The 115,343-nt window shown below is 30.4% G+C and carries 114 protein-coding genes, 2 tRNA genes, 1 other RNA gene and 4 pseudogenes (2 of these 121 cut by a window edge); 92 read left to right on the top strand and 29 right to left on the bottom strand.

Annotation, left to right across the window (positions count from 1 at the left end):
• The 3 genes in view from alaS to AJ882_RS06215 are tightly spaced (each overlapping or abutting the next) and all read left to right on the top strand, a layout consistent with a single transcriptional unit that may run on beyond the window.
• Positions 1 to 366, top strand: partial view of an alanine--tRNA ligase gene (gene alaS / locus AJ882_RS06225; protein ID WP_002859051.1) — the 3' portion only. It extends 2,163 nt beyond the left edge of the window; only the last 366 of its 2,529 coding nucleotides appear in the window; the start codon falls outside the window, past its left edge; it ends in the stop codon at positions 364 to 366.
• Positions 366 to 917: a septum formation inhibitor Maf gene (maf, locus tag AJ882_RS06220; protein WP_002855005.1), complete on the top strand. Its 552-nt coding sequence runs from the start codon at positions 366 to 368 to the stop codon at positions 915 to 917. The genes alaS and maf overlap by 1 nt, the downstream gene beginning before the upstream one ends.
• Positions 914 to 2,845 carry a penicillin-binding protein 1A gene (locus AJ882_RS06215; RefSeq protein WP_002867666.1) on the top strand — a complete coding sequence of 644 codons (1,932 nt, stop codon included), beginning with the start codon at positions 914 to 916 and terminating at the stop codon, positions 2,843 to 2,845. Before maf ends, AJ882_RS06215 begins: the two co-directional genes overlap by 4 nt.
• Positions 2,846 to 2,872: 27 nt before the next feature.
• Here AJ882_RS06215 and AJ882_RS06210 read toward each other — a convergent pair whose 3' ends face one another.
• Positions 2,873 to 5,446, bottom strand: coding sequence for an ATP-dependent Clp protease ATP-binding subunit (locus AJ882_RS06210; RefSeq protein WP_002859914.1), 2,574 nt, complete (start codon positions 5,444 to 5,446; stop codon positions 2,873 to 2,875).
• A gap of 111 nt (positions 5,447 to 5,557) precedes the next feature.
• Complete coding sequence (locus tag AJ882_RS06205; protein ID WP_002859054.1) at positions 5,558 to 5,848, bottom strand: metal-sensing transcriptional repressor; 291 nt, start codon at positions 5,846 to 5,848, stop codon at positions 5,558 to 5,560.
• Positions 5,849 to 5,974: 126 nt separating this feature from the next.
• On the opposite strand from AJ882_RS06205, the gene AJ882_RS06200 reads away from it, so the two are divergent.
• The 11 genes and pseudogenes from AJ882_RS06200 (at position 5,975) to AJ882_RS06150 (ending at position 15,572) form a co-directional block, all read left to right on the top strand.
• The gene (locus AJ882_RS06200) at positions 5,975 to 7,309 is read left to right on the top strand and encodes a S41 family peptidase (RefSeq protein ID WP_002872630.1); all 1,335 of its coding nucleotides are present in this window, start codon (positions 5,975 to 5,977) and stop codon (positions 7,307 to 7,309) included.
• 1 nt (position 7,310) lies between these two features.
• On the top strand, positions 7,311 to 8,021 hold the full coding sequence (purC, locus tag AJ882_RS06195) for a phosphoribosylaminoimidazolesuccinocarboxamide synthase (protein ID WP_002867669.1): 711 nt from the start codon (positions 7,311 to 7,313) through the stop codon (positions 8,019 to 8,021).
• A gap of 8 nt (positions 8,022 to 8,029) precedes the next feature.
• On the top strand, positions 8,030 to 8,275 hold the full coding sequence (gene purS / locus AJ882_RS06190; protein WP_002858611.1) for a phosphoribosylformylglycinamidine synthase subunit PurS: 246 nt from the start codon (positions 8,030 to 8,032) through the stop codon (positions 8,273 to 8,275).
• A gap of 1 nt (position 8,276) precedes the next feature.
• Positions 8,277 to 8,949 (top strand): annotated as a pseudogene (gene purQ, locus AJ882_RS06185) (phosphoribosylformylglycinamidine synthase I).
• Positions 8,921 to 10,117 (top strand): SH3 domain-containing protein, encoded by a 1,197-nt coding sequence (locus AJ882_RS06180; protein ID WP_002887697.1) that lies wholly within the window; start codon positions 8,921 to 8,923, stop codon positions 10,115 to 10,117. Before purQ ends, AJ882_RS06180 begins: the two are co-directional and overlap by 29 nt.
• Entirely contained in the window at positions 10,098 to 10,790 is a 693-nt protein-coding gene (locus AJ882_RS06175; protein ID WP_002867672.1) for a lysophospholipid acyltransferase family protein, read from the top strand. Before AJ882_RS06180 ends, AJ882_RS06175 begins: the two co-directional genes overlap by 20 nt.
• Positions 10,784 to 11,152 (top strand): fluoride efflux transporter CrcB, encoded by a 369-nt coding sequence (gene crcB, locus AJ882_RS06170; protein WP_002859058.1) that lies wholly within the window; start codon positions 10,784 to 10,786, stop codon positions 11,150 to 11,152. The genes AJ882_RS06175 and crcB overlap by 7 nt, the downstream gene beginning before the upstream one ends.
• 72 nt (positions 11,153 to 11,224) lie before the next feature.
• Positions 11,225 to 13,051, top strand: coding sequence for a molecular chaperone HtpG (gene htpG / locus AJ882_RS06165; RefSeq protein WP_011049730.1), 1,827 nt, complete (start codon positions 11,225 to 11,227; stop codon positions 13,049 to 13,051).
• Positions 13,048 to 13,365: a rhodanese-like domain-containing protein gene (locus AJ882_RS06160; RefSeq protein WP_002870957.1), complete on the top strand. Its 318-nt coding sequence runs from the start codon at positions 13,048 to 13,050 to the stop codon at positions 13,363 to 13,365. Before htpG ends, AJ882_RS06160 begins: the two co-directional genes overlap by 4 nt.
• Positions 13,365 to 13,799 (top strand): hypothetical protein, encoded by a 435-nt coding sequence (locus tag AJ882_RS06155; RefSeq protein ID WP_002859922.1) that lies wholly within the window; start codon positions 13,365 to 13,367, stop codon positions 13,797 to 13,799. Before AJ882_RS06160 ends, AJ882_RS06155 begins: the two co-directional genes overlap by 1 nt.
• 3 nt (positions 13,800 to 13,802) lie before the next feature.
• Positions 13,803 to 15,572 carry a Na/Pi cotransporter family protein gene (locus tag AJ882_RS06150; protein WP_014517195.1) on the top strand — a complete coding sequence of 590 codons (1,770 nt, stop codon included), beginning with the start codon at positions 13,803 to 13,805 and terminating at the stop codon, positions 15,570 to 15,572.
• A 14-nt stretch (positions 15,573 to 15,586) separates the two neighbouring features.
• Here the strand turns inward: AJ882_RS06150 and AJ882_RS06145 are convergent, their stop codons facing one another.
• The 5 genes from AJ882_RS06145 to mltG form a co-directional block, all read right to left on the bottom strand.
• The gene (locus tag AJ882_RS06145) at positions 15,587 to 17,377 is read right to left on the bottom strand and encodes a peptidoglycan D,D-transpeptidase FtsI family protein (protein ID WP_002867674.1); all 1,791 of its coding nucleotides are present in this window, start codon (positions 17,375 to 17,377) and stop codon (positions 15,587 to 15,589) included.
• Between the two features lie 6 nt (positions 17,378 to 17,383).
• Positions 17,384 to 17,680: a flagellar hook-basal body complex protein FliE gene (gene fliE / locus AJ882_RS06140; protein WP_002856884.1), complete on the bottom strand. Its 297-nt coding sequence runs from the start codon at positions 17,678 to 17,680 to the stop codon at positions 17,384 to 17,386.
• A gap of 6 nt (positions 17,681 to 17,686) precedes the next feature.
• On the bottom strand, positions 17,687 to 18,181 hold the full coding sequence (flgC, locus tag AJ882_RS06135; protein ID WP_002867675.1) for a flagellar basal body rod protein FlgC: 495 nt from the start codon (positions 18,179 to 18,181) through the stop codon (positions 17,687 to 17,689).
• A gap of 9 nt (positions 18,182 to 18,190) precedes the next feature.
• Positions 18,191 to 18,622 carry a flagellar basal body rod protein FlgB gene (flgB, locus tag AJ882_RS06130; protein ID WP_002859066.1) on the bottom strand — a complete coding sequence of 144 codons (432 nt, stop codon included), beginning with the start codon at positions 18,620 to 18,622 and terminating at the stop codon, positions 18,191 to 18,193.
• 79 nt (positions 18,623 to 18,701) lie between these two features.
• Positions 18,702 to 19,703, bottom strand: a complete 1,002-nt coding sequence (gene mltG, locus AJ882_RS06125) for an endolytic transglycosylase MltG (protein ID WP_002859925.1) — start codon at positions 19,701 to 19,703, stop codon at positions 18,702 to 18,704.
• On the opposite strand from mltG, the gene AJ882_RS06120 reads away from it, so the two are divergent.
• The 21 genes from AJ882_RS06120 to AJ882_RS06020 all read left to right on the top strand — a co-directional run bounded on the left by AJ882_RS06120 (position 19,618) and on the right by AJ882_RS06020 (position 41,359).
• Positions 19,618 to 22,188 (top strand): DUF3971 domain-containing protein, encoded by a 2,571-nt coding sequence (locus tag AJ882_RS06120; RefSeq protein WP_014517196.1) that lies wholly within the window; start codon positions 19,618 to 19,620, stop codon positions 22,186 to 22,188. The genes mltG and AJ882_RS06120 overlap by 86 nt on opposite strands.
• Before the next feature lie 116 nt (positions 22,189 to 22,304).
• Complete coding sequence (locus AJ882_RS06115; RefSeq protein ID WP_002867678.1) at positions 22,305 to 24,509, top strand: NADP-dependent isocitrate dehydrogenase; 2,205 nt, start codon at positions 22,305 to 22,307, stop codon at positions 24,507 to 24,509.
• The gene (locus AJ882_RS06110; protein WP_002858544.1) at positions 24,506 to 25,408 is read left to right on the top strand and encodes a malate dehydrogenase; all 903 of its coding nucleotides are present in this window, start codon (positions 24,506 to 24,508) and stop codon (positions 25,406 to 25,408) included. The genes AJ882_RS06115 and AJ882_RS06110 overlap by 4 nt, the downstream gene beginning before the upstream one ends.
• Entirely contained in the window at positions 25,409 to 26,572 is a 1,164-nt protein-coding gene (gene sucC / locus AJ882_RS06105; RefSeq protein ID WP_002858590.1) for an ADP-forming succinate--CoA ligase subunit beta, read from the top strand.
• A gap of 9 nt (positions 26,573 to 26,581) precedes the next feature.
• Complete coding sequence (gene sucD / locus AJ882_RS06100) at positions 26,582 to 27,451, top strand: succinate--CoA ligase subunit alpha (RefSeq protein WP_002855278.1); 870 nt, start codon at positions 26,582 to 26,584, stop codon at positions 27,449 to 27,451.
• A 13-nt stretch (positions 27,452 to 27,464) separates the two neighbouring features.
• Positions 27,465 to 27,776 (top strand): 4Fe-4S binding protein, encoded by a 312-nt coding sequence (locus AJ882_RS06095; protein ID WP_002854819.1) that lies wholly within the window; start codon positions 27,465 to 27,467, stop codon positions 27,774 to 27,776.
• A gap of 8 nt (positions 27,777 to 27,784) precedes the next feature.
• The gene (locus AJ882_RS06090; protein WP_002858560.1) at positions 27,785 to 28,909 is read left to right on the top strand and encodes a 2-oxoglutarate synthase subunit alpha; all 1,125 of its coding nucleotides are present in this window, start codon (positions 27,785 to 27,787) and stop codon (positions 28,907 to 28,909) included.
• Positions 28,910 to 29,755 carry a 2-oxoglutarate ferredoxin oxidoreductase subunit beta gene (locus AJ882_RS06085; RefSeq protein ID WP_002854895.1) on the top strand — a complete coding sequence of 282 codons (846 nt, stop codon included), beginning with the start codon at positions 28,910 to 28,912 and terminating at the stop codon, positions 29,753 to 29,755.
• Positions 29,752 to 30,309, top strand: coding sequence for a 2-oxoacid:acceptor oxidoreductase family protein (locus tag AJ882_RS06080; RefSeq protein ID WP_002812564.1), 558 nt, complete (start codon positions 29,752 to 29,754; stop codon positions 30,307 to 30,309). Before AJ882_RS06085 ends, AJ882_RS06080 begins: the two co-directional genes overlap by 4 nt.
• Before the next feature lie 138 nt (positions 30,310 to 30,447).
• Positions 30,448 to 30,711 carry a DUF2018 family protein gene (locus tag AJ882_RS06075; protein ID WP_002854834.1) on the top strand — a complete coding sequence of 88 codons (264 nt, stop codon included), beginning with the start codon at positions 30,448 to 30,450 and terminating at the stop codon, positions 30,709 to 30,711.
• A gap of 2 nt (positions 30,712 to 30,713) precedes the next feature.
• Positions 30,714 to 31,250 (top strand): hypothetical protein, encoded by a 537-nt coding sequence (locus tag AJ882_RS06070; protein ID WP_002858491.1) that lies wholly within the window; start codon positions 30,714 to 30,716, stop codon positions 31,248 to 31,250.
• A 13-nt stretch (positions 31,251 to 31,263) separates the two neighbouring features.
• Positions 31,264 to 32,157, top strand: coding sequence for a hexaprenyl-diphosphate synthase (locus AJ882_RS06065; protein ID WP_002867680.1), 894 nt, complete (start codon positions 31,264 to 31,266; stop codon positions 32,155 to 32,157).
• Positions 32,157 to 33,455, top strand: a complete 1,299-nt coding sequence (gene hemA / locus AJ882_RS06060; protein WP_011049734.1) for a glutamyl-tRNA reductase — start codon at positions 32,157 to 32,159, stop codon at positions 33,453 to 33,455. Before AJ882_RS06065 ends, hemA begins: the two co-directional genes overlap by 1 nt.
• Positions 33,439 to 35,148 (top strand): proline--tRNA ligase, encoded by a 1,710-nt coding sequence (locus AJ882_RS06055; RefSeq protein WP_011049735.1) that lies wholly within the window; start codon positions 33,439 to 33,441, stop codon positions 35,146 to 35,148. The genes hemA and AJ882_RS06055 overlap by 17 nt, the downstream gene beginning before the upstream one ends.
• Positions 35,145 to 35,534 (top strand): FxsA family membrane protein, encoded by a 390-nt coding sequence (gene fxsA / locus AJ882_RS06050; RefSeq protein ID WP_002854991.1) that lies wholly within the window; start codon positions 35,145 to 35,147, stop codon positions 35,532 to 35,534. The genes AJ882_RS06055 and fxsA overlap by 4 nt, the downstream gene beginning before the upstream one ends.
• Positions 35,531 to 36,454, top strand: coding sequence for a hydroxymethylbilane synthase (gene hemC, locus AJ882_RS06045; RefSeq protein WP_002820769.1), 924 nt, complete (start codon positions 35,531 to 35,533; stop codon positions 36,452 to 36,454). The genes fxsA and hemC overlap by 4 nt, the downstream gene beginning before the upstream one ends.
• Positions 36,451 to 38,253: a menaquinone biosynthesis decarboxylase gene (locus tag AJ882_RS06040; protein WP_002867682.1), complete on the top strand. Its 1,803-nt coding sequence runs from the start codon at positions 36,451 to 36,453 to the stop codon at positions 38,251 to 38,253. Before hemC ends, AJ882_RS06040 begins: the two co-directional genes overlap by 4 nt.
• 155 nt (positions 38,254 to 38,408) lie before the next feature.
• Positions 38,409 to 38,774, top strand: a complete 366-nt coding sequence (locus AJ882_RS06035; protein ID WP_002822714.1) for a FlaG family protein — start codon at positions 38,409 to 38,411, stop codon at positions 38,772 to 38,774.
• A 2-nt stretch (positions 38,775 to 38,776) separates the two neighbouring features.
• Positions 38,777 to 40,705, top strand: coding sequence for a flagellar filament capping protein FliD (fliD, locus tag AJ882_RS06030; RefSeq protein ID WP_002831898.1), 1,929 nt, complete (start codon positions 38,777 to 38,779; stop codon positions 40,703 to 40,705).
• 11 nt (positions 40,706 to 40,716) lie between these two features.
• On the top strand, positions 40,717 to 41,103 hold the full coding sequence (fliS, locus tag AJ882_RS06025) for a flagellar export chaperone FliS (protein ID WP_002776169.1): 387 nt from the start codon (positions 40,717 to 40,719) through the stop codon (positions 41,101 to 41,103).
• Positions 41,084 to 41,359 (top strand): hypothetical protein, encoded by a 276-nt coding sequence (locus AJ882_RS06020; RefSeq protein WP_002776186.1) that lies wholly within the window; start codon positions 41,084 to 41,086, stop codon positions 41,357 to 41,359. The genes fliS and AJ882_RS06020 overlap by 20 nt, the downstream gene beginning before the upstream one ends.
• On the opposite strand, the gene rnpB is transcribed toward AJ882_RS06020, so the two are convergent.
• Positions 41,357 to 41,677: RNase P RNA component class A (gene rnpB / locus AJ882_RS06015), an RNA gene on the bottom strand. The two genes, AJ882_RS06020 and rnpB, sit on opposite strands and share 3 nt — an antisense overlap.
• A 113-nt stretch (positions 41,678 to 41,790) precedes the next feature.
• Between rnpB and efp the strand changes: the two genes are divergently transcribed.
• The 6 genes from efp to AJ882_RS05985 all read left to right on the top strand — a co-directional run bounded on the left by efp (position 41,791) and on the right by AJ882_RS05985 (position 47,385).
• Positions 41,791 to 42,360, top strand: coding sequence for an elongation factor P (gene efp / locus AJ882_RS06010; RefSeq protein WP_002855210.1), 570 nt, complete (start codon positions 41,791 to 41,793; stop codon positions 42,358 to 42,360).
• A 159-nt stretch (positions 42,361 to 42,519) separates the two neighbouring features.
• Positions 42,520 to 43,212 (top strand): DUF969 domain-containing protein, encoded by a 693-nt coding sequence (locus tag AJ882_RS06005; RefSeq protein WP_002856730.1) that lies wholly within the window; start codon positions 42,520 to 42,522, stop codon positions 43,210 to 43,212.
• Positions 43,199 to 44,152, top strand: a complete 954-nt coding sequence (locus tag AJ882_RS06000) for a DUF979 domain-containing protein (RefSeq protein WP_002867684.1) — start codon at positions 43,199 to 43,201, stop codon at positions 44,150 to 44,152. Before AJ882_RS06005 ends, AJ882_RS06000 begins: the two co-directional genes overlap by 14 nt.
• A gap of 9 nt (positions 44,153 to 44,161) precedes the next feature.
• Entirely contained in the window at positions 44,162 to 45,166 is a 1,005-nt protein-coding gene (locus tag AJ882_RS05995) for a DUF2891 domain-containing protein (protein WP_002867685.1), read from the top strand.
• Positions 45,167 to 45,284: 118 nt separating this feature from the next.
• A complete protein-coding gene (locus tag AJ882_RS05990; RefSeq protein WP_074482708.1) occupies positions 45,285 to 46,577 on the top strand; it encodes an SLC13 family permease in 1,293 nt (430 codons plus the stop codon).
• Between the two features lie 10 nt (positions 46,578 to 46,587).
• The gene (locus AJ882_RS05985) at positions 46,588 to 47,385 is read left to right on the top strand and encodes an amidohydrolase family protein (RefSeq protein ID WP_002867687.1); all 798 of its coding nucleotides are present in this window, start codon (positions 46,588 to 46,590) and stop codon (positions 47,383 to 47,385) included.
• Here AJ882_RS05985 and AJ882_RS05980 read toward each other — a convergent pair.
• Entirely contained in the window at positions 47,382 to 48,467 is a 1,086-nt protein-coding gene (locus tag AJ882_RS05980) for an FUSC family protein (RefSeq protein ID WP_002859081.1), read from the bottom strand. The two genes, AJ882_RS05985 and AJ882_RS05980, sit on opposite strands and share 4 nt — an antisense overlap.
• Positions 48,464 to 49,696 (bottom strand): glutamate-5-semialdehyde dehydrogenase, encoded by a 1,233-nt coding sequence (locus AJ882_RS05975; protein WP_011049738.1) that lies wholly within the window; start codon positions 49,694 to 49,696, stop codon positions 48,464 to 48,466. The genes AJ882_RS05980 and AJ882_RS05975 overlap by 4 nt, the downstream gene beginning before the upstream one ends.
• Positions 49,697 to 49,766: 70 nt before the next feature.
• Between AJ882_RS05975 and AJ882_RS05970 the strand changes: the two genes are divergently transcribed.
• On the top strand, positions 49,767 to 50,702 hold the full coding sequence (locus AJ882_RS05970) for an NAD(P)-binding domain-containing protein (protein WP_070279688.1): 936 nt from the start codon (positions 49,767 to 49,769) through the stop codon (positions 50,700 to 50,702).
• 180 nt (positions 50,703 to 50,882) lie between these two features.
• Positions 50,883 to 52,210, top strand: a pseudogene (locus AJ882_RS05965) (MATE family efflux transporter).
• A gap of 47 nt (positions 52,211 to 52,257) precedes the next feature.
• Here AJ882_RS05965 and AJ882_RS05960 read toward each other — a convergent pair.
• On the bottom strand, positions 52,258 to 53,187 hold the full coding sequence (locus AJ882_RS05960) for a DUF2860 family protein (protein WP_002867690.1): 930 nt from the start codon (positions 53,185 to 53,187) through the stop codon (positions 52,258 to 52,260).
• A 153-nt stretch (positions 53,188 to 53,340) separates the two neighbouring features.
• Here AJ882_RS05960 and AJ882_RS05955 point away from each other — a divergent pair, with 153 nt between their 5' ends.
• The 8 genes and pseudogenes from AJ882_RS05955 (at position 53,341) to AJ882_RS05925 (ending at position 59,221) form a co-directional block, all read left to right on the top strand.
• Complete coding sequence (locus AJ882_RS05955) at positions 53,341 to 54,717, top strand: replicative DNA helicase (protein ID WP_002858532.1); 1,377 nt, start codon at positions 53,341 to 53,343, stop codon at positions 54,715 to 54,717.
• Positions 54,718 to 54,779: 62 nt separating this feature from the next.
• Complete coding sequence (locus AJ882_RS05950; RefSeq protein ID WP_079254347.1) at positions 54,780 to 55,382, top strand: hypothetical protein; 603 nt, start codon at positions 54,780 to 54,782, stop codon at positions 55,380 to 55,382.
• Positions 55,373 to 55,579 carry a membrane protein gene (locus tag AJ882_RS05945; protein ID WP_002858584.1) on the top strand — a complete coding sequence of 69 codons (207 nt, stop codon included), beginning with the start codon at positions 55,373 to 55,375 and terminating at the stop codon, positions 55,577 to 55,579. The genes AJ882_RS05950 and AJ882_RS05945 overlap by 10 nt, the downstream gene beginning before the upstream one ends.
• 128 nt (positions 55,580 to 55,707) lie before the next feature.
• Entirely contained in the window at positions 55,708 to 56,775 is a 1,068-nt protein-coding gene (locus tag AJ882_RS05940) for a YcjF family protein (RefSeq protein ID WP_070279687.1), read from the top strand.
• Between the two features lie 10 nt (positions 56,776 to 56,785).
• The gene (locus AJ882_RS09455; protein WP_002859946.1) at positions 56,786 to 56,956 is read left to right on the top strand and encodes a hypothetical protein; all 171 of its coding nucleotides are present in this window, start codon (positions 56,786 to 56,788) and stop codon (positions 56,954 to 56,956) included.
• A 13-nt stretch (positions 56,957 to 56,969) separates the two neighbouring features.
• Positions 56,970 to 57,275, top strand: a complete 306-nt coding sequence (locus AJ882_RS05935; protein ID WP_002866447.1) for a hypothetical protein — start codon at positions 56,970 to 56,972, stop codon at positions 57,273 to 57,275.
• 8 nt (positions 57,276 to 57,283) lie between these two features.
• Positions 57,284 to 58,352, top strand: a pseudogene (locus AJ882_RS05930) (HP0729 family protein).
• A complete protein-coding gene (locus AJ882_RS05925; RefSeq protein ID WP_002867694.1) occupies positions 58,349 to 59,221 on the top strand; it encodes a helix-turn-helix transcriptional regulator in 873 nt (290 codons plus the stop codon). The pseudogene AJ882_RS05930 and the gene AJ882_RS05925 overlap by 4 nt, the downstream one beginning before the upstream one ends.
• 21 nt (positions 59,222 to 59,242) lie before the next feature.
• Here the strand turns inward: AJ882_RS05925 and AJ882_RS05920 are convergent.
• Both AJ882_RS05920 and AJ882_RS05915 read right to left on the bottom strand, forming a co-directional pair.
• Positions 59,243 to 59,318: transfer RNA gene (locus AJ882_RS05920), tRNA-Met, on the bottom strand.
• Between the two features lie 34 nt (positions 59,319 to 59,352).
• Positions 59,353 to 59,427, bottom strand: a tRNA-Gln gene (locus AJ882_RS05915).
• Positions 59,428 to 59,519: 92 nt separating this feature from the next.
• Here AJ882_RS05915 and AJ882_RS05910 point away from each other — a divergent pair.
• From AJ882_RS05910 to lpxD, 5 genes are read left to right on the top strand one after another with little or no spacing between them, the layout of a single operon-like run.
• Positions 59,520 to 60,539, top strand: coding sequence for a bifunctional 3,4-dihydroxy-2-butanone 4-phosphate synthase/GTP cyclohydrolase II (locus AJ882_RS05910; RefSeq protein ID WP_002852104.1), 1,020 nt, complete (start codon positions 59,520 to 59,522; stop codon positions 60,537 to 60,539).
• A gap of 11 nt (positions 60,540 to 60,550) precedes the next feature.
• Positions 60,551 to 60,994 (top strand): GatB/YqeY domain-containing protein, encoded by a 444-nt coding sequence (locus AJ882_RS05905; RefSeq protein WP_002852081.1) that lies wholly within the window; start codon positions 60,551 to 60,553, stop codon positions 60,992 to 60,994.
• Positions 60,995 to 61,011: 17 nt separating this feature from the next.
• Positions 61,012 to 62,712: an acetolactate synthase large subunit gene (locus AJ882_RS05900; protein WP_002887659.1), complete on the top strand. Its 1,701-nt coding sequence runs from the start codon at positions 61,012 to 61,014 to the stop codon at positions 62,710 to 62,712.
• The gene (ilvN, locus tag AJ882_RS05895; RefSeq protein ID WP_002852211.1) at positions 62,709 to 63,173 is read left to right on the top strand and encodes an acetolactate synthase small subunit; all 465 of its coding nucleotides are present in this window, start codon (positions 62,709 to 62,711) and stop codon (positions 63,171 to 63,173) included. The genes AJ882_RS05900 and ilvN overlap by 4 nt, the downstream gene beginning before the upstream one ends.
• Entirely contained in the window at positions 63,170 to 64,135 is a 966-nt protein-coding gene (gene lpxD, locus AJ882_RS05890; RefSeq protein WP_002852180.1) for a UDP-3-O-(3-hydroxymyristoyl)glucosamine N-acyltransferase, read from the top strand. The genes ilvN and lpxD overlap by 4 nt, the downstream gene beginning before the upstream one ends.
• Here lpxD and queA read toward each other — a convergent pair.
• From queA to hemW, 4 genes are read right to left on the bottom strand one after another with little or no spacing between them, the layout of a single operon-like run.
• A complete protein-coding gene (queA, locus tag AJ882_RS05885) occupies positions 64,124 to 65,152 on the bottom strand; it encodes a tRNA preQ1(34) S-adenosylmethionine ribosyltransferase-isomerase QueA (protein ID WP_002870115.1) in 1,029 nt (342 codons plus the stop codon). The two genes, lpxD and queA, sit on opposite strands and share 12 nt — an antisense overlap.
• On the bottom strand, positions 65,145 to 65,882 hold the full coding sequence (gene tatC / locus AJ882_RS05880; protein WP_011049740.1) for a twin-arginine translocase subunit TatC: 738 nt from the start codon (positions 65,880 to 65,882) through the stop codon (positions 65,145 to 65,147). Before tatC ends, queA begins: the two co-directional genes overlap by 8 nt.
• The gene (tatB, locus tag AJ882_RS05875) at positions 65,875 to 66,291 is read right to left on the bottom strand and encodes a Sec-independent protein translocase protein TatB (RefSeq protein ID WP_002852097.1); all 417 of its coding nucleotides are present in this window, start codon (positions 66,289 to 66,291) and stop codon (positions 65,875 to 65,877) included. The genes tatC and tatB overlap by 8 nt, the downstream gene beginning before the upstream one ends.
• Positions 66,292 to 66,348: 57 nt before the next feature.
• Positions 66,349 to 67,416 (bottom strand): radical SAM family heme chaperone HemW, encoded by a 1,068-nt coding sequence (hemW, locus tag AJ882_RS05870; RefSeq protein ID WP_002852262.1) that lies wholly within the window; start codon positions 67,414 to 67,416, stop codon positions 66,349 to 66,351.
• Positions 67,417 to 67,516: 100 nt separating this feature from the next.
• On the opposite strand from hemW, the gene AJ882_RS05865 reads away from it, so the two are divergent.
• The 10 genes and pseudogenes from AJ882_RS05865 to cmoA all read left to right on the top strand — a co-directional run bounded on the left by AJ882_RS05865 (position 67,517) and on the right by cmoA (position 76,656).
• Positions 67,517 to 67,987 carry an RNA pyrophosphohydrolase gene (locus AJ882_RS05865; RefSeq protein WP_002854797.1) on the top strand — a complete coding sequence of 157 codons (471 nt, stop codon included), beginning with the start codon at positions 67,517 to 67,519 and terminating at the stop codon, positions 67,985 to 67,987.
• Between the two features lies 1 nt (position 67,988).
• The gene (locus tag AJ882_RS05860; RefSeq protein WP_002867698.1) at positions 67,989 to 69,191 is read left to right on the top strand and encodes an aspartate kinase; all 1,203 of its coding nucleotides are present in this window, start codon (positions 67,989 to 67,991) and stop codon (positions 69,189 to 69,191) included.
• Positions 69,192 to 69,728, top strand: a complete 537-nt coding sequence (locus tag AJ882_RS05855) for a HobA family DNA replication regulator (protein WP_002861289.1) — start codon at positions 69,192 to 69,194, stop codon at positions 69,726 to 69,728.
• 5 nt (positions 69,729 to 69,733) lie between these two features.
• Positions 69,734 to 70,333 carry a DNA polymerase III subunit delta' gene (locus tag AJ882_RS05850; protein ID WP_002867699.1) on the top strand — a complete coding sequence of 200 codons (600 nt, stop codon included), beginning with the start codon at positions 69,734 to 69,736 and terminating at the stop codon, positions 70,331 to 70,333.
• Position 70,334: 1 nt separating this feature from the next.
• Positions 70,335 to 71,477 carry a dihydropteroate synthase gene (gene folP, locus AJ882_RS05845; RefSeq protein ID WP_002867700.1) on the top strand — a complete coding sequence of 381 codons (1,143 nt, stop codon included), beginning with the start codon at positions 70,335 to 70,337 and terminating at the stop codon, positions 71,475 to 71,477.
• Entirely contained in the window at positions 71,478 to 73,421 is a 1,944-nt protein-coding gene (gene ligA / locus AJ882_RS05840; RefSeq protein WP_002867701.1) for an NAD-dependent DNA ligase LigA, read from the top strand. It begins immediately after the preceding gene.
• Positions 73,402 to 74,381: pseudogene (locus AJ882_RS05835) on the top strand (hypothetical protein). Before ligA ends, AJ882_RS05835 begins: the two are co-directional and overlap by 20 nt.
• Positions 74,378 to 75,139 (top strand): TlyA family RNA methyltransferase, encoded by a 762-nt coding sequence (locus tag AJ882_RS05830; protein WP_002854799.1) that lies wholly within the window; start codon positions 74,378 to 74,380, stop codon positions 75,137 to 75,139. Before AJ882_RS05835 ends, AJ882_RS05830 begins: the two are co-directional and overlap by 4 nt.
• Complete coding sequence (locus AJ882_RS05825; RefSeq protein WP_011049742.1) at positions 75,105 to 75,959, top strand: bifunctional riboflavin kinase/FAD synthetase; 855 nt, start codon at positions 75,105 to 75,107, stop codon at positions 75,957 to 75,959. Before AJ882_RS05830 ends, AJ882_RS05825 begins: the two co-directional genes overlap by 35 nt.
• Complete coding sequence (gene cmoA / locus AJ882_RS05820; protein WP_002859101.1) at positions 75,946 to 76,656, top strand: carboxy-S-adenosyl-L-methionine synthase CmoA; 711 nt, start codon at positions 75,946 to 75,948, stop codon at positions 76,654 to 76,656. The genes AJ882_RS05825 and cmoA overlap by 14 nt, the downstream gene beginning before the upstream one ends.
• Here the strand turns inward: cmoA and AJ882_RS05815 are convergent.
• The 5 genes from AJ882_RS05815 to nth are packed head-to-tail and all read right to left on the bottom strand — an operon-like array spanning position 76,646 to position 79,272.
• Entirely contained in the window at positions 76,646 to 76,867 is a 222-nt protein-coding gene (locus tag AJ882_RS05815) for an EexN family lipoprotein (RefSeq protein ID WP_002859102.1), read from the bottom strand. The two genes, cmoA and AJ882_RS05815, sit on opposite strands and share 11 nt — an antisense overlap.
• A complete protein-coding gene (locus tag AJ882_RS05810; RefSeq protein ID WP_002855128.1) occupies positions 76,864 to 77,298 on the bottom strand; it encodes an EexN family lipoprotein in 435 nt (144 codons plus the stop codon). Before AJ882_RS05810 ends, AJ882_RS05815 begins: the two co-directional genes overlap by 4 nt.
• Before the next feature lie 57 nt (positions 77,299 to 77,355).
• Positions 77,356 to 77,988 carry a trimeric intracellular cation channel family protein gene (locus tag AJ882_RS05805; protein WP_002852232.1) on the bottom strand — a complete coding sequence of 211 codons (633 nt, stop codon included), beginning with the start codon at positions 77,986 to 77,988 and terminating at the stop codon, positions 77,356 to 77,358.
• Between the two features lie 10 nt (positions 77,989 to 77,998).
• The gene (locus AJ882_RS05800) at positions 77,999 to 78,649 is read right to left on the bottom strand and encodes a DNA/RNA non-specific endonuclease (RefSeq protein ID WP_002852117.1); all 651 of its coding nucleotides are present in this window, start codon (positions 78,647 to 78,649) and stop codon (positions 77,999 to 78,001) included.
• Positions 78,646 to 79,272, bottom strand: coding sequence for an endonuclease III (nth, locus tag AJ882_RS05795; RefSeq protein ID WP_002852225.1), 627 nt, complete (start codon positions 79,270 to 79,272; stop codon positions 78,646 to 78,648). The genes AJ882_RS05800 and nth overlap by 4 nt, the downstream gene beginning before the upstream one ends.
• 80 nt (positions 79,273 to 79,352) lie before the next feature.
• Between nth and peb4 the strand changes: the two genes are divergently transcribed.
• From peb4 to AJ882_RS05770, 5 genes are all read left to right on the top strand, one after another.
• Positions 79,353 to 80,174 carry a peptidylprolyl isomerase PEB4 gene (gene peb4, locus AJ882_RS05790; RefSeq protein ID WP_002852119.1) on the top strand — a complete coding sequence of 274 codons (822 nt, stop codon included), beginning with the start codon at positions 79,353 to 79,355 and terminating at the stop codon, positions 80,172 to 80,174.
• Positions 80,174 to 81,238: a class II fructose-bisphosphate aldolase gene (fbaA, locus tag AJ882_RS05785; protein WP_002852272.1), complete on the top strand. Its 1,065-nt coding sequence runs from the start codon at positions 80,174 to 80,176 to the stop codon at positions 81,236 to 81,238. Before peb4 ends, fbaA begins: the two co-directional genes overlap by 1 nt.
• A gap of 94 nt (positions 81,239 to 81,332) precedes the next feature.
• Positions 81,333 to 82,775 (top strand): MotA/TolQ/ExbB proton channel family protein, encoded by a 1,443-nt coding sequence (locus AJ882_RS05780; RefSeq protein WP_002852205.1) that lies wholly within the window; start codon positions 81,333 to 81,335, stop codon positions 82,773 to 82,775.
• Positions 82,772 to 83,725: an OmpA family protein gene (locus tag AJ882_RS05775; RefSeq protein WP_002852313.1), complete on the top strand. Its 954-nt coding sequence runs from the start codon at positions 82,772 to 82,774 to the stop codon at positions 83,723 to 83,725. The genes AJ882_RS05780 and AJ882_RS05775 overlap by 4 nt, the downstream gene beginning before the upstream one ends.
• Entirely contained in the window at positions 83,712 to 84,587 is an 876-nt protein-coding gene (locus AJ882_RS05770; protein ID WP_002852217.1) for a 1-aminocyclopropane-1-carboxylate deaminase/D-cysteine desulfhydrase, read from the top strand. Before AJ882_RS05775 ends, AJ882_RS05770 begins: the two co-directional genes overlap by 14 nt.
• Here the strand turns inward: AJ882_RS05770 and AJ882_RS05765 are convergent.
• From AJ882_RS05765 to dsbD, 3 genes are read right to left on the bottom strand one after another with little or no spacing between them, the layout of a single operon-like run.
• Entirely contained in the window at positions 84,579 to 85,922 is a 1,344-nt protein-coding gene (locus tag AJ882_RS05765; protein ID WP_002852070.1) for a sodium-dependent transporter, read from the bottom strand. The genes AJ882_RS05770 and AJ882_RS05765 overlap by 9 nt on opposite strands.
• Positions 85,923 to 85,972: 50 nt before the next feature.
• Positions 85,973 to 86,641, bottom strand: a complete 669-nt coding sequence (locus AJ882_RS05760; protein WP_002852293.1) for an MOSC domain-containing protein — start codon at positions 86,639 to 86,641, stop codon at positions 85,973 to 85,975.
• A complete protein-coding gene (dsbD, locus tag AJ882_RS05755) occupies positions 86,638 to 88,341 on the bottom strand; it encodes a protein-disulfide reductase DsbD (RefSeq protein WP_002852245.1) in 1,704 nt (567 codons plus the stop codon). The genes AJ882_RS05760 and dsbD overlap by 4 nt, the downstream gene beginning before the upstream one ends.
• 94 nt (positions 88,342 to 88,435) lie before the next feature.
• Here dsbD and ppk2 point away from each other — a divergent pair, with 94 nt between their 5' ends.
• The 5 genes from ppk2 (at position 88,436) to AJ882_RS05730 (ending at position 95,064) form a co-directional block, all read left to right on the top strand.
• A complete protein-coding gene (gene ppk2 / locus AJ882_RS05750; protein ID WP_011049743.1) occupies positions 88,436 to 89,317 on the top strand; it encodes a polyphosphate kinase 2 in 882 nt (293 codons plus the stop codon).
• Between the two features lie 8 nt (positions 89,318 to 89,325).
• Positions 89,326 to 90,516 carry a M20 family metallopeptidase gene (locus AJ882_RS05745; RefSeq protein ID WP_002852326.1) on the top strand — a complete coding sequence of 397 codons (1,191 nt, stop codon included), beginning with the start codon at positions 89,326 to 89,328 and terminating at the stop codon, positions 90,514 to 90,516.
• Between the two features lie 78 nt (positions 90,517 to 90,594).
• The gene (locus AJ882_RS05740) at positions 90,595 to 91,767 is read left to right on the top strand and encodes an efflux RND transporter periplasmic adaptor subunit (protein ID WP_002852311.1); all 1,173 of its coding nucleotides are present in this window, start codon (positions 90,595 to 90,597) and stop codon (positions 91,765 to 91,767) included.
• Positions 91,767 to 93,692 carry an ABC transporter permease gene (locus AJ882_RS05735; RefSeq protein WP_002852201.1) on the top strand — a complete coding sequence of 642 codons (1,926 nt, stop codon included), beginning with the start codon at positions 91,767 to 91,769 and terminating at the stop codon, positions 93,690 to 93,692. The genes AJ882_RS05740 and AJ882_RS05735 overlap by 1 nt, the downstream gene beginning before the upstream one ends.
• 1 nt (position 93,693) lies before the next feature.
• Positions 93,694 to 95,064 carry a TolC family protein gene (locus tag AJ882_RS05730; protein WP_011049745.1) on the top strand — a complete coding sequence of 457 codons (1,371 nt, stop codon included), beginning with the start codon at positions 93,694 to 93,696 and terminating at the stop codon, positions 95,062 to 95,064.
• A gap of 2 nt (positions 95,065 to 95,066) precedes the next feature.
• Here the strand turns inward: AJ882_RS05730 and AJ882_RS05725 are convergent, their stop codons facing one another.
• Genes AJ882_RS05725 through ctf form a run of 4 tightly spaced genes read right to left on the bottom strand, consistent with a single transcriptional unit; the run spans position 95,067 to position 99,165 of the window.
• The gene (locus AJ882_RS05725) at positions 95,067 to 96,245 is read right to left on the bottom strand and encodes an SGNH/GDSL hydrolase family protein (protein WP_002858547.1); all 1,179 of its coding nucleotides are present in this window, start codon (positions 96,243 to 96,245) and stop codon (positions 95,067 to 95,069) included.
• A complete protein-coding gene (locus tag AJ882_RS05720; protein WP_070279686.1) occupies positions 96,232 to 97,242 on the bottom strand; it encodes a GDSL-type esterase/lipase family protein in 1,011 nt (336 codons plus the stop codon). The genes AJ882_RS05725 and AJ882_RS05720 overlap by 14 nt, the downstream gene beginning before the upstream one ends.
• A complete protein-coding gene (locus tag AJ882_RS05715) occupies positions 97,243 to 98,619 on the bottom strand; it encodes an MBOAT family O-acyltransferase (protein ID WP_002852056.1) in 1,377 nt (458 codons plus the stop codon).
• Positions 98,620 to 98,661: 42 nt separating this feature from the next.
• Positions 98,662 to 99,165 (bottom strand): non-heme ferritin, encoded by a 504-nt coding sequence (gene ctf, locus AJ882_RS05710; RefSeq protein WP_002852256.1) that lies wholly within the window; start codon positions 99,163 to 99,165, stop codon positions 98,662 to 98,664.
• 179 nt (positions 99,166 to 99,344) lie between these two features.
• Here ctf and AJ882_RS05705 point away from each other — a divergent pair, with 179 nt between their 5' ends.
• The 16 genes from AJ882_RS05705 to AJ882_RS05635 form a co-directional block, all read left to right on the top strand.
• Positions 99,345 to 100,340, top strand: a complete 996-nt coding sequence (locus AJ882_RS05705; protein WP_002867711.1) for a substrate-binding domain-containing protein — start codon at positions 99,345 to 99,347, stop codon at positions 100,338 to 100,340.
• A 9-nt stretch (positions 100,341 to 100,349) separates the two neighbouring features.
• On the top strand, positions 100,350 to 101,264 hold the full coding sequence (gene pstC / locus AJ882_RS05700) for a phosphate ABC transporter permease subunit PstC (protein WP_002776292.1): 915 nt from the start codon (positions 100,350 to 100,352) through the stop codon (positions 101,262 to 101,264).
• On the top strand, positions 101,261 to 102,349 hold the full coding sequence (gene pstA, locus AJ882_RS05695) for a phosphate ABC transporter permease PstA (RefSeq protein ID WP_002790067.1): 1,089 nt from the start codon (positions 101,261 to 101,263) through the stop codon (positions 102,347 to 102,349). The genes pstC and pstA overlap by 4 nt, the downstream gene beginning before the upstream one ends.
• The gene (pstB, locus tag AJ882_RS05690; protein WP_002776307.1) at positions 102,346 to 103,086 is read left to right on the top strand and encodes a phosphate ABC transporter ATP-binding protein PstB; all 741 of its coding nucleotides are present in this window, start codon (positions 102,346 to 102,348) and stop codon (positions 103,084 to 103,086) included. The genes pstA and pstB overlap by 4 nt, the downstream gene beginning before the upstream one ends.
• 61 nt (positions 103,087 to 103,147) lie before the next feature.
• Positions 103,148 to 103,759: a DUF2920 family protein gene (locus AJ882_RS09660; RefSeq protein ID WP_083261805.1), complete on the top strand. Its 612-nt coding sequence runs from the start codon at positions 103,148 to 103,150 to the stop codon at positions 103,757 to 103,759.
• Complete coding sequence (locus AJ882_RS09655) at positions 103,729 to 104,376, top strand: DUF2920 family protein (protein WP_002858554.1); 648 nt, start codon at positions 103,729 to 103,731, stop codon at positions 104,374 to 104,376. The genes AJ882_RS09660 and AJ882_RS09655 overlap by 31 nt, the downstream gene beginning before the upstream one ends.
• A gap of 89 nt (positions 104,377 to 104,465) precedes the next feature.
• Positions 104,466 to 105,782: an MATE family efflux transporter gene (locus AJ882_RS05680; protein WP_002867713.1), complete on the top strand. Its 1,317-nt coding sequence runs from the start codon at positions 104,466 to 104,468 to the stop codon at positions 105,780 to 105,782.
• Positions 105,758 to 106,405, top strand: a complete 648-nt coding sequence (locus AJ882_RS05675) for a M48 family metallopeptidase (protein ID WP_014517201.1) — start codon at positions 105,758 to 105,760, stop codon at positions 106,403 to 106,405. Before AJ882_RS05680 ends, AJ882_RS05675 begins: the two co-directional genes overlap by 25 nt.
• A 41-nt stretch (positions 106,406 to 106,446) precedes the next feature.
• Positions 106,447 to 107,967: a hypothetical protein gene (locus AJ882_RS05670; RefSeq protein ID WP_011049746.1), complete on the top strand. Its 1,521-nt coding sequence runs from the start codon at positions 106,447 to 106,449 to the stop codon at positions 107,965 to 107,967.
• A complete protein-coding gene (hypF, locus tag AJ882_RS05665; protein WP_014517202.1) occupies positions 107,948 to 110,137 on the top strand; it encodes a carbamoyltransferase HypF in 2,190 nt (729 codons plus the stop codon). The genes AJ882_RS05670 and hypF overlap by 20 nt, the downstream gene beginning before the upstream one ends.
• A gap of 76 nt (positions 110,138 to 110,213) precedes the next feature.
• A complete protein-coding gene (hypB, locus tag AJ882_RS05660) occupies positions 110,214 to 110,957 on the top strand; it encodes a hydrogenase nickel incorporation protein HypB (RefSeq protein ID WP_002867717.1) in 744 nt (247 codons plus the stop codon).
• A complete protein-coding gene (locus AJ882_RS05655) occupies positions 110,957 to 111,238 on the top strand; it encodes a HypC/HybG/HupF family hydrogenase formation chaperone (protein ID WP_002776342.1) in 282 nt (93 codons plus the stop codon). Before hypB ends, AJ882_RS05655 begins: the two co-directional genes overlap by 1 nt.
• The gene (gene hypD, locus AJ882_RS05650) at positions 111,222 to 112,313 is read left to right on the top strand and encodes a hydrogenase formation protein HypD (protein WP_002867718.1); all 1,092 of its coding nucleotides are present in this window, start codon (positions 111,222 to 111,224) and stop codon (positions 112,311 to 112,313) included. The genes AJ882_RS05655 and hypD overlap by 17 nt, the downstream gene beginning before the upstream one ends.
• Entirely contained in the window at positions 112,310 to 113,284 is a 975-nt protein-coding gene (hypE, locus tag AJ882_RS05645) for a hydrogenase expression/formation protein HypE (RefSeq protein ID WP_002820822.1), read from the top strand. The genes hypD and hypE overlap by 4 nt, the downstream gene beginning before the upstream one ends.
• A complete protein-coding gene (gene hypA, locus AJ882_RS05640) occupies positions 113,284 to 113,628 on the top strand; it encodes a hydrogenase maturation nickel metallochaperone HypA (protein ID WP_002799863.1) in 345 nt (114 codons plus the stop codon). The genes hypE and hypA overlap by 1 nt, the downstream gene beginning before the upstream one ends.
• A 94-nt stretch (positions 113,629 to 113,722) precedes the next feature.
• Positions 113,723 to 115,343, top strand: the 5' portion of a protein-coding gene (locus AJ882_RS05635) for a site-specific DNA-methyltransferase (protein ID WP_002859979.1). 407 nt of this gene lie beyond the right edge of the window; 1,621 of the gene's 2,028 nt are visible here — the first part of the coding sequence; it begins with the start codon at positions 113,723 to 113,725; the stop codon falls past the right edge of the window.

Below are 115,343 nucleotides of genomic sequence, written 5' to 3'. Positions count from 1 at the left end.
TTAAGTTTAAAAAATGAGCTTAAAAATTCAAGTAAAACCGAGCTTGATTCTAAAAATATCCAAGGTGTTGAAATTTGCGTAAAACGTATAGATAATGGCGATATTAAAGCTATGATTGATGATTTTAAAAACAAATTTGCTAAAGCGGTGATTTTACTTATCCAAGTAAAAGATGAAAAAATCACTTTAGCAGCTGGCGTTAAAGATGTGCCTTTAAAAGCAGGAGCTTTGGTTAAAGAAGCGGCGCAAATTTTAGGTGGAAATGGTGGCGGAAGAGATGATTTTGCTACTGCAGGTGGAAAAGATTTAAGCAAAATCAATGAAGCTTTAAAACAAAGCTTAGAAACGATAGAAAAAGCACTTTAATGTTAATTCTTGCTTCAAGTTCCATTTCAAGAGCTAACTTGCTTAAAACCGCAAAGATTGATTTTAGGCAAGTTAGTTTTGATTATGATGAAAATTTAAATAAAAATATTTCACCTTTTTTATATGTTCAAAAAATAGTTCTTGAAAAAGAAAGACAATTTTTAAGTACTTTAGGCAAAGATTTTCAAAACCAAAATTTGCTTTTTGCAGATAGTATAGTTTGTATAGATGAAAAAATTCTTACCAAAGCAAAAGATAAAAAAGAAGCTTATGAAATGCTTGCCTTGCAAAATGGAAAGTATGCAAGTATTTTATCGGCTTTTTTGCTTGTAAAACCTGAAAAAAGAGTTTTTTCTCTTTCAAAAACTACGCTTTATTTTAAAAATTTTGATGAAAATGCTTTAAGAGATTATGTAGAAAATGATCTTTATAAAGGCAAGGCGGGTTGTATTATGTGTGAGGGTTTTCATCAAAATTTCATCACCCAACAAGTAGGAAATCTAAGCACTGCTTTAGGGCTTGATATCCAAACTTTAAAGGCTTATTTATGAAAATATTAAAATATATTTTTTCATTTTTTACTCTTTTGTTTATAGCTGGATTTATTTATGTGGCTTATCTTTTCACAAGTGCTGATACTGAGGGTTATACTTTTAAAGAATACAAACCTCCTCTTACAACACAAATTTACGATAGAAATGGCAAGCTTGTGGCTAATATTTTTGAACAACATCGTTTTTACGCTCCTTATGAAGAGCTTCCTCCACGCCTTATAGAAGCTTTGGTTGCTATAGAAGATACAAGCTTTTTTGAACATAATGGAGTTAATATCGATGCCATTTTTAGAGCTGCTGTAAAAATCATAAAAAGCGGTGGAAAAACCATGGAAGGAGCTTCCACTCTTACCCAGCAATTTATTAAAAACACGGAATTAACCCCTGAAAGAACTATTACGCGTAAAATTCGCGAAGCTTTGCTTGCTTATAAAATGGAAACCATTTTAACTAAAGAGCAAATTTTAGAAAGGTATTTAAATTTTATTTTTTTTGGACATGGGTATTATGGAGTAAAAACCGCAGCTTTGGGGTATTTTCATAAAAATTTAAATGAATTAAGCCTTAAAGAGATTGCTATGTTAGTAGGTATGCCAAAAGCACCTAGCAGTTATGATCCTACAAAGCATTTAGATCTTTCCATTTCAAGAGCAAATAATGTTATTTCAAGAATGTATAATCTAGGTTGGATTTCAAAAGCAGATTATGATACAGCCATTAAAGAAATTCCGCAAGTTTATGATGATACGCTTACTCAAAATGCTGCTCCTTATGTCGTAGATGAAGTGATTAAACAATTAAGCCCTAATATCAAAGACTTAAAAACAGGTGGATATAAAATCATTTTAAATATAGACTTAGATGTTCAAAATATGGCACAGAATGCTTTAAAATTTGGTTATGATGAGATAGTAAAACGCGATAAAGATGCAAATTTAAGCACTTTAAACGGAGCTATGGTCGTGGTAAATCATCAAAGTGGTGATGTTTTAGCTTTGGTAGGTGGAGTTGATTATGAAAAAAGTAATTATAACCGCGCTACTCAAAGTATGCGTCAACCTGGAAGCTCTTTTAAACCTTTTGTGTATCAAGTGGCGATTAATTTAGGATATTCGCCTATGAGTGAAATTGCTGATATTTCTAGAATTTTTGAAGGTGGAGCGGGTAATAATGAGGATTGGAAACCTAAAAATGAAGGGGGTAAATTTTTAGGTTTAATTACCTTAAAAGAAGCTTTAACAAGATCAAGAAATTTAGCTACCATTAATCTCGCACTTGATATGGGGCTTGATGTTCTTTACTCTAAACTAATGGAATTTGGATTTAAAGATATACCGCCTAATTTATCAATCGTATTGGGAAGTTTTGGTATTTCTCCTTTGGAGTATTCGAAATTTTATACCATGTTTGGGAACTATGGTACGATTAAAGATCCTCAAATTATCAGACAAGTTCAGGATAAAACCGGTAAAACCATCATGGAATTTAACTCAAATGAGCGTAAAGTCAGCGATGAAGCGCAAAGTTTTCTGGTTTTAGATATGATGAGAAATGTTGTTGAAAAAGGCACAGGGCGTAATGCAAGAGTAAAAGATATAGAAATAGCAGGAAAAACAGGAACAACGAATAAAAGTGTTGATGCTTGGTTTTGTGGACTTACGCCTGAAATAGAAGCAATCATTTGGTATGGAAATGATAACAACAAGCCTATGCGTTATACAGAAGGTGGGGCTAGAACAGCTGCTCCTGTGTTTAGAGAATTTTTAACTCAATATATAGAAAAATTCCCTGATACAACTAGAAAATTTAGCATTCCTAATGGAGTTTATCGTGGAAATTATAAAGGAGAAAGTGCTTATTATACCACCAAATCACCATTACCAAAAGCAAATATGAAATTTAATGAAAGCGAGATTATATTTTGAAAGTAGAAAGATCTACTTTCAAAATGATTAAGCTTTTTTGATGATTATTTCATCATCTTTTGCATCAATGATAATGCTATCATTTTCATGAAGTTCATCAGCAAGTATCATATCGCTTAATTTATCTTCTATAAGATCATAAATAGCTCTTCTTAAAGGTCTAGCACCAAAATCAGGGTCAAAACCATCTTTAGCGATTAAAAGGGCTGCATTTTCGCTTAAACTTGCTTTTATTCCCTTGTTTTCTAAGCTCATTTGTAAATCTTTAAATAAAAGCTTGACTATTTCATAAGCTTCATCTTTTCCAAGTGGATTAAAGGTGATAATATCATCTAAACGGTTTAAAAACTCAGGTTTAAAGAAATTTTTTAACTCATTTTTTACCGCATCTTCTTGTTCTTTTCCGCTTAAATTCATAATGGCGCTTGAGGCGATATTAGAAGTTAAAATGATAATGGTATTTTTAAAATCCACTGTTACACCTTTACTATCGGTTGCTCTACCATCATCTAAAATCCCTAAAAGCACATTAAATACATCTTTATGTGCTTTTTCAACTTCATCAAACAAAAGCACGCTATAAGGTTTTCTTCGTACGGCTTCAGTAAGCTCTCCACCTTCTTCATGTCCTATATATCCTGGAGGCGCACCTAAGAGTCTTGAAACACTATGTTTTTCCATAAATTCACTCATATCAAAGCGAATCATTGCTTTTTCATCATCAAATAAAAATTTTGCCAAAGCTTTAGCCGATTGTGTTTTTCCTACCCCTGTTGGCCCTAAAAATAAAAAGCTTCCTATAGGTTTATTGTCCGCATTAAGCCCCGCTTTATTACGTTTAATGGCTCTAGCTAAAGCACTTAAGGCCTTATCTTGTCCTATGACACTTTCTTTTAAATGTTTTTCCACTTCTAAGAATTTTTGTTTTTCAGAAGTTAACATTTTTTGCACGCTAATACCCGTCCATTTGCTTAAAATTCCAGCAACCAAATCCTCATCCACTTGATTTTTAAGTAAAACTCCATTTTCACTCATTTTTTTCCATTTATCTTCTAAAATTTCTACTTCTTTTTCAAGACTTGGAATTTTTCCATACTCTAGCTCGGCTGCTTTTTGAAATTCACCTCTAGCTTTAGCCAAAGAAGCTTCATTTTTAAGCAGATCAATTTCTTTTTTCTTAGCACTTATGCCATCAAAAACACTTTTTTCATTTTCAAACTGTGAATTTAGGGCATTTTGTTTTTCTTTTAAATTAGCTAGTTCTTTTGCGATTTCATCGAGTCTTTTTTGATTTTTTTCATCATTTTCCATTTTTAAAGCTTCATTTTCAACTTCTAAAGTTTCTATATCTTTGCGTACTTTTCTTAAAGAACTTGGTTCGCTTTCAATTTGCATTTTTAGTTCAGCTGCAGCTTCATCGATTAAATCAATGGCCTTATCAGGTAAAAAACGATCTGTTATATAACGCTTTGAAAGTTTAGCTGCGGCTACTAAAGCACTATCATTTATGGTTACATTATGATGAATTTCAAGCTTTTCTTTTATACCCCTTAACATAGCCAAAGCCTCATTAACACTTGGCTCACCTACATTTACAGGTTGAAAACGGCGTTGCAAGGCTGCATCTTTTTCAAAATATTTACGATATTCTTTTAAAGTAGTTGCGCCTATGGTATGGAGTTCACCTCTTGCAAGAGCAGGTTTTAAAATATTTGCCGCATCCATGCTGCCTTCACTCGCTCCAGCTCCTACTATAGTGTGAATTTCATCGATAAAAAGAATGATATTTTCACTTTTTATCACTTCATTAACCACAGCTTTTAATCTATCTTCAAATTCTCCTCTGTATTTTGCACCTGCAATTAAAGCACTCATATCAAGAGCGATGACTTTTTTATTTTGCAAAGATTTTGGAACATCTTTTTTAATAATTCTTTGTGCTAAAGCTTCTACTATAGCTGTTTTTCCTACGCCTGGTTCACCTAAAAGTATAGGGTTGTTTTTGGTTTTGCGTATTAAAATTTGCATCAAACGTTCGATTTCTTCTTCTCTGCCTATAACAGGATCAAGTTTACCCTCGCTTGCCTTTAAGGTTAAATCTATACCAAATTTATTTAAGCTATCTAAAGTTTCATCGCTTGTTTTGCTATCCATTTTTCGTCCCGCTCTTAGACTTTCAAGCTCTTTTTGAAATTCTCTTAAATCTAAAAATTGCGCCAAAATTTCTTTAATAGGACTTTTTTGACTTTCACTTATAAGCCAAGTATCCACACTTAAATAACTATCTCCATTAGCACTCATTAATCCTTTAGCATTTTCTAATGAATTTATAAGTTCATTGGAAAAGCGTATATTTTCACGGTTTACATTTGAACTCGTTGCAAGTTTTGAAATTCTGCTTTTAATTTCAAGTTCTAAGGCTTCTTTAGAAATATTTAATTTATTTAAAATTTGATTTAAAATACTTGTACTATCTACGCTTAAAGCCCATAAAAGGTGCAAAGGTACGACTTCAGTATTTTTAGAATGTATAGCTAAAGATGCTGCACTTTCAAGGTTTGAAAGCATATTATCAGTTAAAAAATCTTGTATATTTGCCATGTTTTATCCTTTATTTAGTTTATATACTTGCTATTATATAACTTTAGTCATATAATGTCAAGTTAATTGAGTAAAATTTTTTAAATAATAAGACAAATGATTAATTTTAGATTATTTCATAAACATATCTATAGCCTTGTTTAATTCTTCTATACTTTGAATATCATTTTCTTCTATAGCATGTACCATACAATGAGCTAAATGTTCTTTTAAAACTACTTTTGCAGTATTGTTAACTTCGGCTTTTACGGCAGCAAGCTGGATTAAAATTTCACTACAGTCTTTGTCATTTTCAACCATTCTTTTAATAGCGCTTAAATGCCCTATGGTTCTACTTAGACGATTGCAAACTGCTTTAAGATGTTTTTGAGAATGTGTATGAGTATGTTTTTCTTGGCACATTGTATTAACTTTCTTTTTGGAATTTTTAGTCTATTTTAACATATTTTTAAGAATTTAAATTTATTTACGAAGTTTTAAGCAATTTTTATTAAAATTTACTCTTTAAACTAATTAAACTAAAACTCAATGATGGAGCTTATTTTGAAAACAAAACGATTTTTTGCGGGTCTTGCAGGCTTTGCCACTACTTTTATTTTATGTCTATTTTTAACAAGTCATTTACAAGCTAAAGTTGATCAAAAAGAAGAGCAGGTTCAAAAACGCCTAGAAGCTTTAGATAAGCTTACAAAAACTCTTGCTATAGTAGAGCAATACTATGTGGATGATCAAAATATCAGCGATTTGGTGGATAAATCTTTATCAGGGCTTTTAAGCAATCTTGATGCGCATTCTTCTTTTTTAAATGAAAAAGATTTTAATGATATGAAAATTCAAACTAATGGTGAATTTGGCGGCCTTGGTATAACCGTAGGTATGAAAGATGGTGCTTTAACAGTTGTTTCTCCTATAGAAGGAACACCAGCAGATAAAGCAGGGATAAAATCAGGAGATATTATTTTAAAAATTAATGATGAGGCCACTTTAGGAATTAATCTCAATGATGCTGTAGATAAAATGCGTGGTAAGCCAAAAACTCAAATCACTTTAACCATTTTTAGAAAAGGTGCAACAAAACCTTTTGATGTTACACTTACAAGAGAAATTATTAAGATAGAAAGTGTTTATGCAAAAATGATAGAAAATGAAAACATTCTTTATCTTAGGGTTACAAATTTTGATAAAAATGTTGTAGATGTGGCAAGTAAAGAACTTAAAAAATATCCTAATGTTAAAGGAGTTATTTTAGATCTTAGAAATAATCCTGGTGGACTTTTAAATCAAGCCATAGGACTTGTAAATTTATTTGTAGATAAAGGTGTTATTGTTTCTCAAAAAGGACGCATCGCAAGTGAAAATCAAGAATATAAAGCCGATCCTAAAAACAAAATTTCTAATGCTTCTTTGGTTGTGCTTGTAAATGGTGGAAGTGCTAGTGCAAGTGAAATTGTAAGTGGAGCTTTACAAGATCTTAAACGCGGTGTTATTGTGGGTGAAAATACTTTTGGAAAAGGTAGTGTTCAGCAAATCATACCTATTAATAAAACTGAAGCTTTAAGGCTTACTATTGCAAGATATTATCTTCCAAGCGGGCGTACTATTCAAGCAGTGGGTGTAAAACCTGATATTGAAGTTTTTCCAGGTAAAGTAAATACTCAAGAAGATGGTTTTTCTATAAAAGAAAGCGACTTAAAACAACATTTAGAAAGTGAGCTTGAAAAAATAGATAAAAATAAAAAAGAAGATAAGCAAGAAAATAAAGACAATAAAAATCTAATCAGTCAAAAACAAATCAATGATGATGCACAGTTAAATTCAGCTATTGATACTATTAAAATTTTAAATATCAAACAAGGACGATAAAATGACAAAAAAAGAAATGCTCTACGAAGGAAAAGGTAAAAAACTTTTCAAAACTGATGATGAAAATTTACTAATTAGTGAGTTTAAAGATGATTTAACCGCTTTTAATGCAGAAAAAAGAGGCAATGAAAGTGGAAAAGGTGCATTAAACTGTAGAATCAGTACTGAAATTTTTCATTTGCTCGAAAAAAATGGGATTAAAACCCATTTGGTAGAAACTATAAGCGATACAGAACAAGTGGTTAAAAAATGTAAAATTGTTCCTATTGAAGTTATAGTACGCAATGTTGCAACAGGTTCTCTTACAAAAAGACTGGGCATTAAAGATGGCACTGTGCTACCTTTTGCTTTGGTGGAATTTTGTCTTAAAGATGATGCCTTAGGCGATCCTTTTATCAATGATGAGCATTGTTTGATTTTAAATTTAGTGCAAAATGAAGCTCAAATTAGTGAAATTAAAAATATGGCTAGAAAGATTAACTCTATTTTAACTCCATTTTTTGACAATAAAAATTTAAGGCTGATTGACTTTAAAATCGAACTGGGTTTAACTAAAGATAATGAACTTGTTTTAGCCGATGAAATAAGCCCTGATAGTTGTAGATTTTGGGATAAATTTAGTAATGAAAAATTAGACAAAGATAGATTTCGTCAAGATCTAGGTAATGTAAAAATGGCTTATGAAGAAGTTTTAAAAAGAATATTAAATTAAGGAAAAATATGGAAGTTATTGTAAATATTTCTTTAAAAAATGGGGTTTTAGATCCACAAGGCAAAGCGGTGGAAAAAGCTTTGCATTCTTTAAATTTTAATAGTGTTAAAGAAGTAAAAATAGCAAAACAAATCAAAATTTCTCTTGATGAGAAAGATGAAAAATTAGCCAAAGAACAAGTAAAAAAAATGTGTGAAGAGTTGTTGGTAAATAGCGTCATTGAAGATTATGAGCTTATAATTGAGAAAGAGTAAAATGAAAGTTGCTATTATTAGATTTCTAGGGACAAATTGTGAATTTGATACAGCTTATGCCTTTGAAAAACTTGGAGTAAAAACGCAGATTATTTGGCATGAAGAAAAAGAATTTGATGCAGATTTAGTTGTTTTGCCAGGCGGATTTTCTTATGGAGATTATCTAAGATGTGCAGCTATTGCAAAACTTGCTCCTGCTATGCAAGGTGTTTTTAATCATGCAAAAAAGGGAGGATATATCTTAGGTATTTGTAATGGTTTTCAAATTTTACTTGAAAGCGGTCTTTTAAAAGGTGCAATGAAGCATAACAACAATCTTAGTTTTATCTCAAAAAACCAAAATTTAAGAGTAGTTTCTAATGGTAATGCCTTTTTGAAAAATTTCAAAAAAGATGAAATTATTAATTTACCAATTGCCCATGGAGAGGGAAATTATTACGCTGATGAGGCTACTTTAAAAGAATTGCAAGATAAAGATCTTATTACTTTAAAATACGAGCCAAATCCAAATGGTTCTGTATTTGATATCGCAGGAATTTGTGATGAAAACAAAAAAATCTTTGGACTCATGCCACATCCTGAGCGTGCTTGTGAAAAAGTCCTAGGTAATGATATAGGTTTGAAAATGCTTAAAGGCTTTTTATTTTGAAAATTTTATTAACTTTAATTTTTAGTGTTGTTGTATTGTTTGGCAGGGGTGAAATTTCTGTATTTAGCGGCCAAGATGAAAATATGCAAAAAGAATTACAAAAATTACCCCAAGAAGAACAAAAAATTTATCAAAATATTCCGCCAAGTGATGAAAACAATGACTTTGAAAGCAATGTAGATGATCCTTTTGTAGCTAAAGGGAGTTTGGTTCTTACAAATAATGAATATCCAAGTAGGGTATATGTTGGAGAAGTTTTTCCTATTACGATCTATGCTCGCACTACGGAAAATACAAAATTTGATTTTAACATAAGCGTAGAAAAAACTAACTTATCTTTTTTAAATCCAGATGCAAAATGGGAATTTATCAATAACGAATATAAAACAACTTTATGGTTTGAAGCCAAAAATTCAAATGCTAGTTTGAGTAAAATTTCTATCAAACTTCTTAGAAATAATGAAGCTTTTCAAGAGGCTGATATCAATCTTAATCCTATCAAATTTGAAAATACTTTATCCAATAAAGATTTTTCACACCTTGTGGCAAGTTCTTTGGAAATTAAAAAAGTTAAAGCGAGTTATTTTGATGATGCTAATATCATTATGATGGTAGAACTAAACGCAACCAATACAAATCTTAAAAGCTTTTTTATAGAAGGAATTCAAAAGCAAGGTATTGAAAATTTAAAAGGGGATTTTAATGCTTCTAGTGCTTTTTATTATGCTATTTTGCCATTAAGTAAAACAAATTTTGAATTTTCGTATTTCAATAAGGACAGTAAAAAGCTTGAAAATATAAATTTAAAACTAAAAATTAGTGACGATGAGATCAGCACTCAGAGTGATTTAAATCCTGTAAATAAAGACTTAAATATTTATAAACAATATACCTTATGGTTTTTAGCGGTTTTATTTGGAGCTTTATTTGTATGGAGAAAAAATTACATTATTCTGGCTTTGGCAGTTGTTTGTTTTGCACTTAGTTTTCTTGTAGATACCAATACTCAAAATGCAATTATCAAGGCTGGTTCTAGGGCTAAAATTTTACCTACAGAGCCTTCAACTTATTTTTATACGGCAAATGCAGATGAAAAAGTAGAAGTTTTGGGCAAAAGACAAAATTATATTAAAGTATTGTTTTCTGATGGAAAAATAGGTTGGGTTAATAAAGATGATTTACAAAAAAATTAAAGCTCTTTATTTTTGGATTTTTTTTGTTTTAAGTGTTGCTTTGGTGATTTTTTGTTTTTGCTTTACAAAATCTCAAAACACACTTTGGAAAATCCGCAAAATTTGGGCTAAATTTCAAAGATATACTATCTCTTATAAACAAGAAATTATTGGCACTTTTAATCCGCAAGCTCAGATGATTTTAATGAATCATCAAAGTGCTTTAGATATCATCGCTTTAGAAGAATTATATCCTAAAAATTTATGCTGGATTGCCAAAAAAGAATTAGGAGAAATTCCTATTTTCAAAGTTGCTATGAAAAAACCAAAACTTCTTTGTATAGATAGAAAAAATCCGCGTGATTTGGTACGAGTTTTAAAAGAAGCAAAAGAAAGAATTAGCGAAGATAGGGTTTTGGCTATTTTTCCAGAAGGAACTAGATCTAAAAATGAAAAAATGCTTAAATTTCAAAGTGGAGCAAAAATTTTAAGTGAAAAATTAAATCTTAAAGTTCAACCCATTTTAATTGTGGATTCTGCAAAAATTTTAGACACAAAAAGTTTTAGTGCAAGCAGCGGAGTGCTTAAAATCATTTGTATGGATTTAGTCGATACAAATGATGACAAATGGCTTGAAAACACTAGAAAAAAAATGCAAGAATTACTCGATCAAGAAAGAGCTAAGCTTTGCTAAATACCCTTTTAGTTGTTGGTTTTGGGGGATTTATAGGAGCAATCTTAAGAATGTTTTCTATTAATTTAGTGAATAAATTTTTTCCTTATTCTATCAGCCTTGGAACTCTTTTTGTTAATGTTTTGGGTTCTTTTATCATAGGACTTTTGTTTTCTTATGCACAAAATAAAGGTTTATCTCCTTTACTTAAAAGCTTTATAAGTACAGGTTTTTTAGGAGCTTTTACAACTTTTTCTACTTTTTCTTATCAAAATTTACTTCTTTTGCAAAGTGGAAATTATCTTCATTTTGCGTTAAATATTATCTTAAATGTCTTTCTTTGCTTATTTGCCGCATGGCTTGGTTTTATAATTTTCAAATAAATCTTTAAATTTACTTTAGAATTTGTATTTTTTGCTAAAATACCACTTTAAAAAATTACAAAGGAAGTTAAAATGCAATTTCAAACCGAAGTCAATCAGCTTTTACAGCTTATGATACATTCTTTATATTCTAATAAAGAAATTTTTTTAAGAGAACTTATTTCAAATGCAAGCGATGCTTTAGATAAGCTTAATTTTTTAAGCGTAAGTGATGATAAATATAAAAGCTTAAAATTTGAACCTAAAATTGAAATCAAAATTGATAAAGATAAAAAAACTTTAAGTATTAGTGATAATGGTATAGGTATGGATAAAGATGATCTTATCAACAACCTTGGAACCATAGCAAAAAGTGGCACTAAAAGCTTTTTAGAAAATTTGAGCGGTGATGCTAAAAAAGATTCTCAACTCATAGGACAATTTGGAGTAGGTTTTTATTCTGCTTTTATGGTGGCTAGCAAAATCGAAGTTTTAAGTAAAAAAGCTTTAGATGATAAAGCTTATCTTTGGAGTTCCGATGCAAATGGTTATGAGATTAATGACGCAAGCAAAGAAGAACAAGGAACAAGCATTACTTTATATTTAAAAGATGATGAGTTTGCTAATACTTATAAAATCGAAAGCATTATAGAAAAATATTCTAATCATATTCAATTTCCAATTTTCATGGAAAAAGAAGAATTTACTCCTGCTAAAGAGGGCGAAGAAGAAGGAAAAACTGAACTTAAAATTTCTCAAATCAATAAAGCCAATGCTTTATGGAGAATGCAAAAATCAAGCCTTAAAGCAGAAGATTATGAAAGATTTTATGAGCAAAATTTTCATGATTCAAACAAACCTTTACTTTATCTTCACACTAAAAGCGAAGGAAAATTAGAATACAATTCCTTATTTTTCATACCACAAAATGCACCTTTTGATTTATTTCGTGTGGATTATCAAAGCGGCTTAAAACTTTATGTAAAACGCGTATTTATCAGCGATGATGATAAAGAACTTTTACCAACTTATTTGCGTTTTGTGCGAGGGATTATCGATGTAGAAGATTTACCACTTAATGTAAGTCGTGAAATTTTACAAGAAAATCAAATTTTAAAAGGTGTCAAAGAAGCTAGCGTTAAAAAGATTTTAGGTGAACTTGAAAAACTCAAAAACAATGATAAAGAAAAATACTTATCTTTCTTTAAAACCTTTGGTAAAGTATTAAAAGAAGGACTTTATGGTTTTGGCGGAGAAAAAGATAGTCTTTTAAAACTCATGCTTTATAAAAGCACTAAAGGTGAAAATTTACGCTCTTTAGAGGAGTATAAAAACGACCTTCAAGGCGAACAAAAGGAAATTTTTTATATAGCAGGAAATAATGAAAGTTTATTAAGAACCTCCCCTTTACTTGAAGAGTATAAACAAAAAAATATAGAAGTTTTACTCATGGATGATGAGATTGATTCTTTGGTAACTCCTATGCTAGAATTTGAAGGTTTGAAATTTATAGCTATTAATCAAGTAGAAGATAAAAATGAACTAAGCGATGAAGAAAAAAATACTTTTGCTCCACTTGTAGCTAAATTTAAAGAACTTCTAAAAGATCAAGTTGAAGATGTAAGACTAACCAGTCGTTTAAAAGATAGCCCAAGTTGTATAGTTTATGATAAAAATAAACCTGATTTTGCTATGCAACAACTCTTAAAACAAATGGGTCAAGAACAAAATTTCAAACCTATTTTAGAAATCAATCCAAAACATGCTATTTTTACAGGTCTTAAAAACAACGAAAGCTTTAGTGCGGATATAGCAACCCTAGTTTTAAATATGGCAAAACTAAGCGAAGGTATGGGAGTGGATAATCCTGCTGAATTTAATGCAAGCCTTACAAAAATTATCAATAAGGCTTTTTCATGATAGAAAATATCCCTGCAAGTCTTTGGACAAAGCAAGATTTAAACGCATATCAAATTTTTGATGTGCGCACTCCTTTAGAATGGGAAGAAGGTATTTTACCTAATGCGCAATGTGTGGCTTTATATGATAATCAAGGGCTTTTAAATGCTAAATTTTTAGATGAATTTCAAAGCAAAAGAGATGAAAGTAAAAAACTTGCTTTTATTTGTCGTAGTGGCCATAGAAGCATGGTTGCAGCTGAATTTATAGCTGAAAAATTGGGACTTGAAAGCATCAATTTAGATGGCGGAATGCTAGCCCTTAAGGGTTATTAATGCTAGGAATTTATTTACTCATAGCAGCTTTGTCTTTTTTAGCTCTTTATTTTGCTGTTAAAAAGCTTACTTTAAATATAGACGAGCAAACCCTTTTAGAGCCTATTAAAATGGATATTTATCCGAAATTTTGCGATTTAATCGATGAAAAAATCAGAGAATTTAAAGAAAATGTCCAAAATACTAATTTAGCATTAAAAAATTCTGATCAAAAAGATGAATTTTTAGAAAAACTTGGGGATTTAAGCAGAGAGTTGACTTTCATACAAACCATGAATTTAAGCAATAAAAACGATAGTATCTGGCAAAATGAACTTTTTTCTTTTTTAAAGGAATTAGAAAATTTATTGCTTGAGTATCTAGAAAAAGGCGAAGAAGAAGCCGAAAATTTAAGAGAATTTCTGATGAATGAATTTGAAAAACTAAAAGGTTAGGCATTGCAAGAGGAAAGAAATTCTTTAAAATATTTTAAATTTATTTCATGGAGTATTTTTACTTTAGTTCTGATTTTTATTTTAATTCGTTATGACGAGCTTGCCAATCTTTTAGCAGGAGTGGCAATACTTCTTATTGGAATGACTAATTCAGGTATAGGTTTTAAAGCTTTTAGTGGTGGTTTGCTTGAAAAAATTTTAGCGAAGTCAACCGATACAAAGATAAAAAGTATACTTTTTGGTACTTTAAGTACTTTAATTATGCAATCTTCAACTTTAGTTTCTATTATTACGATTTCTTTTTTGAGTGCAGGGCTTATTTCTTTGGGTGCGGGCATAGGGATTATTTTTGGAGCAAATTTAGGAAATACGGCAAGCTCTTGGCTGATTGTTGGTTTGACAAATATTAAAATTTCAATGCTAGCTATCCCACTTTTGATTATTGGAGTATTATTTTTCTTTCAAAAAGATAGTGTTTTAAAAGGTTTGGGTAATATTTTTATTGGTATAGGATTTTTCTTTTTGGGTGTGGATTATATTAAAAGTGGTTTTGAAAATTTTAAACATATAATTGATCTTTCTCGTTTTGATTTTGCTGGTTTTAAAGGAGTTTTTGTTTTTTTAGGATTAGGTGCTTTGCTTACAGGAGTTATACAATCAAGCACAGCTACAATGGCTATTATTGTCGCTGCTTTACTTGCAGGACAAATCAGTTTGGAAAATTCCTTAGCAGCAACTTTAGGTACTAGTGTTGGAGGAGTTGTAACGGCTGTTTTAGCTTCTTTAAGTACCAATATTGAAGGAAAGAAATTAGCGTTTGCAAGTTGTATTTTTAATTTTGGTATAGCTTTTTTAATAGTGCTTATTTTTCCTTATTTTATACATTTTCTTAATTTTTTATCCATTGTATTAAACATAGAAGATATAGCTTTGAAAGTAGCATTATTTCACACTTTGTTTAATTTAATTGGTGTTGTGCTTTTTTCATTCTTTACTCCTCAAATTGTTCTTTTTTTAAATAAGATAGTAAAAGCTCCTAAAGATAAGAATAAAGACAAGCCTTTATATCTTGATAGTAGTTTGGTTAAGTTTAGTGACACAGCCATCGAAGCTTTAAGGAAAGAAAGCGAGCATCTTTATAACAATACCTATGCAATTGTTGCTCATGCTATAGGTTTTAGTCGTAAAGATATACAAAGTGATAAAAGTTTTAAAGAAATTTTAGAAAATAAAAAGTGGTTTAGTAAAAATGTGGATTTGGACTATTTGTATCAAACTAGGATAAAGGTTCTTTTTGAAGCTATTATCGATTTTTCAACTAAAGCACAAGTTTATATTAACGATGAAACAAAGAATCATAAAATTTTTACCTTTAAGATGGCAGCTAAAAATTTAGCCGAAACAACTAAAAATTTAAAAATTATCCAAGCAAATATTAAGAAATATTCTAGTTCTTCTAATGAATTTTTGGCTTTAGAGTACAATAAAATTAGATCGAATTTAGGAGAGCTTTTAAGAAGTATCGAAGAGCTTAGAGTTGTTGAAGATCGTGAAAAGCTTTATTTGATTATTAAAAATCTTCAAAAAGGAAAAGAAATTTTAAAAGAAATCGATACTTTAACCTTGAGCAATGTTGAACATCTTATTTCAGTAAGAAAAATCACAACAGCTGAAGGAATTTCAATACTTAATGATACAACTTTTGCTGCTAAGATTGCTGAAGAACTTATAGATGCTGTTGAGGTGATGTTTTCTAAAGATATATCAAACTAGTTGTTTGTGCTAGTTTAGTTATTGTCTTGTATAGGCGTTAGAAATTCTTCATTGATTAAAATATCAACAACATCTTTAAACATAGGCAAAGCACTTTGTGCAGCATAATAACTATAAGGTTTAGTAGGATGTCTTACGAGAACTCCTATGGTATAGGCGTGATTTAAATCATTTGCAAAACCAAAAAAGGATGCATTGTAGCGATTTGAGGTGTAACCTTGTCTTTCGGCTATTCTTGCCGTTCCTGTTTTACCTCCTGCAATAATACCTTGTGTAATTGCCTTTTTTCCTGTTCCTTTTTCTATAACATTTATAAGAACATTTTGCATCGTTTTAGCGGCTTCGCTAGAAAGAATTTTTTCTTTTTTTACATCATCATCAAGATTTGTAAAGCGTCCATTTTGATAGAATTTTTCAGCTAAACGTGGTGTGATATAAAACCCATCATTGTTGAAAACATTATAAGCTGCAAGGAGTTGTATAAAGGTTGTTTTAAGTCCATAACCATAACTTAAAACAGATTTTTCTATATCTCTTAAGCGCTTAGGATTTGGAATTTCTCCTTTTTGTTCATAGGGTAGATCAATACCACTTTTTTCGCCAAATTTAAATATTTTAAGCCCTGATACGATTTCTATATTGTTAAGTCTTTTAGCAATTTGTATCATGCCTATATTTGAAGAATATCTTATAACTTCCTCCATAGTCATTTTGTCCATTTTGTGATCGTCTTTGATGGTGAAACGTCCTAGCTTGTAAGAACCGCCATAAGTATTAATCACTTCATCCATTTTTATTTTACCAAGTCTTAAGGCTGTTGTAAAGATAAAAGGTTTGATAACAGAACCTGCTTCATAGCCGTATTCTATAGCGCTTGCATTAAGAACTGATAGATCCTTTCCGCGATTTTGTGGGTCATAACGCCTTGAGCTTGCTAGAGCTAAAATTCTTCCTGTTTTACTTTCCATTACCCCAACGATGATTTCATTGGCTTTTAAATCCTCATTTCTTTGATCTATAGCTTTCTCTATACTTTTTTGCAGTTTTAAAGAAAGATTTAAATATAAATCACAACCATTGATCTTTTTTTGTTGTAGTGAATTTAGATTTAAAATAATATTTCCACCTATATCTTTAAGTCCTTGAATTTTTTCATTTTGAACAGGGCTTAGACATGCATCGTAGTATTTTTCTAAACCTTTAACTCCTATATTTTTTAAAATTCCACTTTCTGGATCTAATATCATTTTAGTATAACCGATAATAGGAGTAAAAGAATCTTTTGACATGTAAATTCTATCTTCTTCATGTTCGATGATATTTAATCCTCTTGTTTCAACTCTTCCTGAGTTATTTGTAAAAGCTTTGAAAAAACCTTGTATATAAAGTTTTTTAGCAAGATCTTTAAGGTAGCTTGCTTGCTTGGAGTCTAAGTTTTGTAAAAGAACAAAATTATAAGAGCGTTTTTTTTGATTTTGCATTCTTTTTTTAATATCTGCTACTTGATCGTTACTTATCCCACTATAAATTTGAAAAAGCTTTAAAAATAGATCAAATTTATCTTTGTTAATGCTTCTAAGATCAATTTCAGCACGATAAATTTGTTTAGAACTTGTGATAGTAAAATTATCTTTGGTTATAATCGATCCTCTTAGAGCAAGAGCGTATTGATCTTTTTCAGTGTTAGGTATATGACGTTTTGATGTAAGAAAAAAAGTAGAGCTGATAAAAATAATCATAAACAAAAGTGCCATGCAGTAGGCAAAGGCAACTTTTGAAACCCTATTTTTTTTATATTCTTGCATTAGGGTTTAAATTTGAGTTCTTGTGATTTCTTTATAAGCACTGATCGCTTTATTTCTTACTTCTAGCATAAATTTCATGCTGCTTTCAGCTTTAGTGATAGCTATAGCTGCTTGATGTAAATCTTTTACTTGTCCTGTGGCAATGTCTGTCATTGCAGCTTCTCCACTTTCTTGTGCTTTATTTAAATCATCGATTTCATTTTTAAGCATCTTGGCAAATTCATCACCAATTCCTGTGGAATTTTGACTTTTGTTGGTATTTGAAATATTATTATTTAATCTTAAATCATTAATATTGTTCATTTTTTATTATCCTCTTAATAAATCAATCGCACTTTGAGCTATAGTTTTTGCACTTGTAAAAGCACTTACATTGGCTTGATAAGCTCTTGTAGCTTCAATCAAATCTGCCATTTCAATAACAGGGTTTACATTTGGATACGCTACATAACCTTCAGCATTTGCATCAGGATGGCTTGGATCATACTTCATACGAAAATCTTTGTCATCTCTGACCACTTTATCCACTACAACACTTTGAATAGCAGGTTTAGCTTCTTCTGGCGAACTTGGATCATTTAAAGGATTTTCATATTTTAAAAAATTATTATCTTTGTTAATTCGCTCATTTAAAAGCTTATCAAAATCTGTTGCTTTAAAGATCACTTCGCGTCTTCTATAAGGCCCACCTTCAGCTGTTCTTGTAGTGTTTGCATTAGCTATATTAGAGCTAATAACATTCATTCTAAAACGTTGAGCACTTAAACCATAACCACTAATATCAAAATCACTTAAGTATGCCATAATTTACCTTTAACTTAATTTAGAGCTTGCATCAAGTATAGAACTAAAGATATTGCTTTGTCTTCTTAAAACTCCATCAAGAGCTGTTATCATAACTGTATTTTTACTCATTTCTGTAGTTTCTACATCTAGATCAACAGTATTTGCATCATTTCTTGCCAAATGACCGTCTCTTAAGTAAATAGTAGATTTACTAGGATCAGGAAATTTCCAAGGTTTTTGATGCCCTTCTTCGGTTACTGCCAATTCTAATTCTTTTTTGTCATTTTTTTTGAAAATTTCATTTGCACGATTTACCAAAGCTGTTTCAAATTCAATATCTCTTGCTTTATAAAAAGGAGTATCAACATTTGCAAGATTGGCATTGATGAGTTGATTTCTTAGATTTCTACCCGCTAAAGCACCAGTGACTAGTTCTTTTGATTTAAATGGGTTAATCATTTTTTATCCTTTTTATAATTTTTAATATTAACAAGCAAATACTGTTCCAATTTAACTGTTTTGTATAAAAATATCAAAATTATTTTCCTTTTTGTAAATTTATGGCTTTATTGTGATCATCTATATTTGTGCTAAAAATATGAACTCCAGTATTTTTATCACGCACAAAATATAAATAATCTGTCTTTAAAGGAAAAATAGCTGCACGAATAGCAGCTAAAGAAACATTACAAACCGCTTCTTTAGGCAATCCTGTAAATTTATAGGTATTATAAAAGCTATTATCTTGTCTTATTCTTTGTGGGGTAACTTTTACATGGGAGTAAATTCCATAATTTAAAGTTCCATCCATTTGAAGCTTCATACCTTTTTTAAGTCGATTGTAAATTACGCTTGCAACTATAGGCATTTCATTGTCATTAGCAGCTTCTTTTTGTATTACAGAAGCGATGATGATATATTGGTGCCATTTTTTTGGATTATAATCACCAAAAATTTTCTCAGAAGTTTTTTTATTGGAAATTTCAGCATGGTTTAAAAGCATTTGAATGAGTAGATTTTCTGTAATGCCTTTCGGGATTTTATAAGTTTCTGGTAAAAAAACTCCTTCATCATAAGGAGCTTGAGCTTGAAATTCTTTTAAAAGTATATCTTTATCAAGTCCAAGTTGTTTGGCTGCTTGTTCTAGAAAGATTACGCTTGTTTCTCCTGGGATAAGAGTAATGGTTTGAAGTGCTGCTTTAGCAATAGTGAGTTTATGTAGAAATTCAGCTCTATTTAAATCTTTTGTACCTATGTTGATCCAGCCTGATTGAGGGTGTCCTAAAAAAAATAAAATATATTTATCAATATTACTCATCTGATATTTATTTTGCTTTAAATATGTTATAATTTGAGAAATTGAACCTTGGGGAATAAATACCACAGAATTGCTTTTTAAAGGCTGAGTTAGATAATAAAAAATCCCCAAAATAAATATCAAAAAGAAGTTGCGTATGAAAAAGAAAATTTTATATATTGTTGTATTTTTTGTTGTGCTTATATTAGCTTTGTTTATAGTGCTTAAAAATGGAATTGTCATCTCTAGTATCCAATTTGATTTTTTAAAATTGGAACAATTATATATTAAATTAGATAAAAAATTAATTGTACGAGCAAAAAATATCACTATAAATGAGACTCAAAATTCCGAAATTTCATCACAAACCCACTCTTCTGATAATGCTTCAACAGAGATTTTAAAAATAACAAAAAATTTAAAATATCTATATGCTTTTGTTAAAGAGATTGATATACAAAATTTAAATATAAAAGATAATCATGTGCGTATTTTATTTAAAGATAATGAATTTTTTATAGATAATGATTTATTGTTTTTAAAATTAACATTACAGCGTCAAAATAAAGAACTTATAGCTGATATTAAAAAACTTTTATTAAAAGATTATGATTTAAGTATTGATGGAAATTTAAGCATCAATACTAAGAGCGAGTTTTATTATTTTCAAGGTAGAGCAAGTGGAGAATTGCTTGACTTTAACGCAAGCATCTCTTACAAAGATAAAAATTTAGCTTATAAAATAGAAGATTTAAACATTAGAAATATTACGGAAATTTTTAAAAGAGTTAATAAAAGAATAGAACTTCCGCAGAGTTTAAATCTTTGGGTAGCATATAGGGCTAAGGGAGAATTTTATCATTTAGATTATTTGCAGGGCTTTATAGATTTTACTAAAGATAATTATTATTTAGACAATATTAGTGCATCAGGTTATGTTAATAATGTCAAAGTTCGCTTGGATGATAAAATGAATGCTATTGAAATTCCAAAACTCGATTTAAATTTAAACAAACAAAAGCTCGATTTTGTCTTTAATAAAGCTTTCTATAATGGTGCTGATTTAAGTTCTAGTAAGGTTTATCTATATGATTTGTTTGATGAAAAAAAAGTTGGGATTTATTTGCGCATTAAGTCTGATAATCTAAAATTTGACGAAAAACTTGCTAAAGCTTTAGAGGATTATCATTTTTCACTACCTTTTTATCAAAAAAGCGGAAAAATTAAAAGTGATTTGGAGCTTAAAATTGATTTTCATGATAAGGGTGAAATTTCTTATAGTGGTATTTTAGCTTTAGAGAATGCTAGTATTTCTTTGGCTGATTTTAATATTACAAAAGCATTTGTAAAATTAAATCAAAATGATTTAAATATAGAAAATGCCAGTGTTAAAAATGGCTTTTTAGAAGCTGATTTTAATGCTAAATTTGACTTACAAAAACAGCAAGGAAATTTCAATACTCAGATTTCAAGGCTTTATTTTGACAATGGAGAGCTTTTAGATTTAAAAAATCAAAATGTAGAAGTAAAATTAGATTATTCGCAAAATGTTAACATTAGCATTCCTCAGTGGAATTTGATTTTAAATTTTAAAGATGGACTTGAGGCTAATCTTAATAATCCTAAGATTTTATTTTCATTTTCTCCATTACTTAAAAAGCTTGGGTTTATCGATGCTAAAAATGTTTATTATAAAACTTTAAATTTTGAAGATTTTAATGCAAGTGTTAATGATGCTTATTTTAAAAATAATTTACTTATCAACGGTCAAACTCCTTATGAAAATGATAGCTTTGATATTGTAAAAAATAAGGGCATTATGGAAATTCATACTCAAAGTGATACAGCAAGTGCTAAAATAAGTTCTGATAATAAAGAAATTCATTTAAAAAATTTAAGTTATATTTATAGAAAACATTCCAACTCTTCAAATTCAACATTTGATATTGCTACTAATACCCAAAATATTAGTTTTGGTGGAGCAAATGTAGCTTTAATTTTGGCAGATTCTAATAAAACTTTGGCTTTTGATAGAGTAGAAGCTGATTTAAAAGGCAATGCTTTAGATCTTAAAGGTTCTAGAGGAAATGCAAAATTTGATCTTTATTATTCTTCTAATGATTTAAATTTAAACGTTAGCAATATTGATGATAATTATTTAAATGAGTTTTTACAAAAACAAGCTGTTCAAGATGGAGTGTTTAACTTAAGTATAAAAGGAAGTGGATTGGAGTATTTTGATGGACAGATCGATTTTAAAAATACTTATGTGAAGGATTTAAGAGGTATAAATCAGCTTATTTCCTTTATCGATACTGTACCAAGTTTATTGATGTTTAAATCTCCAACTTTTAATCAAAAAGGTTTAAGCTTACATGATGGAAAGATTATTTTTAATAGAAAAAAAGATCTTTTAAGTGTTTCAGCTATTAATTTAAATGGCGATAGTGTAGATATATATGGTTTAGGATCAGCAAATTTAAGATTAAATACAGTGGATTTTAGTTTAGAGCTTAAAACTTTAAAATCAGCTTCAGAAGCTATATCCAAGGTTCCAATTTTAAATTATGTAATTTTAGGTAAAAATCAAGAAATTAGCACAAACTTAAAAATAGATGGAAGTATAGATGACCCTAAATTTCATACCGAAATTTTAACAGATACTCTAAAAACCCCTTTTAATCTTATTAAAAATATCATACAACTTCCTGCTAATTTACTTAATTAAAAATATTTAAAGTTTGTTTGAAAACTAAAACAAACTTTAAACTTACTCTTGCATTTTTTTTTATTTGTAATATACTTAAAAATGAAAATAAAAATAAGTATTTTAAAGGACTAAAAATGCAAATTACTTATACCTTAACAGATGAGTCTCCAGCTCTTGCGACTTATTCATTTTTGCCTATAGTGAAAGCTTTTTTAAGTAGGGCACATATAGGAGTAAAAACCTCGGATATTTCTTTGTCTGGAAGGATTTTAGCTACTTTTAGTGAGTATTTAAAAGAGGAACAAAGATGTGAAGATGCTTTAGAACTTTTAGGTGAGCTTGTCAAAAGATCGGATGCAAATCTTATTAAAACCCCAAATATTTCAGCTTCTATTCCTCAGCTTAAGGCGGCGATTAAAGAATTGCAAGATAAGGGTTACATGTTACCAAATTACCCAGATGAGCCAAAAAATGATGAAGAATTGCAAATTAAAACAAAATATCAAAAAGTTTTAGGTTCAGCGGTTAATCCTGTATTAAGACAAGGAAATTCAGATCGTCGTTCAACAAAAGCGGTAAAAGATTATGCAAAAAACAATCCTTATCGTGTGGTTGAGTTTAATCCAAACTCAAAAACTCGTGTTTCTTACATGAAAGAAGGGGATTTTTTCTCTAATGAAAAAGCGGTTTTAATCGATCAAGATTGTGTGGCTAATATAGAATTTACAAGCGTTGATGGTAAAAAAGAAATTTTAAAAGAGGGCTTAAAACTTGAAAAAAATGAAATTTTAGACGCTACTTTTATGGATGTGCAAAAACTTCAGGAATTTTATGCAAAAGAAATTAAAGCAAGCAAAGATGATGATGTGCTTTTTTCTTTGCATTTAAAAGCTACAATGATGAAAGTAAGTGATCCTATACTTTTTGGTTATGCGGTAAAAGTATTTTTTAAAGAATTATTTATCGAATTTCAAGATGAATTTGAAAAATTAGGCATTAATCCAAATAATGGTTTAAGTGAGCTTTTAAGTAAGATCGAAAATTCAAGCAAAAAAGATGAAATTTTAAAAAAATACAATGAAATTTTAGCTAAATCTGCAGATATTTCTATGGTAAATTCAGATAAAGGCATTACAAATCTTCATGTTCCAAGCGATGTTATCGTTGATGCTTCTATGCCTGCAATGCTTAAAAATGGCGCAAGATTGTGGGATAAGGAAGGTAAGGAAAAGGACACAAATGCTGTAATTCCTGATCAAACTTACGCAACTATTTATGAGGCAGTTATTGAAGATTTGCATAAAAATGGTACTTTAAATCCTTCAAAACTTGGCAGTGTATCTAATGTAGGTTTAATGGCTAAAAAAGCTCAAGAATATGGATCGCACGATAAAACCTTTGTGGCTAAAGAAGAAGGAACTTTTAAAATAGTTTCTAACGGTAAAGTTTTATTAGAACATAAGGTTAGAAAAGGTGATATTTATAGAGCTAATCAGGCTAAATTTGATGCAGTGTTAAATTGGATTGATTTAGGTATAGAAAGATCAGAACTTAGTGGAGCCGAAGCTATTTTTTGGTTAGATAGCAAAAGAGCTAGTAATAAAATCATGATAACTTTGGTACAAAATCGTTTAAAAGAAAAGGGTAAAAATGTAGCCATTTTAACTCCAAAAGAAGCTTGTTTAAGAAGTTTAGAGTTAATCCGAGAAGGTAAAGATGTTATTTCTATCACGGGTAATGTTTTAAGGGATTATTTAACCGATCTTTTTCCTATTTTAGAGCTTGGAACAAGTGCAAAAATGCTTTCTGTTGTGCCTATGTTAAATGGTGGAGCTATGTTTGAAACAGGAGCAGGGGGTTCAGCACCTAAACAAGTAGAACAATTAGTCGAAGAAAATCATCTGCGTTGGGATAGTTTGGGTGAATTTTTGGCTTTGCAAGCAAGTTTGGAATTTTATGCAAATAAGTGTGGCAATCATAAAGCTAAGGTTTTAGCAGAATGTCTTGATGAGGCTATAGGCGAATGGCTTGAAAATAATAAAGCTCCATCAAGAAAAGTCAAAGAAGATGATAATAGAACAAGTCATTTTTATTTAGCAATGTATTTTGCAAATCATTTAGCAAGACAGGCAAGTGATATGGAGCTTCAAAGCTTTTTTAAAGATATTGCCCTAGAGCTTTCTTCTAATGAAGAAAAAATCAGAGCCGAATTTAACGATGCACAAGGTGTGAAAGTGGATTTGGGTGGGTATTATAAATTTGATGATGAAAAAGCAAATAAAATTATGCGTCCAAGTGCAACTTTTAACGCTATTTTAGAAAAAATAGGACAAAGATGAAAATCACTGTTATAGGGGCTGGCAATGTAGGTTCAAGCGTAGCTTATGCTTTGATTTTAAGAGAAATAGCAAATGAAATTGTTTTAGTAGATATTAACGAGGATTTGCTTTACGCAAAAGAACTAGAGCTTACTCAAAGCATAGCTGCTTTAAATTTAAATATAGATTTACTTTGCACTAAAGATTATACTCATACCAAAAATTCAGATATAGTGCTTTTTAGTGCAGGTTTTGCTAGAAAAGATGGGCAAAGTAGAGAAGAATTGCTTCAGTTAAATACAAGCATTATGCTTGATTGTGCTAAAAAAATTAAAGATTTTACAGAAGATCCGCTTTTTATTATTTTAACTAATCCTGTGGATTTTCTACTTAATACTCTTTATGAAAGCGGGATTTTTTCATCAAAGAAAATTATAGCCATGGCGGGTGTTTTAGACAATGCAAGATTTAAGTATGAACTTGCCAAAAAACTTAATGTCAAAATGTCAAGAGTGGATACAAGACTTATTGGTTTTCATAATGATGATATGGTTTTGGTAAAATCTTACGCAAGTGTTAAAAATAAAAATATAAGCGAATTTTTAAATGAAGAAGAATTTGAGGATTTAGAAAATGAAGTTAAAACAGGTGGAGCTAAAGTAATCAAACATCTTAAAACTTCAGCTTATTTAGCCCCTGCTAGTGCTTGTATAAGAATGCTTGAGTCTATAAGAAGTGGCGAGTTTTTACCTATGAGTGTGATTTTACATGGAGAATTTGGAGTGCAAAACAAAGCCTTGGGAGTTATGGCAAGATTAGGACTTGAAGGTGTGATTGAAATCATGAAAATGGATCTTAGTTTGCAAGAAAAAGACAAATTAGAAAAATCTTTAATCAAATATCAATATAAAGGAGAATAAATGAACATACATGAGTATCAAGCAAAAGCAATTTTTGTAGACAATGGCATCCCTACCTTAAAGGGAAAAGTTGCATTTAGCGTAGATGAAGCTGTGGCTAATGCTAAAGAATTAGGCGGTAGTGTTTGGGCAGTTAAAGCTCAAATTCATGCAGGAGGCCGTGGTCTTGGTGGTGGTGTTAAAATCGCTAAGAATTTAGATGAGGTAAAAGATTATGCAAGTAAAATTTTAGGAATGAATTTAGTAACTCATCAAACAGGACCTGAAGGCAAACTTGTGCAAAAACTTTATATAGAAAGTGGTGCTAATATAGTAAAAGAGTATTATTTGGCTATTTTGTTTAATAGAATGGCAGAGCAAATTACCATTATCGCTTCAAGTGAAGGAGGGATGGATATAGAAAAAGTAGCCAAAGAAAGTCCTGAAAAAATTGCAAAAGTAGGTATTGATCCACAAATTGGATTTAAAATGTTTCATGGACTTGAAGTAGCGAGAGTTTTGGGACTTGATAAAGATGAAGGCAAAAAACTCATTTCTATGATAGCTAAACTTTATAAGCTTTACATGGATAAAGATATGAATATGCTTGAAATTAATCCTTTAATTAAAACTGCAGAAGGGGATTTTTATGCCCTTGATGCAAAATGCAGTTTTGATGATAGTGCGCTTTATCGTCATCCTGAAATTGCTGAACTTAGAGATACTACTGAAGAAAATCCTGCTGAAAGAGAAGCGGCTGAATTTGGCTTAAGCTATGTGAAATTAGATGGAGATGTAGCTTGTATGGTAAATGGTGCGGGTCTAGCAATGGCAACTATGGATATTATTAATTATAGTGGTGCAAAACCTGCAAATTTCTTAGATGTAGGTGGGGGAGCTTCTCCAGAAACTGTTGCAAAGGCTTTTGAAATTATTTTAAGAGATAAAAATGTAAAAGTTATATTTATCAATATCTTTGGTGGTATTGTTCGTTGTGATAGGATAGCAAATGGAATTTTAGAAGCTACTAAGAATGTTGAGGTAAATATTCCAATTGTAGTGCGTCTTGATGGCACTAACGCAGCAGAAGCAAAGACAATTTTAGATAATTCAAATCTTAAAAATATCAAAGCAGCAACCAATCTTAAAAACGGTGCAGAGCTTGTAAAAAGTTTAGTAGGATAAGGATGGAAAATGAGTATATTGGTTAATAAAAATACAAAAGTAATAGTTCAAGGTTTTACAGGTAAAGAAGCAACTTTTCACGCTGAGCAATGCATGGCTTATGGTACAAATATAGTTGGAGGTGTCACCCCTCATAAAGGCGGACAAACTCATTTAGGTAAACCAGTTTTTGATACCGTTGCAGATGCGGTTAAAGCAACAAAGGCTGATGTGAGCTTGATCTTTGTCCCTGCTTTTGCTGTGGGTGATAGCGTGATTGAAGCAGCTGATGCGGGTATTAAGCTTGCAGTTGTAATCACCGAGCATACGCCTGTAAAGGATATGATGTTTGCTAAGCAATATGCTAATAAAAAGGGTATGAAAATCATTGGACCAAATTGTCCAGGTATTATCACTTCTGAAGAATGTAAGTTAGGAATTATGCCAGGTTTTATTTTTAAAAAAGGTTGCGTGGGGCTTATTTCAAAAAGTGGAACTTTAACTTATGAAGCTGCTAATCAGGTAGTTCAAGGTGGTTATGGAATTTCTACTGCAGTAGGAATTGGTGGTGATCCTATCATAGGTCTTGCTTATAAAGAACTTTTAAGTGAATTCCAAAAAGATGATGAAACTAAAGCTATTGTAATGATAGGTGAAATTGGTGGTAGTTTGGAAGTGGAAGCGGCTAAATTTATTAAAGAAAATATTAGCAAACCTGTGGTAGCATTCATTGCAGGTGCAACTGCTCCTAAAGGCAAAAGAATGGGGCATGCAGGTGCCATAGTAGGAAGTGCTGATGAAAGCGCTGCAGCTAAAAAAGAAGCTTTAAAAAGCTATGGAATTCATGTGGTGGATTCTCCGGCTTTGATTGGTGAAGAAATTCAAAAAATATTAGGTTAATAAAGGAAAAAACATGAGTATGACAGCTCCAAAAGATACCCCTGTTTGGGTAGATGAGCATAGATGTAAAGCATGCAATATTTGTGTTAGCTATTGCCCCGCTGGGGTTTTAGCTATGCGCGATGATGTGCATGCGGTTTTAGGACAAATGATAGAGGTGGTACACCCTGAATCCTGTATAGGCTGTACCGAGTGTGAGACACATTGCCCTGATTTTGCTATTATGGTGGCAAAAAGAGATGAATTTAAATTTGCCAAACTTACTGCTGAGGCTAAAGATAGAGCTGTAGCCGTAAAAAATAACAAATACAAAAAATTAGCATAGGAAAAATAATGAGAGAAGTTATAGCAACAGGTAATGTTTTAATCGCCAAAGCTGCGATTGATTGTGGATGTAAATTTTTTGGAGGTTATCCTATTACTCCTAGTAGTGAGATAGCTCATGAATTAAGCCATATGCTTCCTGCAAATGATGGAACTTTTATACAAATGGAAGATGAAATTTCAGGTATTAGCGTGGCTATTGGTGCGGCAATGAGTGGAGTAAAATCCATGACTGCAAGTAGCGGTCCTGGAATTTCTTTAAAAGCAGAGCAAATAGGACTTGCATTTATTGCTGAAATTCCACTTGTGATTGTAAATGTTATGAGAGGTGGTCCTTCAACAGGTCTTCCAACTCGTGTAGCACAAGGAGATTTGTTTCAAGCTAAAGCACCAACTCATGGGGATTTTGCAAGTATTGCTATTGCTCCTGCAAGTCTTGAAGAAGCTTATACAGAAACCATTAGAGCGTTTAATTTAGCTGAAAAATATATGACTCCGGTATTTTTACTTATGGATGAAACTGTAGGGCACATGAATGGTAAAGCGGTTTTACCTGATTTAAAAGATATTAAAGTATATAACCGTAAAAAATTTGAAGGCGATAAAAAGGATTATAAACCTTATGCAGCAGGAGAAAATGAGCCTGCAACTTTAAATCCTTTCTTTACAGGTTATCGTTATCATGTTACAGGACTTCATCATGGAGATATAGGTTTTCCAACTGAAGATGGAGTTATAGTGAAAAAAAATATGGAAAGACTCATAGGTAAAATAAAAAACAATCAAGAAGATATTTGTACTTATGAAGAGTATATGCTTGATGATGCTGAGTTTTTAATCATTGCTTATGGAAGCGTGAGTCGTTCAGCAAAAGAAGCTATACAAAGATTAAGAGAGCAAGGGATTAAAGTGGGGCTTTTCCGTCCGATTACTCTTTATCCAGTGGCTGAGAAAAAAATCGCTGAAGTTGTAAGCAAATTTAAAAAAGTAATGGTAAGCGAGCTTAATATGGGACAATATCTTGAAGAGATTGAAAGAGTAACTTCGCGTCGCGATTTTATTAGTTTGCACCGTGCAAATGGTCGTCCTATCACTCCAAGTGAAATTATTGCTAAGGTAAAGGAGAATATATAAATGGCTTTTAATTATGATGAATATCTAAGAGTAGATAAAATGCCTACTCAATGGTGTTGGGGATGTGGCGATGGTGTTGTTTTAAAATGTATTATCCGCGCGATAGAAAAACTTGGTTGGAATATGGATGATGTTTGTCTTGTTTCGGGTATAGGTTGTAGTGGCAGAATGAGTTCTTATGTAAATTGCAATACAGTTCATACTACTCATGGTAGAGCAATAGCTTATGCAACAGGCATTAAACTAGCCAATCCTAGTAAACATGTTATTGTAGTAAGTGGAGATGGGGATACTTTGGCAATTGGTGGAAATCATACCATACATGGTTGTCGCAGAAATATTGATTTAACACATATTGTAATCAATAATTTCATCTATGGACTTACAAATTCTCAAACAAGTCCAACTACTCCAAAAGGTTTTTATACAGTAACAGCTCAATTTGGAAATATTGATCCCAATTTTGATGCGTGTGAATTAACTAAAGCTGCAGGAGCTTCTTTTGTGGCAAGGGGTAATGTGATAGAAGCTAATAAGCTTGAAAATTTAATTTATAAGGCTTTAGCGCATAAGGGTTATAGTTTTGTAGATGTTTTTTCAAATTGTCATATCAATCTAGGCAGAAAAAACAAAATGGGCGAAGCTGTAGCTATGCTTGATTGGATTAAAAATCGTGTTGTGGATAAAGCTAAATTTGAAAGCATGGATTTTGAAGAAAGAAAAGATAAATTTCCAACAGGAATTTTACATGAAGATAATTCTCAGCCAGAATACTGCCACGCTTATGAAGAAGTACGTCGTGCAGCCAAAGAAAAAAGAATGGTGGATTTAGGAGCTTTAAAATGAAATATCAATTAAGATTTGGCGGTGAAGGCGGACAAGGTGTTATCACCGCAGGAGAAATTTTAGCAGAAGCAGCCATTAAAGAAGGTCGTCAAGCTTTTAAGGCTTCTACTTATACTTCACAAGTGCGTGGCGGTCCTACTAAGGTGGATATTATCATTGATGATAAAGAAATTTTATTTCCTTATGCTGTAGAAGGGGAAGTAGATTTTATGCTTTCGACTGCAGATAAGGGTTATAAAGGTTTTCGTGGGGGTGTAAAAGAAGGAGGTATTATAGTTGTAGAGCCAAATTTAGTACATCCTGAAAGTGAAGATTATAAAAAATGGCAAATTTTTGAAATCCCTATTATTACCATAGCTAAAGATGAGGTAGGAAATGTGGCTACTCAATCAGTTGTTGCACTTGCAATTGCTGCTTATATGAGCAAATGTATAGATTTAGATGTTTTAAAAGAAACTATGCTTCATATGGTTCCTGCAAAAACTCGTGATGCAAATGCTAAAGCTTTTGATCTGGGTGTAAAATACGCCACTCAAGCAAAACCATATTCATAATAAATTCCGCATCATGCGGAATTTAACTTCTAAAATTTTACACATTGCAAATAAAATTTAAATTTTAATTATTTTAATTTAGCTACTTTTAACGATTAAAATTTTATAATCAAAAACTTATATTTTCAAGGAAAATTAATGGATTTTTTTGATGAAATGTTTAATAAAACTCCAAAAGAAAAATTTATAGAAATTATACAAAATGGAAATTTAGGAGCCTTAGAAAAAGTTTTTGAGGAATTTTTTGCTGATCATATTGCCATGGTGGAACTTTTGGAAAAACAAGGTTTAACAGAAATGGATGTAAAAAATTTCATATTAGAAAATGGTGATTTTATAGAAGAAAGGCAAAATGATATTTATATAGAATTGGGCGCAAAAATTTTAGGACACGAAGGCTAAAATTGTTTAAAATAAGCCCTTGTTTAATTTGTATTTTTTTTATTTTTAGTAATGTTTTAGCATCTGAACCAACTTTTGATTATACTTATAAATTTATACTTAAAAAAGATGAGAGAGCTAGTGTGCAGATTAAAGAAATAGGCTATGAAGATAAGGTGCAAAATTTTGATTTTTATTGGACTTTGTTTGATAATACTAATATCATCGTACATTCGAAATTTCGCAAATATCCGCGTCAATTTGTGATGAGTTTAAGAAGAAATTTAGATTGGGTAACTCAAACTTTAATACCTGATTATACTAATCCACATATTGATAGAGCAAGACTTATTTTAGAATTTAGTGGTTATAATAAAGGTTTGGCAACTTTTACGGTTTATATAGAAGATAAGGAATCTCGCTTAATGGTAGAATTTTTAGATCCGAGAAAAAAAGCTTTACAAAATCCACCGCAAAATAATCAGGTTGTTCCTATGATTAATTTTAACGAACCTCAGGTAAAACCATTAACAAGCAAAGAAAATAATAATAGCAATTAACAAGGAAAAGATAGTGCAAAAAATAGATGAATTAATAAAACAGTTTTTACAAGAGCTTGGCTATGAACCTATTTTAAATATGCTTTCAAATGTAAAATCAGGAAAGAAATTACGCTCTAAATTATTATTAACTATCGCAGATGAGAGTGAGATTGCTTTTAAAATTTGTGCGGCTATAGAATTGATACATCTTGCTAGTTTATTACATGATGATATTATCGATGAGAGTGAATTAAGGCGTGGAGCAAGATCTGTTAATGCTGAATTTGGTACAAAAAATGCTCTTATGTTGGGCGATATTTTGTATTCAAAAGCCTTTTATGAATTAAGCAAAATGGATGCTAGATTTGCAAGTATTATTTCAGATGCTGTTGTAAAGCTTGCTATAGGCGAACTTATGGATGTTGATTTGGGAGAGAAATTTAATATCAATAAAGAAGCTTATTTGAAAATGATCTATAATAAAACAGCTGTTTTGATTGAAGCAAGTGCTAGATGCGGAGCTATTTTGGCTGGATTATATGAAAAAGATTTTGCAGAATATGGTAAAAATTTAGGACTTGCTTTTCAGATGATTGATGATATTTTAGATATTAAGAGTGATGAAAAAATTCTTGGAAAACCTGCTATGAATGATTTTAAAGAGGGTAAAACTACCTTGCCTTATATTTATCTTTATGAAAATTTACAAGAACAAGATAGGATATATTTGCAGACTTTATTTAAAAAAGATTTAAATGAAAATGAAAAAGAATGGCTAAAAACTAAATTTGAAGAACAAAAAGCTTTAGAAAAAGCTATTTTAGAAGCTAAAACTTATGCAAAAAAGGCTAGAAAAGCAATTGAAAAATATGATAATAACAAGCTTAATGATATTATTAAAGCCATGATAGATAGGGAATTTTAATGTATTATTGTATATCTTTTACTCATAAAAATACAGATATTGCCTTAAGGGAAAAGTTAAGCTTTTCCAATGAAGCTAAAAAAAGTGAGTTTTTAAAAATCATTAGCACTCATGAAAATATTGAAGAATGTTTGGTTATAAGCACTTGCAATCGTGTTGAAATTGTTGCTTTTGTAAAAATGGCCTGTGCGGAGTTTATTGTTAAATCTTTGGCTTTACTTTGTGATGTTGATAAAGATATTTTACTTGAAAAAGCTGATATTTTTGAAGATAGTGGAGCAATCCACCATCTTTTTTCTGTAGCAAGTTCTTTGGATAGTTTGGTGGTTGGAGAAACTCAGATAGCAGGACAATTAAAAGATGCCTTTGCTTTTGCTGTAAAAAATAATTTTTGTGGAGTACACCTTTCAAGAGCAGTACATAGTGCTTTTAAATGTGCTGCTAAGGTACGCAATGAAACTCAAATTTCTAAAAATTCTATTTCTGTAGCTAGCGTTGCCGTGGCAAAAGCAAAAGAACTTGCAGATTTAACGCAAAAAAAAGCTGTTGTTATTGGAGCTGGAGAGATGGGAGAACTTGTGGCAAAACATTTAATTGCTGCGGGTGCTAAGGTGATTATTTTAAATCGTGATTTACAAAAAGCTAAAGATTTGTGTGAGAGACTTGGTGTTTTAAGCGAATATGATAGTTTAGAAAATTTAAAAAAATATTTAAATCAATACGAGTTTTTTTTCTCAGCTACCAATGCACCAAATGCTATTATTACAAATTCTTTAATAGAAGAACTTTCTTATAAAAGGTATTTTTTTGATATTGCAGTTCCAAGGGATATTGATATCAATGAAAATGAAAATATATCTGTTTTTGCTGTAGATGATCTTGAAATTGTGGTTCAAAAAAATTTAGCACTAAGAGAACAAGAAGCTCGTATGGCTTATGGGATAATAGGTCGTGAAACAAGTGAATTTTTTAGGTATTTAAACGATTTGGCTTTGATGCCTATTATCAAAGCTATACGCTTGCAAGCTAAAGAATATGCAGATAAACAACTTGAAATTGCGTTAAAAAAAGGATATTTGAAAAAATCTGATAAAGAAGAGGCTAGAAAGTTGATTCATCAAGTTTTTAAGGCTTTTTTACACACGCCTACTGTAAATTTGAAACATTTACAAGGTAAAATGCAAAGCGATACAGTGATTAATGCTATGCGTTATGTTTTTGATTTGCAAAATAATCTTGAAGGTTTAAATCAATATAAATGTGAATTTGATATGGAGAATAATGATGAGATTTACTAAATTTTATGCACCAAGTTTAAAAGAAGCGCCAAAAGATGCGAGTTTACCTAGTCATATTTTTTTAACGCGTGCGGGTTTTGTAGAACAAATTGGTAGCGGACTTTATAATTTCTTGCCTTTGGGAAAAAGAGTTTTAGACAAGATTAAAAATATAGTTAAAGAAGAAATGGATAAGGCTGGAGCACAAGAAGTAAATCTTAGTTTTATCACTCCTGCAAGTTTGTGGCAAGAAAGTGGGCGTTACAATGTTTTTGGAAAAGAACTTTTGCGTTTTAAAGACAGAAAAGAAAATGAATTTGTTTTAGGTCCAACACATGAAGAAGCTATGCTTTCTTTGGTAAAAAACAAAATCACAAGCTATAAACAACTTCCTTTGCATTTATATCAAATTGGACTTAAATTTCGTGATGAAGCAAGGCCTAGATTTGGGCTTTTAAGATGTCGTGAATTTCTAATGAAAGATGGATATAGTTTTCATGCTAATGAAGAAGATTTAGGGCGTGAGTTTGAGCTTATGTATAAAACTTATTCTCAAATTTTACAAAGAATGGGGCTTGATTTTAGAGCAGTTGAAGCTGATAGTGGGGCTATTGGTGGAAGTGGCTCTAAGGAATTTATGGTTTTAGCAAAAAATGGGGAAGATGATATTTTAATTTGTGAAAATTGTGATTATGCGGCTAATGTTGAAGCTGCAAAAAGAGCTAAAAAAACTTGTCAAGATGAGCGTCCTGAAGCAAATTATGCAAGTAAATTTCACACTCCAAATATTAAAACTATAGATTCTTTAGCACAATTTTTTAAAATCAATGCTTTTTATACGATTAAAGCAGTGGTAAAAAAAGCTATTTATGAAAATGAAAGCAAATTAGTTGTGTTTTTTATAAGAGGAAGTGATGATTTGCAAGAGGTTAAGGCTCAAAATGCTTGCAGTGCCCTTGAACTAGTCGATGCGAGCGAAGAAGAATTGGAAAAAGCTGGCTTAGTAGCTGGTTTTATAGGTTTTGTGGGATTAAAAGATATAGATTTTTATATAGATTTTGAGCTTGAAAACGAAAAGCAAATGATTATGGGTGCGAATGAAAAAGATTATCATTTAATCGGTATTGATGTTGTAAATTTAAATAAAGATCGTTTTAAAGATTTGATTGAAGTTAAAGAAGGGGATTGCTGTGTTAAATGTGGAGCAAAATTAAAACAAAGTAAAGGTATAGAAGTAGGGCATATTTTTAAGCTAGGACAAAAATATTCCAAAGCGATGAATGCAAATTTCTTAGATGAAAATGGCAAAAGTCAGCCTTTTTACATGGGATGTTATGGCATAGGTGTTTCACGCTTGTTGGCTGTAGCTACTGAAGCAAGTCATGATGAAAAAGGATGTATTTGGAATAAAACTTTAGCTCCTTTTGTGCTTGAAATTATTGTTTCAAATCTCAAAGATGAAAAGGCTTTAGAATTTGCTAATAAGCTTTATGAGGATTTAACTAATCTTGGATTAGAGGTATTGCTTGATGATAGAAATGAGCGTTTTGGGGTTAAAATGAATGATTTTGAACTTATGGGCTTTCCTTATGCGTTAGTTGTTGGTAAAGGATTAGAAAAGAATGAAATAGAGCTTATCCAAAGAGAAGGTTTGATAAAAGAACTTATAAAAACTGATGAACTTATGGAAATTCTTAAAAAGAAAGTGTTATGAATTATAAATTAAGTTTAAGCCCTTTATTTGTACTTGAAATTATTGCAAGTATACTTTTTATAGTGTTTTTTGGTTTTGGTAATTTTTTATTTTTCATACTTTTGAGTATGATTTTTGGTGCGGTTTTATTGGGAATTTTTTGGAAAAATATGCTTGAATTTCAAATGGGTGGCTTAAAGGATATGTTAACACAATTTTCTTTTGTTATCGCAGGGTTTTTACTTGTTTTTCCAGGGATTATTACAAGTGTTTTTGGAATTTTTGTATTTTTCTTTGGTATTGCTTTGAAATTAATAACTAAATCAAAATATCAATACACCAAGCAAGAGTATCAAAATTCTAATGAAGAAATTATTGATGTTGAAATTATAGAGGATAGAAAATGAAGCTTATTATTGCAACAAGAAAAAGTCAATTAGCTCTTTGGCAAAGTGAACATGTAGCCCAAATTTTAAAAAATACACATCAAATTGAAGTGCTTTTAGAAGGTTTTAAAACAAAAGGCGATGTTTTGCTTGATTCTCCTTTGGCAAAAATTGGTGGTAAAGGACTTTTTACAAAAGAACTTGAAGAAAGTATGTTAAGAAAAGAAGCACACTTAGCGGTGCATAGTTTAAAAGATGTGCCTAGTTTTTTTCCTCAAGGTTTAGTTTTGGCAGCGGTAAGTAAAAGAGAGCAAAGCAATGATGCTATGCTAAGTCAAAATTATAAAGATTTTCTTTCTTTGCCAAAAGGTGCAAAAATAGGCACTACTAGTCTTAGACGCAAGATGCAGCTTTTATTATTAAGACCTGATTTAGATATTATTTCTTTGCGTGGTAATGTCAATTCTCGTATAGAGAAATTAAAAAATAATGATTTTGATGCGATTATTTTGGCAATGGCGGGAATTAAACGCTTAAACTTAGATAAGCAAGTGAATTTTGTTTATGAATTTAGCAAAGATGAGCTTATTCCTGCGGCTTCTCAAGGAGCTTTAGGTATAGAAAGCATAAATGATGAAAAAATTTTAGAACTTTTAAAATGTTTAAATGATGAAAATGCTTTGATTGAAACAAGCATTGAAAGAGAATTTATTGCTACTTTAGAAGGAGGTTGTCAAGTTCCTATAGGTATTAACGCAGAGCTCTTGGGAGATGAAATTTGTGTGCGTGCGGTACTTGGACTACCCGATGGAAGTGAAATTTTAAAAGATAAGAGAATGATTAAAAAGAATGATTTTAAAGGTTTTGGAGAGAGTTTGGCTAAGGAGTTTATTGCTAAAGGTGCTAAAGAACTTTTAAAAAAAGCTGAGAGTATGATATGAAAGAATTTATTCAAATTTTAAAAGAAAATGATCTTTTAAGGGTAATTGAAGAACCTGTAGATGTAGATCTTGAAATCGCTCATTTAGCCTATATAGAAGCTAAAAAAGGAGAAAAAGGGAAGGCTTTATTATTTAAAAATCCTATAGATAAAAAATTAAATAAACAATATAAATTTCCTGTTTTGATGAATACTTTTTGCAATGAAAAGGCTTTAAATTTAGCTTTTGGACGTGATTATGAAGAGGTGGCTGAAGAAATTTCAAAACTCACCAAGCTTCATATTCCTACGAGTTTTAAAGCAAAAATGGATTTTTTTATGAATTTGTTAAGTTTTAAAAATATTCCTCCTAAAAGACTGAAAAAAAATAAAGCCTTGTATGATTATGAAATTTTAAACTCACTTGAAGAGCTTCCCATACTAAAAACTTGGGAAGATGATGCGGGTAAATTTATTACCATGGGGCAAGTTTATACACAAAATTTAGATAAAACTCAAAATAATCTTGGAATGTATCGTTTGCAAATGAGTGATAAAAATGAACTTTTAATGCATTGGCAAATTCATAAAGATGGGGCAAATTTTTATCACGAATACAAAAATGCTGGTTTTAAAAAAATGCCTGTAAGTATAGCCATAGGTGGAGATCCGCTTTATATTTGGTGTTCTCAAGCACCTTTACCTAAGGGAATTTTTGAACTTTTACTTTATGGTTTTATTAAAAAAACTCCTGCAAAAATTACTCCTTGTGAAAATGGTATTTTTATACCTTATGATAGTGATGTGGTTATTGAAGGTTATGTGGATTTAGAAGAGTTTAAAATCGAAGGTCCTTTTGGAGATCATACGGGTTTTTATACTCCTGCTGAACTTTTTCCTGTGATGAAAGTAGAAAAAATTTATGCTAAAAAAGATGCGATCTATCAAGCAACGGTTGTAGGAAAGCCTCCTTTAGAAGATAAGATCATGGGGCTTGGTACCGAAAGAATTTTTTTACCCTTGCTTCAAACTTCAGTACCTGATTTAATTGATTACAATATGCCTGAAAATGGGGTCTTTCATAATCTTATCTTAGCAAAAATCGATGCAAAATATCCCGCTCATGCGCAACAAATTATGCATGCATTTTGGGGAGTAGGGCAAATGAGTTTTGTTAAGCATGCAATTTTTGTGGATAAAAATGCACCTTCTTTGAAAGATTATGATGCTTTAATTCCTTATATGTTAGATCGTTTTAATACAAAGAAAATTTTAATTTCAGAAGGAATTTGTGATCAATTAGATCATGCTTCACCTAATTCTTGTTTTGGGGGTAAAGCAGGACTTGATGCTTGCGAAGAAATACAAGTTGAAGAACTTGAAATTTTAGAAGATGAAAAATTACTAGAACTTTTTAAAACTAAGGTAGAACTTTTAAATTTAAAGCAATTTTATAAAGAAAGTAAAAGTCCTATAGTTTGTATTTTGCTTGATAAAAAAGAAAAAATTGAACAAAGTTTTGACAAACTTTTAGAATTTAAAAAACATTTTAGGATTTTAGTATTTTTAGATGCTGAAAATAAGCTTGAAAATTCTTATATGCTTGTTTGGCGTGTGGTAAATAATATAGATGCTAAAAGAGATATTTTTATCAAAGAAGAAAGACTTGGAGTAGATGCAAGTGCTAAAGGTGAAGCTGAGGGTTATTTAAGAGCTTGGCCTAAGCAAACAGATTGCACTAAAAGCGTGATAGAAGATTTGATCTTGCGTAATATTTTAGAAAATAATCCAGATCTTTTTAATAAATTTGAAATTTTTTAAGATAATTGAGATTTATTTTAAAATTTTGGCACAGTTTTTGCTTATTATTTTTTATTATTGAAAAATAAAATTTTCTTTATAGGTGTTCATAAATTTATAAATTTGTCGATATAAGCTTTTAACTAGCAATAGGAAATTTTAAAAAGGATTTTAAAATGGAAATATCGAAGGCAAATGGGCAAATGGATACAGCTTTGGCAAACATTAGCCAAAGAACAAGTGAGACACAGGCTAGTTCAAACATTCAAACCGATAGAAGTCAAAGTCAAGGAGGCGATGATGGACAACAACAAGGTGTGAGTGAAAAGTTAGCTGATATTACAAAAAAGTTAAATGAGCAAATGGATTCTCTAGATACCAATGTTCGTTTCGGTTATAGCGATAAAATCGGTTCTATGTATATTAGCGTGACTGAAAAAAGTACTGGAAGGGAAATTCGTCAAATTCCTAGCGAAGAAGCTATGAGATTAGCTGAGTATTTTAGGGATGTGATAGGAATGATATTTGATAAGGAGAGTTAAAAATGGCATTTGGTAGTCTATCTAGTTTAGGATTTGGTTCTGGGGTTTTAACTCAAGATACTATAGATAAATTAAAAGAAGCAGAGCAAAAAGCTCGCATTGATCCTTATACTAAAAAAATTGAAGAAAATACAACCAAACAAAAAGATTTAACAGAAATCAAAACTAAATTACTAAGTTTTCAGACGGCTGTTTCATCATTGGCCGATGCTACGGTTTTTGCGAAAAGAAAAGTTGTAGGAAGTATTAGTGATAATCCTCCAGCAAGTCTTACAGTTAATTCGGGTGTTGCTTTACAAAGCATGAATATCAATGTTACTCAACTTGCACAAAAAGATGTGTATCAAAGCAAAGGATTAGCAAATGACGGTGGTTTTGTTAATGCACAATTAAATGGAACTGCCGATCTTACTTTTTTTTCAAATGGCAAAGAATATACTGTTACAGTAGATAAAAACACAACCTATAGAGATTTAGCTGATAAAATTAATGAAGCTAGTGGAGGAGAGATTGTTGCTAAGATTGTAAACACAGGAGAGAAAGGCACTCCTTACCGCTTAACTTTAACCAGTAAAGAAACAGGCGAAGACAGTGCGATAAGTTTCTATGCTGGAAAAAAAGATTCGAATGGTCAGTATCAAAGTGATTCAGAGGCAGAAAACATATTTTCAAATCTTGGATGGGAATTAGATAAAACGAGTTCTATTGATCCAGCTAAGGATAAAAAAGGTTATGGCATCAAGGATGCTTCTTTGCATATCCAAACTGCGCAAAATGCAGAATTTACACTTGATGGTATTAAGATGTTTAGATCAAGTAACACTGTTACCGATCTTGGTGTAGGAATGACTTTAACTTTAAATAAAACAGGTGAAATTAATTTTGATGTACAGCAAGATTTTGAAGGTGTGACAAAAGCCATGCAAGATTTGGTGGATGCTTATAATGATTTAGTAACCAATCTTAATGCTGCAACTGACTATAATAGTGAAACTGGAACAAAAGGAACTTTACAAGGCATCAGTGAAGTAAATTCAATACGCTCAAGCATTCTTGCTGATTTGTTTGATTCTCAAGTTGTTGATGGAACTACTGAAGATGCAAATGGTAATAAAGTGAACACTAAGGTTATGCTTTCTATGCAGGATTTTGGCTTAAGTTTAAATGATGCAGGCACTTTGAGTTTTGATTCTTCTAAATTTGAACAAAAAGTTAAAGAAGATCCAGACTCTACTGAAAGTTTTTTTTCAAATATTACTAAATACGAAGACATTAATCACACAGGAGAGGTAATTAAGACAGGAAGTTTAAGTAAATATCTTAATTCCAATGGAGGTAATACTAATGGTTTAGAATTTAAACCAGGAGATTTTACTATAGTTTTTAATAATCAAACATATGATTTATCTAAAAATTCTGATGGTACTAATTTTAAATTAACAGGGAAAACAGAGGAAGAATTGCTTCAAAATTTAGCTAATCATATAAACAGTAAAGGTATTGAAGGCTTAAAAGTTAAGGTTGAATCCTATAATCAAAACAATGTTACAGGGTTTAGGTTGAATTTTAGTGGAGATGGTAGCTCGGATTTTTCAATCAAAGGAGATGCTAACATTCTCAAGGAATTAGGTTTGTCTGATGTAAATATAACCTCGAAGCCTATAGAAGGTAAAGGTATTTTTTCAAAATTAAAAGCCACGTTGCAAGAGATGACTGGAAAAGACGGTTCAATTACAAAATATGATGAGAGTTTGACAAATGATATTAAATCATTAAATACCTCTAAAGACTCGACTCAGGCTATGATTGATACAAGATATGATACAATGGCGAATCAATGGTTGCAATATGAGAGTATTTTAAATAAACTCAATCAACAGCTAAATACTGTGACTAATATGATTAATGCGGCAAACAATTCTAATAATTAAGGATAAAAAAGATGCAAAATAATTTAGCCTATAATGCTTATTCTCAAAATCAAGTGGGGATAGAGTCCCCGCAAAAACTTATTGAAATGCTTTATGAGGGAATTTTGCGTTTTTGTGCAAGAGCTAAAGTAGCCATAAGAAATGAAGATATAGAACAAAGAGTGTATTTTGTAAAAAGAACCACGGCTATTTTTATAGAGCTTATTAATACTTTAAACTATGAAAAAGGCGGAGAAGTGGCACATTATTTAAGCGGGCTTTATACAAGAGAAATTCAACTTTTATCTTTGGCAAATTTAGAAAATAACGAAGATAGAATCAATGAAGTTATAAATGTAACCAAAGGTTTACTAGAAGCTTGGAGAGAAGTGCATAACAATGAAACAGTGGCTCAGTGATTTTAAACTTGCATTAATCCAAGAAGATGTCAATAAACTTGAAAATTTACTTGATGAACTTGATATGAAAGCTTTTATTAAAAATTTAGCCAAAGAATCGCCTTCAGAAGATTTTTTAAAAGAAAATGCAAATGATGTATTCTATCAAGTTCAAGCTCTTTTACAAGAAGCTGTTATACTGATTGAACAAAAGAAAAAAACAAAAGCTGTTGAAATTCAAAAATTTCAAAAAGCGTTGACATATTTTAAATCTTAAAAAAGCATAGCGATAAGCCGAGTTCTGTCTTGAATGCTCATTTATCTAGTTTTGTTTTTGCAAACAAAATCAAGCGAAGGGTTAAAACAAAGACGCTAACCATCCCTTCTTGCTGCACATTGGGTTTACATAGCCGAAATTGTTACCAAAATCGCTGGTGGGCTTTTACCCCGCCGTTTCACCTTTTCCACTTGCGTGGTAGTTTTCTTTCTGTTGCACTATCCCTTAGGTTACCCTAGCCATCTGTTAGATGGAATGTTTGTCTTTAGCAGCTCGGACTTTCCTCTCCTAAAAAGAAGCGAGCATTTACTATGCTTTAAATTTGGATTTTAACGTAATTTTACTTATTTTTTCATCAAATAAAATAATTTTATTGTGATATCAATCAAAATTTGATAAAATTGTTTTTTATTTTTTAACAAAGGAAATTTATGGCATCTTATTCAATGGGTGATTTAAAAAAGGGACTTAAAATAGAAATCGATGGAATTCCTTTTAAAATAGTTGAGTATCAGCATGTAAAACCAGGCAAAGGTCCTGCTTTTGTGCGTATTAAAATCAAATCTTTTATTGATGGTAAAGTACTTGAAAAAACTTTCCATGCAGGTGATAAATGTGAAGCTCCAAATTTAGAAGATAAAACTATGCAGTATCTTTATGATGATGGTGAAAATTGCCAATTTATGGATACGCAAACATATGAACAAGTAGCTATTAGTGATGATGATGTAGGTGAGGCGAAAAAATGGATGCTTGATGGTATGATGGTAGATGTGCTTTTCCATAATGGTAAAGCTATCGGCGTAGAAGTTCCACAAGTTGTTGAACTCAAAATCATCGAAACAGCTCCAAATTTTAAGGGTGATACTCAAGGATCAAATAAAAAACCGGCTACATTGGAAACAGGCGCAGTAGTGCAAATTCCTTTTCATGTGTTAGAAGGTGAAGTTATACGCGTTGATACTGTGCGTGGTGAGTATATAGAAAGAGCGAACAAATAATACAAAAAAAGCTTTTGGACTATTCCAAGGCTTTTTTAAATTTATATAAAATTTATTTTGTTACTTAATTTCTCATTCCATTCTTAAAAATATTTTTTTAAACTTTTCTTCAATTTAAAATTTCTATAATATTTCTAATTCATATTGTGGAGATGGTTGATGGAATGGTTACTTCTTGCTTCTATACCTTTGATTGTTTTAGGTTTTGCTTTAAAAATTAACCCCTTTTTAGTGGTAACTTCAGTTGGAATTTATGCTGGACTTGTTTCAGGTTTTGATTTTGTTAAGGTTGTTAGTGATATAGGAAAATCTTTTGTAGATAATCGCTATGTTGCTATAATTTGGCTTATTTTACCTTTACTTGCTGTTTTGGAACGCAAAGGCTTAAGAGAGCAGGCTAAAAATTTAATATCCAAAATAAAAGTTGCCAGTACAGGACGAATTTTAATGTGTTATTTTGTTTTTAGACAAGTTACTGCAGCTTTAGGGCTTTTATCTTTAGGCGGACATGCACAGATGATAAGACCTTTAATAGCCCCTATGGCAGAAGCTGCAGCTAAGCTTAAATTTAAAAACTTAACACATAAAGATAGTCAAAAAATCAAAGCTTTTTCTGCGGGAACGGATAATGTTGCTGTATTTTTTGGAGAGGATATTTTTATAGCCGTGCATTCTATTTTATTTATTAAAGCTTTTTATGAGAGCAATGGTATTATTGTTGAGCCATTGCATTTATCAGTTTGGGCTATACCAACTGGAATTTTGGCTTTAATTATCCATTGTTCTAGACTTTATTTATTTGATAAAAGATTAGAAAAAACTTATAAAGGGTTGAGTGATGATAAGTCTTGATTTGCTTTATTATATTGTAGGAATTTTATTTTTAGTTTTTGGAATTTTAAGTTTTTCTAATCAAGCTAAAGATATAAAATCAAGAATAAGCGGCGGGGTATTCTGGATAAGTTATAGTTTTACTTTTTTACTAGCAGGAGTTTTGCCTCATTTTGTGATGGGTTGTATAGTGATTTTACTAGCACTTATAGCAGGATTTAATTTATTAAAACCAGCAAAGATTGAAGTTAGCAAAGAAGAAAAAGAATACGAGATAAAACATGCAAATATTTATAAAAATAAACTTTTTATTCCTGCTTTAATAGTTCCTTTGATTACACTTATTGGGACTTTTTTATTTCCCTATTTGAGTTTTTTTGAAAATAAAAATGCTACATTGATGGCTTTGATTATAGGTATAATTATTTCTTCAGTAGTTGCTTGTTTTATGTTTAAGGCTTCTCCTAAAAGAGCTGTTAAAGATGCAGCACATACTATGGATCACATTAGTTGGGCAGCGCTTTTACCGCAAATTTTGGCTACACTTGGGGTAGTTTTTGTTTCTACAGGAATGGGCGATCAAGTATCTAAACTTTTATCTAGTTATATTAGTTTAGATAATGCTTTTATTGCAGTAGCTGTGTATTGTATCGCTATGGCGCTTTTTACTATAGTAATGGGCAATGCTTTTGCAGCTTTTCCTGTGATTACTGCTGCTATTGCTTTGCCGATTTTAATCATACAAATGCATGCAAATCCTGCTATTATAGGAGCGATTGGAATGCTTAGTGGATTTTGCGGAACTTTAATGACGCCTATGGCTGCAAATTTTAATATAGTTCCTGCGGCACTTTTAAATTTGGATGATAAAAATGGCGTAATTAAAGCCCAGTTTATGTCAGGACTTGTTTTGCTTGTGGCTAATATCTTTTTAATGTATTTTTTAGCTTTTAGATTTTAAGGAGAAACAATGGAAAAATTTATAAAACAATTTAGCTTTATTGCACTAGAAAATATTTTTAGAGAATTGCCAAATAAAATTACACATTCTTTTAATGATATCAATGATATTAAACCGCCAAAACTTATGTATCCTATATTTTATGGTTCTTATGATTGGCATTCTAGCGTGCATTCTCACTGGCTTTTGGTGAAAATTTTAAAAGATTTTTCTCATTTTGCTCCAAAGGATGAAATCATCAAAGCTCTAGATTCTCAATTTAGCAAAGAAAAAGCAGAAGGAGAGCTTAAATATCTTCAAAACCCTGCACACAAAGGTTTTGAAAGACCTTATGGATGGGGATGGTTTTTAAAACTGACTTTGGAGATAAATTTACTTGCTAAAGAAAATGACAAAGCTGAAATTTGGGCTAAAAATTTAGAAGGCATAGCTGATTTCTTTGTTAAAGAATTTAAGGAGTTTTTACCTAAGATGGATTATCCTATACGAGTTGGAACCCATTTTAATAGCTCTTTTGCTTTGTATTTTGCTTTAGAATATGCAAGATTTAAAAAAGATCAAGAATTGGAGTATTGCATCATCCAAAGTGCTAAAAAGTGGTTTTTAAATGATAAAAATATGCAAGCTTTAGAGCCTTGTGGAGATGAGTTTTTATCTCCTGTTTTGATGGAAGCGGTGCTTTTAAGTGCTGTTTTACATAAAAATGATTTTGTAAAATTTTTTAAAGTATATTTGCCAAATTTAGAAGCAAAAGAGCCTGCAACTTTATTTACCCCTGTGAGTGTGAGTGATAGGAGCGATGGTAAAATAGCACATCTAGATGGGCTAAATTTAAGTCGTGCTTGGTGTTTTAAAATACTTTCAAATTTTTGCGATGAAAATTTAAAAATTCTTTTAAGAAACAATGCTACAGAGCATTTTGATAAAGCTATAGCTCATATAGAAGATGATTATCTTGGGTCGCATTGGCTAGGAAGCTTTGCTTTGCTTGCTCTGGATGTGGATATTTTATAAAAAATTTCATAAGATGAGTAAATTTGTTGCTAAATAGATATTTTTTAAATTTAGATTTTGTTTTTATGCTTTGAAAAATATATTTTTTGATATTATAAGCCTTATAATATTTTAAAGGATGATAATGGTTTTTTTAATCATCTCTAGTATTATAGTGGCTATTATTTTGGGCTATATTACTAGACATAATGTTGGAATTTTTGCTATGATTTTTGCTTATATTATAGGAGCTTTTTTTATGGATTTAGCTCCTAAAAAAATCATAGCTTTTTGGCCTATTTCTATATTTTTTGTTATTTTTGCTGTCTCATTGTTTTATAATTTTGCAACCGTAAATGGAACTCTTGAAAAATTAGCTGGACATTTGATGTATCGTTTTGCTAATCATCCTTATTTGCTTCCTTTTGTTATTTTTGTGGTTAGTGCTATTATAGCTGCTTTAGGAGCAGGTTTTTATACAGTTTTAGCTTTTATGGCACCACTTACTTTTTTACTTTGCGATAAAATCGGTTTAAGCAAAATTGCTGGAGCTATGGCTATAAATTATGGTGCTTTGGGAGGAGCAAATTTTATGACTTCTCAAAGCGGGATTATTTTTCGAGGATTGATGGAAAATTCAGGTATTGAAGCAAATGAAGCTTTTGCAAATTCTAGTATTATTTTTGCTTTTACTATAATCTTGCCTATTGTGGTATTATCTTTTTTTGTGTTTAATGCTTTTAAAAATAATATAAAAATTAGTGTTATTTCAAAACCTGATCCATTTGATTATAAACAAAAAACTACTTTAATTCTCATGTTTATGATGATTGTTGTTGTTTTAATCTTTCCTGTGCTAAATATTATTTTTCCACATAATGAGACAATTAGTTATTTTAATAAAAAAATAGATATAGCTATGATAGCCATGATTTTTGTTGCCATTGCTTTATTTTTAAAATTGGCCGATGAGAAACAAGTTGTTGCTTTAATTCCTTGGGGAACCTTGATAATGATTTGTGGAGTAGGGATGTTAATTAGCATAGCAGTTGAAGCAGGGGTTATAAAATTATTTTCAGATCTTGTAGAAAATGAGATCAATGTGATTTTTATTCCGTTAATAATGTGTGCTATTGCAGCTTTTATGTCGCTTTTTTCAAGTACTTTGGGTGTGGTTACTCCAGCGCTTTTTCCTATAGTTTCAAGCATTGCTGCAAGCAGTGGATTAAGCGAGGCATTGCTTTTTTCTTGTATTGTTGTAGGGGCTCAAGCTTCTGCTATTTCTCCTTTTTCTTCTGGAGGAAGTCTAATTTTAGGATCTTGCCCTGATAAATATAAGGAAAAATTATTTAAAGATTTACTTATTAAAGCTGTGCCTATAGGATTTATAGCGGCGATTTTAGCTACTATTATAATGAGTTTTATTTTATAAGGATAATTTAATGAAGATTGATACTCACGCACATATATTTTTGAAAAAGTTAAATACGGTTGCAAATGCAAGATATAAGCCTGATTATGACGCTAGTTTTAAAGATTATAAAGCAAATTTAGATCATTATGATTTTAATAAAGGGGTTTTAGTTCAGCCAAGTTTTTTAGGTATTGATAATGAATTTTTGCTTCAGAGTATAGAAAAAGATGAAAATATAAAAGCTATAGTTGTGGTTGATGAAAATATTAAATTTGATGAGCTTAAAAAACTAAAAGAAAGAAAAGCTTGTGGAGTTAGATTAAATTTAATTGGCAAAGAATTACCAAATTTTAAAAGTATGGTTTGGACTCAATTTTTTGAAAATTTAAGTAAGCTTAAAATGCAAATAGAAATTCAAAGAGATTTAGATAATAATCTTGTTGATATTGTTGAAAATTTAATTCCTTATGGTTGTAATATTGTTATCGATCATTTAGCAAGAGCTAATGCAAACTTAACAAATTTAGAGGATTTAATTTGCTTAAAAAACTCTAGAATATTTTTTAAAATTAGCGGTTTTTATAGAGCAAAAATAGATTATGCTAATAATGAACAAGCTGTAAAATTTGCAAAGAAAATATATGAAATTTTAAAAGAACATTTTCCACTTAGCAATTTTGTTTTTGGAAGCGATTGGCCACATACAAATTTTGAATCAAATGTTAATTTTTCATCGGCTCTAGTAGCTTTTAATGAAGTTGTCGTATCTAAAAAAGAACAAGAGCAAATTTTAGGGGATAATGCTTGTGCTTTATTTGGCTTTTAAGCTTTTTGTTTTATCCTAAAGATGTATTTTGCAATGCGTTCAAAATGCACTCTTAGATAAGGTTTGTAAATCACAAAACCACCTAAAAGCCCTAAAATGCTTCCTATTACAACATCAATTAAACGAGCGAGTATTAATTTATCTGCATTTTCACTCATAAAATTAGCTGCTTCCGAAAGATAAGTAGCATAAGGAGTAAAGAAAATCATAGCTAAAGCATAGTTTCGATTGACTAAAAATTGTCCTATAAAAAACAAAGACATCATAAGTAAAATAAGCTCTATATCGTGAAATTGTTTAGATAAAAGCCACCATGCAAAACATACTCCTAAGGCCGTTCCTATGATGCGTTGAATTTGTTTAATCCATATAGAATTTAAAGTTACACCTTGCATAATAGCTGTACAAGAAATGGCTATCCAATAACTTCTTTCAAGTTCTAAAAAAGTTCCTATAAATATAGAAAAAGCCACAAAAGAACCCATGATCAAAGAATCCACAAAAACTGCATCAAAACCTATATATTCTCTAGGTGGAATTTCGCTAGGTAAAGCATTTTTAAATCCATAAATCACAACGATAGAATATAACAAAGCCATTAAATTAGCTACCATTGCTCCAAGAAAAACAAGACCTACTAAAAAGATAAAATCCTTAGCTTCAAAAGGAGAATAGGCTCCTAAAACACAAGAAAATACAAAGAAAAAATATCCAGGTGCACCAATGTTATAGTATCTAATTAAAATAGAACTTCCCATGGCCATAATTCCTATAGGGATGAAGGCAAAAATTGCAGGCAAAAAATGAGTTAAAATTCCTAAGAAAAAACTAGAAACTATGCCAAAAGAACAGCACATCACAACAGCCATTCTATGATATAAAGGAGTGTTTGGAACATATAAAAAAGACAAAGCTCCTATCATGGCAATGAGTCCATAGTTTAATTTTCCAAAAAATACACTAAGCCCTAAAACTATACCTACGCCTAAAGCCGCAAAAAAAGGCATTTGCCAAACTTGTTCGCTTGAATTTAATTTAGCAATTTCTTTAAAGTGTTGCTTTAGTATTTCTATTTTATTCACTCTCGAATTTGTCCTTCCCTATTGATTATATATTTATAAGTGCAAATATCTTCAATCCCCATAGGACCTCTTGCATGCAATTTGCTGGTTGAAATTCCAACTTCTCCACCAAAGCCAAATTCTCCTCCATCGCTAAAACGCGTTGAAGCATTAGCATAAATACAAGATGAGTTTATAAGGCGTTGAAATTTAGCGATATTTGAAGCATCATTTGAGATAATGGTTTCAGAATGCAAGGAGCTGTGTTTATTGATATGCTCTATAGCTTCATCGCAATCTTTTACTAATTTTACACTTAAAGCAAAATCAAGCCATTCTGTATCAAAGGTATTTTCATTTGCTTTAAAAATTTCTAAATTTGAGTTGTTAAAATAAGCCAAAGTATTTTCATGGGCGTGAATTTTTACCTTAAATTTTTCAAATTCAGGTATTAAAAGACTTATAAAATTTTTAGCAATTTTTTCATGGATTAAAAGCGTTTCTAAAGCGTTACAAACACTTACTCTTTGACACTTTGCATTAAGGATTATTTTTAAAGCCATATCTAAGTTAGCACTTTGATCTACAAAAGCATGACACAAGCCTTTATTTTGCTTAATGAGAGGAATTTTGGTATTGTTTGCAATTTCTTGTATCATATTTGAACTTCCGCGAGGTATGATCACATCGATTAAATCATCAAAGGCTAGAATTTGCAAGATTTCATCTCTTTGGGTAAACATAGCAAAACAATCTTGCAAATCAAATTCCTTAAGTACTTTATTAACAAGAGTAAATATAGCCTCATTTGTAAATTTTGCTTCACTTCCGCCTTTAAATACACAAGCATTGGAACTTTTTATCATTAAAGCTGCGATTTCAGCGCTAAGACTAGGCCTTGCTTCGTAAATAACACAAATGAGTCCTAAAGGAATGCTTATTTTTTGTATGTTTAAACCCGCATAATTTTTCCAGCCTTTAGAAATTTTGCCTATAGGATCTTCGATGTAAGCGATTTTTTCTAGGCCTTCGCAAAGAGCTAAAATACGTTTTTCATCTAACAAAAGCCTATCTTTCATTGCTCCGCTTTTTGTGAAATTTGCCATATCTTTTTTATTTGCTTCTAGGATAATTTTGAAATTTTCTCTTAAAATTTGAGCTAATTTTAGAATAATTTTTTCTTTATCTTTGGGCGTTAAGTTAAGTAGTTTTTGAGAATTTTTCTTAATATTTTCAAGCAAATTTCGCATTTTTAATCCTTTATTTACAAAAAACTTGATAAATTATACAAAAAAATTTAGAATTGAAAGGTAAATATAAATGAAAAAAATAGATTTAATTGTAGTAGGTGCAGGTCCAACAGGGATAGGCTGTGCAGTTGAAGCCAAGCTTAAAAACAAAGAAGTTTTGATACTAGAAAAATCAAATAACATTTGTCAAACTTTAATGCAATTTTATAAGGATGGCAAAAGAGTAGATAAAGCTTATAAGGGATGCGAAGGAACCAATCACGGACATGTTCCTTTTGAAGATGGCACCAAAGAAAGCACTATAGAAACTTTTCAAAACGCTTTAAAAGAGCACAATATAGAAGTTGAATTTGGTTCTGAAGTTGAGAGCGTTAAAAATGAAAATGGAGTTTTTTTAGTAAGCACAGCTAAAGGTGTTTATGAGTGCAAAAACATTATTGTTGCTATAGGTAGAATGGGTAAGCCTAATAAACCTGATTACAAACTTCCTATGACTTTAACAAAAATCATTAATTTTAATGCCAATTCAGTTTTAGCAAATGAAAAAATTCTTGTTGTAGGTGGTGGAAATTCAGCAGTAGAATACGCTGTGGATTTGGCTAATTCAAATCAAGTTAGCCTTTGTTATCGTAAAAAAGAATTTACAAGATTAAATGATATAAATCTTAAAGATATTCATGAAGCTGGAAATTCGGGTAAGGTAGAGTTAAAACTAGGAATTGACATTAATGAAGTAGAAGATGATAATGGCAAGGCTAAGGTAAATTTTACCGATGGTGCAAGCGATATTTATGATAGAATCATTTATGCTATTGGTGGTTCTACTCCACTTGATTTTTTACAAAAATGTGGGATTAATGTTGATGATAAAGGTGTGCCTTTAATGGATGAAAATAAACAAAGCAATGTTAAAGGCATCTTTGTAGCAGGAGATATTACTACTAAAAATGGAGCAAGTATAGTTACAGGGTTAAATGACGCTGTGAAAATTCTTTCTGTGCTTTAAAATTTAGCCTTTGGGCTAAATTTTTATTTTAGTTTAATCTAGAAAATTCATATGCAAAATAAAATAAATATTAATAAACTTATTGCGAAATTACTTTATTTAAATTCTTACATATTAGGACTTTTGGCATTTTATTAGCGGTTTAAAATATTTTTAATTTTAAATATTTTAAGGATTATTATGTCAAGTATTTTTAGCACCTTAAGCCCTTTTAGGCTTTTTGTAAAATGTGCCGTGCCAAATGTTATAAGCATGGCTTTTATTTCTTTTTATTATATAGTTGATGGAATTTTTGTTGGAAAATATCTAGGAAGTGATGCTTTAGCGGCACTAGCCTTGATTATTCCCTTTATCATGATGTCTTTTGCTTTGGCTGATATGATAGCCATAGGATCAGCAGTGCAAATTTCTATGCATTTAGGTTTAGGCAAGAAGAATTTAGCTAGAAAGATATTTAGCTCAAGTATGTTGATTATTTTTATAATCTCTTGTTTTATTGGAATTTTAGAGTATTTTTTAGGACCTGTTTTGATTGATTGTTTAAATGTTAGCGATGAGATTAAAACGATGGCTAAAGAATGTATGTTTGTTTTTGCTTTGTTTGCACCCTTTACTATACTTTCTTTTGCTTTGGATAATTATTTAAGAATTTGCGAAAAACTGCTTATAGTATGGCAATGAATGTGATTATAGCATTAAGCAATATAGTGCTTGATTATATTTTTATAGTCGAGTTGAGTTGGGGCTTATTTTCAGCTGCTCTTGCAACTTGTTTGGGGCTTGTTTTAGGTGGTATTTTTGGAATTTTTCCTTTCTTGTTTCAAAATTTAGAGCTTAAAATTTCAAGCCTATACATGAATTTAAAAATTTTTAAAAATATTCTTTATAACGGAAGCAGTGAGTTTTTTGGCAATATTTCAGGATCTTTATATAGTATTTTTGCAAATTTTGTTTTATTAAAAATTTCTGATACTCAAGCCGTGGCAGCCTTTTCTATAGTTTTATATATTGATAGTTTTATTATAATGCTTATTATTGCTATGGGTGATGCAATGCAGCCTGCGCTTAGTTACAACTATGCTAAAAAAGATTTTTCAAGAATCAAAGCTATTATAAAAGTGGTATTTTTTGCAGGGGGATTTTTATCTTTATTCTCTATAGTGCTTATATTGATATTTGGAGAAAATTTAATCACGCTTTTTACAAAAGAAAACAATCAAGAATTTAAAACTTTTGCTTATACAGCTTTGATGCTTTTTGCTTTTAATTATTTTTTTGCATGGTTTAATGTTCTAAGTGGTTCTTTTTTGACAGCTTTTAATAAGGCAAGCTTTTCTTTGGTTTTAAGTTTGGCGCAAAATTTATTTATACCTTTGTTTTTTCTTTTGTTTTTATCTTGTTTTATGGGTTTAAATGGAGTATGGCTAAGTCCATTTTTTGCTGAATTTTGTGTTTTGATTTTAGCTTGGATTTTTCTTAAAAGAATTTTTAAAGATCTATCTTTATAGGAGATAGATCTTTTTTAAATTTTATCAAAGGAGCTTTTTTATAATTTTTAGAATTTATATCCTATACCAGTTAGGACAATTTGATAGGTTTCATCATAAAATCCTATATCACTATTTCTTTTTTCTATGCCATAATTTGCAAAACCATAAAGTCCGTTATAACCCAAAAATTGATTTTTAACAACTTTTAGATTAAGCTTAACTATATTACCATCTTGTTTTTTGTGGAAGATAGGATCAGTTCCTACTGCTTCATATTTGCTAAGATTTAAATTTGGAGTGAAGATGTAATCATTAGCAAAAGCCAAATTTGTCCCTATGCTAAAACCATATCTTGAATAGCTTTGAGCTTTTCCGTCTGCATCATTGTAATCATAATTTAACCCTAGGTTTAATAAGCTATAATTATAGTTTAATTCAAATTCGTGATAATACCCCTCCCTTTTTAAAGAGCTTTGTGCGATAGTGTCTTTATCATATTTGTTTTTGCTAAATAAATATGAAGTGGTAAATTTCCCAAAATCACTTTCATAAAGTTGAGAGATTTTAAAACCATATCTATCAACATCAGTTTCTTCTCTATTTCCTATTGCATAAGGATTTGCATAAGCTTTTTCTCTTAAAGAGGAAATCACAGAAAAAGAAGTGCTAAAACGCTCTAAATAAGCTCTTTCGTAGCCTAAAGCTATACCGCTGATATCTCTTCCATTGTAGTTTTTAATAAAAATTCTATCATTATCTATAAGATTACCATAGTAAAGTTCTACACCGATAAAAGGAATGAAAGAGGAGTCTGAATTATCAGCATTGTGACTGCTTAGATAATCGCTGTTTGCCAAAGTTGAAATATTACTTTTAATATCCCTTGCACCCACACCTATGCTTAAATTTCCACTAAAACCTTCTTGAAATTCTACAGCCGTAGCTGATTGGGTTAAAATGGAGGCTAAAACACAGGAAAATAAATATTTTTTCAAATGTTCTCCTTGAAATGTTTGTTGTTTGTAATTAAATTACATTTATAATTGTAACTAATATTACTTTAAATATTTATAAAAAAATTAAGTTTTATAATTTAAGTTTTTTTAGATAGAATTTTTAGAATTAATTTATACTTATAAGGAAATTTAGTGCAGCAAGAGTATTATGACTTGGATTTAGAACGAGCTATTTTAAGCAGTTGTATCATGAGTGAAGAAGCTTATGCTAGTATAGCAGGTGATATTAGCCCAAAAGATTTTAGTCTTAAAGCTCACCAAGATATTTTTAAAGCGGTTATAGCTTGTAGTAATAACAAAGAGCCCATTTCTGTAAGTTTTTTAAGAAAACATAAAAAAATAGATGAGCAAATTTTAGCAGAAATTCTTGCCACTCCTTCTATGATAGATTTGCCTGCTTATGTAAATGAACTTCACGAAAAGTCCGTAAAAAGACAACTCTTGAGTTTTGCACATCTTTTGCCAACTCGTATCAATGAAGATCGTGCTGTAAGTGAAATCGCAGATGAAATTGGTAAAGAAATTTTTAGCATTACAAATCGTGTGAATTCTAGAGATATTAAAGATGTTGATATGGTAATATCAGAACTTTTTGAAGAATTTAAAAAGCAAAAAACTTTAGAAAATAAAGGTATTATAGGGCTTGATACAGGTTTTGAAGGTCTAAATAAAATGACAAAAGGCTTTAAAGGGGGTGAACTTATAATAATCGCCGCGCGTCCAGGTATGGGAAAGACAACTCTTTGTTTAAATTTCATTGATAAGGTTTTAAGACAAAAAAAAGGCGTGGCTTTATTTTCTCTTGAAATGCCTGCAACTCAAATCATGCAAAGAATGCTATCTTCTAAAACTTCTATTCCTTTGCAAAAAATTTTAACTGCAGATTTAAACGATGATGAATGGGAGCGTTTAGGAGATGCTTGCAATGATTATAGTCAAAAGAAATTATATATTTACGATAGTGGTTATGCAACTATTGCTGATGTAAGGGCTATTTTAAGGCGTTTAAAATCTCAAGATGAAAGTATAGGACTTTGTGTGATTGACTATATAGGGCTTATGATGAGTAATTCAAATTTTAATGATAGACATTTGCAAGTTAGTGAAATTTCAAGAGGACTTAAGCTTTTGGCTAGGGAGCTTGATATGCCTATTATCGCACTTTCACAACTTAATCGTGGCTTAGAGCAAAGGGCAAATAAGCGTCCTTTGATGAGTGATTTGCGAGAAAGTGGAGCTATAGAGCAAGATGCGGATGCTATTTTGTTTGTATATCGCGATGAGGTTTATAGAGAACAAGAAGAAAAAGAAAGAGAGAATAAAGCTAAAGCTGAAGGCAAAGCTTATCAAAGGCTTTTTATACCAAATCCTATGCAAGAAAATGCTGAAATTATTGTTGGAAAAAATAGAAATGGGCCTGTTGGAACTATAGAAGTTGTATTTTTAAAAGAAAAATCTTGTTTTGTAGATAAACCTATAGGCTATGAAACTACTGAATTTACAGGCTAGCTTTAATAAAATAAGTTTTTAATATTTTAAAGTTATTTTTTACGACACAACCTGTCGCAAGGGTGTTTTATACTTTCTTTGTTATTTTAAAACAAGGAGAGAAAATGTTAAAACAAATCGCATTTGGTAGTATAGCTCTTACAGCTACAGGATATGGCATAAAAAAATTATACGAAAAATTATCCAAGCCAGAAAGAAAATTTGATACACATGCTATTGTTCCAAGCTGTAAAGATATGATCAATACCGAAGAATACAAACTCAAAAGAGAGCTTGAAATCGAACAAAAGAAAAATCAAATTCAAGAATTTCTTTGCGAATGTATGGAGTGTTATAGCGGCTTTTCAAAATATTTTAATTCTAAGGAATTTTTAGAATTTGAGCAAAATTTTACCTCTAAAAATAATCACAAAACAGAATTTCTTTTGTCGTCTTATAAAGATCAAATGATAAAAGTGATCGACTATGCTAAAAAATTTAAATGCTTGAGTGCTTTTTTGGAAACACAAAGCGAAAAAAATGACTTAGCGGTTGTAAAAATGATAAGTGAAAGTATGGAGAGAAAAACACAGAGATTTTATCTGCAAACAAAATTTCAAACTTTTCCTCAGTATATTTTTCCTTCTGTGTGGAGTTCTCCTATGTGGGATAAACAATGGGAATAATACTTGGAATTTTAAGCCTTATAGCTGGCTTTGTTGCCATAGTGTTGATGTGTGGTTTGTATTTTATAGCGTTTATGGTTTTTGTTGGCATAGCGATACTTATTTTTCTTTCTATGCAACCTTATCCTTATAATATAATATTTTGTGCTATATATTTAATCACAATTTTAGCGCTAGTGCTATGGCGTAAAACTTAAAAATTTCACTTCCCCCTTGACTGGGGGGGGGGATTTGATAAAATACAAAGTTAAAAATTTTAAAAACAAGGAGAAAATATGGCAAATAATGAGTTTAATTTCAACAATGGATCTTTTTTAACGAGATAATGACATCGTTTGAAAAAATCAAAAAAGAAGAACAAGAAAATAATAAGTTAAATGTTTTAATACTTGGAAAAACAGGTGCAGGAAAAAGTACTTTAATTAATACCGTATTTGGTGAAAAAGTAGCCAAAACAGATAGCGGCTCTCCAATCACTGCTAATTTAAACAAATATGAAAAAGATGGACTTTGTATATATGATAGTAAAGGTCTTGAAATAAAAGATGACAAAGATATTGATAACTTAAAACAATTTATCGAAGATCAAAAAGCAAAAGAACCTTCAGATCAAATTTATTTGGTATGGTTTTGTATTTGTGAAGCAAATCGAAGAATAGAACCACAAGAAAAAGAATTAATAAAATTTTTAAAATCTGAAAAATTTTGTACAATATTGGTTATCACTAAAGCTCAACAAGATAAAGATGAAAATGGTTGTAGTTTTAAGGATATTGTTAAAAAAGAGCTTAAATTAGATGATGAAAAAATAGAAAGAGTAAGAGCTATAGCAATTGAAGATGATGAAGGAAATGTTAAAAAACTTTTAGGTATTAAAGAGTTAGTCAATAAAACTTATTGTTTTTTAAATGAAGGACAAAAAAATGCTTTTGCAAGAAAACAACAATATGATAAAGATTTAAAAAGAGAAGCTTGCAAAGAAAAGGCTCAAGATAAGATTAAATATTATGCAGGATTATCTTCAACTGTAGCATTATCTCCTATACCTTTTTCTGACTTTCCTCTTATTGCAACCAATCAATGTGCTATGATTTATCATATTAGTATGATTTACGAGCTTAATTTAAGCAGTAAAGATGATGCTTTAAAAATTTTAACAGCTTTACTTGCTACAGGTGTTACAGGATTTGCAGTCAAAACGCTTGCTACAGGTCTTATGAAATTTATTCCTGGTGTCAATTTTATAGGTGGAGCTATTAACGCAACAGTAGCCTACAACGCCACTAAAAAAATCGGAGAATTTTATATAGATTATTTAGATGAACATTTTGAAGATATACAAAATGGAAAAAAACTTGATTTTGAATTTAAAAATTTATCAATAGAAAAATAAGCAATAAATCATGATTAAGCCTATTCCAAAATTTCAAAAATGTATAAAATGTGGCAAAAGTTTTTTAGCTAAACCTAAAAGCGATGCTTTAAATACTTTAGATTTTATATGTAGTGATTGCAAAGGCGAAAAAAGTGGATTTTTAAGTTCTTTGTTTGAAATTTTTAAACCAAAACACTAATCAAGGAAAAGAAATGTTTTCTAAGATTTTCTCATCTCTTAGTCTTGCAAATGCGTTTAAAGGCTTTTTATTTAAACGCATTTCAAGCCCTATGCAAAGTGCTCGTATTATCAGTATGGTTTTAGATATAAAAAATGCTTTTAATGACAGCAAAGATCAAGCAAGTAGTATTTGTAAAACTTTGGATTTGATAGTAAATTTTAAAAAAGAACACCCGCAGGATTTTAACGAGTTGTTTGAAATTTTAAAAGATCTCATACAAGAATACGAGCAAAATCCTAATGAAATCAAGCAAAATCTCAAAGAAATCCTAAAATAAGGCAAAATATGAACCACCTTTTAATCCTTTATAACCCCTACTATCAAGAAGATGTCATCAAGCAACACTTAAGCATTTTGCAAGAAAAATCCCAAGTTGCCTTTGGCAAAATCAAATCAAAGCTCAACGATCAAGAAAAGCAAAATTCCTTAGAAGAAATTTACCAAAGTACAAATGAAGAAAATTTCTTGCAACTCTTTTTAAGCGATTATGCTAATTTATTTGTCGCTAAGGTGATAAAAATTTCTAAAAATGTTGATGAAAGTTTGATTCCTAGTTATTATAAAGAAAAAAATTTAGAAGTGGAAGACTTTTTTATTATCAGTGATTTAAGAGAATTGGTCAGGGAAGATTTTAGTCTTTTAAGAGATAAATTTTTAGCCAATTTCATCACCCCAAACGATCACACTTATGCTATTTATGGCAATAATTACAACCTATCCTTTGCCTGTGAGATTAAAAGAAGAGTGTTCTTATTTTTTAGGAGATGAAAAGCATTATTTAAGCGTGTATAAAAGTAAAGAATACCTAGCCATGCAAGAAAATTTCATACGCTTTGTTTTTGGCAAAAGGATTTTTTATCTCTTGCACCCTGATAGCATAAGCAATATCATTCATGCAGAATTAGAGCTTTTGCAAAGCGAAAACGATCTTTTAAATGATTTTACAAGCATTATAGTCAAATACTCCAAAACCTTAGAATATGAAATTTATGCTTTTGCCAAAAAAGTTCTTTTAAAAGCTTGTATGAAAGATCCTAGCCTTTATGATTTAACTTATAATGTCCAAAGCAAATCTTTTATACTTAAAGATTTTTTTACCCAAAAACCCAATCTTGGAAGTATTAAATTTCTACTCAGACATGAAAATATCCAATGTCATTTAGGAAAAAGTTTAACTCAATTTATCAATTATCCTTTTTCAAAAAGTCTTACTCTCATTCAAGAAATCCGCAATGAAGCCGTTCATGCAAAAGCCCCAAGTTTAAATGAAGTCAAAAAACTTAGAAATGAAATTTTAGGCATAGAAGGCGTAAGTTTGTTAAAAAGCATTTTAACTCACAAGGAAATTTCATGAAAGAATACGACAAATTAAGCATACGCTTGGTGCAGATTTTATCAAAATTTAACAATGGGGAAAGTCTAAGCGCCCAAGAGCTTGCACAAGAGTTTAATGTCGATACAAGAACCATACAAAGGGATCTTAACGAAAGACTTACTTTTATGCCTATTAAAAAAGAAAATGGAAGATATGTTTTAGAAAGCTTTGCTTTGGGAAAATTAAGCTTTAAAGACATACAGAATTTTGCCACCTTAAGTGGTATTGCTGAGCTTTATCCAAAACTCGATCAAGGCTTTATAGTCGATCTTTTAAGCCATAGGGTAAATAAAGTTTTGATGGTAAAAAATGAAGGTTTTCAAAAGGTGGATTATGAGCTTTTTAAAGATCTTAGTGTAGCTATACTCAAACACAATGTATTGAATTTTTTCTACAAGAAAAAAGAACGCCAAATCAAACCTTACAAACTCGTAAATTACAAAGGAATTTGGTATCTTTTAGGGGATGAAAATGATAAATTAAAACATTTTAATTTAGATAAAATTTCAAAACTTCGCACTAAAAATGAAAATTTTATTCCCAATGAAAAACTTCAAGAACAAATCCAAAATGATCCTAATATCTGGCTTGGAGAAAGCAAAGAAGTGATTTTAAAACTTGATAAAAATGCTAAGGAATATTTTTTTAGAAAAGAAATACTAAGTAATTATCAAATCATTGATAAAGATGAAACAAGCTATACTTTAAGCACTCAAGTTTCCTATGAAGATGAAATTTTACATTTGGTTAAACAGTGGATTCCTTATATAAAAATTCTAGCTCCTATAGAACTGAAAATACGGCTAGAAGATATTTTAAAAAGTTATTTAAACAATCTATCTAAATAAAATTTATTTTAAATCCTTAACTGGTTGCGAAGGGGAGATTTGAACTCCCGACCTTCGGGTTATGAGCCCGACGAGCTAACCACTGCTCTACTTCGCGGCATATAAGATACTTTGAAATATAAAATAAGAAGTGGATGGGGTAAAGGGATTCGAACCCCTGAATGACAGGACCAAAACCTGTTGCCTTACCGCTTGGCGATACCCCAATAAATATTTTTTAAAAGTGTGATTATAATGAATTTTAATTTATTTGTCAAGCAATTTAAGTTATAATTTTAAAAATTTTAAGGAAATAAAAATGAAATTTGTTAGCGTAGAACAAGCGATTAAGGATTTACAAGCAGGAAAAATGCTTGTTATGGTAGATGCAGAAGATAGAGAAAATGAAGGCGATTTAATCTTTCCTGCGCAATTTAGCACTCAAGAAAAAGTAAATTTCATGATAAAAGAAGCTCGTGGTGTGGTTTGTGTAGCCTTAGATGAAACTTTGGCAAAAAAATTTGAACTTCCTTTAATGGTGCCTAAAAATACTTCAAACCACGAAACTGCTTTTACTATAACCGTAGATGCAAAAGATGCTACAACGGGAGTTAGCGCCTATGAAAGAAATATGACTATACAAATTTTTGCCGATGATAATGCTAAGGCGAGTGATTTTGTAAGACCAGGGCATATCAATCCTTTAATCGCAAAAAAAGGTGGGGTTTTAGAACGCACAGGTCATACAGAAGGCACGGTTGATCTTTGTAAATTAGCAGGATTAAAAGGTGCTTGTGTGATTTGTGAAATTGTAAAAGATAATGGAGATATGGCAAGAAGAGAAGATCTAGAAATTTTTTGCCAAAAACATGATTTAAATATGATAGCCGTAAGCGATCTTATAGAATATCGCCTAAAACATGAAAGCCTTATTAAGCTTGAAGAAAAAAGTCAAAGTGTTTTAGCAGGCTTTAAAGCAGAAAAATTTATCTTTAGTGATCATAATCAAACCCAACACATAGCTTTTTGCTTTAAAGATATCAAAAAATGTGAAAATGTTAAATTTCATATCAGTGGTAGTGATTTTGAGCTTTTAACTTCAGATAAATTTTCAAAACTTTTAGAGCAAATCAAATTTCTTAGTGAAAATGGTGGCGTTATAGTTTTCATGCAAGGAGAAAAATCCAGTACTACTCAATACAAAAACTATGGTATAGGAGCACAGATTTTAAGATATTTTGGTATAGAAGAAATTAAACTTTTATCTCAAAGTTGTGATAAAGACTATATAGGTTTAGAAGGTTTTGGTTTAAATCTTAAAGCTTGTAATTTTAACTAAAAAGGAAAAAAATGACTTTAAAAGAACAAATTTTAAACGATATCAAAGAGGCAATGAAACAAAAAGATGATTTTAAAAGAGATAGTTTAAGAACTCTAAATGCAGCTTTTAAGCAAATAGAAGTGGATGAAAGAATAGAGTTGGATAATGAAAGAATTTATAAAATCATTGCAAGTGAAATCAAAAAACGCAAAGACGCAATCGAACTTTATCTTAAGGCAAATCGTGAAGATTTAGCACAAAAAGAACAAAATGAAATAAGTCTTTTTGAAATTTATCTGCCTAAACAACTAAGTGATGAGGAGTTAACTTTAGCCTTAAAACAACTTATAGAAGAATTGGGCGTAAGTTCACTAAAAGAACAAGGTTTGGTAATGAAAGAAGCTAAAATAAAATTAGGTGCGAGTGTTGATGGCAAAAGACTTAATTTAGCACTTAAAGAGCTTTTACAATAATTTTTTGGAGTGTTATTATGAAAGAGTTAAGCGGTTCGGCAATGATTTGCGAGGCTTTAAAAGAAGAAAATGTTAAAATTGTTTTTGGTTATCCTGGAGGCGCTGCGCTTAATATTTATGATGAAATTTACAATCAAAAGTATTTTAAACATATTTTAGTGCGTCATGAACAAGCGGCTTTGCATGCTGCTGATGCTTACGCAAGAATGAGCGGAGAAGTGGGCGTAGCTATAGTTACAAGCGGACCAGGTTTTACAAATACTATTACAGGTCTAGCTACGGCTTATAGCGATTCTATCCCTTTGGTGTTGATTTCAGGGCAGGTGGCAAATTCTCTTATTGGTACAGATGCTTTTCAAGAAATTGATGCAGTAGGCATTTCAAGACCTTGTGTAAAGCATAATTATTTAGTTACTTGTATAGAAGAGTTTCCACGCATTTTAAAAGAGGCTTTTTATATAGCAAGAAGTGGTAGACCTGGGCCTGTGCATATAGATGTGCCAAAAGACGTAAGTGCAACTTTGGGACTTTGGGAATACTCTAAAGAAATTTCCATGAAGACTTATAAGCCCGTTTATAAGGGTAACTCAAAGCAAATTAAAAAATTTGCAGAGCTTTTAAAAGAAGCAAAAAGACCTTTGTTTTACTTAGGTGGAGGTTGCATCAGTTCTAATGCAAGCGAGCAAATCAGAGAGCTTATAAAATTTACAAAAATTCCAGCAGTTGAAACTTTGATGGCGCTTGGAACTTTAAGAAGTGATGATGTTTTTAATCTTAAAATGGCAGGCATGCATGGAAGCTATGCTGCTAATATGGCTTTAAGTGAGTGCGATTTGCTTGTGAGTGTAGGAGCGAGATTTGATGATAGGATTACAGGAAAAACAAGTGAATTTGCTAAACATGCGACTATAGTTCATGTTGATATTGATCCTAGTTCTATTTCAAAGATTATCAATGCGCATTATCCTATAGTAGGAGATATTAAAGAAGTTCTTAAAGAGCTTTTAGAAGAGCTTAAAAAGGAAAATTTCAACACAACTTTTAAAGAATGGCACGAAACTTTAAAGCGTTATAATGAACTTTATCCGCTTTCTTATGAAGATAGCAATGAGATTTTAAAACCGCAATGGGTGATTGAAGAATGTGCGAAAATGGCTCCAGATGCAAGGATTATTACTGATGTGGGTCAGCATCAAATGTGGGTGGCACAGTTTTATCCTTTTAATTATCCAAGACAACTTGCAACAAGCGGAGGGCAAGGAACTATGGGATATTCTTTACCTGCTGCTTTGGGTGCAAAGCTTGCTGTGGGTGAAGAAGTGGTGATTAATTTCGTAGGCGATGGATCGGTTTTAATGAATATCCAAGAGCTTATGACTGCTTATGAGTATGGTATAAAAACTATAAATATTATTTTAAATAATGCCTTTTTAGGTATGGTAAGACAATGGCAAAGTATGTTTTATAAAGAGCATTTTTCACAAACTGATTTAAGCACTCAGCCTGATTTTATCAAAATAGCTCAAGGTTTTGGTTGTGAAGGTTATGAAATTTCAAACAAAGAAGAATTCATTCAAGCTTTTAGCCAAGCTTTAAAAAGTGATAAAACCTCTCTTTTAAATGTAAAAATTGATCGCTTTGAAGATGTTTTACCTATGGTGCCTGCAGGAGGTGCGATTTATAATATGATTTTACCAAAGGCAAAGGATAGACAATGAGAAGGGTTTTATCGGTAATTGTTTTAAATGAGCATGGGGTTTTATCTCGTATAGTAGGACTTTTTTCAGGAAGAGGTTATAATATTGACTCGCTTACAGTAGCACCTTTGGAAAATAAAGAATTTTCTCGTATTAATATAGTCACCTCAGGAAATGAAAGAACTTTTGAGCAGATAGTCAAACAACTTCATAAGCTCATTCCTACTTATAAAGTGATAGAAAGTGAAGAATTTATTGACAAAGAAATGGCTTTAGTGAAAATTCCTTTAAATGAAAATTTAGGTGGACTTGATGCCGTTTTGAAAGCTTATAATGGTACTATTGCAAATAGCAATGAGAATTTTTTGTTTTTAATGGTTGCTGATGATGCAAATCGCATTGATAATTTTTTAAAAACAATTAAAAAATACAATCCTAGTGATATAGTTCGCAGTGGATCTGTTTTGATGGAGATTAAATGAAATTAAGTGAAATAGCAGAATTTTTAAGCTTGGAATATAAAGGCGAGGATATAGAAATCAGTGCTTTAAATTCTTTATTGAAAGCAAATTTTACAGAGCTTACTTATTGTGATGGTGAGAAAAATACCAAAGATATACCTCACACAGGAGCTGCTGCTATTTTAGTATCTAAAGAATATGAAAATTTAGTACCTAAAGATACTAAAGCTTTGATTACTCAAAGTCCACATTTGAGTTTTGCTTTTTTAAGCAAGCTTTTTGCTAAACCTTTGATAAGCACAGCTAAAGAAAAAGTACAAAATATCGCAAAAAGCGCAAGAATCATGCCTAATGTTTATATAGGTGATAATGTAAATATCGGTGAAAATGTAATCATTATGGCGGGAGCTTATATAGGCGATAATGTCAGCATTGGTGATGAGAGTATTATCCATCCTAATGTAGTGATTTATAATGATACTAAAATCGGTAAAAAATGTCATTTGCTTGCCAATTGTGTAATAGGAAGCGATGGCTTTGGTTATGCGCACAATAAAAACGGCGAACATTATAAAATTTATCATAATGGCAATGTGGTTTTAGAAGATTTTGTAGAAGTGGGGGCTTGTACAACTATAGATAGAGCAGTTTTTGATAGTACTATTATCAAAGCAGGTACTAAGGTAGACAATCTAGTTCAAATCGGACATAATTGCAATATAGGTCAAAATTGTATCATTGTGGCACAAACTGGAATTTCAGGTTCAAGTGAGTTAGGACGCAATGTTATTATGGGTGGTCAAAGTGCAACGAGTGGACATTTAAAAATAGGCGATTTTAGTACTATAGCTGCAAGAGGCGGTGTGAGTAAAAATTTAGAAGGCGGGCGTGTTTATGGAGGTTTTCCTATCATGCTTCAAAAAGATTGGCTAAAACTTCAAGCTAAAATAGCAATAAATTTTAAAGAAAAATCACAAGATTAACATCGCATCGCCATAAGAGTAAAAGCGATATTTTTCTTTTATGGCGAGTTCATAAAGTTTTAAACACTGTTCTCTACCGATAAAAGCTGAAACTAGCATGATAAGAGTAGATTTTGGTAAATGAAAATTGGTTAAAAGATGATTTTGTCTTATAGGTGGATTTTGCGGGTGTAAAAAAAGATCACAAAAACCATTTTTTGTTTTAGTTCTTGCATAATATTCTATGGTTCTTGTTACCGTTGTTCCTACGCCTAAAATAGCTTGTTTAGAATCTATAATTTCACATGCTTGCTGCGGAATATTAAAAAATTCGCTATGCATTTTATGCTCTTGTATATTTTCGCATTCCACGCTTTTAAAGGTTCCAGCTCCTACATGTAAGGTTAAATGATAAATTTCGTGTTTTTTTCTTAAATTTTCAAGCATAGTCTCACTAAAATGTAAACTTGCAGTCGGAGCAGCCACTGCACCTAAATTTTTTGCAAAGATACTTTGATAATCTTTCAAATCACTTTTTTCATCCTCCCTTTTAATATAAGGAGGCAAGGGTATATGTCCTATCTTGTCAAGCAGGTTGTAAAGATTTGAGGTGTCTAAGGTTTTATCATTTTGAAAAAATTGAACTTTTCGAAGACCATCATTTAAAAGTTCTACAACGCGTACTTTTAAATCATCTTTAAAATATAAGATTTCATCTTTTTTAACACGCCCTTTAATTTGAGCTAGAAAAAGCGGATCGTGAGAATTTAAAAAAGGTTGATGCAAGAAAAGCTCTATTTTTCCTCCGCTTGCTTTATTGCCATAAATTCTTGCTTTAATAACTTTGGTATCATTGAAAAAAATCGCGCAGTTGGGTAAAAAGTCTTGTAAATTTTTAAAAGTAGTATGAAAAATTTCTTTGTTTTTGCGATCAAAAACCAAAAGCCTAGCATCTTCTTTTGGATTTGTAGGATAGTTGGCTATGAGTTCATTAGCTAGAGTGTAATCATAGCTTGAAAGAAGTAAGTCTTTATTCATCACTTTCTTTATCTTTTGGAGCAGGATTTACCTTTTGAACAATTAAAATAGAAAGTCCATAAAGTCCGCAAAGTGGTCCTGCCATTAAAAATTGAGATAAAACATCAGGTGGAGTCATAAAGGCTGAAAAAACAAAAATAACTAAAACAGCTATGCGAAAATGGCGTTTTAAAAAACTATCATCTATAAGTCCGACTTTAGCAAAGAAAAAGGCAATTACAGGCATTTCAAAAGCTAAGCCAAAAGCCACAACAACTTTTGTAAAAAAATCTACATAAGTTCCTATGGTAATTACAGGATTAAAATCTTCATTTAAACCAAAATTAATCAAAAATTTAAAAGCCAAAGGCACTACAACAAAATAGCAAAAACAAGCCCCCAAGGCAAACATAATGCTCGCAAAGCTAACAAAAGGCACCACAAGGCGTTTTTCATTATCATAAAGTCCTGGAGCTACAAATTTCCAAAATTGCCAAAAAATTACAGGTAGAGAAAAGATAAAGGCTGCAAAAAAACTAACCTTCATTGCGGTAAATAAGGCTTCTTGTATTTCAATTACATTTACATGTTTGGCTACTTCGGGTAAAACAGCTATAAGTGGAGCTTTTAGAATATCTAAGATATAGCTTCGTAGAGCAAAACATACAATAAACATAACTACAATGCAAGCAACGCTTATAAAAAGGCGTTTTCTAAGTTCTATTAAATGAGGTCTTAATTCTTCAAACATTTATTTTTCCGTTTTTATCTTGTGTTTCTAATTTGCTAAGATTTGGTTTTTCTTCTGTATTTAAATTTTGTCCGCTAAGGTTATTTTTTACTTTATCATCTCTGCTATCAAAGGTTAAATCTACCTTTGTTTTATCTAAAATATCTCTCTTAAGGTCATCAAATTCTTCAAAGCTGAGTTTTTTGCGTATATTTTCATTAGTGCTTGAAAATTCATCTTTGTATTTCTTAGCTTCTTCTTTTAAGTCATTGATGCGTATTTCTTTTTCTATGCTTGATTTTGCATCATCTATGTTGCGTTTTACAGCCTTTAGAATTTTTGCTATTTGTACTATAGCTTCTGGAAGTTTATCAGGTCCTAAGACTAAAATCGCTACAACTAAAATAACTATAATTTCACCAAAACTCATTAATCATTACTCTTTGATTTGATATTTTAATAAATATTTTACTTAAAAAACTTAAATTTAAGATGAGAGATATAAAGCAAGTTCATCGCTAATGAGAAAATTAGGATTAAAATATCTTTTATTTTTGTAAAAAAGTTTTTTTTCTTTTAATAATATATTTATTTTGTCTTTTTGCCATTGATTGAGTTTTGTTTCATCAATCCCTACTATACTTCTAAGTCCTAAAAATAGGTGCTCTAAATTCAAGTCTTTGGAACTTAGTTGCTCTATAGATCTAAAAGTAGGATTTTCTATGTAATTTTTTAAATTTTTTGCTGTATAAAAACGCTTATTTTCATAAAATCCTACTGCACTTAATCCACAAGCTAGGTAGTTTTTTCCTTGCCAATAAGCAAGATTATGTTTGCAAATTTGGGCTTTGGTTTTTGAAAAATTACTGATTTCATATTGAAAAAAGTCAAGCTCTAGAAGTTGTTTGATGAAAAATTTCATTAAATTAGGAGCATTTTTTTTGAAATGTTCTTTTTTAGCAAAGGCTGTGTTTGATTCTATGGTTAAATTATAAGCACTAAGGTGTGTGATTAAATCCTTGATTTGTTTTAAGTGTAAGAGTTCAAATTCAAGCATTTTTTTATTGTCTAATTTCGTATCATAAATAAGATCTAAATTGATATTTTTAAAACCTACTTTATTTGCGTTTTCTAATGTTTTGATAATCATTTCTTGATTGTGAATTCTTCCAAGAAAGTGAAGTTTTTTAGGATGAAAACTTTGAACTCCAAAAGAAATGCGATTAACTCCTAGATTTTTCATATTTTTAAGCCAATTTAATGTTGCTGAGTTGGGATTAGCTTCGCATGAAATTTCTACATTTTTATCTAGTAAGGGATATAAAATTTTAAAAATATCTTCATAATTATACGCATTAACACAACTTGGTGTTCCTCCGCCTATGAATAAGGTTTTAATTTGATTTGATTGAATGTTAAATTGTTTTAATTGAAAAACAATATCTTCTTTTAAAGCCTTAAAATAGGCTTTTTCATAATCATTTTTTTTCAAACTTGTAAAAGCGCAATAATTACATTTGCTTTCACAAAATGGAATATGGATATAAAAATGCATAAAAACCCTAAAATATTTTATTAAATTTTTAATGTATTTTAATAAAAATTTGATTTGATTTAGGTTAAAATTATATCCTTGAGATTTAAGGAAAAATATTGTGGAAAACGAGAAAAATTATAGACCAAATGTTGCAGCTATTGTTTTATCAAGTTCTTATCCTTTTGAGTGTAAGATTTTTATAGCTAAAAGAAGTGATATGGATAATATTTGGCAATTTCCACAAGGAGGCATTGATAAAGGTGAAAGTGTCAAAAACGCTTTATTTAGAGAATTAAAAGAAGAAATAGGCACTGATGAGGTTGAAATCATTGCTGAGTATCCAGAATGGTTGAGTTATGATTTTCCGAGTAAAATTGTTAAAAAAATGTATCCTTATGATGGGCAGATTCAAAAATATTTTTTAGTGCGTTTAAAGCACGGTGCTACAATCAATATCAATACCAAGCATCCTGAATTTGATGATTATCAATTTGTGAGTGTTAAACAAATTTTTGAAATGATTAATCATTTCAAAAAAAATATTTATGTTAAAGTGATCAAATATTTTGAAGAGAAAGGTTATATCTAAAATGCTTATAGTTCAAAAATATGGTGGAACAAGCGTTGGAACACTTGAGCGTATCGAAGCAGTAGCCAATAGGGTTATCCAAAGTGTGCAACAGGGTGATCAACTTGTTGTTGTAGTATCTGCAATGAGTGGGGTGACAAATACTCTTATCGAGCAAGCTGAATATTTTAGTAAAACTCCTAATGGTAAAGATATGGATATGCTTTTAAGCAGTGGAGAGCGTGTAAGCTGTGCTTTACTTTCTATTGCTTTAAATGAAAAGGGTTATCCTGCTATATCATTTTCTGGGAGAAAAGCGGGAATTATTACAGATAGTGTTTTTACAAAGGCAAGAATTCATCATATTGATACAAAAGCGATAAAATCAGAACTTCAAAATGGTAAAATAGTCGTTATAGCAGGTTTTCAAGGTGTAGATGAGGAAGGTAATGTAACTACCTTAGGGCGTGGTGGAAGCGACTTAAGTGCTGTGGCGGTAGCAGGTGCCTTAAATGCGGATTTGTGTGAAATTTATACCGATGTTGATGGGGTTTATACAACAGATCCAAGAATTGAACCAAAGGCAAAGAAATTGGATAAAATTTCTTATGAAGAAATGCTTGAACTTGCAAGTTTGGGTGCAAAAGTTTTGCAAAATCGCTCTGTAGAGCTTGCAAAAAAATTAAATGTTAACTTAGTAACTAGAAGTAGTTTTAACAATAACGAAGGAACAATGATAACAAAGGAAGATGGAATGGAACAAGCTTTAGTAAGTGGTATTGCTTTGGATAAAAATCAAGCAAGAGTGACTTTAAGAAATGTAGAAGATAAGCCTGGAATCGCAGCTGAAATTTTTTCTGTTTTGGCAAATGAAAATATTAATGTAGATATGATTATACAAAATGTTGGAGTTGATGGCGCTACAAATTTGGGTTTTACAGTTCCTCAAAATGAACTTGAATTAGCCAAAAATGCTATGCAAAAAATTTTAAGCTCAAAAACAACTATAGAAAGTGATAGTGCTGTAGTAAAAGTTTCTATAGTCGGCGTAGGCATGAAATCACATTCAGGAGTGGCAAGTAAAGCTTTTAAAGCTTTAGCTGATGAGGGGATTAATATCGGTATGATTTCTACTAGTGAAATTAAAATTTCAATGATAGTTCATGAAAAATACGGAGAACTTGCAGTTAGAGCACTACATGAGTGCTACGGACTTGATAAATAAATGAGTGATTTTTTAAGTTTTACTCTTGAAAATATTCGCAATGGCGGAGCTTTTATGGCATGGTTGGAGTCGCGTCGTTTAGAATGGGCTCCTTTGATGGCTGCAAGACTTAAATATCTTTTAGAGGGACGCACTTTTGTCTTAATGTGCGATGAACAAAGATCTTGGTATGAAGAGTATTTTTTAAAAAATATAAATTCAAAAGCCGCTCGTCCTATGCTTCCTTTTGTGTCGTTAAATTCTTTATGCAAGAAGAAAGTACAAAGTTCAGAAGATATAGCTTTACTTAATGACTTGCTTGACATTTCTTTTCCTAATGGTTATGTGTATTTTTATATAGGAAGTGCTTCTGATAATAAATCTTTAATCGCTAAATCAAGAGATGATAGTTTATTGTGGCTTTTTGATGAGCAGTTACAAGATAGTTTTTATTTAAATTCTAAAGATAAAGACTTGGATATCAAGCTTATTAGTTTATATCAACTTTTTGATGTAAGTTTGGATGCAATATTATTTTCCAAGGTGCAATTAGGATAAATATTTTGTTTATTAGTAAGATTATTATCAGCGAAGATTTTTTAGGTATTAAAGAAGAAATGATTAATAATTTTGGTATTAAAAAATTAAGATTTTTTATGCCACAAAATGAATTTTTACTTGATGATGCAAGAGCGGTTGAAAAAGAAAGCTATATTGCAGAAACTGAAGAAAAAATTATTGTTTTAATGGCGGATTCTTATAGGATAGAAGCACAAAATTTTTTACTTAAACTTCTTGAAGAGCCTCCAAAAAATATTAAATTTCTTATTGTGGTACCTTCTAAAAATTTACTTTTACCTACCATAAAATCGCGTCTTATTTGCGAAAAAAGAAAAGTTGAAAAGGAAGTTAAAAAACTTGATTTAGATCTTAAAAGAATGGATTTAAGAATGCTTTTTGATTTTTTGCAAAAAAATGAAAATTTGGATAAAAATGAACTTATGGATCAAATCGCATTACTTGCTAAAGAATGTGTGAAATATAAAGATTTTAATGCTGAAGAATTAGAGTTTTTTTATGAAGGCTATGAGCTTGCAAAATTAAATTCTAAAAGCGGGGTGCTTTTAGCTACTCTTTTGTTAAATTACTATACAAAGAAATAAAATGAAATTTTTTAAAATCAATCCAAATACCGATTTTAATTTGCTTTGTTCTTTCATAAATCCCCATAAAATGGGACAAAAAATTATGAGTGAAAAAACAAAAATTCATTTTATTTTTATCAAAGATATTTCCACTCCTGCGGCAAATATTTTAAAACAAGATGCTTTAAGAGTAGGAGCTGAACTTATTACTCATAAAGAAGTAATTACTGCAAAAATCACTCATTCAAATGCGCTTTTAATGGCAAGTAAAGAGCAAATTCAAAAGCTTGTTGTCAAAGAAAAACTTCAAGATTTTGGACTTAAAAATTTGGCTCTTTTTTTGCAAAAAGATTTTTTAAAACAGAAAAAAGCCGAGCTTATGGCAGTGATTAATGTCAATGAAGACAGTTTTAATGCAAAAAGTCGTGTGAGTGAAGAAGACTTTGAAAAAAGGCTTAATGACTTTCTTGCTTTAAAGCCTGAATATATCGATATAGGTGCGGTAAGTTCAAGACCTGGGAGTGAGTATTGTGGCAAGGAAGAGGAATTTAAAAGACTGAAAAAAGTACTTGACTTAATTTATGAGAAAAATTATTACGAACAAGCAATTTTTAGTTTAGATAGTTTTGATGAATATTGTCTAGAATATGCTTTAAATAAGGGTTTTAAACTCATTAATGATATTACAAGTTTAAGAAATCTTAATCTAGCCAAACTTGCAAGTAAATATGGGGCAAAATATTGCTTAATGCACATGCAAAACAATCCAAATAACATGCAAGATAATCCTTTTTATGAAGATTTGCTTGATGAGATGACTTTGTTTTTTAAAGAAAAACTTGAGCTTTTAGAAAGTTTTGGAGTAAAAGAAAGTATTTTAGATGTAGGTATTGGTTTTGGAAAGAGTGCGGGGCATAATATGATTTTAATCAAACACTTAGAACATTTTTTGCAATTTAATAAACCTTTACTTATAGGTGCGAGTCGTAAAAGTGTGATTAATGCGTATTTTCAAAGCGAGATTAAAGATCGTTTAGCGGGAACTTTATATTTGCATTTAAAGGCTTTTGAAAATGGTGCTAGTATTATAAGAGTGCATGATTTATATGAGCATAAACAACTTTTTGCTTTAGCGCAGGCAATGGATAATATAGGAGTTTAGATGAAAAAAGAAGAGTATTTAGAAAAAGTTGCTTTAGCTAATTTGTGGATGAGGGCATATTATGAAAAAGATGAACCCTTGGCTAGCGATGAAGAATACGATGCTTTAATCAGAGAATTAAGAGTTTTTGAAGAACAAAATAAAGATGAAATTTCAAAAGACTCTCCAACGCAAAAAATAGCTCCTACTATACAAAGCGAGTTTAAAAAAATAGCTCATTTAAAGCGTATGTGGTCGATGGAAGATGTGTTTGATGAGAGTGAGCTTAGAGCTTGGGCAAAACGCGCAAAATGTGAAAAAAACTTTTTTATAGAGCCTAAATTTGATGGAGCGAGTTTAAATTTGCTTTATGAAAATGGTAAATTAGTAAGCGGCGCCACTAGGGGCGATGGCGAAGTGGGTGAGGATATAACGCTTAATGTTTTTGAGATAGAAAATATACCTAAAAATATAGCCTATAAAGAAAGGATAGAAATTCGTGGAGAAGTGGTGATTTTAAAAGATGATTTTGAGAAAATCAACGAAAAAAGAGCCCTTTTAAATCAAAGTTTATTTGCCAATCCACGCAATGCTGCAAGTGGGAGTTTAAGGCAGCTTGATACAAGCATCACTAAAGAAAGAAATTTGAAATTTTATCCTTGGGGAGTAGGGGAAAATACCTTAAATTTCACCAAACACAGCGAGGTGATGCAATTTATCAGAGAGCTTGGTTTTTTAAAGGATGATTTTGTAAGACTTTGCGCTAATTTAGACGAAGTTTTAAAAGCTTATGATGAGCTTTTAGTTCTAAGAGAAAAAAAACCTATGATGATGGATGGAATGGTGGTAAGAGTTGATGATCTTGCACTTTGTGAAGAATTAGGCTATACGGTAAAATTTCCAAAATTTATGGCAGCTTTTAAATTTCCTGCGCTTGAAAAAACCACGCGTTTAATAGGGGTAAATTTACAAGTAGGAAGAAGTGGAGCGATCACTCCTGTGGCAGTTTTAGAACCTGTAAATTTAGATGGGGTTGTAGTAAAATCAGCCACCCTTCATAATTTTGATGAAATTGCAAGACTTGATGTTAAAATCAATGATTTTGTAAGCGTGATAAGAAGTGGCGATGTTATCCCTAAAATCACTAAGGTTTTTAAAGAGCGTAGAGAAGGTTTAGAGATGGAAATTTCACGCCCTAAGCTTTGTCCTACTTGCCAAAGTGAGCTTTTGGATGAAGGAACTTTAATAAAATGTCAAAATATAGATTGTGAAGATAGACTTGTAAATTCTATCATTCATTTTGTTTCTAAAAAATGTCTTAATATCGACGGACTGGGAGAAAATATAGTAGAACTTTTATACAAGCACAAAAAAATCACTACGCTTGAGAGTATTTTTCATTTAAAATTTAATGATTTTGAAGGTTTGGAAGGCTTTAAAGAAAAGAAAATTAACAATCTTTTAAATGCCATAGAACAAGCAAGAGAATGTGAGCTTTTTCGTTTTATCACAGCTTTAGGAATAGAGCATATTGGCGAGGTTGCGGCTAAAAAATTAAGTTTAAGTTTTGGTAAAGAGTGGTACAAGCAAAGCTTTGAAGCTTATGCTAATTTAGAAGGTTTTGGAGAGCAAATGGCTTTAAGTCTTTGCGAATTTACGCGTGTTAATCATACAAGAATTGATGAGTTTTACAAGCTTTTAAATTTGAAAATAGAAAAACTTGAAATCAAAAGCGATGGTGTGATTTTTGGTAAAACTTTTGTGATTACAGGCACTCTTTCACGCCCAAGAGATGAGTTTAAGGCTTTGATAGAAAAGCTTGGGGGTAAGGTAAGCGGCTCGGTTTCTAAAAAGACTGACTATGTGCTTTTTGGAGAAGAGGCAGGTTCTAAGCTTAGTAAGGCTAAAGAGCTTGAAGTAAAATGTATAGATGAAAGTGCTTTTAATGAGCTTGTTAAAGAATAGTTCTTATATTTTAACGCTTTTAAGCCTTTTTGGCTTTTTGCTAACTTGGCAAAGGAGTGCTTTTTCTTTATTTTTTTTAATTCCTATTTTTTTAACACTTTTTTGGGAATTCTTTTTATTTTTAAAGCTTAGAAAAAATATTATAAAAGAAGCTACTTTGATTAAGGGAAGTTTGTTTTATCGTATTAGTATGGGGGATTTTTATCTTTATATTTTTAGCTTTTTTTTGGCGATTTTTGGACTTGTTTCTTTATTTTTAAATTTTTTAAATCTTGAAAAAATTGATTTTGTTTTTATATTTATAATTTTACCTTTATTGATGATATTTTTAAAAAAAGAATTGCATTTGCAATTTATAGATAATGCTTATAATGATTTTAGAATAGTTGTTATCGCTAGTTTTTTTACTGCTTTATTTTATGCATTTTATGGGCTTTTTTTTACTTACAATGAACTTTTAAATTTAGAACTTTTTTCTAGGAAAATCATTGCCTATAAGAGTGCTTCTTTTGTTTATTTTGATTTTTTATCTGAATTTTTACATTTTGTTTCAAATTTAAAATTTTTTATTTTTTCTTATTTTGGATATTTGGGGTTTAGGGCTTTAAATTTTATTTTTGATTTTTTTAATTTTTTTATGTTTTGTTCTCTTTTGGCTTTTGTTTTTAATTTTGTTTTGAAAATAAAGATAAAAATAATTGTTTTATTTTTATGTTTTATCATGGTTTTAGGAAATTATTTTTTAAAAGAGCAAAGAAATAATGCCTTAAAATCCGAACAAGAGCAAATACTTTTATGGATGAATAATTTTAATTTTTTAAAAGATAATAACTTAAGTTTAATTCAAAAAGAAAAAGATCTTAGAGAAATTTTTAAAAAAATGCTTTTGAAATAGGTATTTGGTGGTTTTCTAAAGAAAAAGAAGACTTAGAAAAAAGAATAAATGAGAGTTTAAAATGAGATTTGATTTTTTTGTTTCAAAGCGTTTAAATATCAGTAGAAATAAAGCCTTAGAGCTTATAGAAAATGAAGAGATTTTACTTAATGGTAAGAGTTTTAAAGCTTCTTTTGATGTGAAAAATTTTTTAGAAAATTTAAAAAAAACGCAAGATTTAAATCCTGAAGATATACTTTTAGCCAATGAGTTAAAATTGGATCTTTTAAGTGAAATTTATGTTTCAAGAGCAGCTTTGAAATTAAAAAAATTTTTAGAAGAAAATGATATTGAAATAAAACATAAAAATTGTCTTGATATAGGATCTAGTACGGGCGGTTTTGTTCAAATTTTACTTGAAAATCAGGCTTTAAAAATCACTGCTCTTGATGTGGGTAGTAATCAACTCCATCCAAGTTTAAGAGCAAATGAAAAAATTATCTTGCATGAAAATACAGATCTTAGAGCCTTTAAAAGTGAAGAAAAATTTGAACTTGTTACTTGTGATGTGAGTTTTATTTCTCTTATTAATTTACTTTATTATGTCGATAATTTAGCTTTAAAGGAAATTATTTTACTTTTTAAACCTCAGTTTGAAGTGGGAAAAAATATCAAAAGAGATAAAAAAGGTGTTTTAAAAGATGACAAGGCAATCTTAAAAGCAAGAATGGATTTTGAAAAAGAATGTGCTAAGTTAGGTTGGCTTTTAAAAAATACGCAAAAATCAAGCATTAAAGGAAAGGAAGGTAATGTTGAATATTTTTACTACTATATCAAAAATTAATATTACTTCTTTAGCCATAGGTTGTTTTGATGGTATGCATTTAGGACATCTAAAACTTGTAAAATATTTAGATGAGAATGGGGCTTTGCTAGTTATTAATAAATTTAAAGGTCAATTTCTTTGCTCAAATCGTCAAAAAGAAGAAATTTCAGGAAAAAAAGTTATAGAAGTGGATTTTGAAAGTATAAAATCTTTAGATGGTAAAGATTTTTTAAGCTTTTTGAAAAAAGAATTTACCAGTTTAAAATTTATAGTCGTGGGTTATGATTTTTCTTTTGGGAAAAATAGGGCTTATAGTGCTAAAGATATTGAGTTTTTAAGTGGGATAAAAACTATAATAGTTGATGAATTTAGCATAGGTGGAATAGGTGTTCATGCAAGTTTAATTAAGGATTTTTTATCAAGAGCAAATTTGCAAAAAGTAAAAGAATTTTTAGGGAGAAATTATAGCATCAAAGGAAAGGTAATTAAAGGACAAGGCTTAGGTTCTAAAGAACTTTTTGCAACTATAAATTTAGATTGCGAAGGTTATTTTTTGCCTCAAAATGGTGTTTACGCTACTTTGTTAAAAAGTCAAAGAAAAACTTATAAAAGTGTGAGTTTTTTAGGTGTAAGATCAAGCGATGAAAATTTTGCTATAGAAAGTCATATTTTAGAAGAATTGGGTGAAAATTTCACGCAAGGAGAGTTTTTTGAACTCGAGTTTATATCTTTTCTAAGAGAGAATCAAAAATTTCAAGATCTAAAAAAACTTAAAAATCAAATTACTAAAGATATAGAACAGGCTAGAGAATTATTAAGGAAAAATGATGAAAGATGAACTTTTTAAACAAAGCCCTAAAAAACAATTTGAATTTGATAAAAGCGTGGCTAGTGTTTTTGATGATATGATCAATCGTTCTGTACCATTTTATAGAGAAAATTTAGAACTTTGTGGCAATTTATTGGCTAAAATTTTACCTACAAATGCAAGTGTTTGCGATTTGGGCTGCTCAAGTGCTAATTTTTTGATTTTTTTGGCAAATCTAAGAAAGGATTTTAAACTTTTTGGCGTGGATAATTCTGCTTCCATGCTTGAAGTTGCAAAATCAAAAGCTAAAGCTTATGGGCTTGATATAAGTTTTTTTGAAGCTAATTTATGCGAATTTGATTTTTTTACTTGCGATGTTTTTGTAGCAAATTATACCATGCAGTTTATTCGTCCTCCTAAAAGACAAGAATTGCTTGATCAAATTTATAAAAATTTAAACTCTAAAGGCATTTTGATTATGAGTGAAAAAATCCTTTATGAAGATGCTTTTTTGTCTAAAAATATCATAGAACTTTATGCTGATTATAAAGAAAAACAAGGCTATTCTAAGTTTGAAATCGCAGCTAAAAGAGAAGCTTTGGAAAATGTTTTAATTCCTTATAGTCAAAAAGAAAATTTAAATATGCTAGAAAAGGCAGGTTTTAAGAAAATAGAAAGTATTTTTAAATGGGCAAATTTTGAAACTTTCATAGCTTTTAAGGATTAGAAATATTTTCATCTTCCCATTCATCTTTTGGAAAACCTATCTTATATGCATTAACACAATCTTGACTAATGATAGCTTTGTGTCTGCATTCTAAACTTCTTTTTTTTGCTTCCTCGGGGTGATTTTGATAATATTCTACACTTTTGGTTTGTTCGCATGCTGCAAAAAATATACCAATAAGGCTTAAAAAAAGAGTTATTTTCATGGTCATTTTTCCTGTGTCATATTAACATCATCGCTAAAGATAGAACTTTGATTGTTTTCTGTTGTTTTGGAAGGATAAATTTCAGAAGGTGTTTCTGCTATAGGTGGTATTATAATACTTTCATTATTTTCTGAACTTTGGTTAATATCTTTTGTGGTTTTTTCTTTTTTTAAATCATTTTGTTTTAAAGCTTCTAATATTTGATTATCAGATTTTTTCGGTGTGTTTGGACTGTATTTACCCTCTTCATTTGTTGGTTTAACACCAACTTTTAATGCATTAATACAATCTTCGCTAAGAGTTCCGCTTTCTTTGCATTCTTTCGCTTTTTCTTTTGCTTCGCTAGGAAGATTTTTGTAGTAATTTTCTGTTTTACTATCACAAGCTGTTATATTAATAACTATTAAAATTGCAAGTAAAATACTTAGTCTTCGCATTTATCAATCTCCTAAAATTTTTAATATCTTAGCAAACTTGTATAAAGCAACGATAAATTATTTTTCTTCATTGTAAGAAAAAATAGGTAAAGACCATTGATATTTGATAGCTAAAAGCCTTGCAAAAACTCCTATAAAAAGAGTTAAAAGTGTGCAAACTAGGGCATTAAGCTCAAGCCAAATTATTAGAGAATAATAGATTGCTCCTGCAATTATGGCAATTCCTGCATAAATTTCTTTTTGAAACACCAAGGGGATTCTCATACATAAAATATCTCTTAAAATTCCACCAAAAACACCGGTAATTACAGCGGCAGCAACGGCTATGATAAAGCCATGGTTTTGATCTATAGCTATTTGAGCTCCAAGTATGCTAAAAACAACAAGTCCTATAGCATCAAGAGTTAGAAATAAAGTTTCAAGTTTGGTTACTACGCGCGGAATTTTTGTGGCTACAAGGGCGCAAAAACAGATTAAAATAATATATTCAGGATGTTTAACCCAAGTTAAAGGATAATGTCCTAAAAGCACATCTCGTATGCTTCCGCCTCCAATTGCTGTTACGAGAGCAATAAAAATAACTCCAAAAAGATCCATTTTGTGGCGTCCTGCAGCTAAAGCTCCTGTCATTCCTTCTGCGGAAATACCTATGATATAAAGAGTGGTTATCGTAAGAGCATTTATCTCCATAATTTATACCTTAAAATTTATCACAATTTATTTGATACTGTTTAATATTTTCATCATTTACTTCGTGGTTTGGTGCTTGATAGCATTCTTTAAATTTCGGAGTTTTAATAATTTTCACATAAAAACTTGGTATAGCAATACGGTTTTTAATGTATTGTGGTTCTTTATCGTAAAGTACTAAATTTAAAACTTCGATACTTTGAAATTCTAAAGCTAAATTTCTTTCTCTTTGTTCGATTTCATTCCAAATTTTATTATTTATTTGTGCATTTTGTGGGGTAATATTACTCATTAAAAATACTGAATTTTGAGCAGCTTTACTAAAGCTAAAAGAAGCATTGGGTGCAGTGTGTCCTCGTGTGTAACCACTGTTTTTATAATTACTCCAAGTAGTGCGGTATTTTTTAGGAATATTTGTATCATCTTCAAAGCGAGGGCGTTTTTTGATTTGTCTATCTTTCAAATTTGAAGCTTCTACCTTATAAGCAACAGCTTTTGTGCCTTTGAGTTTATAATCATAGCAATTTAGATAAAAAAACTTATCTAAGATTTGCGAGCAATTTATATTGTTAAAATAAGAAGAAAAATCAGCACTAGGCTTGTAAGGTTCTAAGGCAAAAATATTAAGAGATATAGTGAGTAAAAAGATGAAAATTTTCATTTAAGTTCCTTATCTTTACTTTTGCAAAGATGATTTAAAAAGCATTCTTTACATAAAGGTTTTTTAGCTTTACAGGTGTAACGTCCAAAAAGAACCATGGCTTGATGAAGATAGTTAAGATTATCTTTAAATGTGCGTGTTAAATCTTCTTCTGTAGCTTCTGGAGTTTTTGCTTTGCTAAGTCCTAAGCGGTGAGAAACTCTAAAAACATGAGTATCTACAGCCATGAAATTTGCTCCGCACCATTCTATTAAAACTACATGAGCGGTTTTTTGTCCTACGCCTGCTAAGGATTTTAAATTTTGTTCATCAAGGGGAATTTCTCCGTCAAAATTTTCACAAACTGCTTTTGCCATTTTTATAAGATTTTGTGCTTTATTATTAAAAAATGAACAAGTTTGTATATAGGTTTTAAGACTTGATAAATTTGCATTTGCAAGGGATTTAATATCAGGATAAGCTTTAAAAAGATCAGGAGTGATGAGATTAACTCTTTTATCAGTGCATTGGGCTGAAAGCATTACGCAGACTAAAAGCTCATATAAATTTGAAAATTTAAGCTCTGTTACAGGCTTGTCAAAATGTTTTAAAAAAAGTTCTTTGATTTCTAAATTTCTTTTCATTTTTTAATTTTAGTTAATTAGCTTTAAACCAAGTTTAGATATAATTGATTTTATATACATTTTATTAAAAAGGAAACCTAATGAAAAAATTTTCTTTAGTCGCAGCAACTTTGATTGCAGGTGTAGTTTTAAATGTAAATGCAGCTACAGTAGCTACTGTTAATGGCAAGAGCATTAGCGATACAGAAGTAAGTGAATTTTTTGCCCCTATGCTTAGAGGACAGGATTTTAAAACTTTGCCAGATAATCAAAAAAAAGCTCTTATTCAGCAATATATTATGCAAGATTTAATTTTGCAAGATGCTAAAAAACAAAATTTAGAAAAAGACCCTTTATACACAAAAGAACTTGATCGTGCAAAAGATGCAATACTTGTTAATGTTTATCAAGAGAAAATTTTAAATACTATTAAAATTGATGCGGCTAAAGTTAAAGCTTTTTATGATCAAAATAAAGACAAATATGTAAAACCTGCAAGAGTGCAAGCAAAACATATCTTAGTAGCGACAGAAAAAGAAGCTAAGGATATTATTAACGAACTTAAAGGTTTAAAAGGTAAAGAACTAGATGCTAAATTTAGCGAGCTTGCTAAAGAGAAATCAATTGATCCAGGTTCAAAAAACCAAGGTGGTGAGCTTGGTTGGTTTGATCAATCAACTATGGTAAAGCCTTTTACAGATGCTGCTTTCGCGCTTAAAAATGGTACTATTACTACAACTCCGGTAAAAACGAATTTTGGTTATCATGTAATCTTAAAAGAAAATTCGCAAGCTAAAGGTCAAATCAAATTTGATGAAGTAAAACAAGGTATTGAAAACGGACTTAAATTTGAAGAATTTAAAAAAGTTATCAATCAAAAAGGCCAAGATCTCTTAAATAGTGCTAAAGTGGAATATAAATAATGGGTGTTTTAGACATTGTAAAAGCAGGGGTGATTAGCGGAGATGAGCTTAATAAAATTTATGACTATGCTAAAGCAGAGGGTTTTGCTATCCCTGCTGTTAATGTTGTAGGAACTGATTCTATTAATGCAGTTTTAGAAGCTGCAAAAAAAGTTAACTCTCCAGTTATTATCCAGTTTTCAAATGGTGGGGCAAAATTTTATGCAGGGAAAAATTGTCCTAATGGAGAAGTTTTAGGTGCAATTAGTGGGGCTAAACATGTACATTTACTTGCTAAAGCTTATGGTGTACCTGTGATTTTACACACTGATCATGCTGCAAGAAAACTTTTGCCTTGGATTGATGGGCTTATTGAGGCAAATGCACAATATAAAAAAACCCATGGACAAGCTTTATTTAGTTCTCATATGCTTGATCTTAGCGAAGAAAGTTTAGAAGAAAATCTTAGCACTTGTGAAGTTTATCTTCAAAAACTTGATGCTTTAGGTGTCGCGCTTGAAATAGAATTAGGTTGTACAGGTGGCGAAGAAGATGGAGTGGATAATACAGGTATTGATAATTCCAAGCTTTATACCCAACCAGAAGATGTAGCTCTTGCATATGAAAGACTTGGAAAAATTAGTGATAAATTTTCAATCGCAGCAAGCTTTGGAAATGTACATGGAGTTTACAAGCCAGGAAATGTTAGCTTACAACCTGAAATTTTAAAAAATTCGCAAAAATTTGTAAAAGATAAATTTGCTTTAAATAGCGATAAGCCTATAAATTTTGTATTTCATGGCGGTAGCGGTAGTGAGCTAAAAGATATTAAAAATGCAGTAAGCTATGGCGTAATTAAGATGAATATTGACACAGATACTCAATGGGCTTTTTGGGATGGGGTGCGTGAATATGAACTTAAAAATAGGGCTTATTTGCAAGGACAAATTGGAAATCCAGAAGGTGATGACAAGCCAAATAAAAAATACTATGATCCGCGTGTTTGGTTAAGAAGCGGTGAAGAAAGCATGATAAAACGTCTTGAAATCGCTTTTGAAGATTTAAACTGTATAAACAAAAACTAAGCATTTTAAAAGCTTAGTTTTATTTTGTTTTAAAAATTTTTATCAAATTAAGTAGCAATCTTTAAAATAAAATTTTTAATGAGGTATTGGTTTCATGGATATTAAATCAGATGAAATTTCAGAACTTGTTTTGCCTGAAGGCAAAGATGCAAGAGGTTCTTTGGTTTATTTTAAAATTATTTTTATTCCAGCTTTTCTTTATATTTTGATTTTATTGGGTTATTTTAATGTAATTGACTTTAAGGTCGAATTACATACGGTTATTATGACAGGTGTGATTTTTTTTACAGCATTGATTTTTGCTAGACATAGTGCTGAGTATGCGTATAGTATTTTTGAACAACAAAAAGATGAATTTAAACAGGCTTTAAAAAGACATATTATGAGGCATTTTCTTGCCATAGGGAAAGACACGAAATCAAATGCCAATTTTGATGACTTTGCTTATACATATATTAAGGGTGCAAGAAATGAGAATTTTGCTAGTATAGGTTCGGCAATTTTTCCAATGATGGGAATTTTAGGAACTTTTATCAGTATAGCTTTTTCAATGCCAAATTTTAGTTCTAGTGATACAGCCGCTTTAGAACAAGAAATTGCAGATTTGTTAAGTGGAGTGGGAACTGCTTTTTATGTTTCAATTTATGGAATTTTTCTTGCATTATGGTGGATGTTTTTTGAAAAATATGGTAAAAGCAAAATAGATCGTTTGCTAAATCGTCAAAAAAACGCTACAAGTGGATTTTTTTGGACAAAAGAAGAGCTTGATCAAAGATATTTAACTGAAAGTTTGCAACATTTTGAAAAAATTGGAGCAATTTTTAAACAAGTTAGTAATGATGATTTTTTTGCAGAGCTTGATCATGCTATTGATAGAAAATTTGGTATTTTCCAAGATATGCTAAATGTAGAAGAAAAGGCTATTAGATTAAGTAGTGAACATATCAAACAAACCATGGGTGAGCTTAGTAAAGCACAAAGAGATCAACGCGATCTTGGAAAGCTTTATAGTGAAATGTTAAATGGTATAGGTTTGCTCAATCAAAATTTAAAAGAAATCAATACAAGAATGTCAGAACAATATAATCGCTTGCTTGATATCAGTAGTGATAAAATTCATCATCTTGATAAGACATTAAGTGCATTCGATGAAAAAATAGAGCGTTTTGGTAAAAATTTTGAACTTTATGAAAAAGCAATGTTGGAAAGTCAAGAAAAGGTTTTTGAGGGATTTAAAGCAAGCTTGTTTGAAGGTATGCATAAATTTAAAGAAGTATATGAAGAAGAAAAAAGTATTGATGCTAAAATCAAAATGATGGATGAGCTTAAAAAAGAAATGAAAGCACTTGATGAAGAAACAAGTCAAATGATGAGCAAGCTTTCTGGGGATGAAAATCAGAATAAAGAAAATGAAACCAAACAAATAGAAGATTTTTCAGAGTCTAAGACTGAAGAAAATCAAGATGAAATTCAAGCAGAAATATCTAAGCAAGAAAGCAATGATGAGCTAAAAAATGAAGATAAAGAAAATAAATGAAAAATGAGTCAAAAGAAGATAGCAATTTTTGGATAGCTTATGCTGATTTAATGGCAGGATTGCTGTTTGTTTTTATTTTACTAATAGGTGCTATTGTTGTAAAATATGTTTTAACTCAAAGTGATTTAAAAGAAATCAAAGATAATCTCAATAAACAAGAGGCACGCTTAGAGGAGAGTAAAGAAGAGCTTAGAAATAAAGAAGCCATAGTGTTTAAACTAAGTTCTGATTTAAACAATGCTTCTAGTGCTTTAAATCTTGCTAATTCTCAAAAAGCAGAATTAGAGGCTAATATTACAAATTACAAGCAGTTAAGCAAAGATTTAAACTCAACTTTAGATAATAAAGATAAGCAAATTTTGATTTTACTAGGTCAACTAGAGAAAAAAGATGAAGAGCTTAAAAATTTACAAGAAGATTTTCAAAAAGCTAAAGAAAAGGTGCAAAATCTTGGTTTGATTCGTGAAAATTTGAGCAAGGAATTACAAAGTAAGCTTGATAATAATATCACTATAGATGAAAAGACAGGATCTATTTCTTTGCCTGCTGAAGTACTTTTTGATAAAGATTCTTATGTGTTAAAAAATGAGGCAAAGGCAAGTTTGAGAAAAATCTTAAGCGAATATTTTGATGCTATTCTTGAAGATCCAAAAATTTTTTCTAACATTGAAAATATCATTATTGAAGGACATACTGATAGTGATGGATCTTATATTTATAATTTAGATTTGTCGCAAAAAAGAGCTTATGAGGTGATGAATTTTATCTATACTTTTTATAAGAGTGATAAGCTTCAAAAGCTTTTAATGGCAAGTGGACGTTCTTTTTCAGATCCTGTGTTTGTCAACGGAGTTGAAGATAAGGATAAGAGTCGTCGCATAGAAATAAAATTTAGCATTAAAAATGATAATGCTTTAAAGGATGTAGAAAAATTCTTTGAATTTCATTAAAACAATTAGTCCTATACAAAAAATCAATTTTAACGGATTTGAATTTTATATTAAAAGAGATGATTTATTAGGGGAAATTAATGGAAATAAAGCTAGGAAACTTGCTTTTTATATCCATCAAAGATATCCTAAAAATCAATCTTTTGTAAGTTATGGAGGAAGCCAAAGTAATGCTTTGGCGGCATTAAGTATTTTTGCTAAACAAAGATCATATAAGCTTGTTTTTGCTTGTGAAAAAATTTCTACTTTTCTTAAGAATAATCCTTGTGGAAACTATGCTTTAGCTTTAGAAAATGGTGTTGATTTTGTAGAAAATATCCATTCTTTATCCTTAAAGCAATTTGCTTTGTCTTTGTGTAAAAAAGATGATGTTTTTATAGAACAAGGTATAGCTAATTTAGAAGCTCAATATGGCTATATGGAACTTGCTCAAGAAATTCAAATGCAAAGTCAAAGTTTAAAGCTTGATTTTGATATTTTTTTACCTTCGGGTACAGGCACTTCGGCAGCTTTTTTGGCAAAGTATTCTAAATTTAAAGTATTTACTTGCGCTTGTGTAGGTGATATTAAATATCTTAAAAAACAAATTTTAACATTAGATCCAAGCTATGATTTTTCAAATTTAGAATTTTTAACAAGTGATAAAAAATATCACTTTGCTAAGCCGTATAAAGAATTTTATGAGCTTTATATGGATTTAAAGTTAAAGTGCAATATAGAATTTGACTTGTTGTATGATATTTTAGGATTAAGTATAGCATTAAAACAAGAGTGGAAAAAACCATTGCTTTATATACATCAAGGTGGAATTTTAGGAAATTCCACTATGTTAGAGAGATATAAATTTAAAAAATCAGTTTAAAATTCCATAGATAAAAATGATTAAAATAATCAAAGGTACTATATATTTTACATAATAAAACCAAATTCCAAACCATGAACTTTTAAGTGTATTGTTATTGCTAAGTTCTTTTAGACTTTCTTGTTTGCCTAAAATCCAACCTACATAAATACAGCAAAAAAATGCAGTTAAAACAAACAAAATATTTCCACTAATGAAATCAAAACTATCAAAAATGTTTTTTCCTTTGATGATAACAATATCACGCCAAGGCCCATAAGTTAGAATACAAGGAAGATTGCCAAGTATGAAGATAAACCCTAGAGTTAGGTTAATAGAAAGATTTTTAGAATATTTAAATTTTTCTTCTAATACGCTAATAATAACTTGATAAATTGGCAAGCTTGTGGTTAAAGCTGCAATCAAGAGTAAGACAAAAAATAAAATACACACAATAGTGCCAAAATGGATATGAGAAAATGCTATAGGTAAAGTTTCAAAAACCAAAGAAGGCCCGCTATCTGGAGCAAGTCCCGCTGAGAAAAGTGCTGGAAAAATCATAAAACCAGCCAAAACAGCTATGATAGTATTTAAAACCCCTGTATAAATAGCGGTTTTTGCCATATTTTCATTTTTATTAAGATGAGATGAAAGTGTTATCATTACCCCAAAACCTAGGGATAAAGCAAAAAAGACTTGTCCTAAAACATCGATTAAAAGTTTTGGTGATAAAATTTTACTAAAATCAGGTTCAAGATAAAATTTAACTCCAGCCATAGCTCCATCAAGGGTTAAATTGCGTCCTACAACAATAATAAGACAGATAAATAATAAAGGCATTAAAAATTTTACGGATTTTTCTATACCATCTATAATGCCTCTTTTTAAAATAATATAATTAATAATTACAAAAACAGTGGTAAAAATACCAACTCCTAAAGGATTGAAGGCTATTTTGTCGTTAAAAAACTGATGAGTAAATTCTTTGCTTACTACATTGGCAAGACTAAAATTCCCTAGGGTTAATTCCCAAATATAAACTAAAACCCATCCTCCAAGTACCATGTAGTAAGCCATTATGCCAAAGCTTCCTAAAAGTCCCATATATCCAATACTTTGCCATTTTTGTTTGAAAGCATCTACGCTATTTGTCATCGCTTTTCTGCCTATGACATTTTCAACTAAAATAACAGGAATGCCTATGATAATCATGGCTATACAAAAAACTAATACATAAGCACCGCCACCATTTTCTCCTACAAGATAGGGAAAACGCCAAGTTGCTCCAAATCCTATGGTTGCTCCAGCAACTGTTAGAATATAAGTTAGTGTGCTACTCCATGTTTGTCTTTGCATGATTATCCTTTCGAAAAAGAATTATTTTACCTAAAAATAACTTTAAAAACTTATAAGCTATCCATATAGCTTATATCGTAAGTATTTTTTAAGCGTTTGTGTATCGTTTCGTGCCAATTTTGAGATATGAGAGAGTTTAATTTTTCTAATTTATCTAATAAATTCGGATTTTGCTTAAGAATTTGATGCGGGGAGTAAAAAAGTTGATTGAGTTCAAATACACTAAGTGAAGTAGAATTTTTTTCTAAAATTTTAATGTTTTCATGCTTTCGTATTTGTCCAACTTGTAAAACTTTATAATACCATCCACTCAAGCCCGTTTTAAAAATTTCATGTGTAAAATTTGGATTATTGTGAATTTTAGAAATTTTTACACAAGGTTTTCTAGGTTCGCTTACTTGCAGTATTGCATTTGAAAATTGATGTATATCACCTATGCAAACATTTTGTTCACAAAGCCCATCGATGCTCAAATTTTCACCCATTGAGCCAAAATTTAGCTTTTTATTAAGAAATCTTTCCCATATAGGATAGTTTTGACAAGAGTTGGCAAAAATAGCCTTATGGTAGCCTCCATGATGAATTTTATCAGCTATTTGATCATCTAAAACACCTAGAAAATCAATTTGTGTTTCTTCTAGGTAAGTATCTTTAATAAATGCGCTTTGGAAATTTTTATAGTTTTTAATTTTCCCTATTTGCAAACTTTGAATTTTCATGGTTCTATTTTTTTTAATAAATCATCAGCACTGATAAAACCCGTGATTTTTAATTTTTCTTTTCCATTTTCAAAGAAAATTAAAACAGGTGGGCCAAAAACATTAAATTCTTTCATGGTTTTAATTTGTTCATTATTATTTTCGCTTACATCAACTTTGATAAGTTTGTAATTTTGCATTTTTTGTATGATTCTTTCATCACTAAAGGTTAATTCATCTAAAAGTTTGCAATTTTCACACCAAGATGCAGTAAAATCAAGCATTATAGGCTTTGTATTTGTTTGTATTTCTTGCTTTAATTGTTCAAAATTGTTGATATAATCATAGCTTAAAGCATGTTTTGAGGCAGATATAGTATTGAAATTTAAAGGATTTAAGAAATTTTTAGCCCCAAAAAGTCCTCCTAGGAAAATACTTAGAGAATAAGCTAAAATAAGAATTAAAATACTTTTTTTAATTTTAGAAATTATTGTAAAACTTTTTTCAAAAATTCCCATAAAAACACTAAAAAATACACCTAAAATTCCATAGGCAATTAAAATGTAATTTTCTTCAATAATTCTAGAAAGTATCCAAATAGCCATAGCCAACATAACAAAACCAAAGAAAATTTTTACTTTTTCCATCCAAAAACCAGGTTTAATAAAACCTAATCCTAAGCCTATGAAAAGCAAAGGTATACCCATGCCAAAACTCATGATAAAAAGTGCACTACCACCTAATAAAGCATTGCCTGTATTGGCTATATAAATTAAAGCACCTGCTAAAGGAGCTGCTACGCAAGGACCTACTATTAAAGCAGATAAAAATCCCATGATGGCTATACCTACAACTCCCTTCCCTTTTTCGCTTTTTTTATGTATAAAGGTTTGAAATCTTAATGGCAATTCAAAACGAAAAGCTCCAAACATAGCAAAAGCAAAAGCTATGAAAATTAGAGCAAAAAGAATTAAAATAATAGGTTTTTGTAAAATTCCTTGAATACTTGCTCCTAGAAAACTTGCTATAACTCCAGCAATAGCATAGGCTAAAGACATGAAAAAAACATAGATAAAAGAGAGAAAAAAACTATATTTTTTTGAAAATTTAGCATTACTTTTTGCTACGATAAGAGAAGATAAAATCGGAATCATAGGTAAAATACAAGGTGTTAAGGAGAGTAAAAGTCCATAGCCAAAAAAACTTAGCAAAATCCAAAAAAAGTTATCTGTTGCTAAAAAATTTGCTATAGAGCTTTCTTCAGATTCAATTTTAGTTTTTTTATCTGTTTTTTGAGCTTTGTAAGGTTTTGAAATTTCAAAAGCATCTTTTTTAGAAATGAGATCAAAGTACCAAGTTTGAGGATTATAACACAAGCCTTGTTCAGAACAGCCTTGAAATTCGAGTTTGATTAAATTTGTGGTATTTTTTGCAAAGCGCTCTAGTAATAAATTTGGCAAAGCTAAATTTAATTTTTGATAATAAACATTTTCATTACCTCTTGTAGAACTTTGAGGTAGATTAATCAAAGAACTTATATCTTTTTCGTTTATATATAATTTAAGTTTATTAGAATAAAGATAAATATCTTTTCCAAGTTCAATATCAATTGAGATAGAGTTATTATAAGAGTTTGATTTTACATTAAAAGCTTCATTTAAAGATAATATAGAAGCAAAACATAAACAAAAACTTAATAAAATAATACCAAAAATACGCATAAATTTCCTAAAAACTTATTTTTTCCTTTATTTTTAACTTCAATTATAATTTATTATGGTAAATTTACTTTAAATACTTTATAAAGGTTTGAAAATGCAAGAAAATAATTCTCCAAAAGCGCAAGCGGTTGTTAAAAAGAATGAAATTTATGTTTCTGTTAAAAGAAAGAAAAGTACAATAGAATATGAAAAAGATTTAAAGAATTTGCAAATTGAGCTTTTGAAATTTCAAAATCATGTTAAAGCCAAGGGTTTAAAGGTTCTTATGCTTATAGAAGGGCGTGATGCGGCTGGAAAAGGTGGGGCGATTAAACGTTTGATTGAGCATTTAAATCCGCGTGGTTGCCGCGTTGTGGCTCTTGAAAAACCTAGTGATGTGGAAAAAACACAGTGGTATTTTCAGCGTTATATAGCACATTTGCCCTCAGCCGGTGAGATTGTGATTTTTGACAGATCTTGGTATAATCGTGCAGGAGTAGAACCGGTTATGGGTTTTTGTACACCGCAACAACATAAAGATTTTTTAAGAGAAGTGCCTTTGTTTGAAAATATGATTTCAAATAGTGATATTATTTTTTTTAAATTTTATTTTTCAGTATCAAAAGACGAGCAAAAAAAACGTTTTGAAAAACGCCGAAGCGATCCACTTAAACAATATAAATTATCTCCTGTGGATCAAAAATCGCAAGAATTATGGGATAAATATACTTTAGCTAAATACTCTATGCTTTTAGCATCTAATACTCCAACTTGTCCTTGGACTATTATTTCTTCTGATGATAAGAAAAAAGCAAGATTAAATTTATTGCGTTTTATACTTTCTAAGGTAGAATATCCAAATAAAAAAACTGGAGATTTTTCCAAAATTGATGCAAAATTAGTGCGTAGTGGAGAAGAAGAAATACGAAAAATGGAGGCGAATTTGGAAAAACTTGACAGTAAAAAAGCAGATGAGAAAATAAAAGATTTAGATTAAGGAAAAGAATGCAAAAGCTGGTTGAAAATTTAGCACTAAAGTACTATGATAAAGTAGTTGATTTAAGACATCAAATTCATATGCATCCTGAGCTTGAATTTGAAGAAGAAAATACAGCCCATTTAGTGTGTAAAATTTTAGATGAGTTTGGCATTAAATATCAAAAAAATATTGCAAAAACAGGAATTTTAGCTATTATAGAAGGAAAAAAGAAGAGTCAGAAAAAACCAAAATGTGTTCTTTTAAGAGCGGATATGGATGCTTTGCCTGTGCAAGAAAAAACTAATCTAAGCTATGCTTCAAAAATTGATGGTAAGATGCATGCATGTGGACATGATGGACATACAGCAGGGCTTTTGGGAGCTGCTTTGATATTAAATGAGCTTAAAGATGAATTTTGTGGCACGATTAAATTTATGTTTCAGCCCGCAGAAGAGGGAAGCGGTGGAGCTAAACCTATGATAGAATCAGGTGTATTGGAAAATCCTTATGTTGATGCAGTTTTTGGTTGTCATTTATGGGGGCCTTTGCTTGAAAATACTGCTCAAATTGTAAGTGGTGAAATGATGGCTGGAACGGATATTTTTGATTTGGAATTTATTGGCAGAGGAGGGCATGGAGCTCATCCGCACACTTGTATAGATCCTATAATTATGACAACGCAATTTGTAAATAATATACAAAGTGTTATTTCTAGACGTTTAGCCCCTTATGAAGCAGGGGTGATTACCGTAGGTCAAATTTGTGCAGGAACTACTTATAATGTTATTCCTACAAATGCTTATTTAAAAGGAACTGTGCGCTTTTTAAATGATAAAACGCAAGATATTTTAAAAAGTTCTTTAGAAGAAGTGGCTGCTGCTACAGCAAAATCCAATGGCGGAGATTATAAGCTTAAATATACTAAAGAATTTCCTCCATTGATTAATGATGAAAAAGCTGTTTTAATAGCAAGAAAAGCTTTTGCAAAGGTCTTAGGAGAAGAAAATATCATTGTTTCTTCTAAACCTGACATGGGGGCTGAAGATTTTGCTTTTTTAACACGAGAAAGAATGGGGGCTTATGTATTTGTTGGAATTTCAAAGGATTTAAATCATCCAGCTTTGCATCATAGTTCTACTTTTTGTTGGGATGATGAAAATTTAAAAGTTTTAATGCAGGGTGATGTGATGATGGCTTTAGAATTTTTAAATTTATAAAATAGAATTAAAAATTCACAAAAAATTCACAAAAAATGAGTAAAATTTAATCTTGATTTTTCTTTAGGATTTGTTATTATGAAAAAGAAGATTGTTTTAATCATTTTAATTGCAATACTTGGAAGTGTTGGGGCTTATTTTATTTTTTTTAATAATGATGAAAAAATCAGCTATTTAACTCAAAAAATACAAAAAAAAGATATATCTCAAACCATAGAGGCAGTAGGAAAGGTATATGCCAAAGATCAAGTCGATGTGGGTGCTCAAGTTAGTGGACAAATTATAAAACTTTATGTTGATGTGGGAACTCATGTAAAGCAAGGTGATTTGATCGCTCAAATTGATAAAGATAAACAACAAAACGATTTAGATATTACAAAAGCTCAGCTTGAAAGTGCTAAGGCTAATTTAGAGAGTAAAAAAGTTGCCCTTGAGATTGCGAATAAGCAATATCAAAGAGAGCAAAAACTTTATGCAGCTAAAGCAAGTTCTCTTGAAAATTTAGAAACTCAAAAAAATAATTATTATACTTTAAAAGCCAATGTTGCAGAGCTTAATGCTCAAGTAGTTCAGCTTGAAATCACTCTTAAAAATGCACAAAAAGATTTAGGTTATACAACCATTACTGCTCCTATGGATGGTGTTGTGATTAATGTAGCTGTAGATGAAGGACAAACAGTTAATGCTAATCAAAACACTCCTACTATAGTCCGTATAGCTAATTTAGACGAAATGGAAGTAAGAATGGAAATAGCAGAGGCTGATGTGAGTAAGATAAAAGTAGGAACAGAGCTTGATTTTTCTTTGCTTAATGATCCTCAAAAAACTTATCATGCTAAGATTGCAAGTATAGATCCAGCTGATACTGAAGTGAGTGATTCTAGTACAAGCTCAAGCTCATCAAGTTCGAGTTCTTCAAGCTCAAGCTCATCAAATGCTATTTATTATTACGCAAAATTTTATGTAGCCAATAAAGATGATTTTTTGCGTATTGGTATGAGTATACAAAATGAAATTGTCGTAGCAAGTGCAAAGGCTGTTTTAGCAGTGCCAACTTATGCAATTAAAAGCGATCCAAAAGGCTATTATGTTGAAATTTTGGAAAATCAAAAAGCTGTTAAAAAATATGTCAAACTTGGCATTAAAGATTCTATCAATACTCAAATTTTAGAAGGTGTAAATGAAGATGAAGAATTGATAGTAAGCTCAAGTGCTGATGGTTTAGCTCCTAAAATGAAGTTGAGATTTTAATGATTTTTCTTAAAAATATTTGCAAAAATATAGGCGAAAATGCCATTTTAAAAAATGTAAGTTTAAGTATAGAAAAAGGTGAATTTGTTGCTATTATAGGACAAAGTGGAAGTGGTAAAACTTCACTTTTGAATATCATAGGAACATTAGATACACCAAGTAGTGGAACTTATGTTTTTGATGAGTATGAAGTCACTAAACTTAATAATGATGAAAAAGCAAGATTAAGGCGTGAAAAAATAGGCTTTATATTTCAAAGATACAATCTTTTAAGCTTGCTGAGTGCTAAAGAAAATGTTTCTTTACCTGCAGTTTATGCGGGAAAAAATTTACAAGAAAGAAGTCAAAATGCTAAAAAACTCTTAAATGATTTAGAATTAGCTCACAAGTTAGATTCTAAGCCAAACGAATTAAGCGGAGGGCAGCAACAACGCGTTTCTATAGCAAGAGCTTTAATCAATGGCGGAGAGCTTATTTTGGCTGATGAGCCAACGGGAGCTTTGGATAGTAAAAGCGGTATTATGGTGCTTGAAATTTTACAAAAACTTAACGAGCAAGGTCATACTATAGTCTTAGTAACTCACGATCCAAAAATTGCAGCACAAGCTAAAAGGGTTATAGAGATTAAAGATGGAGAAATTTTAAGCGATACTAAAAAGGAAAAAGCTCAAGAAAAACTTATTTTAAAAACAATGCCCAAAGAGAAAAAAACACTTACTTTGCTTAAAAATCAAGCCTTTGAATGTTTTAAGATAGCTTATTCTTCCATACTTGCACACAAACTTCGTTCTATTTTAACTATGCTTGGAATCATCATAGGTATTGCTTCTGTAGTTTGTGTTGTAGCTTTAGGATTAGGCTCTCAAGCTAAAGTGCTTGAGTCTATTGCAAGACTTGGGACAAATACTATTGAAATTCGCCCTGGAAAAGGATTTGGGGATTTGCGTTCGGGTAAAACAAGGCTTAATTTTAGTGATTTAGAAACATTAAGATCTTTAGAATATTTAGAAGCAGTTGATGCTCATTCAAATACTTCAGGAGTGGCAACTTATACCAATATTTCTTTAAGCGCAAGAGCTGAAGGGGTAGGGGTAAATAATTTTGCTATAGAAGGTTTAAGGATAGATGCGGGAAGAATTTTAAATAATGATGATGTAAAAAATAGTACCAATGTTGCTGTATTGGATTTTAATGCTAAAAAAAATCTTTTTCCTGATGAAAAAAGTGAAAATATTTTAGGTCGTGTGGTGCTTTTTAATTCTCAACCTTTTAAGATTATAGGAGTTTTGCAAAAAGATACAGACAAGCCTATAGAAGATAATGTAGTACGTCTTTATATACCCTATACAACACTGATGAATAAGCTTACAGGAGATAGAAATTTGCGTGAAATCATAGTTAAGGTTAAAGATGATGTGAGTTCAACTTTGGCTGAAAATGCTATTATAAGAATTTTAGAAATTAAACGCGGACAAAAGGATTTTTTTACTTTTAATTCTGACACTTTTAAGCAAGCTATTACAGCAAATAAACGCACTACAACCATACTTACCGCTTGTGTGGCTGTGATTGCTTTGATTGTTGGGGGTATAGGAGTGATGAATATCATGCTTGTTTCTGTAAGTGAAAGAACAAGAGAAATAGGCATACGCATGGCTATAGGGGCTAGAAGAGAAGATATTATGATGCAGTTTTTAATCGAAGCGGTTATGATTTGTACTATAGGGGCGATTTTAGGTGTGATTTTATCGATTTTTGTTATTTTTGCTTTTAATACTTTAAGTACGGATTTTCCTATGATTTTAAATGCCTATTCTGTGCTTTTGGGACTTTTAAGTTCTATGTTTATCGGTGTGGTTTTTGGTTTTTTCCCTGCAAGAAATGCAGCAAATTTAAATCCTATTAGTGCATTATCAAAGGAATAAAATGAAAATAATACTTAGCATTTTTTTAGCATTTTTCTTGAGCGCTTGTGGTGTAAAACTTAGCTTGCCTAAAGAAGTTGATTTAACTCAAGAACAAATGAAAGATTTAAATCTTACTTATGATTGGTATAGATCTTATGATAATGCAAAATTAAATGAATTTCTAAATTTTGTTTTATTGAATAATAGTGATATTAATATTGCTAGAAAAACTTTGCTTTCGGCTTTGGCTAGAGCTGATTTGATTGATTATGATTTATATCCGACTTTAAGTGGAAATTTGGGTTTTGGTGCGGATAAAGATTTAAATTCAGGCAAACAAAGTAAAAATTTCAATAATTCTTTAAATTTAAGCTATGAGCTTGATATTTATGGCAAATTAAGAGATAGTGCAAGTGCGAGTGAATTTAGTGCAAAAGCAAGTGCTTATGATCTTGAAAATTTAAAAATAAGTATGATCAATACAGCTTTAAATGATGTGTTTGAGCTGGCTTATTTTAACGATGTAGATAAATTGCTTCGAGCTTATCTTTCAAATTTAGAACAAATGAAAGAGCTTTATAACTATAAATACAAGCTTGGAAAAATAGAAGAATTAGATCTTTTAAACATAGAACAAAGCTTATTAAGAGCTAAACAAAATTTATTAAGCAATGATCAAAATCGTAATTTACTCATAAAAAATTTACAAGATTTATTGGCAAGGCAAGAAGGTTTTGCTTACATAGAGTATTTTAAAACTTTATCTTTAAATGATTTTAAAACCTTAAGTCCTGATTTTAATATACCTTTAAAAGCTTTAGCGTACCGTGCAGATGTGAGATCTAAACTCAATAGCTTAAAATCAGCCTTTAAGGATTATTCTTCCATGCAAAAATCTATTTTGCCTAGTATTTCTTTAGGTGGAGCATTAAGCGGAAGTGATAAAAAAATCGATGATAGTTTTAAATTTGAAATTTTAAGTGGCAATGTTAAGATTTCTTTACCTTTCTTAGATTATGGTAGGGTAAAGCAAAATATCAAAATTTCACAATTTATTTATGAGCAACTTTTAATTTCTTATGAGCAAACTTTGCAAAGTGCGATGAATGAATTTGCATTGAATTATAAAGATTATCAAAGCGACACCTTGCTTTTGCAAAATTTGCAAAATATTAACATTAAACAAGAGCTTATCACTAAGGCGTATTATGAAAAATATATTTTAGGAAAAAGTGAATTAAAAGATTATTTGGATGCAAACAATACTTTAAATTCTACCCAGCAAGAATTTTTAAGAGCTAGATTTAATCTTTTAAAAACCATTAATTCTTACTATCAAATCACAGCTTTAAGTTTTAATGATGAAAACTTAGAATTTCCTAAGTATTAAATTTAATAATCAATGATATTTTTTAAATCCTCGAGTAACTTTTTAGCCATCAGCTCATAGCCTTTTATAGTAAGATGTACATCATTGAGCGAAAGCTTTTGTTCTATCCATTTGTTTTTTCCCCCACTATCTTGCATAAACTGATGCATATCAAAAATAAGAGTTTTTTCTTCTTTAGCAACTTCATATAATGCTTTGCGTATGGTAAAAAAATCAGGAGCAAGCTTGTAGTTTTTACCTTGTTTTTGAACTACAGTTGGTGGAGAGATTAGCATGATAACAGCGTTTTTATTGTAAGTTTTTAAAATACTAATCCATTTTTTTAAATTATTTTTGAATTTTTGTTTTTCAAACCCTTTAAAGAGTGCATCATTAGAACCATAGGCAAGAATAATTAAATCATTGTGTAAAAGTCCTAGTTCTTTTTTTACAACTGTTTGATTCCAAGAGAGCCATAAATCACTTTTGGCACCATTGATTGCAATGGTATCTAAGAAAACATTATTATCTTTATTTGTGATGAAATATCCTCCTAGCTCAGCATCTTTTTGTAAGGCTGAAATTTGCAAAGGAAGATCAAGTTCTAGTTCTTTATAAGACCATTTGTTAATTTGTGTAGTTCTTAACTCATAGCTTTGATTTTTTGCATCTTTGATGCTAAAAGCATTGGTATTTTGTTTGGCTTTAAATAAAAATCCTATCTTGAATTTTTTTTTATCTAAGGTTGTATCAAGGTTGATTTTTGCGCCTTTGATTTTTGCTTTGGCTATTATCCCACCTAATGGAAAATTATGTCCAGCATTAGCAGGATTTCTTGAGTTTAAAATTTCAAAGTTTTTATAAGAATAAACAAGATTAAGATTTTGTTGATATTTGGGCTGTAAAGGATAGGCAAAACCTATAGAGTTAGAGCGGATTAAATATCCTCTTATGACACGCGGAAAGAAATCAGCCGCCATATGAGAATCTCCATAAATTCTAATTCCTATGTTTTGATTTTTTTCTAATTTTTTTTCTAGATTTTTAAGATCTTTTTTTAATACATAACTTGTTAAAGCAGAGTGATTTTTGTTTTGATTGAGTATGGAATCTATTGTGTCATTTGTATTTAAATTTTGTGCATAAGAGCTAGTAAAAATAATAAAAAACAATAAGATAATTTTAAATTTATTTACTAGCATTTTCTTCCTTAAGTTTTATGTGTTCTAATAAAAGTTTAGACATTTCTCTTGCACCACTTGGAGTAAAATGAACCCCATCATCTGTTCTTACTTTTATACTTCTATTGTTTTCATCTTTTATATAAGCTGAGTATTCATCATTGACACTAAAAAATAGCTTAGTGTTGATAAAAATTTCTTTATTTTTAAGAATTTCATCGCTGTAAATTTTATTGAGCACTTGTATTTTTTTGTTCAAATCTTCTTTTTTTATAGGAGGGATTTCAAACCAAAAAACTTTGGCTTTATGTTTTTTAGCGATTTTAATGATTTCATCTACACGACTTGTGTAAATATCTATCCAAGAAGGGGAGCCAAAACGATGGTAATTTCCTCCTTTTTTAATATCCCAAGGATCATTAGCGCCAAGAAGAACAACAAGATATTTAATATTTGAGTTTTTAATAAAAGCTTCATTGGTGGCTTTTGACCAGTCAAAATAGGATTTATAAGAAAGGCCTGTATTTTGTTTACTAAGATCGGTTGCCTTAAGATTTAAATTTCTTAAATCTCTATTTAAGGCTATTGCAACACCTTGCATTAAAGAATCTCCGATAAATAAAAACTCATCTCCATTTTGTAGCTCTAATTTGGTATTGTCGATAAAACTAATATTTGCATCTTGGATTAAGGTTAGATTTGTTTCTTTATGAGAAGTGTTTTCATCATTTTCTAAAGTGTTTAGAACTTTATCTATTTTACTTAAGTTTTCATCTGTTGATTTACTTTCTTGATTTGTAGTTTCTTCATTGGTTTGAGGCAAGGGTTCGTTGCTTAAAATTGCACGAATTTGTTCTAATTTAATTTTGAAGCCATTGGCTTCTTTTAAAAGATCATTATGAGGATAGAATGCAAAATGATATTTTTGTTCTATATAAGAGCTAATGCTCTGATTCATAACTACAACAACCAAGCCAAGCACTATAATCAAAATGAAGAAAAATCTAACTACACTCATCTAAAAACTCGAATAAATAAAATCAGGAATTCCATCTGGCATAAAAGCAAAAACCAAAAGTAAAATAAAAGCTATAATAAAAGGTTTTAGCAAAAATGGAGTAAGATTTAAAATCTTAATGCAATATTCTTTAAAATTAATAAATAAAGGATAGATCATAAAAAGAACCCCAAAAGCAACCAACATATAGATATCGTTATAAGATGGAATTTGGAAGAAATTATAATAACAAGCTTTAAAATATTCTATTGCATCTTCTAGATTTTTGCTATAGTAAAAGAAAATCCAAGTAAAACATACAAATTGAAAGGTTAAAAATCTTCCTAAAGCTGGAATTTTTTGTAAACTAAATTTGCTTAAAGCTAGCAAATGTATAAAAACTATGCCAATACCATGCAATAAACCCCAAACAATAAAAGCAAGTGTATTACCATGCCACATACCTGAAAGTATAAAAGCGATGAGTATGTTAACTATAGTGCGTGGCATTCCTTTTCTATTGCCCCCTAAAGGTATATAGATATAATCTCTTATAAAGGTTGAAAGACTGATATGCCATCTAGCCCAAAAATCTTTTAGGTTTTTTGCAAGATAAGGCATGTTAAAGTTAGGCGGAAGGGTAAAACCTAACATTAAAGCAAAAGCGCAAACTAAATCAACATATCCGCTAAAATCGCAGTATATTTGAATTGCATAGGCGTAAATTGCGCTTAAAAGTTGTATGAAATTATAAGATTGTGGAAAGTCTAAAATACTTTTAGCATAAATTCCAAGGTAATTGGCTATTAAAACTTTTTTAACTATACCAAAAACAAGCAAGATGATGATTAAATTTGCATGTTTAAATTCGCGTTTTTGATAGGCCTGTTCAAAGAAAAAAGAACTTCGCATAATAGGCCCTGAAAGTAGTGTTGGAAAAAATGATAAGAAGGTTGCTAAATTTAAAAAACTTTCTAAACGGCGTTTTTGATAAACTTCCACAAGATAAGTGATAGAAGTAAAGGTATAAAAACTAATTCCTATTGGTAATACTAAATCAATATTTAAAAATTCTAAACCGAAAAAATTTAATATCTCATCAACACTTCCTTTGATGCTAGGAAAGTATTTAAAAAAACATAAATTTAAAATAATAAAAGCTATACAAGTAGCGAAAATATAACGCTTGCGACGCACAAAAATTAGCAAGGCAAAATAGTGTATAAAAAAGGTATATATAAATAAAACCAAGGCGAAATAAGGATTGATTAAAATATAAATAATATAAGAGAAAATTAAAATTAAAATATTTTGTATTTTATAATTATTTTTAAAAGTCCAATAAATAGCAAAAAAAGCTATCATTAAAATACTAAATTCTAGAGAAAAATAAGTCATACCTTCAATCCAAAGCGAGATTTGCCCATAATAGGGCAAAGATTATTTTTTTCTACTTAATGCAATATTTTTGATGTATTGATCAGCTAAATAAAGTCCATTTCCGTGTTCTCCGATTAACTTAATCTTGTCAACTATACCGCGGAAAAGTGCTTCTTCTTCGTGTTGTTCGCTTACATACCATTGTAAGAAATTAAAAGTAGAATAGTCTTTATGTGTTAGCATGTGTTCAACTAAAGTATTGATTGATTTTGTGATAAATTGCTCATGTTCATAGGTTTTTTCAAAAACATCAAGTAAAGATTTGAAATTTTGTTCAGGCTGTTTTACTTCTTGAAGCTCTACATGAGAATCTGTTTCATTAAGATAAGTGATAAGCTTTTTAGCATGATCGCTTTCTTCGCTTGCATGTGCAAACAAGAAGGCTCCAGCTCCATCAAGACTGTTTTCATAGCACCAAGAACTCATACTAAGATATAAGTTTGCTGCATACATTTCTTTGTTTATTTGTTCATTGAGTAATTTTACAACTTCTTTAGAAAGCATTCTTATCTCCTTATTAAAATTTAAAATGTTTTATAATGATATATTATTTTTTTAAAAACAAGCTAAATTTTTTGATAGTTAAAAATTATATTTAAGAAAAATACAAAATAAAAAATGTTTCCAAAATGTTTCCAAGTTTTTTTAAACTTCCATTGCTTTTTTAAAGTTAAGGAGAAAAAATGAAAAAAATTCTATCTTTAAGTGTGGCAAGTCTTGCACTTTGTGGTGCTTTAAATGCAGCAGATTTAAAAATCGCAGGTTCATCGACTGTGTATCCTTTTACTTCTTTTGTAGCTGAAGAGTATGCAGCGATTCACAATACAAAAACTCCTATTGTAGAGAGTTTAGGAACAGGGGGTGGATTTAAAGTATTTTGCGAGGGCATAACTGACATTTCTAATGCTTCAAGAGCGATGAAATTTAGCGAATTTGAAACTTGCAAAAAAGCGGGAGTTACTGATATAGTAGGGATTATGGTAGGTTATGATGGTATAGTTTTAGCGCAAAATAAAACCAATGCTCCATTAAATATCACAAAAAAAGAACTTTTCTTAGCATTAGCAAAAGAAATTCCACAAAATGGAAAACTTATACCAAATCCTTATACAAACTGGAATCAAATCAATAAAAATTTACCTAATCGTAAAATCAGCGTTTATGGTCCTCCATCAAGCTCAGGCACAAGAGATACTGTAGAAGAACTTGTAATGAGTGATATTTCTAAAAAAATTCCTGAATACAAAGGCGAGTATAAAACCATACGCCAAGATGGAGCTTATATTCCAAGTGGTGAAAATGATAATCTAATCGTTTCAAAACTTACTATCGATAAAGATGCTTTTGGGCTTTTTGGTTATGGATTTTTAGTAAGCAATGTGGATAAAATCAATGCAGCAGATATTGATGGTGTAAAAGCAGATGAAAAAAATATTGCTGATGGAAAATACGATCTTGCAAGAAGTTTATTTATCTATATCAATGCAAAGAAAAATCCTAAAGAAGCCTTTGATTTTGCAAAAATTTATATGAGTGATGATTTGGCAAAAAGTGGTGGAGAGCTTGAAAAAATAGGACTTGTTCCTTTAAGTGATGATAAATTAAAAGCTTCTCAAAAACACGTAGAAGATAGAAAAATTTTAAATGATGAGCTTGTAAAAGCTGGAAAAGTTTTTTAAGGAAAAACTTTGTTAAAAGAAAAAATAATCAAATTTGCACTTTTTTTATGTGCTTTTGTAAGCGTGATAGTAAGTTTTGCTATCATGCTTACAATTTTAATTGAAGCTTTAAAATTCTTTCAAAAAGAAAGCGTTGTTACCTTTTTATTCTCAAGTCAGTGGGCAGCTGATGCAGCTTTTATGAATGCAGATGGCACGAGTAAACAAGGTGTTTTTGGGGCGCTATCGCTTTTTTGGGGAACTTTTTATATTTCATTGATTGCTATGCTAACGGCTTTACCTTTAGGGGTTATGTGTGCTATATATTTAGGTGTTTTTGCTGGCAAAAAATCTAAAAATTACTTAAAACCTATTTTAGAAATCATTGCAGGGATTCCTACTGTTGTTTTTGGATTTTTTGCGGCTATAGTTGTAGCGCCTTTTATAGTGTGGTTTTTTTCTTTATTTGGCATACAAGCAAGCTTTCAAAGTGCTTTAGGTGCAGGTTTTATCATGGGGATCATGATAGTACCTATAGTGGCTTCTTTATCTCAAGATTGTATTGAAGCAGTAAGCGAGAAAAGGATTAATGGCGCTTATGCTTTAGGTATGACAAAAAAAGAAGTGGTTTTTGCCGTGATTTTACCTGAGGCTATTCCTGGTATAGTTGCAGCTTGTCTTTTAGGACTTTCAAGAGCCTTAGGCGAAACTATGATAGTGGTGATGGCAGCTTCTTTGCGTCCAAATTTAACTTTAAATTTTTTAGAAGATATGACAACGGTAACGGTAAAAATCGTAGAAGCTTTAAGTGGAGATCAAGCTTTTGATAGTTCTTTGGCTTTAAGTGCTTTTTCTTTAGGTTTGGTGCTTTTTGTCATCACTTTAATCATCAATATGTTTAGCGTTTATCTTATCAATCGCTTTCACAAAAGGAAAAATTTATGAAAAAACTTTTTAAAAAAAGACAAAAAGCTTCAAAGTCTTTTAAAAGACTTTGTAAAATGGGGCTTTATATTAATTTAATTTTTCTTTGTATCTTTTTAGGAAGTGTGGCTTATCTTGGATTTCCTGCTTTTAAGCAAACCTATATTTTTGTAGAGGCTAATAGAAATTCTCCTGCTTATGATCTTTTATCTCGTGCTGAGCAAAGAAAGATAAGAACAGGGCAAATCACTGAAAAATCTTGGCTTTTGGCAAATTCAGAAGTAGATCAATATATGAAGCAAAAATATAATCGCCTTAGTGAAAAACAAAGAACTTTAGTCGATGATCTTATGCAAAAAGGCGAGATAGAGCTTAAATTTAATAGCAATTTCTTTTTAAATGGAGACTCAAAATCTCCTGAAAATTCAGGAATTTTATCTTCAGTTGTAGGGACTTTGCTTGTTATGCTTGTTTGTATGGTTGTGAGTGTTCCTATAGGCGTTGCAGCGGCAATTTACTTAGAAGAATTTGCACCACAAAATATCCTTACGCATTTTATAGAAGTGTGTATTAACAACCTTGCAAGTATTCCTAGTATCTTGTTTGGACTTTTAGGACTTGGAGTGTTTATCAATCTTTTTGGAATGCCTCGTTCAAGTGCTTTAGTGGGTGGGCTTACTTTGGCGATCATGAGTTTGCCTATTATCATTGTTTCAACCAAAGCGGCTTTAAAAAGTGTGGATATCAATATGAAAAATGCTGCTTATGCCTTAGGTATGACAAAGGTTCAAATGGTAAAAGGCATTATGCTACCTTTAGCTATGCCTATGATTTTAACAGGTTCTATTTTGACTTTAGCAGGGGCTATAGGCGAGACTGCACCTTTGATGATTATCGGTATGATAGCATTTATCCCTGATGTAGCTAGTTCGATTTTTGATCCAACTAGCGTTTTACCTGCTCAAATTTACTCATGGTCGGCTATGCCAGAGCGTGCATTTTTAGAAAGAACAGCAGCGGGTATTATTGTGCTTTTAGGACTTTTAGTTATGTTAAATCTTAGTGCAATATTATTAAGAAAATATTTTCAAGGAAAATTAAAGTGATAGCAAAAACAACAAATTTAAATTTATTTTATGGAAAAAAACAAGCTTTATTTGATATCAATATGCAAATCGAGCAAAATAAAATCACTGCACTCATCGGTGCTTCAGGATGTGGAAAATCTACCTTTTTGCGCTGTTTTAACAGAATGAATGATAAAATCGCAAAAATCGATGGTTTGGTAGAAATTGAAGGAAAAGATGTAAAAAATCAAGATGTAGTAGCCTTGCGTAAAAATGTAGGCATGGTTTTTCAACAACCTAATGTTTTTGTAAAAAGCATTTATGAAAACATCTCTTATGCACCAAAACTTCATGGTATGATTAAAAACAAAGATGAAGAAGAAGCTTTGGTGGTGGATTGCTTGCAAAAAGTGGGGCTTTTTGAAGAGGTTAAAGATAAATTAAAGCAAAATGCCCTAGCTCTTTCAGGCGGACAACAACAACGTCTTTGTATCGCAAGAGCTTTAGCGATCAAACCTAAACTTTTGCTTTTAGATGAGCCAACTTCTGCACTTGATCCTATTAGTTCAGGCGTGATTGAAGAGCTTTTGAAAGAATTAAGCCATAATCTTTCTATGATCATGGTTACGCATAATATGCAACAAGGCAAACGCGTAGCTGATTATACGGCATTTTTTCACCTAGGTGAGCTTATAGAATTTGGAGAAAGCAAGGAATTTTTTGAAAATCCAAAACAAGAAAAAACCAAGGCTTACTTAAGCGGTGCTTTTGGGTGAGATTTATTTTTTGGAAATTTGATGATATAATTAATTAAAAATTTCCAAAAAAAGGTTTAATATGATTATAAACCAAATTTATTCTATAGATTCTTGTGATGATGTAGAATTAAATATCAAAAGGGGAAGTAAATTAGAATTTAGATTGACTTATGATGATAGTAAAGAAATAGAAGCTATTGTTTGTATTATTCCAGGTGGTGCTGAAGATATGAATAACTATATTTATGTCGATGATTACTTGGCTAGAAATTATAATGTTGCTATTATTAATATTAACTATCATTGCATAGGAAATAGACCTCATTTGGGTTCTAGTTTTTATTTAGATGATATAGATAAAATTATTTTGGATACTAGCTTAAAAACTATCAATTTAAACCATATAAATGTTTTTGATATAAATTCTTATGAAGATCTAAATAATGCTTTTATAAGAATAGATCAAGAAATTCAAAAATTAAAATTAAATCAAAAACTAAATCAAAACTATAAATTAAGAACGCATGTAAGCTTTTTACCATCTAAAAATGAATATCAAAATTTTGGTATAATGCAAGCTATGGATATTTTAAATGCTATTTTTTATATAAAAGAAAATTCTCCATTTAAACTAATGAGGGGGGGGGTATTAGAACGATTTTGTTTGGAAATTCATATGGCGGATATTTAGCAAATTTATGTGCAAAAATAGCTCCTTGGAGTATTGATTTTATATTAGATAATTCTTCTTTTGTTAATTTGTTTGGAAATATTTTTAGACTTATAGGTTTTGGAAAAGAAATCGATTTTACTAGATATCATGGAACATATGATGATACTTTATTTAAAAATATATTTTTATATTTAAGTGATAAAACTTATTGGAATAATAATAAATTTTCAAAAAATTATTTTTCAAATGCTAGAAAAATCATAAGAGAACCATTAAACAAAGAACATCTAATAATACAAAGCTTATACCCAAATCCAAAATATATTTTATATCATAGTATTTTTGATGAAAGATCTCCTTTTAAAAATAAGGAAAATTTTGTACATATTTTAAAAGAATTAAATTTTAAAGTAGAATTTTTTGCTATTTCACAAGTTGATAATAAGTTTATTAAAAATTTAAATCATGGAATGGGATTGAGCACAAAATTATTTTTTAAAAAACATTTATTGCAAATATTAAAAGAACCTTTGCAAGATAAAATTTGCAAGAAGGAAGTCTCATATAAATGTGATGAGCTAGTGTATACTTTCAAAGAAGAAAATCATCAAATTATTTTAAATATAACAAATTGAGTATATTAAATATTTATATTTAAAAAAGTAATTTTTAAGTAGAATTGTTTTTTAAAAGAAATATTTAAAAAAAGAGATAAGATAATATCATGGCAAAAAAACAACTCTCCTTAACAAGACTTAGTTTTCCTATATTTTGGGATTTGCTTTCTAAGTATTTAACTGTGATTATCAATACCGCTATGGTGTCGCATTATTCTAATTTTCTTGTTGGTGCTATGGGCGCTGGAAATCAAATTTTAGATCTTTTTATCACTATTTTTTCATTTTTAAGTGTGGGTTGTAGTGTGCTGATCGCACAAGCAATTGGTGCAAAAGATCATGTTTTAGCAAGAAAAGTGATTCATCAAAGTTTGTTCTTAAATGCACTTTTAGGCTTTGTATGCGGTGTGCTTATTTTATGGCATGGGGAGTATTTGCTTTATCTTTTAAAAATTCCACAAGAATTGCTCAAAGATAGCGAAATTTACTTACATATGCTTGCAATTTGTTTGTTTTTTGATGCCATAGGTATTGTTTTAGCTGCTATTGTAAGGGTTTATAATATGGCTTATTGGGTCATGTTTATAGGTTTTTTGATGGATATAGTGGTGATTTGCGGAAATTATTATGTTTTGCATTATACAAAGTCAGAACTTTTTGGAATAGGGCTTAGTAATATTTTTGCTCGCATTGTTGCTATAGTTGCTTTGTTTGCGATACTTTTTTATAAACTTAAAATTCATCTTAAAATCAAAGAAATGATAAAACTTGAAAAAGAAGTTTTAAAAAAGGTTTTAAATATAGGTGGATTTTCAGCAGGGGAAAATCTTTTGTGGATAGTCCAATACACTATAGCTTTTGCTTTTGTAGCAAGTTTAGGTGAGGCGAGTTTGAGTGTGCAAACGATTTATTTTCAAATTTCAATGCTTATCATGCTTATAGGACAAGCTACGAGCATAGCTAATGAAATTATAGTAGGTAAATTAATCGGTGCTAGATATGAAAATATAGCTTATAAACACGCTTGGCGTGCTTTATATTTTAGTGTAATAGCGAGTGCTTTAGTGGCACTTTTGAACTATCTTTGTCAAGATTTTACTATGCAAATTTTAGGGCTTAAAGAAGAGTTAAAAAATTTAATGATACCTTTATTTGCTCTTTCAATCTTTCTTGAAATTTCACGAACTTTTAATATAGTTATGGTAAATTCCTTGCGCGCAAGTGGCGATGCTAAGTTTCCATTTTTTAGCGGACTTGTTTTTATGATGGGGGTATCTTTACCTGTGGGTTATGTGCTTTGTTTTCATTTTAATCTTGGAATTTTAGGGGTTTGGATAGGATTTTGTGCAGATGAGTTTTTGCGTGGAATGGTAAATTCATACAGATGGAAAAGCAAAAAATGGCAAGGCAAAGCTCTAGTTTAAAATCATTTATTTATAAAGATGAGTGCTATTTTTATTCTAAAAAACGCATAAAAACTTTAAGATTAAGGCTCAATGAAAGGGGTGAATTTGTTCTTAGCATTCCTTATTTTTGCACCTTTAAAAGTGTTTATGAGTTTTTAGATAAATCAAGTTCTTGGATGAATGAGGCAAAAAAAAGATTTGAAAAAAAAGCCTTAAAGGATGATGAGTTAATTTTTTTAGCTAAAAAATATAAAATTATTTTTGATGAAAATGTCAAAAAAACTTATTTTGATAAAGATAAAATAATTTGTCAAAATAAAGCAAAATTAGATTTATTTTTAAGACAAAATGCTAAAAAGATTTTTACTTTTTATCTTAAAAAATGGAGTAAAAAAACAGGTTTATTTTATACGCATTTAAGCATTAAAAATATGAAAACGCGTTGGGGTTCTTGCAATCATAATAAAGCTTATATTAATTTAAATTTAAAACTCATTCAAAAGAGTTTAAATGCTATTGAATATGTGGTTTTGCATGAAATAAGCCACTTAAAATTCCCCAATCACAGCAAAGAATTTTATACTTTTATAGAGCATTTTATGAGTGATTTTAGGCAAAGAGAGAAAGAATTTTTAAGTTAAAAATGTTATATTTATAGTTTATTTTTCAAAAAAGGCATAATATGACTTTGGATTTTGATTTTATTTATAATGCAGATAATGATATTTTTGAATATTTATTGCGTTTTTATGCGAAAAATTACAATTATATCCTTAGCAAAGAAGAAAATACCTATCATTTTTCTATCGATGCAGATGAAGAAAATTTAAAGACTTTTTGCGATTCTTTGAATTTCATGAGTCATAGCGTTTTTTTGAAAAAATTTGATGTAAAAGCGGGGCAGGGTTTTAACCCTTGTATACCAGAAGATAAAGAATTTTCAAGATTTTCTTATATTACTCATTTAAATTCTAATGCTTATCAAGAAAAAAAACTTTTAAACAAAAACGAATGGGGCGTGTTTTGTGAGTGTGAATTTTCAAGCAATTTATCAGAATTTGAAAAAATCAATGAAGAAAATTTCAATACTTTTTTAAATCTTGCCTTTGATTTGTTAAGTCAAGAAAAAAAGATTTATTTGAAAGATAAAAATGGTATTTATGAATTTTCTTTGTTTAAGAACGAATTTATAGGAGATTTTTTACTTCCTTGTGATATTAAGGCTATAAATTCAGTTTTTGTTTGTTCAAATGAAAATTTAAAACTTCTTGCAAGTTTAGAAAAACCTTTGATGAAGCTAAGGCTTAATGCTATGTTTAGAAAAAATCACAATCTTGATTTTAGTGATTTTAAAATTAGACTTGCTAGGGATTTATTTTGTTTTGCTTTAGGTTTGAAACTTTTTGAAAATGAGTATAAATTTTTAAGCGTAAAAAAGATAGAAGAGTATCAAAAAGATTTTTATATCAGTGCTTTAGATGAGCAAGTGGTGGTTTTGGAAGGCTTTGAATTTATCAATGCTAAGGCAAGAGAGCTTATTTTTTCTAAAGAAGATAAAAATATGGCAAGAATTTCTTATCTTGTAAGCCGTTGTAAAGAAAAGGCTTTTATTTTAGAGCTTAGTAAGGATTATGAAGATATTTTGCTTGTCAATAAAGAGCTTAATTTGCTTAAACTTTTCTTGCCAAAACACAGCAAAGAGCTTTATGAAGAGATACAAAAAGATGAAATCGGCGCAAGACTTTTAGAAAATTTTGCCAAAGAATTTCCGCTTTTAAATGAGAGTTTTGAACTTAAAAACAATTTTTATTCTTTGCTTGGGTTAGTAGGTAGAGTGCTAAATTTGGGTAAAAATTTACAAGAGAGTGCTAGTGAGCTTTTAAAAATCGCTGATGAGTCAAAAATGCCTCGTGGAGTAAAGATTGATTATCGTTTGAAAGAAGATAAAAGTTTTGATTATACAAGGACTTTAAGATCTGCCATGAGTTTTATGTTAGCAGGTGTAGATAGTGCTAATATCGCTTATGGAGCGGTTGAGAGTTTGGCTTATTTCTTGCGTGATACTTATGATGAATTAAGAGAGAAAAAGCAAAGTGATTTAGCACTTATAAGTGGATCTTTGTTTGAACATAAATCTTTACTTAAAAATACTTTAAAACATCTTAAAAATTGTCAGTTAAGCGATGCGCCACTTAGGGTATAAGATCAAAATTTCAGGTCTAGTTCAAGGGGTGGGTTTTCGCCCCTTAGTTTATGAACTAGCTTTGAAATCAAAGCTTTTTGGAGAAGTAAGAAATGATGGTTTTGGGATAGAAATCATCCTTGCTTGCACTCAAAAAGAATGTGAAAATTTCATAGAAAATTTAAAAAATCATCTTCCACCTTTAGCAAGAATAGATCAGCTTATAATCACGCAAATTTCAATTTCAAACTATGAGAATTTTAGCATTACTCCTTCTTTAGAGAATACAAAAAGCACGCCTATGTTAAGCGATTTTGCGTTTTGTAAGGAGTGTAAAAAAGAATTTTTTGATGAAAAAAATCCACGCTTTTTATATCCTTTTATCACTTGCACACATTGTGGGCCACGCTTTAGTATTATAAAAAGTCTTCCTTATGATAGATTTAATACCTCTATGCAAGAATTATTGATGTGTGAGTTTTGTAAAAGCGAATACGAAGATCCTAAAAATAGGCGTTTTCATGCCCAGCCTATTAGTTGTCCTAAATGCAAAATCAATGTTTTTCTTAAAAATCCAAAGGGTGAAATTTTAGCCAAAGATCAAGAAGCTTTTATACAAAGTGCGAAGTTTTTAAAGGAAGGTAAAATTTTAGCCATTAAAGGCATGGGCGGTTTTCATCTCATGTGTGATGCGTTTAATGAAGAAGCTTTAAAAACTCTAAGACTTAGAAAAAATCGCCCCAAAAAACCCTTTGCTTTGATGTGTAAAGATTTACAAAGTGCTAAAGAACTTGCCTTTATAGATGAAAAAGAAGAAGCTTTGCTTGGTGGGGTTTTGGCTCCTATTGTGATTTTAAAGGCAAAAAAAGCCTTTTCTTTAATCGCTCCTGATGTAGATAAAATCGGCATTATGCTAGCTTATACGCCTTTACATCTTTTGCTTTTTGAGTATTTTAAAGGAAATCTTGTGGCAACAAGTGCGAATTTAAGCGGAGAAAGTATCATTAAAGATGAGTTTAATTTGCGTCAAAAACTTGATAAAGTTTTTGATTTTTATTTGGATTATGATAGGGAAATTATCAATGCAAGTGATGACAGCATAGCTCAAGTGGTAAATGGCAAAACTATGTTTTTGCGTACTTCAAGGGGTTTAAATCCTTTTTATTTGGAAAGAAATTTTAATAAAAAAGGCACTTTTTTAGCTTTAGGTGCGGAACTTAACAATGAATTTGTGATTTTTTATGAAAATAAACTTTTAATTTCTCCTTATATAGGGGATTTGAAAAGTCTTGATGTGCATGAGAGATTTTTTAAACTTTTAGAATTTTTTAAACAAAATTATGATTTGAAATTTGATGCGATTTTGTGTGATAAACACCCGCATTTTAGCTATGCAAAAGAATTTGAAGAAAGGATTAAAATTTCTCATCATTATGCGCATTTTTGTGCGGCTTATTTTGAATACGAAGAAAATTTTGCAAAAGATGAAAAGGCTTTAGCTTTTATTTGTGATGGAACAGGTTATGGCGAAGATGGTAAAATTTGGGGTGGAGAAGTTTTTGTAGGAAATTTAAAAGAATATGAAAGAATTGCACATTTTGAAAATTTCACTCTTATAAATAGTGATATTAAAAATATACAAAATTTAGCCTTAAGTCTTATTTTTCATTATGATTTAGAAGATAAGGCTAAGGATTTTTTAGCAAAAATTCCAAAAATTAAACTTAAAAATCTTAAAAAAATTTATTCTCATTCTAACTTACAAACAAGTTCTTTAGGACGCATTATCGATGCTTTTGGAAGTATTGTTTTTAACTTAGAAAAAAGTTCTTATGAAGCTCAAGTTGGCTTAATGTGTGAAGCTTTTTATGATAAAAATCTTGATTTTTCTTATAAGCTTTTTGTAGAAAAAGGGCAGGTTAATTTTAAAAATTTAATCCTAGGGGCTTTGCAAGATGAAAAAACTAAGGCGATTACAGGTATGTTTAATGCCTTGGCAAATTTTATCATAGATTTTAGCAAAGATTATGATTTAAAAGTGCTTTTAAGCGGAGGGGTTTTTCAAAACATAACCTTGCTTGAAATTTTAAAAGCTAAAAATTTTGATTTTTTTATACCTTTAAAGTACCCTTGTAATGATAGCTCCATAGCCTTAGGACAAATGGTGCATTTTTTAAATTTAGAAAAATAAAGCAAATATTCTAAAAACTCATAATTTTTTAATGCTTTTAAGGTTAAAATGAAACAAAAATATAGAAGGAAAGAAAATGTGTAAAGATTGCGGCTGCTCTATAAATTCAAGCCATACGCATGGTCATCATCACGATCACCATCATGAAAATCCAAGCTTAAAAGAGGGTAAAACCATAGAAGTGATTTCTAAAATTTTAAGCAAAAATGATGAAGAAGCTAAGCATAATAGAGCGCATTTTAATGAAGCTAACACGCTTTGTATCAATTTAATGAGTTCTCCAGGTAGTGGAAAAACCACGCTTTTAGAAAGCACGATTAAGGCTTTGAAAAATGAACTTAAAATTGCTGTGATTGAAGGGGATTTAGAAACCAATAATGACGCTCTAAGGGTAAAAAATGCCGGAGCTTTGGCGTATCAAATCACTACAGGACAAAGCTGTCATTTGGACGCTTTTATGGTGCATGAGGCTTTGCATCATTTAGCCATTGATGATGTGGATTTGCTTTTTATAGAAAATGTTGGAAATTTGGTTTGTCCTGCAAGTTATGATTTAGGAGAGCATTTAAATGTGGTTTTGCTTTCGATAACTGAAGGAAGTGATAAACCGCAAAAATACCCTGTGATGTTTAAAAAGGCTGATATAGTTTTAATCACAAAGGCAGATTTGGCCCATCATTTTGATTTCGATATTAAAGAGGCGACTAGCTTGATTAAAGAATTAAATCCTAGAGCAGATATTATCACTCTTGATGCAAAAAATGGCACTAATATGGAGCTTTGGTATAAGGTGCTTAAACTTAAAAAGGAGCTTTTTTAATGTGTTTGTCTATACCTTCTGAAATTTTAGAAATCGATGAATTAAACAATGCTTTAGTACAAACTTTAGGTGTGAAAAGAAAAGTTAATTTGGATTTGATTGATGAGCCTTTAAAACAGGGCGATTATGTCTTAATCCATGTAGGCGTTGCTATGGAAAAAATCGACAAAGAAGCTGCACTAGAAAGCATTAAAACCTATCAAGAAATAGTAGAAAAAATGAATAGTGGAGAGATAAAAAGTGATGAGGGAGATTTGGGTTTAAATGAATTTCATCGATGAATTTAGAGATAAAGAAAGCATTTTAGCTTTAAAAAAACTTATAGAACAAGAACTTAAAAATCCTATCAATATCATGGAAATTTGCGGTGGGCATACGCATAGTATTATGAAATATGCCCTGCCTTCTATTTTGCCAAAGGAAATTAACTTTATCCATGGGCCAGGATGTCCTGTTTGTGTTATGCCAAGAGTTCGCATTGATACAGCTATTAAGCTAGCCTCCATGAAAGATACGATTTTTTGTACCTTAGGGGATCTTTTAAGGGTGCCTGGAAGTGAAATTTCTTTACTGGATTTAAGAGCTAAAGGGGCTGATGTTAGAGCACTTTATTCTCCGCTTGAAGTTTTGGAAATCGCTAAGCAAAATTTAAACAAAAATATCATCTTTTTTGCTATAGGTTTTGAAACCACTACGCCTATGAGTGCTTTACTTCTTCAAAAGGTTATAGAAGAAAAAATAAATAATGTCTTTTTTCATATCAATCATATCACGGTTCCAGCACCTGTGGAAGCGATCATGAATGATGAAAATGTAAAAATCAATGCTTTTTTAGGCCCTTCTCATGTGAGTGTGATAACAGGTTATGGTATTTATGAGCCTTTAGCAGCAAAGTTTAAAACCCCTATAGCGGTGAGTGGTTTTGAGCCAGTTGATATTTTAGAAAGTGTGTTAAATATCATAAAACAAAGCAATGAAGGCACTTTTAAAGTGTATAATCAATACAAAAGAGCCGTAAGCAAAGAAGGCAATGTTAAAGCACAAAATTTAGTAAAAAAATACTTTAGGGTGTGTGATTTTGAATTTCGTGGCTTAGGACTTATTAAAAATGGAGGCTTGGAGTTAAAAGAAGAATTTAGCGCTTACGATGCGAGTAAAAAATTTGATTGTACGGTGCAAAGTAAAAATGAAAGCAAAGCCTGTATTTGTGGGCAAATTTTAAGAGGTTTGGCCAAGCCTTATGATTGTAAAGTTTTTGGCAAGGCTTGTACGCCAAGAAGTCCTATAGGAAGTTGTATGGTTTCTGGCGAGGGTGCTTGTGCGGCGTATTATAAATACTCAAAGGTGAATGCATGAAAAATATTTCCTTAGCCCACGGAGGCGGTGGAGAAGAGATGAATGAGCTTTTAACTAAGCTTTTTAAGATCTTTGATAATGAAATTTTAAACGCAAATAATGATGCAGCGATTTTGGGAAATTTGGCTTTAAGCACGGATTCTTTTGTTTTAAGTCCGATTTTTTTAGATGAAGAGGTTAATATAGGTAAACTTTGTGTTTGTGGTTCTATTAATGATGTTTTGATGGTGGGTGCTAAGCCAAAATATCTAAGCTTAGGGCTTATCTTAGAAGAAGGTTTTGAGCTAGAAAAATTAGAACGTATTTTAAAAAGCATTAAAGAAGAATGTGAAAAATGTGGAGTTATGTTAGTTTGTGGCGATACTAAAGTTGTTCCTAAGGGTAAAGCAGATGAAATTTATATCAACACTACAGCCTTAGGTGAAATTATTTCTAAAAAAGAAAGTAAAAATATCAAAGCAGGGCTTAGCATACTTCTTTCAGGTGATATAGGAAGGCATGGAGCTAGTGTTTTAATCAAAAGAAATGAGTTAGAAGCTAATGTTAAAAGTGATTGTAAGGCTTTAGATAAAGAGGTTTTAGAGCTTTTAGAAAAAGATATAAAGGTTGTAGCAATGAGAGATGCTACTCGTGGGGGACTTAGTGCGGTTTTAAATGAGTGGGCAAAGCAAAGTGGAAATGATCTTTTGATCTTTGAAGAAAAAATCATCGTTCAAGATGAGGTTTTAGGACTTTGCGAGCTTTTTGGTTATGAAGCCTATGAGCTTGCAAATGAAGGCACTTTTATACTTTGTGTGGAAAAAGAAGATGGGTTAAAAGCCTTGGAAATTCTAAAAAAATACAATGTAAATGCGAGTATTATAGGAGAAGTTTTAGAAGAGAAAAAAGCACGCGTGATCTTACAAAACGCTTATGGAGCAAAACGCTTTTTAGAAAGCCCTAAAGGCGAACTTTTACCAAGAATTTGCTAATGCACGAATTAAGTATAGTAGAATCTTTAATCGAACTTTGTGAAGAAAATGCCTTAAACAATAAGGCTTACAATGTGCAAGAAATTTATGTAAAAATCGGGCGTTTAAGCGGTATAGAAGTGGATCTTTTTAAGCGTTGTTTTGAAACTTTTAAAGAAAACTCAAATATTTGTAAAAATGCTAAACTTTTTATAGAACTTGCCCCACTTGAAATTTTATGCTTAAAATGCGATCAAACAAGCATTTTAGAAGAAAATGTTTTTAAGTGTCCTAAATGTCAAAGTATAGAATACAAAATCACACAAGGTGAGGACTTGCACCTTATGCGACTTGTGATGGAGTGAGATAATAAATTTAGAAACATTGTTTTTTGTTTGATTTTATATAATTTCTAGTATTATAATAAAATAAAATTTTTAATTTTACAAGGATTAAAATATGCTAAAAGATAAATTATTGCAAGATTTAGAAGAACATTTTGAAACTTTAGGACAAGTTAGAAATTTAGCACAAAATTATGATGAAAGATTGTTTAATTATCTTTTAGAAGAAAGTAAATATAAAGAAGAATTTAAAAATAGATTTTTTATTTTTAATAAAAAAGTTTTGATTTTTAAAATAAATGAATTTTTAACATTTTTAGATCTTAAAAATTTAAGTGGTAGCTTTACAAGCTATGCTAACAAAATAGGACTTGCAAATAAAACAAAATCTCTTTTAAAAACAAATAACGAAGTAGTATTAAATTTTGCTTTTAAAGATGGCATTATAAAAGGCGGACAAAGTAAAGATGAGCAAAAAACACAAGAGATATTTTTCAATGAAATACTAGCTCATGATGAAATAGATGTGTTATTTGATAAAAAAGCTTTGCAGAATTTTGAACTAATAGGTGAAATAAAAAATTTACAAGAATATTTAAAAAATAATCCAAATTTGCTCATAAAAGGCAATAATTTACTAGTGTTACATTCTTTAAAAAAGCTTTATGCAAATAAAATAAAATTAATCTACATTGATCCACCTTATAATACGGGTAATGATAGTTTTGGTTATAATGACAAATTTAAACACTCTACTTGGCTTACTTTTATGAAAAATCGCCTTGAAATTGCTAAGGAATTTTTAAGAGATGATGGTGTGATTTTTGTGCAATGTGATGATAATGAACAAGCATATTTAAAAGTACTTATGGATGAGATTTTTGGAAGAGATAATTTTGTAAATAGTATAGCTGTTAAATTAAAAAATATTGCAGGAGCAAGTGGAGGAGGAGAAGATAAAAGATTTAAGAAAAATATAGAGTATATTTTAATTTATGGTAAAAGTTATGAAAAATTAGAACAATTTAAATCTGTATATGATTCTAGAGAATTGTATTCTCATATAAGTTTTTGTAAAGAAAATAATATTAGTTGGAAATATACTTCGGCTCTACTCAATGGCGGTGAAAAAAAGTTAATAGCTACAACACTTGATGGTGATGGCAATGAAATTAAAATTTTTGAAAGAATTAATTATGATATAAAATCCATAGGACAAATGATAAAAGATTTTAAAATGAATGAGAAAGAAATTTTTTATCATTATGTAAATAAAATTTTTAGAACCACGATGCCACAAAGTTCAATTAGAGTGAGAGTTCTTGAAAAATTAAAAGAATTAAATTTAAGTCCTTATCTTATATCTATAGAATATACCCCAAAAAGTGGAAGAAATAAAGGTGTTGTATACGAGCAATTTTATAATGGAGAAAAATTAAATTTATTCGCATGGCTAAAAGATGTTGTAGAAATTAAAGATAAGCAAATTTTTAAAAAAGAATTAGCTGGAACTTTATGGGATTTTGCTTTCGCAATGACAAATTTAACAAAAGAAGGGGATACTCAATTTAGCAATGCAAAAAAACCCGAAGCTTTACTTCAAAGAATTATAGAAATTTCTACAAATGAAAACGACATAGTAATGGATTTTTTTGCGGGAAGTGGCACTACTCTAGCCGTTGCTCATAAAATGAAACGCAAATGGATAGGCATAGAACAAATGGATTATATAGAAA

Source organism: Campylobacter sp. BCW_6461 (genome assembly GCF_001762735.1).
Taxonomy (GTDB): domain Bacteria; phylum Campylobacterota; class Campylobacteria; order Campylobacterales; family Campylobacteraceae; genus Campylobacter_D; species Campylobacter_D jejuni.
This window is presented reverse-complemented; position numbering and strand designations above follow the sequence as displayed.

Excerpts from the sequence above, each read along its gene's own strand:
- maf (WP_002855005.1), top strand. The coding sequence starts at position 366 with ATGTTAATTCTTGCTTCAAGTTCCATTTCAAGAGCTAACTTGCTTAAA.
- AJ882_RS06215 (WP_002867666.1), top strand. The coding sequence starts at position 914 with ATGAAAATATTAAAATATATTTTTTCATTTTTTACTCTTTTGTTTATA.
- AJ882_RS06210 (WP_002859914.1), bottom strand. The coding sequence starts at position 5,446 with ATGGCAAATATACAAGATTTTTTAACTGATAATATGCTTTCAAACCTT.
- AJ882_RS06205 (WP_002859054.1), bottom strand. The coding sequence starts at position 5,848 with ATGTGCCAAGAAAAACATACTCATACACATTCTCAAAAACATCTTAAA.
- AJ882_RS06200 (WP_002872630.1), top strand. The coding sequence starts at position 5,975 with ATGATGGAGCTTATTTTGAAAACAAAACGATTTTTTGCGGGTCTTGCA.
- purC (WP_002867669.1), top strand. The coding sequence starts at position 7,311 with ATGACAAAAAAAGAAATGCTCTACGAAGGAAAAGGTAAAAAACTTTTC.
- purS (WP_002858611.1), top strand. The coding sequence starts at position 8,030 with ATGGAAGTTATTGTAAATATTTCTTTAAAAAATGGGGTTTTAGATCCA.
- AJ882_RS06175 (WP_002867672.1), top strand. The coding sequence starts at position 10,098 with ATGATTTACAAAAAAATTAAAGCTCTTTATTTTTGGATTTTTTTTGTT.
- htpG (WP_011049730.1), top strand. The coding sequence starts at position 11,225 with ATGCAATTTCAAACCGAAGTCAATCAGCTTTTACAGCTTATGATACAT.
- AJ882_RS06160 (WP_002870957.1), top strand. The coding sequence starts at position 13,048 with ATGATAGAAAATATCCCTGCAAGTCTTTGGACAAAGCAAGATTTAAAC.
- AJ882_RS06155 (WP_002859922.1), top strand. The coding sequence starts at position 13,365 with ATGCTAGGAATTTATTTACTCATAGCAGCTTTGTCTTTTTTAGCTCTT.
- AJ882_RS06145 (WP_002867674.1), bottom strand. The coding sequence starts at position 17,377 with ATGCAAGAATATAAAAAAAATAGGGTTTCAAAAGTTGCCTTTGCCTAC.
- fliE (WP_002856884.1), bottom strand. The coding sequence starts at position 17,680 with ATGAACAATATTAATGATTTAAGATTAAATAATAATATTTCAAATACC.
- flgC (WP_002867675.1), bottom strand. The coding sequence starts at position 18,181 with ATGGCATACTTAAGTGATTTTGATATTAGTGGTTATGGTTTAAGTGCT.
- flgB (WP_002859066.1), bottom strand. The coding sequence starts at position 18,622 with ATGATTAACCCATTTAAATCAAAAGAACTAGTCACTGGTGCTTTAGCG.
- AJ882_RS06120 (WP_014517196.1), top strand. The coding sequence starts at position 19,618 with ATGAAAAAGAAAATTTTATATATTGTTGTATTTTTTGTTGTGCTTATA.
- mltG (WP_002859925.1), bottom strand. The coding sequence starts at position 19,703 with ATGACAATTCCATTTTTAAGCACTATAAACAAAGCTAATATAAGCACA.
- AJ882_RS06115 (WP_002867678.1), top strand. The coding sequence starts at position 22,305 with ATGCAAATTACTTATACCTTAACAGATGAGTCTCCAGCTCTTGCGACT.
- AJ882_RS06110 (WP_002858544.1), top strand. The coding sequence starts at position 24,506 with ATGAAAATCACTGTTATAGGGGCTGGCAATGTAGGTTCAAGCGTAGCT.
- sucC (WP_002858590.1), top strand. The coding sequence starts at position 25,409 with ATGAACATACATGAGTATCAAGCAAAAGCAATTTTTGTAGACAATGGC.
- sucD (WP_002855278.1), top strand. The coding sequence starts at position 26,582 with ATGAGTATATTGGTTAATAAAAATACAAAAGTAATAGTTCAAGGTTTT.
- AJ882_RS06095 (WP_002854819.1), top strand. The coding sequence starts at position 27,465 with ATGAGTATGACAGCTCCAAAAGATACCCCTGTTTGGGTAGATGAGCAT.
- AJ882_RS06090 (WP_002858560.1), top strand. The coding sequence starts at position 27,785 with ATGAGAGAAGTTATAGCAACAGGTAATGTTTTAATCGCCAAAGCTGCG.
- AJ882_RS06085 (WP_002854895.1), top strand. The coding sequence starts at position 28,910 with ATGGCTTTTAATTATGATGAATATCTAAGAGTAGATAAAATGCCTACT.
- AJ882_RS06080 (WP_002812564.1), top strand. The coding sequence starts at position 29,752 with ATGAAATATCAATTAAGATTTGGCGGTGAAGGCGGACAAGGTGTTATC.
- AJ882_RS06075 (WP_002854834.1), top strand. The coding sequence starts at position 30,448 with ATGGATTTTTTTGATGAAATGTTTAATAAAACTCCAAAAGAAAAATTT.
- hemA (WP_011049734.1), top strand. The coding sequence starts at position 32,157 with ATGTATTATTGTATATCTTTTACTCATAAAAATACAGATATTGCCTTA.
- AJ882_RS06055 (WP_011049735.1), top strand. The coding sequence starts at position 33,439 with ATGATGAGATTTACTAAATTTTATGCACCAAGTTTAAAAGAAGCGCCA.
- fxsA (WP_002854991.1), top strand. The coding sequence starts at position 35,145 with ATGAATTATAAATTAAGTTTAAGCCCTTTATTTGTACTTGAAATTATT.
- hemC (WP_002820769.1), top strand. The coding sequence starts at position 35,531 with ATGAAGCTTATTATTGCAACAAGAAAAAGTCAATTAGCTCTTTGGCAA.
- AJ882_RS06040 (WP_002867682.1), top strand. The coding sequence starts at position 36,451 with ATGAAAGAATTTATTCAAATTTTAAAAGAAAATGATCTTTTAAGGGTA.
- AJ882_RS06035 (WP_002822714.1), top strand. The coding sequence starts at position 38,409 with ATGGAAATATCGAAGGCAAATGGGCAAATGGATACAGCTTTGGCAAAC.
- fliD (WP_002831898.1), top strand. The coding sequence starts at position 38,777 with ATGGCATTTGGTAGTCTATCTAGTTTAGGATTTGGTTCTGGGGTTTTA.
- fliS (WP_002776169.1), top strand. The coding sequence starts at position 40,717 with ATGCAAAATAATTTAGCCTATAATGCTTATTCTCAAAATCAAGTGGGG.
- AJ882_RS06020 (WP_002776186.1), top strand. The coding sequence starts at position 41,084 with ATGAAACAGTGGCTCAGTGATTTTAAACTTGCATTAATCCAAGAAGAT.
- efp (WP_002855210.1), top strand. The coding sequence starts at position 41,791 with ATGGCATCTTATTCAATGGGTGATTTAAAAAAGGGACTTAAAATAGAA.
- AJ882_RS06005 (WP_002856730.1), top strand. The coding sequence starts at position 42,520 with ATGGAATGGTTACTTCTTGCTTCTATACCTTTGATTGTTTTAGGTTTT.
- AJ882_RS06000 (WP_002867684.1), top strand. The coding sequence starts at position 43,199 with ATGATAAGTCTTGATTTGCTTTATTATATTGTAGGAATTTTATTTTTA.
- AJ882_RS05995 (WP_002867685.1), top strand. The coding sequence starts at position 44,162 with ATGGAAAAATTTATAAAACAATTTAGCTTTATTGCACTAGAAAATATT.
- AJ882_RS05990 (WP_074482708.1), top strand. The coding sequence starts at position 45,285 with ATGATAATGGTTTTTTTAATCATCTCTAGTATTATAGTGGCTATTATT.
- AJ882_RS05985 (WP_002867687.1), top strand. The coding sequence starts at position 46,588 with ATGAAGATTGATACTCACGCACATATATTTTTGAAAAAGTTAAATACG.
- AJ882_RS05975 (WP_011049738.1), bottom strand. The coding sequence starts at position 49,696 with ATGCGAAATTTGCTTGAAAATATTAAGAAAAATTCTCAAAAACTACTT.
- AJ882_RS05970 (WP_070279688.1), top strand. The coding sequence starts at position 49,767 with ATGAAAAAAATAGATTTAATTGTAGTAGGTGCAGGTCCAACAGGGATA.
- AJ882_RS05945 (WP_002858584.1), top strand. The coding sequence starts at position 55,373 with ATGGGAATAATACTTGGAATTTTAAGCCTTATAGCTGGCTTTGTTGCC.
- AJ882_RS05940 (WP_070279687.1), top strand. The coding sequence starts at position 55,708 with ATGACATCGTTTGAAAAAATCAAAAAAGAAGAACAAGAAAATAATAAG.
- AJ882_RS09455 (WP_002859946.1), top strand. The coding sequence starts at position 56,786 with ATGATTAAGCCTATTCCAAAATTTCAAAAATGTATAAAATGTGGCAAA.
- AJ882_RS05935 (WP_002866447.1), top strand. The coding sequence starts at position 56,970 with ATGTTTTCTAAGATTTTCTCATCTCTTAGTCTTGCAAATGCGTTTAAA.
- AJ882_RS05925 (WP_002867694.1), top strand. The coding sequence starts at position 58,349 with ATGAAAGAATACGACAAATTAAGCATACGCTTGGTGCAGATTTTATCA.
- AJ882_RS05910 (WP_002852104.1), top strand. The coding sequence starts at position 59,520 with ATGAAATTTGTTAGCGTAGAACAAGCGATTAAGGATTTACAAGCAGGA.
- AJ882_RS05905 (WP_002852081.1), top strand. The coding sequence starts at position 60,551 with ATGACTTTAAAAGAACAAATTTTAAACGATATCAAAGAGGCAATGAAA.
- AJ882_RS05900 (WP_002887659.1), top strand. The coding sequence starts at position 61,012 with ATGAAAGAGTTAAGCGGTTCGGCAATGATTTGCGAGGCTTTAAAAGAA.
- ilvN (WP_002852211.1), top strand. The coding sequence starts at position 62,709 with ATGAGAAGGGTTTTATCGGTAATTGTTTTAAATGAGCATGGGGTTTTA.
- lpxD (WP_002852180.1), top strand. The coding sequence starts at position 63,170 with ATGAAATTAAGTGAAATAGCAGAATTTTTAAGCTTGGAATATAAAGGC.
- queA (WP_002870115.1), bottom strand. The coding sequence starts at position 65,152 with ATGAATAAAGACTTACTTCTTTCAAGCTATGATTACACTCTAGCTAAT.
- tatC (WP_011049740.1), bottom strand. The coding sequence starts at position 65,882 with ATGTTTGAAGAATTAAGACCTCATTTAATAGAACTTAGAAAACGCCTT.
- tatB (WP_002852097.1), bottom strand. The coding sequence starts at position 66,291 with ATGAGTTTTGGTGAAATTATAGTTATTTTAGTTGTAGCGATTTTAGTC.
- hemW (WP_002852262.1), bottom strand. The coding sequence starts at position 67,416 with ATGCATTTTTATATCCATATTCCATTTTGTGAAAGCAAATGTAATTAT.
- AJ882_RS05860 (WP_002867698.1), top strand. The coding sequence starts at position 67,989 with ATGCTTATAGTTCAAAAATATGGTGGAACAAGCGTTGGAACACTTGAG.
- AJ882_RS05855 (WP_002861289.1), top strand. The coding sequence starts at position 69,192 with ATGAGTGATTTTTTAAGTTTTACTCTTGAAAATATTCGCAATGGCGGA.
- folP (WP_002867700.1), top strand. The coding sequence starts at position 70,335 with ATGAAATTTTTTAAAATCAATCCAAATACCGATTTTAATTTGCTTTGT.
- ligA (WP_002867701.1), top strand. The coding sequence starts at position 71,478 with ATGAAAAAAGAAGAGTATTTAGAAAAAGTTGCTTTAGCTAATTTGTGG.
- AJ882_RS05830 (WP_002854799.1), top strand. The coding sequence starts at position 74,378 with ATGAGATTTGATTTTTTTGTTTCAAAGCGTTTAAATATCAGTAGAAAT.
- AJ882_RS05825 (WP_011049742.1), top strand. The coding sequence starts at position 75,105 with ATGTTGAATATTTTTACTACTATATCAAAAATTAATATTACTTCTTTA.
- cmoA (WP_002859101.1), top strand. The coding sequence starts at position 75,946 with ATGATGAAAGATGAACTTTTTAAACAAAGCCCTAAAAAACAATTTGAA.
- AJ882_RS05815 (WP_002859102.1), bottom strand. The coding sequence starts at position 76,867 with ATGACCATGAAAATAACTCTTTTTTTAAGCCTTATTGGTATATTTTTT.
- AJ882_RS05810 (WP_002855128.1), bottom strand. The coding sequence starts at position 77,298 with ATGCGAAGACTAAGTATTTTACTTGCAATTTTAATAGTTATTAATATA.
- AJ882_RS05805 (WP_002852232.1), bottom strand. The coding sequence starts at position 77,988 with ATGGAGATAAATGCTCTTACGATAACCACTCTTTATATCATAGGTATT.
- AJ882_RS05800 (WP_002852117.1), bottom strand. The coding sequence starts at position 78,649 with ATGAAAATTTTCATCTTTTTACTCACTATATCTCTTAATATTTTTGCC.
- nth (WP_002852225.1), bottom strand. The coding sequence starts at position 79,272 with ATGAAAAGAAATTTAGAAATCAAAGAACTTTTTTTAAAACATTTTGAC.
- peb4 (WP_002852119.1), top strand. The coding sequence starts at position 79,353 with ATGAAAAAATTTTCTTTAGTCGCAGCAACTTTGATTGCAGGTGTAGTT.
- fbaA (WP_002852272.1), top strand. The coding sequence starts at position 80,174 with ATGGGTGTTTTAGACATTGTAAAAGCAGGGGTGATTAGCGGAGATGAG.
- AJ882_RS05780 (WP_002852205.1), top strand. The coding sequence starts at position 81,333 with ATGGATATTAAATCAGATGAAATTTCAGAACTTGTTTTGCCTGAAGGC.
- AJ882_RS05775 (WP_002852313.1), top strand. The coding sequence starts at position 82,772 with ATGAAAAATGAGTCAAAAGAAGATAGCAATTTTTGGATAGCTTATGCT.
- AJ882_RS05765 (WP_002852070.1), bottom strand. The coding sequence starts at position 85,922 with ATGCAAAGACAAACATGGAGTAGCACACTAACTTATATTCTAACAGTT.
- AJ882_RS05760 (WP_002852293.1), bottom strand. The coding sequence starts at position 86,641 with ATGAAAATTCAAAGTTTGCAAATAGGGAAAATTAAAAACTATAAAAAT.
- dsbD (WP_002852245.1), bottom strand. The coding sequence starts at position 88,341 with ATGCGTATTTTTGGTATTATTTTATTAAGTTTTTGTTTATGTTTTGCT.
- ppk2 (WP_011049743.1), top strand. The coding sequence starts at position 88,436 with ATGCAAGAAAATAATTCTCCAAAAGCGCAAGCGGTTGTTAAAAAGAAT.
- AJ882_RS05745 (WP_002852326.1), top strand. The coding sequence starts at position 89,326 with ATGCAAAAGCTGGTTGAAAATTTAGCACTAAAGTACTATGATAAAGTA.
- AJ882_RS05740 (WP_002852311.1), top strand. The coding sequence starts at position 90,595 with ATGAAAAAGAAGATTGTTTTAATCATTTTAATTGCAATACTTGGAAGT.
- AJ882_RS05735 (WP_002852201.1), top strand. The coding sequence starts at position 91,767 with ATGATTTTTCTTAAAAATATTTGCAAAAATATAGGCGAAAATGCCATT.
- AJ882_RS05730 (WP_011049745.1), top strand. The coding sequence starts at position 93,694 with ATGAAAATAATACTTAGCATTTTTTTAGCATTTTTCTTGAGCGCTTGT.
- AJ882_RS05725 (WP_002858547.1), bottom strand. The coding sequence starts at position 96,245 with ATGCTAGTAAATAAATTTAAAATTATCTTATTGTTTTTTATTATTTTT.
- AJ882_RS05720 (WP_070279686.1), bottom strand. The coding sequence starts at position 97,242 with ATGAGTGTAGTTAGATTTTTCTTCATTTTGATTATAGTGCTTGGCTTG.
- AJ882_RS05715 (WP_002852056.1), bottom strand. The coding sequence starts at position 98,619 with ATGACTTATTTTTCTCTAGAATTTAGTATTTTAATGATAGCTTTTTTT.
- ctf (WP_002852256.1), bottom strand. The coding sequence starts at position 99,165 with ATGCTTTCTAAAGAAGTTGTAAAATTACTCAATGAACAAATAAACAAA.
- AJ882_RS05705 (WP_002867711.1), top strand. The coding sequence starts at position 99,345 with ATGAAAAAAATTCTATCTTTAAGTGTGGCAAGTCTTGCACTTTGTGGT.
- pstA (WP_002790067.1), top strand. The coding sequence starts at position 101,261 with ATGAAAAAACTTTTTAAAAAAAGACAAAAAGCTTCAAAGTCTTTTAAA.
- AJ882_RS09660 (WP_083261805.1), top strand. The coding sequence starts at position 103,148 with ATGATTATAAACCAAATTTATTCTATAGATTCTTGTGATGATGTAGAA.
- AJ882_RS05680 (WP_002867713.1), top strand. The coding sequence starts at position 104,466 with ATGGCAAAAAAACAACTCTCCTTAACAAGACTTAGTTTTCCTATATTT.
- AJ882_RS05675 (WP_014517201.1), top strand. The coding sequence starts at position 105,758 with ATGGCAAGGCAAAGCTCTAGTTTAAAATCATTTATTTATAAAGATGAG.
- AJ882_RS05670 (WP_011049746.1), top strand. The coding sequence starts at position 106,447 with ATGACTTTGGATTTTGATTTTATTTATAATGCAGATAATGATATTTTT.
- hypF (WP_014517202.1), top strand. The coding sequence starts at position 107,948 with ATGCGCCACTTAGGGTATAAGATCAAAATTTCAGGTCTAGTTCAAGGG.
- hypB (WP_002867717.1), top strand. The coding sequence starts at position 110,214 with ATGTGTAAAGATTGCGGCTGCTCTATAAATTCAAGCCATACGCATGGT.
- AJ882_RS05655 (WP_002776342.1), top strand. The coding sequence starts at position 110,957 with ATGTGTTTGTCTATACCTTCTGAAATTTTAGAAATCGATGAATTAAAC.
- hypD (WP_002867718.1), top strand. The coding sequence starts at position 111,222 with ATGAATTTCATCGATGAATTTAGAGATAAAGAAAGCATTTTAGCTTTA.
- hypE (WP_002820822.1), top strand. The coding sequence starts at position 112,310 with ATGAAAAATATTTCCTTAGCCCACGGAGGCGGTGGAGAAGAGATGAAT.
- hypA (WP_002799863.1), top strand. The coding sequence starts at position 113,284 with ATGCACGAATTAAGTATAGTAGAATCTTTAATCGAACTTTGTGAAGAA.